Source organism: Sphingomonas sp. BLHR8 (assembly GCF_056821725.1).
Genome location: NZ_JBPDIM010000001.1, coordinates 1921926 through 2007807 on the forward strand (window position 1 = coordinate 1921926; position 85882 = coordinate 2007807).

Consider the following 85882-nt stretch of genomic DNA (forward strand, 5'->3'; position numbering starts at 1 on the left):
GAGATCGTCGTCGCGCCCCCGTCCGCCATCGCCGACCGCTGGTCGCGGCGGCTGCCCGACCCGATCACGTCGATGGCGAGCGGGTGGATGCGTGTGCGCCAGCGCGCGCGGCAGCGGATGGTCGAGCTGCCGCTAATCATCTCCGACCATGCCGACTGGGACGAGCTGACCGACACCATCTGCGAGGTCGCGCCGGCGGAGGTGTGGGTCACTCACGGCCGCGACGATGCGCTGGTGCACTGGTGCGCGATGCGCCAGATCAAGGCGCGCGCCCTCCACCTCGCCCATTACGACGACGAGGACGATTGAGGCGACGAAGCGTCGGAACCTCCCCCCGGCGCGACCGGTTGATCCACTATCCTCGCCGGCTTTCAGAAAGCGCGCGGCTCCCCCCTTCGGTCGCGCCCCGGCAGAGACGGGAGACGATCCATGGATCATCGCGACGATCGCTATCGTGGCAGCCGAGGCGGCAGCTGGGGCCGCGACGAAGGTTATGGGCGCCAGCAGCGCGGCGGCGGCTTTAACCGCGACGAAGATCGCGCTCATCGCCAATCCTGGGGCTACGGCAATTCGAACCACGACGATGACGATGACCAAGGCTATAGCGGTGACGATCGCTATCGTGGCGGTTCAAGCGGCGGCTACTACGGCGGCGGTTATGGCGAGCGCGAGCAAAGCTATGGCGGCGATCGTTCCGGGCGCGGCAGTTCCGGCGGCGGCTATGGCGGCGGCGGCTATTCGGGCGGGTACGGTCGCGAGGAACGCGGCGGATACGGCGCTGGCTACGGCAGCGGCGGCGGTTCGCGCTATGGCGGCAGGTCCGACTACGGCATGTCGGGCGGCTATTCCGGCGGACAGGGCGAGCGGTTCAGCAGCGGCGGCGGTTCGCGTGACTGGGACCAGAGCAGCGGCGGCCGTTACGGCGGGAATTATGGTGGCGGCCACTCCGGCGGCGGCCGCGGGTACGAATCGCGCGGCGGCCAGTCCTATGGCTATGGGTCGAGCGGCTACCCCGCCGATCGCAACTGGGATCGCGGCGGTTACGGCCCCGGTTACGGCGGCGGCAACGACTGGCGCGAGCGTGATCGCGGCGGTTCCGACGACGACCGCGGCTTTTTCGAGCGTGCCGCCGATCAGGTGAAGAGCTGGTTCGGCGGCGACGATCACGACGATCGCCGCGAAGTTCACCGCGGTCGTGGGCCGGAAAACTATCGCCGCTCCGATTCACGGATCGAAGAGGACGTCAACGATCGCCTCACCGACGACTGGCGGGTCGATGCGTCGAACATCCACGTCACCGTTAAGGATGGCGAGGTGACGCTCGCCGGGCAGGTTCGCGATCGCAACGCCAAGCGCTGCGCCGAGGATTGCGCCGAGCAGGTGTCGGGCGTGAAGCATGTCCAGAACAACCTGCGCGTGCAGTCGAGTTCGGGCAGCAGCTACGGTGGCAGCACCTCGTCGCAGGCGATGCAGCACGGTGGCACCGGCATGGGTGGCACGGCTGGCTCGACCTCGGGCAGCAGCACCACTGGCAGCAGCAGCGGCGCCGCCGGGAGCACCGCGACCGGAAGCACCGCGAGCAGCGGCTCGTCAACCGGCGGGTCTGCTTCGACCAGCGGCGGGGCGTCGACGACGAAGAGCTGATCTTTCAGCTCGACCTGAAAGAACGGGCGCCTTCCTCCGAGGAAGGCGCCTGTTCTCTTAGCGCCCCCTTTGGGGCGTTGCGGATGCGACGGGGAGCGTCCGGCGCGCAGTGGCGATGCGTACCGGGGCGGCCAGCATCTGCCCCTCCATCCCCGCAGGGCCGCCGCTCGCGCGCGGCCGCGCCAGCACGGCGCGGACCATGTCGAGCCCGCCGATCACGCGCCCGAAGGCGGCGAAGCCCGGGTCGGTTGCACTCGCATCGAGCCCGCGCATGTCACCCAGCGTGATGAAAAAGTCGGCGGTGGCGGTCCCCGGCGCGCCACGCGCAAGGCTGATCGTGCCTTCGCCGTGGCTGAGCCCGGTCGTGCTCGTCGGTTCGTGCGCGACCGGCGGCAGCACGCGCTTCGGGTCATTGCGCGGACCGCCCTGGATCAACCCCCGCCCCCCGCCGAGATCCATCGCGCGATAGATGGTCGTGCCGTCGAGCCGCCGCTGATCGACGTAACGCAGGAAATTGGCGACCGTCGCGGGCGCCGCCTGCCGATCGAGCGCGAGCGTGATCGGCCCCGCATCGGTGCTCAGCACGATCCCGACAATGCCCAACCGGTCGAGCGCCGCCCAGTCGATGCTCGGCGCGGCGAGCAGTGCGGCGACCTGAGCGGTGCGCGAATCCGAGGCCGGGGCGGTGGCGGCGGGGGGCGCTACCACCTGTGCCGCTACCGGCGCGGCAGCGGTCAGCGAGAGGGCGGTTGCGACGAGCAATCGGATCATGGCGCCATCCTCCATCGCCCGTGCTGTCGCGGGACTGAACATCTGTGTCGCTCTCCGGGGCGGAAGGTCAACACGCGGGGAGTCCTCGCTCGCACGCTGGACCGGAAGGGGAAGCCCGCGGACGTCGCCTGCTGCGAAGCCACCTCCCCCGCTAGTGCCGGATCATCCCCGGATGGCGCGGGCGCGGCGGCGTTGGACGCTGGAACCCAACCCCATCGCTTCGCGATATTTGGCGACGGTGCGCCGGGCGAGGTCGAAGCCTTCGCTTCGCAGCCGGGTGACGAGCTGGTCGTCGGAGAGGATCGCATCGCCCTCCCCCGCGATCAGCCGACCGATGCGGTCCTTGACCGCGCTGGCACTGGCGCCGTCGCCATCGGCCGAGCCGACCCCGCTCGAGAAGAAATATTTGAGCTCGAACACCCCGCGCGCGCAGGACAGATATTTGTTCGAGGTGACGCGGCTGACGGTCGATTCGTGCATCCCGATCGCTTCGGCTACCTTGGCCAGCGTCAGCGGTTTGAGCGCACACACCCCGCGTTCGAAAAAGCCCTGTTGCTGGCGGATGATCTCCTCCGCCACCTTGATGATCGTGCGCTGACGCTGGTCGAGCGCCTTCACCAGCCAGTTGGCGGAGGCGAGCGCGTCGCCCAGCCAGGCGCGCGGCGCACCCTTGCCCGCGCGAGTCACCAGCTCGCTATAATAGCGCCGGTTGACCAGCATCCGCGGCAGGGTCGAGCCGTTGATCTCCACCCCCCACCCGGCCCGGGTGCGCGCGACGAACAGGTCGGGCACCACCGGGGTCGCATCGCCGCGGGCAAAGCGCAGGCCCGGCTTCGGGTCATAAGCGCGCAGCTCGCGGATCATGTCGGAGAGGTCTTCCTCATCGACGCCGCAGCGTTTGCGCAAGGGGCCGAGCTGCCCCTTTGCCAGCATCGCCAGATTGTCGATCAGATGCGCCATGCACGGATCGTAGCGGTCCGCCTCTTTCGCCTGCAGCGCGAGGCATTCGGCAAGATCGCGCGCGCCGACCCCGGTCGGGTCGAATCGCTGAACCACCCCCAGCACCTCCTCGACATGGGCGCGAGTGATGCTCAACCGCTGCGCCAGCTCGTCGAGGTCGAGGTCGAGATACCCTGCGTCGTCGATGCCCTCGATCAGCGCCAGCCCGATGGCATGGTCGGGCCCTGACAGCGCCTCCCCCGCCTGGGCCGCGAGATGATCGCGCAGCGTGACGTCGGGCGCGCCGAAGCTGTCGAAATCGATGCCCTCGCCGCTGGCCCCGCCGCTGCCCGGCGCGGTGAAGAAATCGCTGCCTTCACCGACATGATGGTCGCGCCAATCGGTCGCTTCGTAGGCGGGCTCGCCGCGGTCGAGGATCGTGTCCGCGCCCGAATCGTGGTGGAAGGTGTCGGCGGAGAGGTCGACGTCGAGCGTCGCGTCGGCGCGCGCAATGCCGCCGTTCATGAGCTCGTCCGCGCCGGCGGGCCGCTCGCGAAAGCTGGTGGCGATGACCTCGCCCTCGCCGCCGTCGCGTTCGAGCAGCGGGTTCTTGGCCATCTCGTCGGCGAGCACCGCGTCGAGTTCGAGGTTGCTGAGCGTCAGGAGCTTGATCGCCTGCTGCAGCTGCGGCGTCATCACCAACGCTTGGCTCGTGCGCAGTTCGAGGCGGGGGCCGAGCGCCATCGTCGGTCAGCCGCCCCCGCTCACAGCTCGAACCCTTCGCCGAGGTAGAGCCGGCGCACGTCGGGATCGGCGACGAGGTCTTGCGGCGAGCCCGCGAACAGCACGCGCCCGTCGTAGATGATGCAGGCGCGGTCGACGATATCGAGCGTCTCGCGTACATTATGGTCGGTGATGAGGACGCCGATGTCGCGCGTTTTCAGCTCTTTCACCAGGTCGCGGATATCCGCGATCGAGATCGGGTCGATGCCCGCGAACGGTTCGTCGAGCAGCATGATGGTCGGGTTCGCCGCCAGCGCGCGGGCAATCTCGCAGCGCCGCCGCTCGCCCCCCGACAGCGCCATGGCGTTGCTTTTGCGGAGGCGGGTGAGGCCGAATTCGTCGAGCAGCTGTTCGAGGCGCTGGCTGCGCGCAGCGCGGTCGGGCTCGACCAGCTCGAGCACCGCGCCGATATTCTGCTCGACGCTCATCCCCCGAAAGATCGAGGTTTCCTGCGGCAGGTAGCCGATCCCCAGCACCGCGCGGCGGTACATGGGGAGGCGGGTGATCTCCGCCCCGTCCAGCATGATGCGACCCGAATCCGGTTTAACGAGGCCCATGACCGAATAGAAACAGGTGGTCTTGCCCGCGCCGTTGGGGCCGAGCAGTCCCACTACCTCGCCCCGCGCTACAGACAAGGACACGTCGGTCAACACCGGGCGCTTGTCGTAGCTCTTCGCGAGGCTGACGACGCTGAGGCCGCGCTCTACCTCCACCGGCGCGCTGCCGCGCGGGACCGCCCGCCGCTCCGGCCCGCTCCACGCGGGCGCGTCGTCGTAGAGCGTCGCGGCGGGCTCGGAAGGGGTCAGCGTGTCGGCCATCTCGTCCCATGTATAGGCACGATCCCCGTGTCGGGGGAACATGGTTACGCCGGAATGTGCGCTTGCTCCGATATGGAGCGGTTCCGGTTCGCCCCTTGCCTCTCTCACCTTCGGCACCCTGAACGTGTTTCAGGGTGCACATCCGACGTCGCGAGGGGATGCTGAAACAAGTTCAGCATGACGAGTGAAGCAGAGAACTCACCGCCGGTCGGGCACCGTGAAGCGCCCAGTCACGCGGCCGCCGCTCGTGGCTACGCCCGGCACCGTGGGCGCGCCCGGGGTGGCCGACGGCGGCGCATTGACGCTGGCGCGGCCGCTGCCGAGATCGATCACCAGCCGCTGCCCCTGCAAGCGGTTGGCGCCCTGGTCGAGCCGGACGTTGCCGATCATGGTGATGATCCGCCGGTCGAGATCGTAGATCGCCGCATCGCCCGACGCGCGGTCGCCGCCCTTGGTCACGGTCACGCCGCCGAGCGCGTCGATGCGGTTGACGTCGATCCCGCGCGTGTCGCTGTAAGCGAGCGTCATCCGCGCGGCGGTGAGTGTCAGTCCCGCCTGGCGCACCACCACGTTGCCGGTCACCAGCACGCGGTCGGCGCGGGTCTGCAGCTCGATCGCGTCAGCGGCGAAATCGACCGGCGCGCGGCTGTCGTGCGCAATCAGCGCCTGCGCCGCGGCGTTGTCGGTGGCGCCGCTCGCCAGCATCGCCCCGGCACAGCCGACGAAGCCCAGCCCAAAAAGCAGCACGGAGCGAAGGCGGGTCATCGTCACAATCCCTGGTTGATGCGCAGCCGCGCATTGCCGGTCAGCCGCACGACGCGCGTGTCGAGGGCGGCTTCGATGCGGTTGGCGGAGAACACGCCGACCGGCAGCGAACCCGACACGCCGCCGCTGCCGACGATGCGCCGGGCGTTAAGGTCGACGCTCACGCCGCGCGTTTCAAGGCGATAGCCGTCAGGAGCAAGCGCGCGCAGCGGGCCGTTGACCCGCACCGTTTCCGCCCCGGGGTCGAACGCGGCATCGGGCGCCGACAGCGTCGCGGGGCCATCGTCGAGCGTCATCGCCGCGGTCATGTCGGTCAGCCGCACGACCGGATCCGCCGCGCTTTTTTGTACCGCATCCGCCGCGGTCAGTGTGAAGCGCCGCCCGTCGTCATCGGTACCCGTATAGCGTGCGGCTTCGACCCGCAGCCGCTGTGGCGCGATCTCCACCCGGTTCTTGTCGAGAAGAAAACCGATTTCGCTCGACCCACGCGCGAAGGGCGCGAGCAACAGCCAGGCCATCACCGCGCCTACGCCCGCGGGAAGCAACAGTCGCATCGTCCGGACCAGCGCATCGTGCGCGCTGCCCGGCCTCGCCCAGCGGCGGCGGTCGTCGCGAAGATGGTCGGCGGCGGCGGACATAAGGTGGTCGTTGGCGCTCCCGCTTACATATGCGCGAAGATGTCGATCTCGTCCCAGCCCGCAAGGTCGAGTCGCGCGCGGGTGGGCAGAAAATCGAAACAGGCCTGCGCCAGCTGGGTGCGCCCCTCACGCGCCAGCCGCACGTCGAGCGCCTCGCGCATCTGGTGGAGGTAGCGCACATCGCTTGCGGCATAGTCGCGCTGCGCCTCGTTGATCTCGGGCGCGCCCCAGTCGCTCGACTGCTGCTGCTTGGAGATTTCCTGGCCGACCAGCTCGCGCACCAGCTCCTTGAGGCCGTGGCGGTCGGTGTAGGTGCGCACCAGCCGCGAGGCGATCTTCGTGCAATAGACCGGCGCCGCCACGACGCCGAGGTACCGCTCGATCGCGGCGAGGTCGAAGCGCGCGAAATGATAGAGCTTAAGCCGCCCACGATCCGCCAGAATCGCGCGCAGATTGGGTGCGGCATAGTCGCTGTCCGGCGCGAACCGAACGAGATGTTCGTCACCCCGCCCGTCGGCGATCTGCACCAGGCACAGCCGGTCGCGCCCCGGCTTCAGCCCCATGGTTTCGGTGTCGACCGCGACCGGCCCCGACCCCATCACACCGGCGGGCAGATCTTCTTCGTGAAAATAAACGCTCATTGCTGCGTCCCATAGGCGCGCGCGACCGGTGAAGCCATAGGCGGGCGCGCAAAGCGCCTGCAGCCGCGCAGAAAACGGCGGGTTTATCTGCGGTTCATGTTTTTTGTTCGCGTTGCCGGCAAAAGCCGCTATCGACGAAGATGGCCGGGAAAAGCGATTCCGGTCGGCGTGCGCCTCTCCGTCCGTACGGGATGCTCCGCCATGGCCATGACGGACGAGTGAAGTAACAGCAAATGAGTTTTGATCGGGAACGCCGCGGTGGTGGCGGTAAAGGTGGTCACCGGCGTGGTGGCAAGCGCGACGATTTCGGTGGCGGTGGCGGCGATTTTTACGGCGGCGGCGGTGACGGCGGCTTCGGCGGTGGCGGGTTCGCCGGCGGCGGCTACGGCGGCGGCGGCGATCGTGGCGGTGGCTACGGCGGCGGCGGCGGAGATCGCGGCGGCCCCTATGGCGGCGGCGGCGGTGGTCGTGGCGGCTACGGCGGTGGCGGCGACCGTGGCGGTGGCTACGGCGGCGGCGGTGGCGGCTACGGCGGTGGTCGCGGCGGTGGCGGTGGCGGCTACGGCGGCGGTGGTGGCGGCGGTTTCAACCGCGGCCCGCGTCCGTCGATGCCGGCGCAGGTCATCGGCGAAGGCACCGGTGCGGTCAAATTCTTCAACCGCGACAAGGGCTTCGGCTTTGTCGCGCGCGACGATGGTGGTGAGGACGTGTTCGTCCACATCAGCGCGGTCGAGCAGGCGGGCCTCGAAGGGCTGGCGTCGGGTCAGACCATCGCCTTCACGCTGGTGGATCGCAACGGCCGCATCAGCGCGACGGACATCCGCATCACCGGCGAAACGCTGCCGCTCGACGCCCCCGGCGCGGGTGCCCCTGGCGGCGGCGCCGACCGTCCGCAGCGTGCACGCCGTCAGCTGACCGGCGAACGCGCCACGGGCGAAGTGAAGTTCTTCAACGGATCGAAGGGCTTCGGCTTCATCAAGCGCGACGATGGCGGAGCGGACTGCTTCGTCCACATCAGCGCGGTCGAACGGGCGGGCATGAACGGCCTCAATGAGGGCGACCGCCTGGCGTTCGACATCGAAGTCGACGACCGCGGCAAGTATAGCGCGGTGAACCTGGGCGGCGCCTGAGGCTGCCGCGCCTTCATTGGCGTGTCGAAAGGGCGGCGGAGCTTTGAAGCTCCGCCGCCTTTTTCTTGGGCCTTCAACGGGCACGAGAGTGGAACGAAGCACCTTTGGCGTGGGATGGATCGGCCCTGCGCCATCCTTCCCTGCCTTATCCGCGGTCCGGCTTTGGCGGAGCCACCGCCCCGGGTGAAGAAGCTCAGCCCCGGATCAAATCTGGGGCGACGAAGCAAAAAACGATCAGGAGCAGCGCCGAGCCTTTGCGGAGCGACTCCCCAGCGCGACCCTCGCAAAACCCGGTCGGCAAGTTACCATCCCCCTCCCGAACGGGTGAGGAGGCGTGACGCGGGGGGCTGCGCCTAGCCGCATGTCGCCCCGGTCGTCGGGCCGTACCCTCCCCCTCACAGGATCGGGCTCTTGGCGCGCGGCTGTGGAACAGAATCGCTCGTTCCGCCACCGGGGTCCGTGGCAGTTGCCCTTCCGTAAGCGTGAGTTTCTTCCTGCGGACCGTCAGCCGCGCGGGCGGGTGGGTGCCGGGGTCGCGGTCGCGGGACGGGGTTCGACCGTGAGCGTGTAACGGCCGGCTCGCTGGTTGAGCGGGCTGACACGCAGCAAGACCGTGCCGTCACCCTGAAAATCGACGTTGAGCCGGCTGTTGAGATTGTCGCCCTCTTCACCGCCGTCATCGTTCGACGCGCTGACCGCAAAGCCGAGCGGGGTCATGGTGCCCACCTCGAGAAAGGAGTCGAACTCACTCGATTCGAGCCGCGCCTGATAGCGATCGCCGGCGCGCCCGGTGAGCGCATAAAGGCGATAGGCCCGGCCTGAATCGACCAGCGACGTATCGCTCGGATCACCCGGCAACGTCGCGTCCGAATCGGTCAGCCGCCCTTCGGCCTTGCGCCCGACGCTGATCGGCACCGGTGCCCCCGCCGCGGCCACCGCGGGGAGCCGCGTCAGCCGGAGGGTGAAGGCACCGCCGTCATTGTCCCCCACTGCGCCCGCACGCAGGATGTAGGTGCCGGCTTCGCGGATGTTGGCGGTGAGGCGGCTGTTCAGCCCATCCTCCGCTCCGCCGCCGTCATCGTTGCTGCCGAGGCTCTCCCAGGTGCAGCCCTTGTAACGACCGAGCTCGAGCGTCGGATCGAAATCATCAGCGGTTAGCGTCGCCTGGATGCGGGTGTTGGCGGGGACGGTGAACGACCAGCTGGGCCGGCGTGGGTCCGGTGCGCCACACGCATCGACGGGTGCCGTGAGACTGCCGCGCACCGTCTGGTCGAACGACAACGCCGGCGGCATTGCCGCGGTACGGTTGTCGGGACGCGCGGCATTGCTGCGGGCGCGAGGCGCATCTTCCGGGGTGTCGCGATTGCTCTGCGCCTGCGCGCCGCTCGCCAGCACGAGGCCCAGCGCCGCGCCTGCGATCCAAGTCCGATTCATCACGCCCCCCATCATGGTCGCCGCGACTGCGGCGGTGCTGCAATGCTATCATGCCGCCTGCGAAGCGGAACCCCGTTTGGGGGGGGGGGGGTCAGCTGATGAGCGCCTTTAACGCCGCCACGTGATCGGCCTCCGCCGCGGGTTTGTCGCGGCGGATGCGGGCGATGCGCGGGAAGCGCATGGCGACCCCCGATTTGTGGCGTTTCGATTCGTGGATCGAATCGAAGGCGACCTCGAACACCAAGCTCTTCTCCACCTCGCGCACCGGGCCGAAACGCGCGGTGGTGCGCTCGCGCACGAAGCGATCGAGCCACTTCAGCTCCTCGTCGGTGAAACCCGAATAGGCCTTGCCCACAGGCAGCAGTTCGCCGCCCTCCGCCGGGTCCGCGGTCCAGCAGCCGAACGTGTAGTCGCTGTAGAAGCTCGAGCGTTTCCCCGAGCCGCGCTGCGCATACATCAGCACGCAGTCGGCGGTGAGCGGGTCGCGCTTCCATTTATACCACAGCCCGACACGCCGCCCGGGGACGTAAGTGCTGTCGCGGCGCTTCAGCATCACGCCTTCGATGGCGGTGTCGCGCGCGCGGTCGCGGATGGCGGAGAGCGCGTCGAAATCGGGCGCCTCGATCAACTGGCTGAGATCGAAGCGATGCGGTGGCAGCTCGCCCATCAGCGCCTCCAACTGCTCGCGCCGGTGCGTCCACGGGAGCGCGCGCAGGTCGTCGCCACCCACGCTCAGCACATCGTAGAGCCGCACGAACGCGGGCGAATCGCGCAGCATCGCGGCGCTGACCGTTTTGCGCCCCAGCCGCTGTTGCAGCGCATTGAAGCTCGCCGCGCCGCCCTCCGCGCCGCCCTGCACCGATCCGCGCACGAGCAGCTCGCCGTCGAGCACCGCGTCGACCGGCATATCCTCCGCGACCTCCGGGAAAGCCCCGGTGATGTCGTCGCCGCCACGGCTGAACAGCCGCACCGTGTCGCCAATGCGCACGATCTGGATGCGGATGCCGTCCCACTTCCATTCGGCGGCATAGTCGGCGAGGTCGACGCGCCCATCCTCGAGCGGATGCGCCAGCATGAACGGGCGGAACACCGCGATTTCGTCGAGGTTGGGCAGTGCATCGCGCCCCTCTGCCCAAGCGAACAGCTGCTCATAGGGCGGCGACAGCGCGTGCCACACCTCCTCGATCGCATCGACGTCGCGCCCGAACGCCTGCGCCACCGCGGTGCGCGCCAGCCGGCCGGAGATGCCGATGCGAAGGCCCCCGGTGGCGAGCTTCAGCAGCGCATAGCGTGCTTCCGGGTCGAGCCGGTCGAGCATCGCCGCGAGCGCCGCGCCCCCTTCGCCACGCTTGGTGGTGGCGAGTCGCAGCACGACCTCATTGAGCGGCACGTCCGCCCCCTCCCCGGCTTGCGCGCCGGTCGGCCACAGCAGCGCGACCGTTTCTGCGGTATCGCCGACATAATCGCGGCTCATCGCGTAGAGTACGGGGTCGACCCGCTCCTCGATCAGCGCGCGGATGACCGCGGGTTTGACTGCGGGCAGGTCGATCTCCCCAGTCAGCGCGGCGAGCGCCCAGCCGCGGTCGGGATCGGGCGTGCTCTTGAGATAATCACCGATCAGCCGCAGCTTTTCATTGCGGCTGCGGGTGTAGACGATGGCGTCGATCAGGGCGGCGAAAGCGCGCATCGCGGGTTCAGCCGCCCTGCCCCGACCTCAGTGCCCCGCGACCGCGTGGCGCGATACGCCGCTCGCTTCGAGCTGCTGATCAATCGCCGCCACCAACCGGTCGAGCCCCGCCTGATCCTTCGCCTCGGCGCGGGCGACGAGCACGTCCTGCGTGTTCGAGGCGCGCAGCAGCCACCAGCCATCGTCGGTCAGCACGCGCGCGCCGTCGGTGCGGTCGACCTTCGCGCCCGACTGTGCGAGCCGGTCGAGCACTTCGTCAACCACCGCGAACTTGCGGCTTTCGTCGACCTGGAAACGCAGTTCGGGGGTGTTGACCATCGGCGCCATCGCCGATTTCATGTCGGTCACCGACCGGCCGAGCACGCTCACCGCCTCGACCAGCTTTACCGCCGCGTAGAGCGCGTCGTCGAAGCCGTAATAATGATGCGCGAAAAAGATGTGGCCGGACATTTCCCCCGCCAGCGGCGCGCCGGTTTCCTTCATCTTCGATTTGATGAGGCTGTGGCCGGTTTTCCACATCAGCGGCTTGCCACCCAATGCCTCGATGCGGTCGAACAGCGACTGCGAGGCTTTGACGTCGGCGATGATCGTCGCGCCGGGGACGTCCTGCAGCACCATTTCGGCAAAGATCTGCAGAAGCTGGTCGCCCCAGATGATGCGCCCCTGTGCATCGATCGCGCCGATGCGGTCGCCGTCGCCGTCGAAGGCGATGCCGAAATCGAGGCCGTGCTGCTCGACCAGTTCGCGTAGGTCGACGAGGTTCTTTTCCTCGGTCGGGTCGGGGTGATGATTGGGGAAGTTGCCGTCGACCTGGGTGTAGATCGCGTGATGTTCGCCCGGCAGTCGCTCGACCAGCCGGTCGACCACCGGCCCGGCGGCGCCGTTGCCCGCGTCCCAGCCGACCTTCACCGCAGCGCCGCGAAACCCCTCGAGCAGGCGGTCGACGTAGGCGTCCATCACGTCGGTTTCGCTGAATGCGCCTTCGCCCTCGACCCAGTCGCCCGCGGCGCCCATCGTGCCGATCGCCTGGATGTCGGCACCGAAGAAGGGCTTACCGAAGGCGACGAATTTGAAGCCATTATAGTCGGGCGGGTTGTGGCTGCCGGTGATCTGGATGCCGCCGTCGGCCTCCAGATGATAAGTCGCGAAGTACAGCATCGGCGTCGCCGACTGGCCGATCGACACCACGTCGACCCCGCCGGCGCGAAGCCCCGCGATCAGCGCCTGCGCAAGGCTGGGCGAGGAGAGGCGTCCGTCATAGCCGACCGCGACGCGCCCGCCGCCGCCACGCACGATATGCGTCGCGAAACCGCGACCGATGGCGGTCGCATCGGCTTCGGTCAGCGTCTTTCCGACGATCCCGCGAATGTCATATTCACGCAGCAGCGTGGCGTCGAAACGGTGCACAAAGGGTCCTTTCGTCAGGCCGCGGCGGGCTGGAGGTCGGCCGGCGCCGGAGCGCGTGCGGGCAGTGGAAGCGCAAGGCCCGACAGCATTTCACGCAGCTCCTGCCGCGCGGCGATGTGGCTGGTGCCAAGCTCGCCCAGTTGGCCGCGATCGAGCAGCGTCAGCCCGGCCGGGAACAGCTCGCGATAGACGACGCGTTCGGACAGGCCGGGGACGATGCGGAAACCCACGCGGCGCGACAGCTCGCCCATCGCATCGCCGACGCGGCGCATGTTGCGCGCTTCGAGGTGCTGGAGGCGGTTCCGGAGCACCACCCAGTCGATCGTCCCGCCGTCGATCGATGCGCGGGTCTTGCGCGCGTTCCAGATCAGCTCGGCGTAGAAGCTTGGGCGCGACACCTTGAAGGTTTCGGCATCGACTTGCCCGATCAGATCAAAATCGACGAAGCTGTCGTTCATCGGCGTCACCAGCGTGTGCGCCAGCGTCGCCATGTGCCGCGCCAGCATGTCGTCGCGGCCGGGGGTGTCGACGATCAGGAAATCGGCGTCGGTCATCAGGTCGGCGAGCATGTCGTCCATCTCCTCCACCGGCTTGCCGCCAAAGGTGGCGAAGCGCGGGGTGGGGAGGTCGATGCCACGCCGTTCGGCGGTTTTGGTGCGATTCTCGAGGTAGCGCGCAAAGGTGCGCTGGCGGTGGTCGAGGTCGAGCCCCGACACCTTCGCCCCCAGGCTCGCCAGCGCGACCGCCACATGCACCGCGCAGGTCGATTTGCCCGTGCCGCCCTTTTCATTGGCGAAAACGACGATGTGCGGGCGGGCGGGCAGGGCGGTCATGCGGTCACTCGAGTGGGCGTCGGCGTTGCGACTATGGGCTTGAGGGGCGGTAAGAAGCGGCGCATGAGCCCGCCTCAGCGTCACTGTTAGTCGGGGGTCGAAGGACGTGCAAACCATCCGTCAATTGGGCGCGTTGCGCGCTGCGATCGCGGAGCTGCGGCGCGACGGCGGAGGAATCGCGTTCGTGCCGACGATGGGGGCGCTGCACGACGGGCATATGTCACTGGTGACCGCCGCGCGGCGTCATGCCGAACATGTTGTCGTGTCGATCTTCGTCAACCCGCTGCAGTTCGGGGTGAACGAAGATCTCGACGCCTATCCCCGACAGGAGGGCGCCGACGCCGCCAAGCTGGAGGCGGCTGGCGTGGCGCTGCTATGGGCGCCCGACGCCGCTACCATGTACCCTGACGGCCATGCGACGCGCGTGTCGGTTTCCGGCTATGACGAGGTGCTATGCGGCGCGGCACGGCCCGGGCATTTTGACGGCGTCACAACGGTGGTCGCCAAGCTGTTTCACCAAGTCCAGCCTGACGTCGCATTGTTCGGCGAAAAGGACTGGCAGCAGCTGACCATCATCCGCCGCATGGCCCGCGATCTCGATTTCGCTCTGACGGTGGAAGGCGTGCCGACAGTGCGCGATCCCGTCGACGGCCTCGCGATGTCGTCGCGAAACGCGTATCTTTCGCCCGAGCAGCGCGCGGCCGCGGCCGCCATCCCCGCGCAGCTCGATGCCGCGGCGGAAGCGATCCAGGGTGGCGCAGCCCCCACGGCGGCCTGTGCGCAAGCGGCGGAGGCGCTGCTGCGGCACGGCTTCAAGTCGGTCGACTATTTCGAGCTGCGTTCGCAGGACAATCTGGCGCTCACCGGCGAGGTGGACCCGAGCGCGCGGCTGTTTGTCGCGGCGCGCATGGACGGCACTCGCCTGATCGATAATCGACCCCTGATCGGGCCCGATATCGTGCCGAAACGAATGGATATTTAGCCTTTACGTTTTGGTAACCATGCCCGGCGCAACCTCCCTTCATGGAAGGGAGTGAACGCTTCCTTCGGGGACTTAGGGGGCATCATCATGGCACTGCATCTGGCGCAGGCACAACGACTGATCGACGGGCAACGGTTCGCCGCAGCGCGCGGTGATGGCGAGGCGTGCTTCGAGCTGGGAATGGCCTTTTCGACCGGCACCGACGGTTGCGCGGTCGACCTGATCGAAGCGCACAAATGGTTCAACCTCGCCGCGCTGGCCGGGGTGCGCGAAGGGGCGCTGCTCCGCACCGAAGTCGCGCAGGACATGAGCGCGGCCGACATCGCTGCCGCGCAACGCGCCGCCCGCGACTATCTGCGCGCACCTGTACCGATGGCCTCGGCTCAGGCGGCCTGATCACTTTCGCGAAACGGGGTTTCCTCGGCATAAAGCCGCAGCATTTCCGCCTCGGCCGCGCGTTCGGCGGTGAGGAACTCCGCCACCGCATCGCGAAAGCCTGCGTGCGGAATATAGTGCGCCGACCACGTCGGTACCGCGCAGTAGCCGCGCGCGAGCTTATGCTCTCCCTGCGCCCCCGCCTCGACCCGCGAGAGGCCATGCGCCAACGCCCAGTCGATCGCCTGGTAATAGCAAAGCTCGAAATGCAGCGCGGGCACTTCAATCAGCGCGCCCCAGTAGCGGCCGTAAAGCGCGTCCTTGCCGATGAAATTGAGGGCCGCTGCGACACCTTCGCCGGACCTCCGATCGTGGGCGGTCATCAAGACGACCCGCTCCGCCATGCGCTCGCCGATCAGCTCGAAGGCGCGCCGCGTGAGATAGGGCCGGCCCCATTTGCGCGCGCCGGTGTCCTGATAGCAGGCCCACATCAGGTCCCAGTCGGCGGGGCTGATGTCGGCGCCGGTCTTGGCCGCGATGGTGACCGCACCATGCGCCGTCGCACGCTCCTTGCGGATCGCCTTGCGGCGGCGTGACGTCAGCGCGCCAAGGAAGCCGTCGAAGTCGCCGTATCCCTCGTCGCGCCAGTGAAACTGATGCCCCTGGCGGATCAGCCAGCCCGACGCCTCGAACTGCGCGCGGTCAACATCGGTGAGGAAAGTGGCGTGCGCCGAGGAGAGGCCGTTGTCGCGCACCAATTGTTCGATTCCCGTGATCAGCGCGCGGCGGCTCCCGTCGTCCTGCGCCAGCAGCCGCGGGCCCGGGACGGGGGTGAAAGGCGCGGCGATCTGGAGCTTGGGATAATAGTCTCCGCCCGCGCGCTCCCACGCGTCCGCCCAGCTATGGTCAAACACATATTCGCCCTGGCTATGCGCCTTGGCGTAAGCCGCGACCGCCCCGCGGAGCGTGCCGGCCGCATCGTGCAGCAGCAGCGGTAGAGCCTGCCAGCCGGTGCCCTTGCCGACACTGCCCGACTCTTCGAGCAGCGCGAGAAAGGCGTGGGACGCGAACGGATGACCGCCGCTGAGCGCATCCCACGCCGCCGCGTCGCAGCCATCGACGCCATCACGCAGCGTCAGGGTGAAGGAGGAGTCGGCATCGGCCATCGCTCGCGCAAGATGGGCGCGCCATGCCGCCGCCGCTAGGCGGGCAGCACGCCGCGTTCGCGCAACGCGCCCAACAGCGGCAGCAGCGGCATGCCGAGGATGGTGAAATGACTGCCGCGCACCGCATCGAACAGCTGCACCCCGCGCCCTTCGATGCGAAAGGCGCCAACGCAGCCCGCGATCGCCGGCCATTCGGCGTCGAGATAGGCGGCGATGAACGCGTCGGACAGCGACCGCACGTCGAGCTCGGCCACCTCGACATGGGCCCAAACGACGTCACCGCCGCGCGCCAGCACGACAGCGCTGGTAAGCCTCATCGTCGCGCCGGACATGATCCGCAGCTGCGCCTCCGCCTCGTCCCGCGAAGTCGGCTTGTCGAAGGCGCGTTCGGCGACGTCGCACAGGCTGTCGCTGCCGATCACCAAGGCGTCGGGATGGGCGGCGCAGACAGCCTGCGCCTTCAATGCGGCGAGTTCGCGCGCGATCTCGCTGCTCGGTGCGGCCAATCCGCGCAGCCGGCCGCGCAACGGCGCCTCGTCGACCGCCGCCGGCATGACGTCGAACACGACGTCCGCTGCATCCAGCATGACGCGGCGCGTAGTGCTGCCGCTGGCGAGGATCAGCGTCACGCGTCGCCCTCCTCGGCCGGCGCGGAGGTTGAGGGCACGTCCGCAGCCGCGCGGCGGTCGTCGTGAAGCCGGATCACCGCCGCCGCCGTCTCTTCGATCGAGCGACGCGTGACGTCGATCACCGGCCAGTCATTGTCGGCAAACATGCGCCGCGCAAAGGCAAGCTCGTCGCGGATGCGCTGGTCGTCGACATAGGGGTCGGCGCGATCAATCCCGCCCACCCCCATCGTCGCCAGCCGGTTGCGACGCACCGCGGCGAGCCGCTCTCCGGCGACGGTGAGGCCCACCACCATCGGCGCATTGAGCGCAAACAGCTGCGGCGGGGGCGGACTTTCGGGCACGATCGGCACGTTGGCGACGCGATAGCCGCGGTTGGCGAGATAGATCGACGTCGGCGTCTTGGAGGAGCGCGACACGCCGGCGAGCACGATGTCCGCCCCCTCCCACCCGTCGGGCTGCATGCCGTCGTCATGCGCCATGGTGAAGTGAATCGCCTCGACCCGGTCGTAGTAGGCCGCATCGAGCATGTGCTGGCGGCCAGGGCGCCCCTTGGGCTGCTGGCCGAGCATGCTCGCCAGCGCATCGTTGACCGCATCGAGCGCCGCCACATGCGGCAGCCCGAGCCGCTGGCAACGCGCTTCGAGCTCGGCGCGAAGCTCGCGATTGACGAGGGTGAAGAGGACCAGGCCCGGGTGTTGCGCCACTTCGGCGAGGATGCGCTCGAGATGCGCGTGACTGCGTACCATCGGCCAGAAGTGCCGCGTGACCGCGACGTCATCGAACTGCGCCACCGCCGCCTTGGCGATCATCTCCAGCGTTTCGCCGGTAGAGTCGGAGAGGAGGTGGAGGTGAAGCCGCATCGTTCACGCTGTGGCGCGGGGGGCGGCGGTTGTCCAACCGCGTTGCACATGACGCTCGTCATGCTGAACTCGCTTCAGCATCCCGCAGCGCTCCAAGTATGGACCCTGAAACAAGTTCAGGGTGACGACGAGGCGGACTCGGGAAGCACGCTTTTCAGGACGTCGGCACGAGGCCAACCCGAAAACCTGTGCACACACTGTGGAGAAGTCTTGGGAGCATTGCCGGCATGAAAGCATCACCGTCGCCGCATCACGCTTATCCACAGCCCCGCCCACAGCCGCGAATTTCATCCACAGCTTGTGGAAAACAGGGAGCAATCGCGCGACTCGTCCGCTAGGGGAGGGCGACGGCGAGGGTGGGTTGTGGATCGTTCGGGCGAAAGCGATTATCCCCGCTCTCCCGCCCATCAACATCAGCATCAATCAAGAATAGAGAGTCTTTTTATGGGTCTCCCCGGTATCAGCGGTGCGCTCGAGCAAGCGGTCAGCGCGGCGGTCACGAGCGGTGCGCTGGGGGTGATCCCGACCGTCGAGCCCGACCCTTCGCGTGACGGCGCGTTCATGGCGGTGATGCGCGGCGAGCGGCGCGATCCCCCGCCGCTGTGGATGATGCGCCAGGCGGGGCGCTACCTTCCCGAATATCGCGCGCTCCGGGCGGACAAGGGTGGTTTTCTCGACCTCTGCTACGATCCCGAAAGCGCGGCGGAGGTGACGCTGCAGCCGCTGCGCCGGTTCGACATGGACGCCGCGATCCTCTTTTCTGACATCCTCGTCGTGCCGCATGCGTTGGGGATGGAGTTGTGGTTCGAGACGGGGGAGGGGCCGCGGCTCGCCCCGCCGCTCGCCGGGGCCGACCTTGCCGAGCTCACCCCGCAGCCGCAGCGGCTCGATCCCGTCTATGAGACGGTGCGGCGGGTGCGCGCCGAACTCCACCCTGACCGCGCGCTGATCGGGTTTGCGGGGAGCCCGTGGACGGTCGCGACGTACATGGTTGCCGGGCGCGGGACAAAGGACCAGAGCCCGGCACGGCGCCTCGCCTACATCGACCAGGTGCGCTTCGGCGCGATCATCAACGCCATCGTCGTGCAGACGATCGACTATCTGATCGGGCAGGTGCGCGCGGGCGCCAATGTGCTGCAGATATTCGACAGCTGGGCCGGAAGCCTCGCCCCCGATGAATTCGACCGTTGGGTCATCGCGCCCAATGCGGCGATCGTGGCGGGGGTTCGCGCGGCGTGTCCCGACACCCCGATCATCGGCTTCCCCAAGGGCGCCGCGGAGAAGCTGCCGCGCTACGTCGCCGGGGTAAAGCCCGACGCGGTTGGCATCGACGAGACGATGGACCCCGAATTCGCGCATGCCGCGCTCCCGCCCGGTCTTCCGGTGCAGGGCAATCTCGATCCGCTGCGGCTGGTGGCGGGCGGTCCGGCGCTGGTCGAGCGCGTCCACGTCATCCGCCGCGCCTTCGCGGGCCGGCCGCATATCTTCAACCTCGGCCACGGCATCGTCCCCGACACGCCCATCCCGCACGTCGAGACGATGGTCGCTGCGGTGCGCTCGCCGCTGTCATGACCGAGCTGTTCGCGCCCTGGTATGCGGCGCTCAAGGCGGCGCACATCATTTTCGTCGTGTTCTGGATGGCGGGGTTGTTCGCGCTGCCGCGCTTCCTCGTCTATCATCAGGAGGAGCTGGCCGACCCCGTTCAGGCCGCGCGCTGGATCGAGCGCGAGGGCAAGCTGCGCAAGATCATCCTGACGCCATCGTCGGTGCTGGTGTGGCTGCTGGGGATCGCGGTCGCCTTCGCGATCGACGCGTGGTCACAGCCGTGGCTGCACGCCAAGCTGATGCTGGTCGCGGTGCTGACCGTCTATCACCACGTCATGGTCCGCTACGCCAAGGCGCTGGCGCAGGGCGAGGCGCGCTGGTCGGGCAAGAAGCTGCGCTTCGTCAACGAAGTCCCCGGCCTGACGCTGATCGCGATCGTTATCCTGGTGGTGGCCAAGCCCTGGGGTTGAGCAATCCTCCCCCTGCCGGGGACGATTGGCGTCCATTGACGCTTCGCGCTCGCTCGCCTAACCCTTGCGGCACGACGACCGGAATGGCTGCGCCGACGCGCGCACATGACGCCCGATCCGCTTTCTCCAAGCCCGATGATCGCCGGCCGCTCGCCCTAGCCAACACCCGATGCGGGACACGACATGCATTTGAAAGAACTGAAGACCAAGGCTCCGGCGGAGCTGGTCGAAATGGCCGAAGGCCTCGGCGTCGAAGGCGCCTCTACGCTGCGCAAGCAGGACCTGATGTTCTCGATCCTCAAGGCGATGGCCGAGGATGGCGAGGAAATCACCGGTTCGGGCACGATCGAAGTGCTGCCGGACGGGTTCGGCTTCCTGCGCAGCGCCGAGGCCAATTACCTCGCCGGCCCTGACGACATCTACATCTCGCCCAATCAGGTGCGGAAGAACGGCCTGCGGACCGGCGATACGGTCGAAGGCGAGATCCGTGCCCCCAAGGATGGCGAACGCTATTTCGCGCTGACGAAGCTCATCAGCGTCAATTTCGATGCGCCGGAAGCGGTGCGCCACCGCGTCAATTTCGACAACCTCACCCCGCTTTATCCTGAGGAGCGGCTGCGGCTCGAGATCGAAGATCCGACCATCAAGGACAAGACCGGGCGCATCCTCGACGTGGTCGCCCCGCTCGGCAAGGGCCAGCGCTGCCTGATCGTCGCGCCGCCGCGGGTCGGCAAGACGATCATGATGCAGAACATCGCCAAGGCGATCAGCGCCAACCACCCCGAGGTGTATCTGATCGTGCTGCTGATCGACGAGCGGCCCGAGGAAGTCACCGACATGCAGCGCACGGTTAACGGCGAGGTGGTCAGCTCGACCTTCGACGAGCCCGCAACCCGGCACGTGCAAGTCGCTGAAATGGTGATCGAAAAGGCTAAGCGCCTGGTCGAGCACAAGAAGGACGTTGTGATCCTGCTCGACAACATCACCCGGTTGGGACGCGCCTACAACACCGTGGTTCCCTCGTCGGGCAAGGTGCTGACCGGCGGTGTCGACGCCAACGCGCTGCAGCGTCCGAAGCGTTTTTTTGGTGCCGCGCGCAACATCGAGGAGGGCGGCAGCCTCACCATCATCTCGACTTCGCTGATCGACACCGGCTCCAAGATGGACGAGGTCATCTTCGAAGAGTTCAAGGGCACCGGTAACGCCGAAATCGTGCTCGATCGCAAGGTTGCGGACAAGCGCGTCTTCCCGGCGATCGACATCGGCAAGTCGGGCACGCGCAAGGAAGAACTGCTGGTCGAAAAGACCAAGCTATCGAAGATGTGGGTGCTGCGCCGCATTCTGATGCAAATGGGCACGGTCGATGCGATGGAATTCCTGCTCGACAAGCTCAAGGGCTCCAAGTCGAACGACGAATTCTTCGAAAGCATGAACCAGTAAGGACTCCGCGATGTTGATCGAATTGTTGAGCGTCGCTGCGGATGCGGCTCCCGCCGGTTTCGGCGGACCTGCCGGGATCTGGGACGCCATCGTCAAGGACTTCTCGAATATCACCGAGCCGGCGGCGTTTACCGCTTTCCTGTCGGTGCTGGCGATCGACCTGGTGCTGGCGGGCGACAATGCCATCGTCGTTGGCGCGCTCGCCGCGGGCCTCCCGCCCGACCAGCGCAAAAAGGTCATCCTGATTGGCGTCGCCGCGGCGCTGGTGCTCCGCATCCTGTTCGCGCTGATTGTTACCCAGTTGCTCCAGATCGTCGGCCTGATCTTCGTCGGCGGTCTGTTGCTGCTGTGGGTGGCGTGGAAAATGTGGCGCGAGCTGCGTCATGACGCGGGCGAAAGCCCCGGCTCTCCCGAGATCGCCGGCGACGAGGACAGTGGCCTCAAATCGGCCAAGACCTTTGCCGGTGCCGCTTGGGCGGTGGCGATCGCCGACGTCAGCATGAGCCTCGACAACGTACTCGCAGTTGCCGGCGCCGCGCGCGATCATCCGGGCATCCTCATCGTCGGGCTGATCTTCGCCGTCGCGCTGATGGGCATCGCCGCCAACGTCATCGCGCAGTATATCGAGCGTTATCGTTGGATCGCCTACGCCGGGTTGGCGGTGATCCTGTGGGTCGCGGTCAAGATGATCTACGATGGCTGGATTGACCCGGCGGTCGGGCTAGGTCGACTGTTCGCGTGAGATTTGAAAGGGCGGGGTACCAACCCCGCCCTTTTTACGTCAGCCGAGATGTTCCGCGAAAAATGCGCGCGTACGTTCGTCGGCCAGCCGCGCGCCCTCTTCGTTTCGACGCGTGCCGCTAGCGGCGGCAAAGCCATGGTCGAGCCCCGGGTAGTCGTACACCGTGACCTTGGGATGGGGATCCAGCCCTTCGTGCATCTTCGCTTGCGCCTCCGGGCCGACGAAATGGTCGGCGGTGGGAACATGAAGCAGCACCGGGTGGGCGATGGCGTGCGCTTCGCCGAGCAGCCCGTCGATCCCGACCCCATAATAGCCGACGGTTGCATCGACGTCGGTGCGGGTCGCGCACATGAAGGCGAGCCGCCCGCCCAGACAGTAACCGACGCAGCCGACCTTGCCCGAACCACCCAGTTCGGCGCGCGCCCAGCGGATGGCGGCCTCGAGATCGACGATGCCCTGCTGCTGGTCGAACTCGCCCATCAACGCCAGCGCCTGCTGAAACTGCTCGGGCACGTCGGGGTCGAGGTTTGTCGCGTCATTGATGCGGAAGAACAGGTCGGGCGCGACCGCGAGATAGCCGTCGCGCGCAAGATCGTCGGCCTTGCTGCGGATGCCGGCGTTCACGCCGAAAATCTCCTGAATGACCACCACGGCCGCGCGCGGGGTCCCTTCGGGGCGGGCGACATAGGCGGGCATGGTTCGTCCGTCGGCGGTGTCGATCATGGTCACGGCAGATTCCTTCGGCTTGGCGACTGCGCAGGGGCAGGGCATAGTCGCAGCCTAGCAGCGCCGGCGCGGCGCTCAACGTCACAAGAGGGAGCGCAGCTGCGATGAAGGTCAACATCACCGTCGAATGCACGCCGGAAGAAGCGCGCGGCTTTCTCGGCCTGCCCGACGTCAGCCGCGTGCAGGAAGTCTATGTCGACAAGGTCAGCAAGATGGTCGGCGACAGCGTCGGAACCGACGCAGTGTCCGATCTGGTCAAAAGCTGGTCAAACCTGGGCGGGAGCGGGCTCAACATCGCGTCGCAGTTGCTGGGACCGATCGCTGCAGGACTGGCGCAGGCGGACGCGCGGCGCGAGCGGCGGCAGAACCAGGAAAGCGATTCCTCCGAAGGCCGCTGATCGCAGCGCATGACGACGATCTTCGCGCTGTCGAGCGGGGCGCCCCCAGCTGCGATCGCCGTCGTGCGGATAAGCGGTCCCGACACCGCCGCCGCAATCACCCGGCTGACGCAGCGCACACTCCCGGCGCCGCGGCGTGCTGTGGTGCGGAAGCTGCTCGATGAATCGGGGAGTATTCTCGACCAGGCACTCCTGCTTTGGTTTCCGGCGCCCGGAAGCGCGACGGGGGAGGATCTTGCGGAGTTGCACTTGCACGGCGGCCGCGCGGTCGTCGCCGCGGTGCTGGATGTGTTAGGGCGGCTGGACGGGCTGACCCCCGCTGCCGCCGGCGAATTCACGCGCCGCGCACTTTTGAACGGGCGCATCGATCTCACCGAGGCGGAGGGTTTGGCGGAACTCCTCCGCGCCGAGAGCGAATGGCAGCGTCGACAGGCGTCGGCGATGGCGGGGGGTGCAACGTCGCGAAGGCTGCACGATTGGCGGCAGCAATTGCTGAAGCTGGCGGCAAAGGTCGAGGCCGAAATCGACTTCGCTGACGAAGATGACGTGGCCGCAAATCCAGACCGTCTTCGCGAAGTTGTTGCGTCGACGGCAAGGTTGCGTGGTGAGATCCGCGATTGGGCCGAGCTGCCGTCCATCTCGCGCTGGCGCGACGGGGTGAGCGTGGTGATCGCTGGACCGCCCAATGCCGGCAAGTCGACCTTACTCAACGCGCTGGCGGACCGCGAGGCGGCGATCGTCTCCGCCGAGCCCGGCACGACCCGGGACGTTGTCGAAGTGCCGATTGTCCTCGGCGGAGCGACGCTGACTCTGACCGACACCGCGGGCCTTCGCGAGGGCGATCATGTCGGGGCAATCGAGGAGGAGGGCATAAAACGAGCGGAAGCACGGATAGACAGCGCCGACATCGTGCTCTGGCTGGGTGATCCTAGAATGGCGCCGGCTCGAGACAATGTCATTAGGGTCGCGGCGCAGATCGACCGGAGCTCGCCCCCTGCGCTATCGGATGTTGCGGTGTCCGCGCGGACGGGGGAGGGGATGGGCGCGCTGATCGACATGATTTCCGCACGCGGTCAGGCGTTTGCGCCGGGCAATACTGTGCTTCCCACCGACCGACAAAAACGTTTGGCGGGAAGCTTGGCTGACGTGCTCCCAGCGAACGAACTCGATCCGCTGTTACTCGCCGAGGAGCTGCGGAGCGCACTGGAACTGCTGTCGCAGCTGGACGGACGTTCCTCGAGCGAAGCGGTGCTTGACGAGCTCTTTACAGGCTTTTGCATCGGAAAGTGACGTTTCACGTGGAACATTTCCGTGTGTCGACGCGAAACCGTCATTCTGATAATGCTGACCGATGCATTTCGATGTGCTCATTATCGGCGGTGGACACGCTGGGGCAGAGGCGGCCTGCGCGGCAGCCCGGATTGGGCGCGGGCAAATCACGGTCGGAATGATCACCTTCGACCGCGCGGGTATCGGCGTCATGTCCTGCAACCCGTCGATTGGTGGAGTAGGAAAAGGTCATCTCGTCCGCGAGATTGACGCATGTGACGGGGTTATGGGACGCGCCGCGGACGCCGCAGCGATCCACCACCGGATGCTCAACGCCAGCAAGGGTCGCGCCGTTCAGGGGCCCCGCATCCAGGCAGACCGCGCGCTTTACCGCGCTGCCGTTCAGGCCGAGTTCGTCACCCACGGCATTGACGTGATCGAGGGCGAAGCAGTTGCGCTCGACCTCGACGGCGACACTATGCGCGGCGCCATCCTCGCGAGTGGCGAGCGCGTCGCGGGGACGTCGGTTGTGCTCACGACCGGCACCTTCCTTTGGGGCCGTATGTTTCGGGGCCTCGAAAGGAGCGATGGAGGCCGAGTCAACGAACGTTCGGCGACCAGACTTGGCTCGCAATTGCGCGATCTCGGCATGGTGTTCGGCCGGCTCAAGACCGGAACCCCGCCCCGACTCGACGGGCGAACGATCGACTGGGGGGCGCTGACCCCGCAGCCGAGCGACGACGGCGGGTGGACGATGTCGCTCGACACGCGGTCACGGCGCAACGCACAGGTCGCCTGCGCGATCACGCGCACGACCGAACGGACCCACGACATCATCCGTCAGGGCTTGCAGCACTCGCCTCTCATGAGCGGCGACATCGAAGGCCTCGGGCCGCGCTACTGTCCTTCGATAGAGGACAAGGTGACTCGGTTCGGAGATCGCGACGGGCACCAGATTTTCCTGGAGCCCGAGGGTCTGGATGACTTCACAGTCTACCCCAACGGGATTTCGACGTCGCTCGCGACCGAGACTCAAGCAAGCATCGTTGCCAGCATCCCAGGCCTTGAGGGGGCCAACATCCTCGAGCCGGGTTATGCCGTCGAATACGACATCGTCGACCCGCGTGCGCTCGACCACCGGCTCGCGTTGCGGGACGTGCCGGGGCTGTTCCTGGCGGGTCAGATCAACGGGACGACCGGGTACGAGGAGGCGGCTGCTCAAGGACTGATTGCAGGTGCCAATGCGGCGCTGACGTGCCTTGATCGCGAACCGTTCGTGCTCGATCGCTGGACCGCCTACACGGGGGTGATGATCGACGACCTCGTCCTGCAGGGGGTGAACGAACCCTATCGCATGCTGACCTCGCGAGCGGAGCACCGGCTCCGACTCCGTGCCGACAACGCGGAAAATCGGTTGGCGGAACAGACTGTTAGCGCCGGGCTGCTGCGGTCGGAGCGGTACGAGACGATGCGCAAACGGCAGGAGGCCCGCGGTGCTGCGACTGATCTTCTAGCTTCACCTCTCACGCCAGCTCGACTCGCGGAGATCGGCATCCCACCACCAGCCGACGGGGTCGCACGGCCGTTCGGCACGTGGGCGCTGACCGATGATCGCTTCGCGGCTTATTCCGAGCAGGCCCGCGCCGAGCATGGTCTGGCGGAGGAAATCTGGAACGAAGCATTGGAGGATCATCGCTACGCCCCTTATGTCGCCCGCCAGGCGGCGGAGCGGCGGTCGCTCGCGGCGAATGATGCTATTGCGGTTCCGCACGACACGGATTTTGCCTCAATCCCCGGTCTGTCCAATGAAATGGTCGAGCGACTGACCCGAGCTCGCCCGGAGACATTGGCGGCGGCCGGGCGGATCGCCGGGATCACGCCTGCGGCGCTCACCGCCCTCCTCATGCACATCCGACGCCGCGCGGCGTGATGGACGAGGAAAAGGCACGCGCAGCAGCGCGAAATTTCGCCTCCAGCGCGACGGACGCGGATCGGCTGGAACAATATGTTACCTTGCTTCTGGAAGAGAACAGCCGGCAGAACCTGATTTCCGCTGCGAGCGTCGACACCGTCTGGAACCGCCACATCCTCGACTCGGCGCAGCTTCTCCGCTTCGTCGATCACGCAGGGCCGTTGACGTGGTTGGATATCGGCACCGGTCCAGGCCTCCCAGGAATGGTCGTCGCCGCACTTAGGCCCAGCTGGACGATGTTGCTCGTCGAGCCTCGCAAGCAGAGGTGCGACTTTTTACGGCGCTGCGTGGAGTCGCTCCATCTCGAGAACGTCCAGATCATCCAGCAAAGGATAGAGCGGGTGTCCGTGGGGCCTGTTGACGTTGTCTCCGCACGCGCACTTTCGAACATCGAGGCAATCGTCGCCCACGCCGCACCATTTGCCACCGCGGACACATATTGGCTGCTGCATCGCGGGAAGAGCGTGGCTAGAGAGTTGCAGGAACTGCCGCGACAACTGGCCGCTATGTTCCACGTGGAACAAAGTCTGACCTCTGAGGAGTCGAAAGTGTTGATCGGTCGAGGTCGCCCTTCGCAGCGGACGCATCGGCGATGATCCGTATCGCCGTCGCGAACCAAAAGGGCGGGGTGGGGAAGACGACCACGGCGATCAACCTCGCAACCGCGTTGGCCGCGAGCGGCTGGCGCGTGCTGATCATCGACCTCGATCCGCAAGGGAATGCGTCGACGGGATTGGGGGTTGCGGCGGTCGACCGGGTGCGAACCAGCTACGATGTCCTGACCGACGCCGACGGCATCAGTGAATCGGTGGTGTCGACACGCGTGCCACGGCTCGAGCTGTTGCCGGCGACCCAGGATCTGTCGGGTGCCGAGATTGAGCTGGTCGCGCTCGACGATCGGACGCATCGCCTCGCCAAGGCTTTGGATCGCGTGCCGAACGGACGATGGGACATCGTTCTGATCGACTGCCCGCCCAGTCTCGGCCTCCTCACGCTGAATGCGATGGTGGCGGTCGACGCGTTGCTCGTACCGCTTCAATGCGAATTTTTCGCGCTGGAGGGGCTGTCGCAGTTGCTCCAGACCGTTGAGCGCATCCGCGGGCGTTTCAACCCTACGCTGTCGATCCTCGGCGTGGTCCTGACGATGTACGATCGCCGTAACCGGCTGACGGATCAGGTCTCCGACGATGTAAGGGAGTGTCTCGGCTCTGTCGTGTTCGACAGCGTCATTCCCCGAAATGTGCGGCTTTCGGAGGCGCCGAGCCATGGCATGCCCGCACTGATCTACGATCATCGCTGCTCCGGGTCGGTGGCCTATATTGCGCTCGCGCGTGAGGTCATCGCGCGGCTGCCGCGGCTGGAAGCGGCAGCATGAGCGAGGGATCTGCCAAGGGCGGAGCGCCGACATCGCCGCGGCCACGCACGGGAGGGCTCGGCCGCGGGCTTTCGGCTTTGCTCGGCGACCTTAGTGTCGAGGCGCCTGTGCGGCCGGGCGGAAACACGACGCATCCGCGCGATGGGCTCGCGATGATCGCGATCGACCGTATCGAGCCCCATCCGGATCAACCGCGTCGCACGTTCGACGAAGCGGCCCTGGGCGAGCTTGCCGATTCGATTGCCGCGCGCGGGGTCGTTCAGCCAATTCTCGTTCGCCCGTTACCCGACGGGCGGTATCAGCTCGTCGCAGGGGAGCGGCGTTGGCGCGCGTCACAACGTGCAGGCCTCCACCAGCTGCCGGCGATCGTCCGCGAACTCGACGACACCGATACGTTCGCCATCGCGCTGATCGAGAACATTCAGCGGCAGGACCTGAACGCGATCGAGGAAGCGGAGGCCTATGATCGGTTGCGCGGGCGCTTGGGTCACAGTCAGGACAGCATCGCCCGGATGACGGGGAAGTCCCGCAGCCATATCGCCAATCTCCTGCGACTTCTCGAGCTCCCGGACGCGGTGCGCCTGATGGTGGCAAATGGCGACCTTGGCATGGGACACGCGCGAGCGCTCATCGGCCTCGACGACGCAGAAGACATCGCACTGGCGGTGGTTCGAAAGGGTCTGTCCGCGCGCAAAGTGGAGGCGCTTGCCCGGGCGAGCCGTCAGCGTCGTCGCGGACCGACGCCATCGGCATCGTCCCGTTCTGGCACCGGCGAGCCGCAAAAGGATGCGGACATTGCTGCCCTGCAAGACCATCTCCACGAACTGCTCGGTATCGCTGTGCGAATAGATCACCGCAGCGACGGTGGCGGCAGTCTGACGCTGGATTATGCCTCGCTCGATCAACTCGACTTGCTCTGTCAGAGACTGAGCGGCGAACAAATCTGAGACATTTGAAACGTTGGACCGGTTACCGCCGCGTTTACCACGTCGACCAATCGGAACGGAACCGGTTGCCACCTAACCCCCCGGTGGCGGCAGACCGCCGGAACGAATCACGGGGACCAACACATGCACAAGATGGTTACGCGCGCCGCGGGCGCCGCTCTTTTCGCTGCCGCGACGCTGACGTCGGGTACCGCCTTTGCTGCGACCGGCACCGGCCAGGCCCGCGCGAATATCGTCAGCCCGATCACTGTTGCCGAATCGAGCGTGCTGGATTTCGGCACGATCATCACGACGGGCGGCGCGACCAACGGCACCGTGCTGATTTCGACGAACGGCACGCGGACCTGCGGCGTCGTCACCTGCACCGGCGGTACGCCCGCTGCCGGCGCGTTCAATGTGACGGGCTCGGTCGGGTCGACGGTCAGCGTGTCGCTGCCGGCAACGGTCACGCTGCGTAACGCGAACAGCGTGGCGATGACCGCGACGCTGTCGTCGAGCCTCGCGAGCGCGAACAATCGCCTGTCGTTGACCAACGGCACGGGCACCTTCAGCGTCGGGGCCGAGCTAACCGTCGCGGGGAGCCAGCAGGACGGCGCCTACACGGGCACGTACACGGTCACCGTCGACTACGTCTGACGCGCCTCCCGCGTACAACCGGACCGCGCTCCCTCGTCGAGAGGGGGCGCGGTTTGTTGTTTCATGGACTGGTTAGCTCGATGATAACCATCCACCGGTAACGTCCCTCGCCAGGACAGGGCGGCGCGCCTTAGCGCATCGACCACCCGCCCCGTCCGGGAGTGGACCAGACAATGTCTAGCTGGAAAGTGCAGGCCCGCCGGGCGACATTCGTCGCGGCGGGCATGGCGGTGGCGTCGATCGGCACCGCATCCCTCGCGTCGGGCGACCTGTTGGTGGCGCCGACCCGGGTCGTGCTGGAAGGGCAGCGCTCGGCGGAAGTCGTGCTGAGCAACATCGGCCGCGAAGCGGCAACGTATCGCGTGTCGGTGGAGCTTCGCCGGATGCGCGCCGATGGCAGCCTCCAGGAGGTTGACCCGGCCCAAGCGAACGCGGTCGAGCGGGCCATGCTCCACATGGCCGTGGTGAGTCCGCGGCGAGTGCGGCTCGAACCCGATCAACCGCAAACCGTGCGAATTGGCATCCGGCCGCCGGCTGCGGGCGTGACGCCCGGCGAATATCGCGCGCACATCCTGTTTCGAGCGATTCCCGACGAAGGTGGGGCGCAGCCGTCCGCGGCGGCGTCCCCGCCGACGGCGGAGCCCACATCGCGCGGCGTATCGATTTCCCTGCGGCCGATTTACGGTATCACGATCCCGCTGATCTATCGTAGCGGCGCGCTCGATGCACAGGCGAGCGTCAGCAACCCGCGGCTCGAGCGCAATGGCGATCAGCCGTTGCTGCGGTTCGACCTCGGTCGCAGCGGCACGCGATCGCTGTACGGGAATGTCGTCGTGACGCGGCCCGGCTCGTCGCAACCGCTCCTCACCGTGCGTGGCATCTCCATCTACACCGATCTCGAGGCGCGTTCGGTTGCGATCCCGATTACCGGCGAGCAGGAAGCATCGCTGAAGGGGCCTGCGGTCGTGCGATATGTGGCGGATGCCGACGCCGGCGCCATGACTCTGGCGGAGGCGACGACAACGCTGCGCTGATCCCCCCGGACCTTCCGGCCCCCCTGACATCGATGCACCGGTGGCTGTCTCGGCTGCTGTGGTGGCTTGCGCTCCTGTGCGCCGGCCTGTCGACGCACGCGTCCGCGTCCCCCGCTGACTGGGCGCCGTCCGAGGACGAGCAGTTCCTGCTCCAGCTAACCACACGCCATCATAGCGTGGGTGAAGGCATTCGGGCCTATGTTGGCACAGGCGGGCAGGCCTGCGTTGTGTTGCAGGACGTGACGCTTGCGCTCGATTTGCCGCTGCGGGTCGACGCCCAGTTGCGCCGCGCAACCGGGTGGGCGTTCGATGAGCGGCGCCGCATCGTCATCGACCGCGAGGCGGGGGAGGCCATCATCGGCAGCGAACGGACGGCGGTCGGTCCGGGCGAGGTGCTCGACCTTGCGGAGGGTTGGTGCGTTGCCCCCGCGACGCTCGGTCGCTGGCTCGGGGTGGGCTTCGAGCTGGATCAGGGGCAGGCGGTGTTGCGGCTCGTGTCGCCACGCCCCTTGCCGTTCGAGGAGGCGCTCGAACGCCGCGCACGGGCAGGTCGGGCGCGCGATCCTGCGATCGGCGCAGCCCGCTACGCCGCGCTCCCGCGCATCAGCGCCAGTTACGAGGGGTTCAGGGCGCCGGCAATCGACGTCAACGCGATCGTCGGCTTCGCACGGTCTGCACCCGGCGGGGACAGCAGCGAGCGCGTGCTCGCGAGTTACGAGCTCTATGCGAGCGGCGAAGTCGCAGGCGCGTCGGTCGATGCCCGACTGGCCTCGGATCGTAGCGGAGCCCCGCAATCGCTGCGAGTGCGCGCTTATCGTTATGATCCCGAAGGTCGGCTGCTGGGACCGCTCAAGGCGACTTATGCCGCCGCCGGCGATGTGGTCGGCTATGCAACGCCGATCGTCGGGAGCGTGGGGAGCGGGCGGGGGGCGGTAGTCACCAACCGCCCGACGGCGATGCCCGACAGTTTCGACCGCACCCGGTTCGATGGCGATCTGCCGAGCGGCTGGGACGTCGAACTTTATCGCAATGGCCAGCTTATCGCGGCACAGACGGTGGGTCCCGACGGACGTTATCGCTTTGAGGACGTACGGTTGCTGTTTGGCGTCAACCGCTTCGAGATTATCGGGTACGGCCCACAAGGGCAGCAACGCCGCCGGGTCGAGACGTTCAACATCGGCGCGGGGGCGGTGTTGCCGGGGCGGCTGCACTATTGGATGACAGCGTTCGACGCGGGTCGCGATCTCATCCTGTGGGGTCGGCGGAGCCACGATCCGACCGGACTGCGAGGCAACGGCTGGCGGTTCGGGGCCGGGGCGGAATATGGCCTCGATCGGCGCACCTCGCTCGGCGCTTGGGCGACGAGCTTCGTGGCCGGCGACCAACGCGTCTGGAATGTCGAAGCGTCCCTACGCCGGTCGGTCGGCGGCAGTCTGGTCGAAGCTTCCGCCGCGGCACAAAAGGAAGGCATGGCGCTGCGAGGCGCGTGGGCCGGGCCGATTGGTCGCTCAGGCGCCTTTTCGCTGCAGACGCTGCATAGTATGGGCGAATTCCGGATCGACCCGCTGATCGATGACGGAATTCGCTTCGAGCATCGCGCCAATATCGACCTTTCCCCGCGTATCGGCAGCCTGACGCTTCCGCTGAGCGTGGAGGGACGGTGGGAACGCAGCCGCGCTGGCATCGATCGGCGACACGCGTCGGTCAATGTCTCGGGCGTTTGGGGGCGGCTGGCGTTCACGACAGGGGTGCGCTGGAGCAGCCAGCGAACCATGGGCGCATCTGCCAGGTCACCGGCGGTGGGGGCGGGTGTCTCCCAAGAGGTGGCGGAACTTGTCGCGCTCGCGAACTGGCGCGCAGGCGGCTGGCGTATCCGCGGTGAGGGCAGCGCCACCATCGCGCGCCGTGGCGACGCATTCGGTCCGCCTGCCCGGGGCGCGATCGTCGCCGAGCGCGCGCTGTCCGAGCGGGGCGACGTGCGAGGCGAGCTCGCATTCGATGGCCGATGGCGAATCGCCGCGGGCTATCAGCATCGCTTCGACCGATTTGCCCTGAGTGGACAGGTCGAGGCAGCGGCGGACGGCGCGGTGGCTGCTTCGCTCGCGCTGTCCTTTTCGGTCGGCCCCGACCCGATCGCCGGCGGGTATCGCATGGCGCGTGAGCGGCTGGCGAGCAGCGGGCAGGTCGTGGCCGAGCTCTTTATCGACGACAATGGAAACGGACGGCGTGATCTCGGGGAGGAGGCGGCTCCGGGCGTGGAGGTGGGGGGAAGCGCACAGGCTGCGGTCGCAAGCGATGCGAAGGGGATGGTGCTGCTCGACGGCATCGCCCCCTACGCACCGACCCCGGTTGTGATCGACGAAACCACGCTACCGTCGCCGCTCGTTCGACCAGCGGTCCACGCGCAGGTGGTGGTGGCCCGCCCTGGCGTCGCGACGCGGATCCGTGTGCCGCTTGTTCCGACCGGTGAGGTCGAAGCCTGGCTCCGCGATCCGGGCGGCGGGAGCGTCGCCCACGCGCAGGTCGCTCTGGTCGATCGGGCGGGACAGATTCGCGCTGAAACGCGATCGGATTTCGACGGTCTGCTCCTGTTCGAACGCGTGCCTTACGGTCGTTACCAGCTGCGCGTCGTCGATTCGGACTGGGCGTTGGCTAGCGAGGTGGAGGTCGAGCTTAACGCGGCACACCCCTCGGAACAGCTCGGCACGGTGGTGCTTGAGCGACGCTCATCCTCCCAAGCGCTGGCTGCTGCGGGGGTGCTTCGCAATGGCAGTGGCGGCCACTAGCGCCACGGTGCCGATCAATCCTGGTGCGGTCGAGAAGACTCGAACTTCCACGGGCTTTCGCCCACAACGACCTCAACGTTGCGCGTCTACCAATTCCGCCACGACCGCGAGACCAGGATGTGTCGCGCTGGCCCGGACGGGCGGCGACAGGGGCGAGCGCTTAGCAAAGGGTTCGGCGCACCGCAAGCGACGGTGGCTAGGGGGGCGCCGAGCCGATAGAGGCTCCGCGGTGACCTCCGACATCGCCCCCGAATCAGTCCGTCGAGAAGTTCGGCGGACGCTGGCGCTGGCGTGGCCGGTGATGCTCGCGAGCCTCAACTGGACGCTGCTGCACATCATCGACGTGGCCGTGGTGGGCGGGGTCAGCACGTTTGAAGCGGCGGCATTCGGCGCCAGCCGGTCGCTGACCTACGTCGTGATCATGGTCCTCATCGGCATGATGACCGGGGTGCTGGTGTTCACCGCGCAGGCGGATGGCGCCGGAGACCGCGCGGCGACGGGGCGGGCGCTGCACGACGGCCTGCTGCTGGCCGGCGTACTCGCGGCCATCGGCGCCGTGCCATACTTCCTGTTTGCCGAGCCGCTGCTAGCATGGATGGGCATCGCGCCATCGCTGGTGCCGACATCCGCAGCGGTGATCCGGCTGATGGCGCTGGCGATGCCGTTTCAGCTGGTGCTGATCGTTGGCGCGAATTTCCTCGAGGGGATCAGTCGCCCGCGGCGCGTGGCATTCGTCAATGTCGGCATATCCCTTCCGCTCAATGCGGTGCTCGCGTGGGCGTGGGCGACCGGGGCGCTGGGCTTTCCGCGCTGGGGGGCGGTCGGCGCGGCGGCGGCGACCCTCGTCAGCCTGGTCGTGGCGAGCGCCGTCATGCTGATCGTGATCTTGGTCATGCGCGACGCGCGCGAACGGGGGGTCCGGCCGCTGTTCCGGCGGCGGTGGAGCGATCGCGTCCGCGGCGCGGTCGCGCTTGCGCGCTTCGGCGCGATGCCCTCGTTTGCTTCGGGGCTAGAACTTGCCGGTTTTTCGCTGCTGATTGTGCTGTCGACGCAGCTCGGCAACGCCGTCGCGCACGCATTCCAGATGGTCTTCACCCTCCATAATCTGAGCTTTGCGGTGGCACTCGGCTTTGCTTCGGCAGCGGGGGTGCGGGTGGGCAATGCCGTCGGCGAAGGGGCACCCCACCTCGCCCGACAACGGGTCCGGGTCGCGCTCGCGCTCGCCGCGCTGGGTCTCGGCCTGATCGCGCTCATTTATGTCGCGGGGGCGCGGTGGATTGTCGACCTTTACCCAGCCAGTGACGACGTCCACCGGATCGCCATCGCGATGCTGACGCTGTGGGCGCCGTTTCTGGTGTTCGACGGGATGCAGGTGGTCCTGCAGTTCGCGCTGCGGTCGCTGGGCGATCAGGTCGCGGCGGGCCTCATCAGCATCGTCGCCTTCTTCGGCGTATCGGGCTTCGGCGGATGGTGGCTGGTTCGCGCAGGCTGGGGTGCGGATGCGCTCGTGATCGGATCGGTCGCCGGAATGGTGATGGCCGCCCTGCTGTTTGCGATGCGCTTCGCATGGATCCAGCGCCGCGCGGCGCAAGTCAGCGCGGCGACGCCCAGCTGGTCGTGAGCATGGTCGCGCGGCGCGGAATGTCCGTGCGCGCTTCCGAGAAGGGCACGCGCTCCCCCGGACCGATCTGCCGTTTGGGTGGACGGATCGTCCAGCGGTCGACCACCGCCCCGGCATCGTCGCGCAATTCGGCCTCGATCGGCGGAATGGTCTGAACCCGGTCGGTCGGATTGACCACCGTCCCCCGCACCGCAAAATAGATGGTGCCGTTGGGCAGCGTGCGATGATCCTGCTCGCCCACCGGCAGCTCGATGGCGAGGTCGGGCTCGTCGTCGGCGGCGAAATCGAATGCGTCGCGCAGCGCGGGGGGAAGTCCCTCGTTGGCGATGTAGACCGCACCCGCGCCCATCAGCGTCGCAAAGCCCACCGCCGCGAGCGTCCAGAGCCGCGCCGGATTGCGCCGCGGTTTGGCGCCAATCGGCGGAGGCGGCAGGCTGTCGTAATCGATCGTCGGCGCGGGCGGTTCACTCGCCACATCCTGCGGCCGGGTGTCGGGCAACGGCGGCTCAGGGTACGCGGACTGGGCGGGCGGCGCCTGGTTGGCCGAGGCAGCGACCGAGGGCAGCTCCGGCGTACGCTCGGCGAGGGCCGGGGACTCGGTCGCGACACCCGGCTGAAACCATTTGTGCCCGCAGGCGGCGCAGCGCACGGAGCGCCCTGCCGCGCCGATGGCGCTATCGGGCACGGCATATCGCGTGGCGCAGGCGGGGCAGCTGAGGATCATCGCCACCCTCTACACAACATAGGCGAATCGAGCGCAAGGTGGCAGCGGCGTCCTTGCCCGTGATTGCGGGAGCGGGCATGATCGCCTCAACGGCGGCAGGGGCGCCGGATGCAGCAAGGGGGGGAAAGCGGGAGCACCGCGCGGCCATGACCGAACCGCTGGTCCGCTTCGACGCGGTGTCCCACGAATATGTCCCCGGTGAAGCGGTGCTCGACGCGCTGAGCTTCTCCCTGGTACCGGGCGGCTTTTATTTCGTCGCCGGCCCGTCGGGCGCGGGCAAGACAACGTTGCTGCGGTTGCTGTACCTCGCGCTGCGTCCCACGGCTGGCGCGATGCACATGTTCGGCGCGGACATGACCACGCTCGAGCGTGATCGGCTACCGGGTTTTCGGCGGCGGATCGGGGTCGTGTTCCAGGACTTTCGGCTTGTCCCCCACCTTTCGGCGTTCGACAATGTCGCACTGCCGCTGCGCATCGCCGGGATCGGCGAGCCCGACGTTGCGCCCCCGGTGCACGAAATGCTGGACTGGGTCGGCCTCGCCCATCGCAAGGATGCGACCCCGGCGACCCTCTCGGGTGGGGAGGCGCAGCGGGTGGCCATCGCGCGCGCCGTGATCGCCCGGCCGGAGCTGCTGATCGCGGACGAGCCGACCGGCAACGTCGATCCGGACATGGCCGTGCGGCTGCTGCAACTGTTCGAGGGGCTCAATCGCCTCGGCACGACCGTAGTCGTTGCAACGCACGACCTCCATCTGATGAATCGCGTCGGCGGCGCGCAGATGATGCGGCTTCACCAAGGGCGGCTGGCGGATCCGACCGGCATGCTGCGCTATCCGCCGCGGGCCGACCGGCCGTGACGTCGCCCCCTCCGCTGGTTCCGGAGGTGCCAAAGGTCGGCGCGCTGTCGGCGCTGGTGGCCTTGGTAACCTTGCTCTCGCTCATCGCTGCGGGCGTTGCGCTGTGGCTGACCCCTGCGGCCTTCGCGCTCGGAACAGGGGTCGAGCGGCGGGTGAGCGTTCAGCTGCTGGGCGAGCATGGAGATCGCGCGATCGAGCGCAGGCGCGTCACCGCGCGCCTGAGCGAACTGCCGAGCGTCGCCGCGATTCGCGTCGTTCCGGACGCGGAAGGGCGCGCGCTCGTTTCGCGCTGGCTCGGCAGCGGCCGTAATGGCGAAGCAATCGCCGGTGTGGCGCTGCCGACGTTGATCGACGTCACGTTGCATCCGGGCGAGTCCGTCGCCCCGTTGCAAGGCGCCGTGCGCGCGATCGCGCCCGACGCGCGGATCGTGCCGGTGGCGCGTTGGCTGGGACCGGTTGCCGGTCTGATGCGCAGCGTCGGGCTCGGCGCGGCCCTGGCGGCCCTGGCACTTGCGGCGGCGGCGGCGGCCGCGAGCGTCATGGGCGTTCGCGCAGTGCTGGCGCGGGAGCGCGAAACGATCGCGACGCTTCACTTGGTCGGCGCTACCGACGTGCAGATCGCGCGGCTGTTCACTCGCGCGGTGATGGGCGCGATCGGCGCGGGCGTCGTCGCCGGCACTGCGGCGGCGTCCCTGCTGCTCGTCGCCGGCGCGCCGGGTCTGGCGGCGAGCGCGGCGGGCCTTGGGCTCGACATGGGTGGCGCTGCCATGACGCGCTGGTTTGCGCTCGTGCCGTTGCCGATGCTGATCGCGTCGGCTGGAGCGCTCGCGGCGCGCTTTGCCGTGCTGCGCGAATTGCGGGCGATGCCGTGATCCGTCGGCTTGCTCTGTTCCTCACGCTGGTCTGGCTGCTCGGATTCGTGCATTTCGCGCTGTGGCTGCCCCAGCCGCTCGGCGCCTATCGCACCGATGCCATCGTCGCTTTCACCGGTGGGCCGGGCCGCATTTCGCGCGCGCTCGATCTGCTCGCGGAAGGTCAGGCAAAGCGGCTGTTGATCTCCGGCGTCGATCCGCAGGTGCGGCGCAGCGAACTGGCCGTCACCTACCACCGGCCGCAATCGCTGTTCGACTGCTGCGTCGCGCTCGGACGGGAGGCGGTCGACACGCGATCGAACGGCGTCGAGATCGCGCGCTGGGTACAGCAAAACCGCTACCGGTCCGTTCGACTGGTGACCACCGACTGGCACATGGCGCGGGCGCGGTGGGAGGTTGAACGACTGCTGCCCGACGACGTCATTCTGTTGATCGATGCTGTCCCATCGCGTCCCTCGCTCCGGACGTTATGGGTCGAATATCATAAATATTTGCTGCGTCGCGCGGGTGTGCTGGTGGGTTTATGAACGATATTATCGCCGCGATCCGGACGGTCGTCTGGACGCCGATATTCTATGTCGGGACGGTCTTGATCGTGCTCGCAACGGGTCTCGCATCGCTGGTCGGACGTGGCCCCATGATCGCCTGCATCCGTTTCTGGGGGAGGTTCCACCGATGGTGTGCCCGCTGGTTGCTGGGGCAGCGGGTGGTGCTCGAAGGGTCTCTGGCCAAGACGGGTTTCTACATCCTCAAGCATGAAGCGATGTTCGAGACGATCGAAATCCCGTGGATGTTCAATGGCGCCGCGGTGTTCACCAAGGCGGAGCTGTTCCGATTGCCTTTATGGGGCCCGCTCGCCCGAACCTACGGCCTGATCCCGGTCGAACGCGACGCCGGAGCATCGGCGCTGCGTGAGATGCGCAAAGCGGCGCGCGCTGCGCTCGATTCAAGGCGCTCGCTGGTGCTGCTGCCCGAAGGAACGCGCGTGCCGCATGGCGAAAGGCCGCCGCTCAAAAGCGGGTTTGCCGGCCTCTACCGGATGATCGGAGCGCCGGTAATTCCGGTGGCCGTCGACAGCGGGCGCTTGCGCAAGGGCTGGCTGCGCCTGCCCGGGACGATCACTTATCGCGTAGGCGCCGCGATCCCGCCGGGCCTCTCCCGCGAGGAGGTCGAGGCGCGCGCTCACGCCGCGATCAACGCGCTCAACCCGTAAGGTTCAGACCGCTCGGATCAGTGACCCGCGACAATCTCGCGCAGCGCGGCGGCGATGCCCCGCGTTTCCTCTTCGCTGCCGATGGTCACCCGTAACGCATGGCCGAGCCCCATGCCCGGCAACCATCGCACGATATAGCCGTGCTCCATCAGCGCCTTGTACGCATGCTCCGCGGTCACGGGGCCGGCAAAGGTCAGCAGCACGAAATTCGCAGCAGAGGGAACCACGCCAACGCCGTGGTTGCTAAGCGCCGACATCTCCTGCGCGAACCAGTGGCGCCATTTGGCATTGTGGGTGCGGCTCGCAGCGACGAAGCCACGGTCCTTCACCGCTTCGATGGCAGCCATCTGGCCGGCGTGGGTGACGTTGAACGGCGCGCGGATGCGGTGCATCGCCTCGATCACCGCGGCCGGACCATAGGTCCAGCCGATGCGCTCGGCAGCGAGCCCGAAGATCTTAGAAAAGGTGCGGGTGATCAGCACGTTGGGCTCGGTCCGGGCGAGGTCGAACATGCCGTCGTCCTCCTCAGGGCTGAGATATTCGGCGTAGGCCTGGTCGACGACGAGCAAGCAGTCCTTGGGCAGCGCGGCGTGGAGGCGCATCATCTCCGCGCGAGTGGCGAGCGTGCCGGTCGGGTTATTGGGGTTGGCGACATAAATCATGCGCGTGGCGGGAGTCAGCGCGGCGATGATCGCATCGACGTCGGTGCCGTAACCCTTGTCCGGCACGACCACCGGCGTCGCGCCGACGCGGCGGGTGGCGATGTCGTACACCGCAAAGCCGAAGCGGACGTGGATCACCTCGTCACCAGGCCCGGCAAAGGCACCCGCAGCGAGGTGGAGCACATCGTCCGAACCGGTGCCGCAGATGATGCGGTCCGCCTCGATCCCGTTCGCTTCCGCCAGCGCGTCGCGCAGCGCGTGCGCGGCGGGGTCGGGGTAACGCCGCATGTCCGCTGCTGCGACCAGCGCCTCGCGGGCCGCCGGGCTTTGCCCGAGCGGATTTTCGTTGGCCGACAGCTTGATCAGCGGCCGCCCGTCGTCCGCGGCTGCACGCCCGGCAACATAGGGCGCGATGCCCATGACCCAGGGCTTCGGCTGGGGCGCTCGTGCGGGCGATGCGTGCTGGCTGTCGGTCATGGTCGGCGCGTCTATCGCGTCCGCCGCAGGTTTCAAGTTGCAGCGGAAACTATCGAAGCGCCAACCGCTCGCGGTTCACGCCACCGTCAACGCCAGCGCGCCGTCGCCTTCGCGCACCCGCACTGTCGACCCGTCAGGCACCTCGCCCTTGAGGATGAGGTCGGCGAGCGGATCCTGAAGGTGGCGCTGCACCGCGCGCTTGAGCGGTCGAGCGCCATAGACCGGGTCGTAGCCGACGCGGCCCAGCCACGCCCTCGCCCCCTCGTCGAGGTCGAGCTTGATCTTGCGGTCCGCCAGCAGATTTTCCACCCGCGCCACCTGAATGTCGACGATCCCCGCCATCTGGCTCTGCGCCAGACGGTGGAACAGGATGATCTCGTCCAAACGATTGAGGAACTCAGGCCGGAAATGCCCACGCACGATCTCCATCACCTGCGGTTCGACCGAGGCGACGTCCTGATCATCCTCGAGATTGGCGAGGAACTGACTACCGAGGTTGGAGGTGAGCACGATCAGCGTGTTGGCAAAGCTCACCACGCGGCCCTGCCCGTCGGTCAGCCGCCCGTCATCCAACACCTGCAGCAGGATGTTGAACACGTCCGCGTGCGCTTTTTCGACCTCATCGAACAGGATCACCTGATAGGGGCGCCGCCGCACCGCTTCGGTGAGCACACCGCCCTCTTCGTACCCGACATAGCCCGGCGGCGCGCCGATCAGCCGCGCGACACTGTGCTTCTCCATGAACTCGCTCATGTCGATGCGCACCATCGCGGCGTCGTCGTCGAAGAGGAAGCCGGCAAGCGCCTTGGTCAGCTCGGTCTTGCCGACCCCGGTGGGGCCGAGGAATAGAAACGAGCCGAGCGGGCGGTTGGGGTCCTGCAACCCCGCACGCGCGCGCCGGACCGCGCGGGCGACGGCCTGCACCGCCTGCTCCTGCCCGATGACGCGCTTGCCGATCGCGGCTTCCATGTTGAGGAGCTTGTCGCGCTCGCCCTCCATCATGCGGTCGACGGGAATGCCGGTCCAGCGCGAGACCACCCCCGCAATGTCGTCGGCGGTGACCTCCTCGCGCAGCATGGCGCCCGCGCTCGCACCTTGCGCTTCGGAAAGGCGCGCCTCGAGCTGCGGGATAGTGCCGTACTGGAGCTCGCCCGCGCGGGCGAGGTCGCCGGTGCGCTGCGCCTGCTCGAGCGCGATGCGCGCCGCGTCGAGCTCGGCCTTCACCGCCGCCTCGCCCGCAATCTTGTCCTTCTCCGCCTGCCAGCGCGCGGTCAGCGCACCCGACTGCTCCTCCAGCTGCGCGAGATCTTCCTCCAGCTTCGCAAGGCGGTCGCGCGAGGCATTGTCGCTTTCCTTGGACAGCGCCTCGCGTTCGATCTTCATCTGGATGATGCGCCGGTCGAGCGCCTCGATCTCCTCGGGCTTGGACTCGACCTCCATGCGGATGCGGCTGGCCGCCTCGTCCATCAGGTCGATCGCCTTGTCGGGCAGGAAGCGGTCGGAAATGTAGCGGTTGGAGAGGGTAGCAGCCGCCACCAGCGCCGCATCGGTGATGCGCACGCCATGGTGCAGCTCGTACTTCTCCTTGAGCCCGCGCAGGATCGAGACGGTGTCCTCGACGGTCGGTTCGCCGACGAACACCGGCTGGAAACGCCGCTGGAGCGCCGCGTCCTTTTCGACATGCTTCTGATATTCGTCGAGCGTCGTCGCGCCAATGCAATGGAGCTCGCCACGGGCCAGCGCGGGTTTGAGGAGGTTGCCCGCGTCCATCGCGCCTTCGGCCTTCCCCGCGCCGATCAGCGTGTGCATCTCGTCGATGAACAGGATGATGTGCCCGTTGCCCGCGCGTACTTCGTCGAGCACGCCCTTCAGCCGCTCCTCGAACTCGCCGCGATATTTGGCGCCGGCGATCAGCGCGCCCATGTCGAGCGCCATCAGCCGCCGGTCCTTGAGCGTGTCGGGGACGTCGCCATTGGCGATCCTGAGCGCGAGGCCTTCGGCGATGGCGGTCTTGCCGACGCCCGGCTCGCCGATCAGCACGGGATTGTTCTTGGTGCGGCGGGCGAGGATCTGAATGGTGCGGCGGATCTCCTCGTCGCGGCCGATGACCGGATCGAGCTTCCCTTCCTCCGCCGCTTCGGTGAGGTCGCGGGCGAATTTCTTGAGCGCGTCGTAGCGGTCCTCCGCTCCCGACGTGTCCGCGGTGCGCCCCTGCCGCAGTTGGTTGATCGCGGTGTTGAGGCCTTCGGGGCTGACCCCCGCGTCCTTGAGCGCGCGCCCCGCGGCGGTGGTGGAGGCGAGCGCCAGCGCGAGCAGCAGCCGCTCGACGGTGACATAGCTGTCGCCCGCCTTGCTCGCGATCTGCTCGGCGCTGTCGAGCGTGCGGACGAGGTCGTTGTCCATCCCCGGCGAGGCCTGCGCGCCCGACCCCGACACCGCCGGAATCTTCGCGAGCGCCGCATCGATCCCCGCCTCCGCACGCGCCGGGTCGCCCCCGGCGGCGCGGATGAGGTTGGCGGCCATCCCCTGCTCATCCTCGATCAGCGCCTTCGCCAGATGCTCGGGCGCGATCCGCTGATGGCTCATGCGAATGGCAACGGTCTGCGCCGCCTGCAAAAAGCCCTTCGCTCGATCGGTCAGTTTCTCGAGATTCATGCACACACCTCCGCCGCCCAAGCTAGTGCGAAGCGAAGCGAAGGGAAGGGGGGGGCTTCCCCAGCCACCGTCACGCCGGGCTCGAACCGGGGTCCTGCTCAACCTATCAACGCGAGTATGGAGCGGGACCCCGGATCAAGTCCGGGGTGATTCGTAATTTCGAAGGGCTTGGGAGCGGTTGGCCCGAGCCGCTTTGCGGATTGCAGCAGGCACGCGCACAATCGCGAACAAGACATTCATGCCGTAGAGCCAGCCGATCGCTACCATCCCTAATTGCAGGCCGAACGCGACGCCGTTTCCGGCAAGGCCGAAAAAGAAAGCTATGGACCCACCACACAAGCAAAGAACGAATGCGTGAAAGCTACGAAGGTCATACCGTAAACTTCTTTCGTCGATGCTCTCGCTAATCCAGAATCGACCACGGTCATATATCGCCATAGCCCGCAGGTTCGAAAAGATGGAACTATCCCAAAACGGAGTGTCGAAATTTAAGTAATCCGCGCCACGACCTTTTCTGCCCTTCTGCTGCTTTTTCAGAAGTCGTTCCAATCGGTCCAACACAGCGCCATTGGATTCGATGCGATCCAACGCGACCGATCCACGGAGGTGCCTTATGACTTTCAACATGGAAGGGGGGTATTAGCTTGCGACACTGTCCGCAATGGAGTCGCGAGCCGACGTCCTCGTCGCGCTTGTAGCGATATTCGGCGAGCGTTACGCCGTTCGAATGAGTGAAGGAAAGTTGGTCGCGGCTGGCCGCGCAAAGAGCAGCGGACGACGCCCGCGGTTAAGGCGCGTAGGGCTGGCGATCCTCGCCCTCCTCGCCACCGCCGCGCTGGCCCTCACCCTGTGGGAGCCGCTCACCGCCACGCGCTACGCTGCGGTCCCCTACACCCCCACCGACGTGCGCATTGCGCGCGATGCGTGGGGGGTGCCGCATGTGTTCGGGGCGACCGACGCCGATGTGGCCTACGGAGTCGGCTATGCGCATGCGGAGGATGATTTTGCGACGCTGGAAGAGGTGCTCGCGATGACGCGCGGGCGTCTGGCGGCGATCACTGGGGAGGAGGGCGCCAAGGCCGACGTCGCGGGTTATCTGATCGACGGACGCGGGGCGACCCTGCGGCATTATGATGCGCTGCCGGCGGACGTGAAGGCGATCTTCACCGCCTATGCCGCGGGCCTCAACCGTTATGCCGAGCGGCACCCGCAGGAGCAGCGGTTGCGGGGCCTGTTCCCGGTGACGCCGCAGGATGTGGTGGCGGGATTCGCCATCCGCTCGCCGTTCTTCTTCGGGCTCGACAGCGTGCTCGGCGCGCTGGTTGAGGGCAAGCCGCTGCCGCGCGAGGGCGGGCCGCCGATCCCCGGCCTCACCCCGGTGCGCGCGCCCACCCGCACCACCCCGCCGCCGACTGGCGCGCCCGCCGCGCCGATCGACGCAAGCGCGCCGCGTAGCACCACCGCCGCGTTCGGTCCGCTGTTCGGTTCGGGCGAGGGGATGAACGGCTCCAACGCCTGGGCGATCGCGCCATCGCGCACCAGTGACGGGTCGACGTGGCTGGTCAGCAACGCGCACCAGCCTTGGACCGGCGGGGTCGCCTGGTACGAGCTGGTGGTGCATTCGCGGCAGGGTTGGGATTTCGCCGGAGCGACCTTCCCGGGTTCGCCCTACCCCTTTCTCGGCCACAACCGCGATCTTGGCTGGACCAACACCGTCAACCGCCCGGACCTGATCGACGTCTATCGCCTGACGCTGGACGAGAGCGGCGACAAATATCGCTTCGATGGCGTGTGGCGGCCGATCGAGCAGCGCCGCGTCTGGCTGCGGGTGAAGTTCGGCCCGTTCACGCTCCCCATCCCCCGCACCATCGAGCGCAGCGTCCACGGCCCCATCATCCGCAACGCCAGCGGCGCTTATGCGGTGCGCTACGCCGGGATCGGGCGGATCGACATGGTCACCCAATATTACCGCATCCAGAAGGCGCGCAATTTCGACGAGTGGCGCGCGGCGATGGGGGCCCAAGGGGTGCCGGGCACCAACTTCATCTACGCCGACCGCACCGGCCGCGTGGGGATGTTCTACAACGCGATGTTTCCCGACCGCCCCGCCGGCTATGACTGGCGCGGCATCCTCCCCGGCGACACCAGCCGCACGCTGTGGACGCGCGCGCTGCCGTTCGACCGAGTGCCCGCGCTGGTGAGCCCGCGCTCGGGCGCTGTCTTCAACGCCAACAACACGCCCTTCAATGCGGCGGGCACGGGGAGCGACATGAACCCCGCGAGCGTCGACCCGCGACTAGGGGTGGAGCTCGACGAGACCAACCGCTCGCTCCGCGCCCGTGCGCTGCTCGACGTGACGCCGCGCATCGACTGGCCGCAGCTGCGCGCGATGAAATATGATACCGCCTATGCGCGCGAAGGCTATGCCCTGGCGTTCATGAACGAGATCGCCGCGCTCGACCTGTCACGCGAAGCTGAACTGGCGGCGGCGCAGCGGCTGCTCGCGGGATGGGACTGGAACCTCGACGGGCGCGGGCCTGCCGATGCGCTCGCGCTGATGGTGCTGCGGCCCTCTAACCGCGCGCATTACCAGCGCACTGGTGAGCGGGTCGATGCGCGTGCTGTGCTGGCAGAGACCGTCGCCCACCTCAAAACGCACTTTGGCCGCATCGACCCTCCGTTGGGGGAGGTGCTGCGGCTGCGGCATGGGGAGGGGCCGAGCTATGTCGACCTGCCGCTCGACGGCGGTAATGACACGCTGCGCGCCTCGACGCTGTGGGATGCCGACCCCGACGGGCGGCTGCGCGTGCGGCACGGCGACAGTTTCCTGATGTTCGTGCGCTGGGACCGCGCCGGGCGCGTGGCCTCGCGCTCGATCCAGCCGTTCGGCGCGGCGACGCGGCGTCCGGATTCGCCGCACCACAGCGATCAGGCGCGCGCCTTCGTGCGGCATGAAACCAAGCGCGTGCTGTTCGAGCCCGCCGACCTGTTTGCGACCAACCCGAGAATTTATCGCCCTTGATCTAAGTGGCTTGTCGTCGCGCGTGCAACCGCTAAGCCATTCACCGAAATTCCCCTCGAGAGGATTTGAGAGAGCTATGCTTCGTCGACTGATTCTGCCGACGCTGGCGGCCGCTGTGGCGCTCAGCCCGGCGACGTTGAACGCCCAGCTTTATGGGTCGCGCGCACCGGCCGCCCAGCGCGCCGCCGCTCCGGCAGCCGACCCCGCCATCCGCGCGTTGGTGGACCGCATCGCAATCCCCTACGAACGCTTCACGCTGCCGAACGGGCTGACGGTCATCACGCACACCGACCGCAAGGCGCCGGTGGTGGCCGTGTCGACGTGGTATAATGTCGGCTCGCGGCTCGAACCGGCGGGCTCGACCGGCTTTGCGCACCTGTTCGAACATATCATGTTCAACGGGTCGGAGAATAACCCGGGCGATTTCTTCACCGGACTTCAGCAGATCGGCGCGACGGATACCAACGGCACGACCAATGCGGATCGTACCAACTATTTCCAGACGGTTCCGACCGGCGCGCTCGAACGCGCGCTGTTCATGGAAGCTGACCGCATGGGCAACCTCCTCCCCGCGGTGACTCAGGCGACTCTCGATAACCAGCGCGGCGTGGTGCAGAACGAAAAGCGCCAGGGCGACAACAACCCATTCGGGCTGCTGCGCTACTATATCTTCGAGAATCTGTTCCCGCAGGGGCACCCCTATTATCATTCGACCATCGGTTCGATGGACGACCTCAACAGCGCGAGCCTCGATCGGGTGCGTAGCTGGTTCCGCGACAATTACGGCCCGAACAACGCGGTGTTGGTGCTCGCGGGCGACATTGATGCCGCGACGGCGCGGCCGATGGTGGAGCGGTGGTTCGGCGGCTTCCCGCGGGGCAACACCCCGATGCAGCCGCGCATCGAGATCCCGACGCTCCCCGCGCCGCTCGCCAAGGAGGTGACCGACCAGATCGCCAATCCGCGCATCTTCCGCATGTGGACGGTGCCGGGTTCGACCAGCGCCGAAGCGCCTAACCTCCAGCTCGCCGCGAGCGTGCTGGGCGGGCTCGGTTCCTCGCGCCTCGACAGTGCGCTAGTCCGCGGGCAGCAACTCGCGACCAGCGTCAGCGCGGGGTATCAGGGGTTCCGCGACGTTGGCCTGTTCATCGTGTCGGCCGATCTCAAGCCCGGTGCCGATCTTGCCGCGCTGAACCGCGAACTCGACAAGATCGTGGCGGACTTCCGCCGCGCGGGCCCGACCGCAGACGAACTGCAGCGCGCGCGCATGTCGGCGTTGTCGGGGCAGCTGTCGGGGCTCGAATCCGTCGGTGGTTTCGGCGGCAAGGCGACCGCGCTCGCCGAGGGCCAGCTCTATTCGGGTGACCCGAGCTTCTTTCGCACGCAGCTCAACCGTTTCGTGAGCGCAACCCCGGCGCAGGTGCAGGCGGCGATGAACCAGTGGACCTCGCGTCCGGTGTTCAGCCTCACCTACAAGCCGGGCCCGCGCACGGACAGCGGTGAAGGCCGCGGCGGAGCAACCCCGTCGCGGGTGCCGAGCCCGGAGGCGGCGCTCGAAGCGGCGTTTGCGCCCTCCTATCGCGTGACCCCGACGAGCGCGCAGCAGCGCGCCATGGGGCAGGGGCTAAGCGGGGTGATGACCGGCGCGTTTGCAACGACTCGCGATCCGCGCGTCGCATTGCAGACCGCTCCGACGCCGGTGGGTCAGCCCGCGGCAACGCCAGCCGGTCCGGCGCCAGCGCCGCGTCCTGCAACGCCGGCCGCGCCCGTGACCACCGCGCCCGCAGCTCAGGCGGCGGCAGCGACGACTCCGGCCCGGCCCGCGACCCGGCTCCAGCCACCCGCGCTGCAGCCGCTGCGCGAGCTCGACTTCCCGCGGATCGAGCGCGCGACGCTCGCCAACGGCATCAAGGTCTATTTCGCGCGCCGCTCGACGGTGCCGACGGTCCAGCTGCAGGTCAGCTTCGACGCCGGCGCCGCGGCCGATCCGAAAGAGCGGCAGGGTCTCCAGGCACTGACCATGGCAGTGATGGAGGAAGGAACCACCAGCCTCGACGCCGAGGAGCTGGCGATGGCGCAGGAGCGGTTGGGGGCGGGGATTTCGACGTCCATCACCGCCGACAACAGCGCGTTCGGCCTGTATGCACTGGCGCCCAACCTCCGACCGAGCCTGGCGCTGCTGGCGGACGTGATCCGCAACCCGGCGTTCGCGCCTGCGGAAATCGAACGACTGCGCACGCGCCAGCTCGCCGGAATCGCCGCGTCGCTCAACAGTCCGGCCGGGCTGGCGCAGCGGGCCTTGTTCCCGACGCTCTACGGTCCGATGCACCCTTACGGGTCGGTGTCGGCGCAGGGGTCGGTGGGTTCGGTGCGCGCGCTCACCCGCGATGACATGATCGCGTTCCAGCAGCGCTGGCTGCGTCCCGACAATGCCACCATCTACGCGGTGGGCGATGTGGCGCTGGCGGACCTGGTGCGCGATCTCAACGCGACGCTCGGCAATTGGCAGGCGCCTGCGGTGGCCAAGGGGGTCAAGGATTTCTCGACCGCCGTGCCCGCGCCGCGCCAGCGCATCCTGCTGATCGACCGACCGAACTCGCCGCAGTCGGTGATCACCGCAGCGCAGGTGCTCGATGCGCGCGGGCGCGACGACCTCGTGCCGCTGCAGACCGCCAACGACGTGCTCGGCGGCAACTTCCTCTCGCGCATCAACATGAACCTGCGCGAATCGAAGGGCTGGTCTTATGGCTCGCGCTCGTCCGTCGGCGGACAGGAGGAGCGCGTGCTGTTCACCGTCTCCGCTCCGGTCCAAGCCGACAAGACCGGCGATGCCATCCGCGAAATCCAGTCGGAAGTATCGCGCTTCGTCGGCACCGGCGGCATCACCGCGGACGAGCTCGACCGCACGATCAACGGCCAGGTGCGCGAGCTGCCCGGTAGTTTCGAGACCAGCAGTGATGTGCTGGGCGGGATCATCAGCATCGTCGAACGCGGGCGGCCGGACGATTATTATCAGCGCCTGCCCGCCCGCTACCGCTCGCTGACTGCGGGCCAGCTCGACACGTCGCTGCGCGGCCAGGTCGATCCGGCGAAGTTCGTGTACATCGTCGTCGGCAATGCCGCGACGGTGCGCCCGCAGCTTGAAGGGCTGGGCATGCCGATCGAGGTCGTGGACCCCGCGACGCTCGGTGGGCGTTGAGCCGCTGAATGGACCCGGTGCGGGGGTCGGGCTTTGCCGCCCCCCGCGTCTTTGACTGAGGAAGGACGAGAGAAATGTCGATCGACGGCAGCTATGATTGCGTGACCAAATCGCCGATGGGCGACCAGAAGTCGGTGTTTACCGTGAAATCGGACGGCTCGACGTTCACCGGCGAAAATGCCGGCCAGATGGGCAGCCTCGAGGTCGAAGACGGCAAGGTCGACGGCAACACGCTCACCTGGAAGATGCAGATGAAGGTGCCGATGCCGATGACGCTCGACTGCACGGCGACGATCGACGGCGACACGCTGACCGGCACGGTCAATGCGGGTGCGTTCGGCTCGATGCCGATGACCGGCACGCGCAAGGCCTGACGCCTTCGCCGCAAAGGCCTTACAGGGGCGTCCGGAGCGATCCGGGCGCCCCTTTCGCGTTTGGGACGCGCGACGCAACGCTTGCTCCCGCGCCAAGACGCCGTCACCATCCTGTAAAAGTCGGGGAGGGAATAATATGACAGGCTTGGCGCGCACCACTTCGCTGGCTCTCCTGCTGGGGGCGGCGACGCCGGCCATTGCCCAACCGGCGCCGACCACTTCACCCGCAGCGGCCAGCCTTCGCGCCGACATCGCGCGGGATATGCCGTCGCTGCTCGACATCTACCGCCAGCTCCACGCCAACCCCGAACTTGCCGGGAACGAGGTGCAGTCCGCCGCCCGCATGGCCCGCGAAGCGCGCGCGGCGGGCTTCACCGTGACCGAAGGCGTCGGCGGGCACGGCGTCGTCGCGGTGCTGCGCAACGGTCTCGGCCCTACGGTGCTGCTGCGCGCCGACATGGACGCTCTGCCAGTCACCGAAGCCACCGGCTTGCCCTTTGCGAGCCGCGTCACTGCGACCGCTGCGGGGGGCACCCAGACCGGAGTCATGCACGCCTGCGGGCATGACACGCACATGACCGCGTGGATATCCACCGCTCGGCGGATGGCGGCCAACCGGGCGAGCTGGTCGGGCACGCTGGTGATGATCGGCCAGCCGGCGGAGGAGACCGTCGCCGGCGCCCGGGCGATGATCGCCGACGGGCTGTTCACCCGCTGGCCGAAGCCGGACTATGCCATCGCCTTCCACGACGCCGCCAACCTTCCCGCTGGACAGATCGGCTACACGCCCGGTTTCGCGCTCGCCAACGTCGATAGCGTCGACATTCTCGTGAAGGGCATCGGCGGGCACGGGTCGATGCCGCAGACCACCCGCGACCCGATCGTGCTGGCGAGCCGCATCGTCGGTTCGCTGCAGACTCTGGTCAGCCGCGAGGTCGATCCGCAAGACGCGGCGGTGGTCACCGTCGGCAGCTTCCACGGCGGGACCAAGCACAACATCATCGGCGAAGAGGCGCGGCTGCAGATCACCGTGCGCAGCTATTCCGACGCGACGCGGCAGCTGTTGCTCGACGGAATCCGCCGCATCGCACGCGGGGAAGCGATCGCCGCCGGGATGCCCGACGACCGTATGCCGGAGGTAACCGTCAGCAACGAGAGCGCGAACGCGACCTACAATTTGCCCGAGTTCACCGAGCAGATGGCGGCGCTCGCCAGCCGGCACTTCGGCGCAGACCGTGTGACCCGCGTGCCCGCTTCGATGGGTGCGGAGGATTTCAGCGAAATCTACCGCGCCGACAACAATATCAAAACGCTGATCTTCTGGGTCGGCGGGGTGCCGCAGGCGCAGTGGGCGGCGGCGCAGGCCGGACGCGCGCGCCTCCCCTCGATCCACTCCCCCAACTGGGCGCCCGAGGCTGAGACCGTCATCGCCACCGCTTCGGAAGCGATGAGCCTGATGGCCATGTCGCTGATGCCGCGTGAGGCGGGGCGCGCGGCGGGGCAGCCTTGAGCGCCACCGCGCGTTTATTAGCTGCGCCGTCGACTGCCGCGGCGAACCACCGTCAGGGTTTGATCATGCGCTTTTCGACCGTCGTCCTCTCTGCCCCGTTCGCCCTGGTGCTTGCCGCGTGCGAGCGCGCGCCGGTCGCCGACACCGCCGGCACGCCGGGGGGGGGGCGAAATGTTCCGAGCGCTGCCGGCGCGCCGACCGGGGCGGTCGCCAATCAGGTTCCGGCCAACGCGCCCTGGCTCGGCACCTATGCGGGAACGGTGCCCTGCGCCTCCTGCCCCGGAATCGATACGCAACTGACGCTCGCGGGGGATGGGAGCTACGTGTTGAAGGAGACATATCGCGAATCCGGCGAGGCGCCGAGCGAGGAGCGCGGACGATACGCTCACGATGCGCAGCGTGCCGAAATCGCGCTCGACAGCGCCGGCGACGCGCGGCGTTACCGCATCGAGGCCGGCGCTCTGCGGCAATTGCAGCTCGATGGCGAGCCGGTCAGCGGCACCATGGCGGAGCTTTACGTCTTGCGCCGCGCGCGTTGAAGACGGCGGCGCTGCACGGCCCCCACCTTGCGCCCATCCCCAAGTCTCGGTAACGCGCGCCTTCGCCGCGGCGCGGGACGCGCAGGGGTATAGCTCAGTTGGTAGAGCATCGGTCTCCAAAACCGAGGGTCGTGGGTTCGAGTCCCTCTGCCCCTGCCAGTCCCGGCCCGGCGGCTGCCTCGCTTGCGCGCGTCGCCGCGCTCGCTTAAAGGGCGGCGCTTCGCGACAGTCGCGCTCTTGTCATGCGTCCATCGGGTCGCCGGCCGTCATCCTCGAGGAGAACCGGCCGCCCCGGCGAGGCGTGCGGCAGCTTGGGCGCGACGCGCGGACCGATGAGGATGGAATAGCATGGCCAAGACCAGTCCCGGCGAATTCGTTCGCCAGGTGCGCACGGAAATGGACAAGATCGTCTGGCCGACATCGCGCGAGACGATGGCGACGACGATCATGGTGCTGATCTTCACCGTCATCCTGTCGATCTTCTTCCTCGGCGTCGATGCCGTGTTCGCCGGCCTCGTGCGCTGGCTGCTGTCGCTCGCCGCCTGAGCCAAATTTCGGGAAACGATTTTCGATGAATCCGCGCTGGTACATCATCCACGCCTACTCCGGCTCCGAGAACAAGGTGCGCGAGGCGATCCATGTGGAGGCCGAGCGCATGGGTCTCGCCGAGCTGATCGAGCGGATCGAGGTGCCGACCGAGACGGTGACCGAGGTGAAACGCGGCAAGCGCGTCCAGTCGGAGCGCACGTCGATGGCGGGCTATGTCCTCGCCAAGCTGGTGATGACCGACGATGTCTATCACCTCATCCGCAACACGCCCAAGGTGACGGGTTTCCTCGGTGTGGCGGGCAAGCCGCAGGCGGTGCGCGAGAGCGAGGCGATGCGGATGCTGAACATCCGCGACGAGGCCGCCGCGCGCCCGAAGCAGGAAATCAAGGTCGATTACGAGATCGGCGACCAGGTGAAGCTGCTCGAAGGTCCGTTCGCGAGCTTCAACGGCATCGTCGAAGGGCTCGATTTCGACAAGGGCCGGGTCAAGGTCGGCGTGTCGATCTTTGGCCGCGCCACCCCGGTCGAACTCGAATTCGATCAGGTCGAACGCATCAAGTAATCGCCAACCCATGCCAAGGCGCCCGCTTGTGCGGCGTGAGTGCCATGTTAGGAAGGGTCGCCCGACTGGATCGGGTGCAGCGGATTGATCGACATTGTCAGCGTTTCCCTGGGGTGACCTAGCCATCCTGTTGGCGCTGATCGCGATCAACGGCGTTCTTTCGATGTCGGAACTGGCGATCGTATCGGCGCGCAAGCCGCGCCTCGATGCGATGGCGCGCAAGGGCCGGGGCGGGGCGCAGACCGCGATCGACCTTGCCGCCGACCCGGGGCGCTTCCTCTCCACGGTTCAGATCGGCATCACGCTCGTCGGCATCGTTGCGGGTGCCTATTCCGGCGCGAGCTTTCGCGAGCCGGTGGGCGCGATGCTCGAAAGCGGGCTGGGGCTCGAGCCCGCCACCGCGCGCACTGCCGCGCTGATCGCGGTGATCGGCACGACGACCTACCTCAGCCTGGTCATCGGCGAGCTCGTCCCGAAACAGTTTGCGCTGCGCTCGCCCGAGGCGATCGCGGCGGTCGTCGCGCTTCCGATGCGCTGGCTCGCGCGGCTTACGGCGCCGCTGGTGTGGCTGCTCGACGGCTCGAGCGCGCTCATTTTTCGCCTGCTGCGCATGCAGCGCGAAAGCGACTCCCGGGTGACCGCCGAAGAGCTGCACATGGTCGTTGCCGAAGCGTCTAAATCGGGCGTGATCGAGGAAAGCGAGCGCGCGATCATCTCGGGCGTGGTGCGGCTCGCCGACCGCCCGGTGCGCGAGGTGATGACTCCGCGCAAGGAGGTGGAATGGATCGACATCAACGCCGACCGGCAGGAACTGACCCGCCGTCTGGCCGACGTTCCGCACAGCCGGCTGCCGGTGGGTGAAGGCGCGGTCGATCGTCTCGTCGGCGTGGTGCAGGCGCGCGATGTCGCCGTCGCGCTTCTCAACGGCGAAAACGGCGACGTCGCCCAGCTGGTGCGCAAGGTGACGGTTGTACCCGAACAGCTCGACGCCATGGACGCCCTCGCGCGGCTCCACGCCAGCGAAGTGCCGATGCTGTTCGTTCACGACGAATATGGCCATTTCGAAGGCCTCGTGACGCCGAGCGATCTGATCGCCGCGATCAGCGGCGTGCAGGGGGTCAGCTCCGACGACAGCACCGAACCCGACTTTGTCGTGCGCGAGGATGGTTCGCTGATCGTGTCAGGCTCGGCGAGCGCGGACGCGCTGGCGGACCGGATTGGCATCGACCTTCCCGAAGACCGCGATTATGCGACCGCTGCCGGCCTCGCCCTGGCGGTGTTGCGCCACCTTCCCGCGGTGGGGGAGACGTTCGACTATGAAGGCTGGCGGTTCGAGATCGTCGACCTCGACGGACGCAAGATCGACAAGTTGATCGTCACCCCGCTTTAGGCGAGGCGTCAGTCGCCGCCGCCGCCATCTCCGCCGCCACCGCCGCCGCCGCTTTCGCCACCGTCCCCTGCCTCGCCGGCATGTTCGGCGCGCGAGTCATCGTGGGCGTCGGGAAAAGCTTCTCCGCCGCCACCGGTGCGGTGAACTCCACGGTCGGCCCTCTGCGCCGCTCGCCACCAAATCGGCGCGAAGAAGCCGATGGCGATGACGATCGGAACCGCCAACAGGAGTAGCGGCAGCGGGCCCACTTCGCCTCCGCTACTGGCTGCCCGGTGTCACCGCGCCGAAACGGGTCGCGTAACCGGCCTCGTCCCCTGCGCTCAGCAGGCGGGCCTGTTCGACCCAGTTGTCGCGCGCGATGCGGCCCTGAAAGCTGCCAAGGAAGCGGTCGACTTCGGCCACGTCGGCGTCGCTCCACGCCGCGATCTGGTCGAAACGGGTGATGCCGAGTTCGGCGAGTCGCGCCGACAGTTTCGGCCCCACCCCCTTCATGCGGGTCAGCGGGTCGGGGTCGCCCACCGCCGCCGCCACCGCAGGCCGTTCGTGAGCGAGTTCGGGATCGCTCGCCACCGGCACCGCGACCGGCGGCGGGGGAGGTTCGAACTCGACCCGCTGCGCCGCCTCGATCTCCGGCCGGCGCGGTTCGAGCCGGCCTTCGGGGCGGGGCGCCGGGGGCGCTTCCGGGCGCCGATTGGTGCTGCTCCGCCGTAGAAACAGGCGTGCAAAGATCGCCGTCAGCAGCAGAGCCGCGGCGATAATGATGCCCCACAGCAGCGCGGGGTCGATGGCGGAAAGGTCGATCATGGAGCCCCTTTACCCCAGCCGGGCGAGCTCGCGCCAGCCGATGTCGCGGCGGCAGAAGCCGTCGGCGAAGTCGATTACGTCGACCCCGGCATAGGCGACGTCGAGCGCCGCGCGCAGCGTCGGTGCCTTGCCGCAGACGTTCAGCACCCGTCCCCCGCTCGCCACGAGTGCGCCCTTTGCATCGAGCGCGGTGCCCGCGTGGAAGACCGTCGCGCCGGCCGCCGCCGCCGCGTCGAGCCCGCGGATGGCGCCGCCCTTCGCGGGCGTCCCCGGATAACCCTCCGCCGCCACCACTACAGTCGCCGCGACGTCGTCGTTGAAGCGCGGCGCGCCAAACTCCGCCAGTGTCCCGCGCGCGACCGCCAACGCCAGCGCAGCGAAATCGCCGGCGAACCGCAGCATCAGCACCTGACATTCGGGATCGCCGAAGCGGCAATTATATTCGATCAGCTTTGGTCCGTCGGCGGTGAGCATCAACCCTGCGTAGAGCACGCCGACATAAGGGTGCCCCGCCGCCGCCAGCGTTGCTACCGTCGGCGCCACGATCTCCGCCATCGCGCGGGCTTCGAGCTCGGGCGTCAGGACGGGCGCAGGGCTGTAGGCGCCCATGCCGCCGGTGTTGGGGCCGGTGTCGCCTTCGCCGACGCGCTTGTGGTCCTGCGCGCTGCCGAAGGGGACGACGGTTCGCCCGTCGCTGAGCGCGAACAGGCTCGCTTCCTCGCCTTCGAGGAACTCCTCGATGACCACCGGGCCGTCCACCAGCGCCTCGCGCGCGGCCTGTCGGGCCATCTCCGCGTCGGTGGCGACCACCACCCCCTTGCCCGCGGCGAGCCCGTCGGCCTTGACCACCACCGGCGCGCCGAAACGTGCGATGGCGTCATCCGCGGCCGCCACTTCGGTCACCCGCACCCATGCCGCGGTCGGAATGTTGGCGCGCTGGCAGATGCTCTTGGTGAAGGCCTTGCTCGCTTCGAGCCGCGCTGCGGCGGCATCGGGGCCGAACACCGCGATGCCGCTCGCCCGCAGCGCATCGCCAAGGCCAGCGCACAGCGGCGCCTCCGGCCCGACGACGACCAGGTCGATGGTGTGACTCGCGCACCAGGCCACCACGCCAGCGTGATCCCCGACATCCAGCTCGACCAGTTCCGCCACCTCGGCGATCCCCGGATTGCCCGGGGCGGCGTAGAGCTTTGAGAGGCTCGGCGATTGCGCCAGCTTCCACGCGAGGGCATGTTCGCGCCCACCCCCACCGATCAGAAGGATGCGCATTTCGTGTCAGGCTCCCCTTATGCCGGCGCCGGTCTGCCGTTCGGCGACGCGCCGGACGACCGCGCGGCGCTGGTAGCCCGCAGCGGCAGGGGAGACAATGCGGCGCCCCTGTCGGTCTCGGCGCTGTCTGCGGCGCTGAAACAGGCGGTCGAAAGCGGCTTTTCGCACGTACGAGTGCGGGGTGAAATCTCCGGCTTCAAGCGCGCCGCGTCGGGCCACGTTTACATGTGCCTCAAGGATGCGGACGCGACGCTCGACGCGGTGATGTGGCGCACCGCTGCCGCGCGCATCGCCTTTCGCGCCGAGGACGGCCTCGACGTTATCGCCACCGGGCGGCTCACGACCTACCCCGGTCGCTCCAAATATCAGCTGGCGGTGGAAAGTCTCGAGCTCGCCGGCGAAGGCGCGCTGCTGGCATTGCTCGAGAAGAACCGCCAGCGTTTCGCGGCGGAGGGCCTGTTCGCGAACGCCCGTCCGCTGCCAACCATGCCGCGAGTGATCGGCGTCGTCACCTCCCCCACCGGCGCGGTGATCCGCGACATCATCCATCGCATCGAGGACCGCTTTCCGACGCGCGTCCTCGTCTGGCCGGTGCGCGTGCAAGGGCAGGGCGCGGCGGAGGAGGTGGCGGCGGCGATCCGCGGCTTCGGCGCGATTCCGGCTGGCGGCGCGGTGCCGCGCCCCGACCTCATCATCGTCGCGCGCGGCGGCGGCTCGATCGAGGATCTGTGGGCGTTCAACGAGGAGGTGGTGGTGCGCGCCGCCGCCGCCTCCCCCATCCCGCTGATCAGCGCCGTGGGGCACGAAACCGACACCACGCTGATCGATCACGCCGCCGACCGCCGCGCGCCGACCCCGACCGCCGCGGCGGAGATGGCGGTGCCGGTGCGCGCCGAGCTCGCCGCCGGGGTCGCCGACGTCGCCGCCCGGCTGCTGCGCGGCTGGGCACGCCTTGCCGGTGAGCGGCGCCAGCGGCTCAGCGACTGCGCGCACCGCATCCCGTCACGCGACCGGCTGGTGGCGCCGCAGCGCCAGCGGCTTGACGAGGCGGGCGAGCGATTCGGCGCGGCACTGGTGCGCCTGTCGGGCGATGCGCGCGCGCAGCTCGATCGCATCGCCTGCACGCTGCGGGTCGACCTTCTCGCCCGCCGCGCCGGGGAGGCGCGCACGCGCCGCGACGAAGCGTGGGACCGTCTGCCGAGCGCCGACCGTTTGCTCGCCCCGCGCCGCGCGGCACTTGCAGCGCAAAGCGCGCGGCTGCCGGGTGCACTGGACCTCGCCCATGCCCGCGCCGCCCATGCGCTGGAGGGGGCCGGTGGTGCGCTCAAGCTTGGCCTGCTCGAGGCCCCGCTCGCCCGCGCCCGCGCCGAAGCGGACGGACTCTGGCGCGTCGCCAGGAGCCTCGATCCGCGCGCGCTTCTGGCGAAGGGTTACGCGATCGTGCTCGACCCGCAACGCCACGTCGTCGCAAGTGCCGCGGTAGCGAAAAAGCTGCCTCATCTGGCGCTGCAATTCGCCGATGGGGAGGTCGCGGTGCGGACCGATGCCGTTTCGCCTCCCACCCGCCCGCGAGGGACGGGGCCGACGCCACCGCCGCGTGCGGGTCAGGGCAGCCTGTTCGATTGATCCGCGCCGCCTTGCTCTCTCCTCGCGGCGTCGGCACAATCGCGTCATGTTGAAGGCCATTCGATCGAGCGAGGCGCAGCTGCGCTACATGCCCAACGGATTTCGCGTGATGGTGCCCGGCGACCATGTGCGCTGCGCCGTGTCCGGGGAGGCGATCCCGCTCGACGAGCTGCGTTACTGGTCGGTCGAGTTGCAGCAGGCCTACGCGAGTTGCGCGCTGGCGGTGCAGGCGATCACCGGACGGCGTGCCGAGACCGGGGTCCCGGCCTGATGCGTGCACGCTGGCGGATGGTCGCGCTCGCCGGGACGCTCCCGCTGCTTGCGACGTGCGTGACGACGCCGCGCTCGAACTCTTCCGCCGATGCCCTTCCGCCACCGGTCGCGGGTCAATCGCCGATTCCCCGGCCGCCGATCGTGCCCGAGCCGGCACTCACCCTGACGCTCGATTCGACGGAGGCGCGGCAGGGCAGCCTTCTGTATGGCCGTACCAACGCGCGCCGCTTGACGCTGAACGGCGAAGAGGTGCGGGTCGCCGACGACGGGCGCTTCATCGTCGCGCTCGATCGGGACGCGGCGGCGTCGGCGCAGCTCGTCGCCGAGCGAGGGCAGGACGTGCAACTCCTCACGCTCAACGTCGCGCCGGGCGGTTGGCGGATCGAGAATGTCGACGCACCCTTTCGCGGTAGCGCGGGCAGCGACGCGGAGTTCGAACGCCGCCGCCCCGCCGAGCTGGCACAGATCAACGCGGCTCGCGCGCGCACCGACATCGTCTCGGACGGATGGCGGCAGAATTTCATCTGGCCGGCGAGGGGCCGGATATCCGGGCTGTTCGGTTCGCAGCGTGTCTATCGCGGGCAGCCGGGCAGCTACCACAGCGGGGTCGACGTCGCCTCGGGTGCGGGGTCGGTGTTCGTGGCCCCGGCCGACGGGGTGGTGACGCTCGCGGCGACCAGCCCCTTCACGCTGGAGGGTAATCTCCTCATCGTCGACCATGGTTTCGGGCTGTCGAGCGCCTTTCTCCACGCGCAATCGCTCGATGTGCGCACCGGGGAGCGCGTCACGCAGGGCCAGCGGCTCGGTCGTGTCGGCGCCACCGGGCGGGTGTCGGGGCCGCACCTCCACTGGGCGATGCGCTGGCGTGGCGCGCGCATCGATCCGCAGCGGCTAGTCGGAGAGATGTCGTCGGCGGCAGGTCGCCAGAACCGCTGATCGTTACGCTCCTGTGACACTGGTGCCACAACTTTAGTAAAAAGGACTTCGGTCGCCGTTTGAGGGCTTTACCTCGGCCCGTGGTCGCGTCAGTCACATGCCATCCTCGTCCCAGTGCGGGCGCGTTCGGCGTGCGCGGTGACCAGGGGGCAGTTTTCGGGGACGTGGCACGGGAGGCCGCGTTCAGGGGAAAGGGTTTAGCAGTGAACACCAACCGCATCGCAAAGTTTAAGGCCGGGTCCGCCCCGCTGGTGCTGGGCCTCGCCATGATCGCGAGCCCCGCCTACGCGCAGGTGACGTCGGCTGAGGCCGCCAATGTTCAGGAAGGTCCGGCGCAGGACGAAGCGGGCGACATCATCGTCACCGGCTCGCTGATTCGGAACCCGAACGTCAACTCGTCGAGCCAGGTGCAGGTCATCAGCGAGAACGAGCTGACGCTGCGTGCGCCGGTCACCGCTGAAGAGGCCGTGCGCCAGATTCCGGGCGTGGTTCCGGGTATCGGCACGCAGGTCAACAACGGGTCGAACGGCACCAACTCGATCGACCTTCGCGGTCTCGGCCTGCAGCGCAACCTCGTGCTGCTCGATGGCAACCGCATCGTGCCCGCGCTTTCCAACGGCGCGGTCGACCTCAATAACATCCCTGTCGCGCTCCTGTCGCGCGTGGACGTGCTGACCGGTGGCGCCTCGACCACCTATGGTGCGGACGCGGTGTCGGGCGTGGTGAACTTCATCACCCGCAGCGATTTCTCGGGCATCGACGCGCGTGCGGGCTATCGCATCACCGAACGTGGTGACGGCGGCACCTTCCGCGCCGACCTCACCATCGGCGGCAACTTTGCCGACGACCGCGGCAACGCGGTGCTCAGCATGGGCTACACCGAAGCGGACCCGATCTACCAGGGCGCCCGCGACATTTCGCTGTTCGGCATCTCGTCCGCCAGCGGCCGTGCGTCAGGCGCGTCATTCACCTCGGTCCCGACGACCTTCTCGTTCGCGGATGCCGATCTGCAGCTCGATCCTACGGCGACGAGCCTCGTGCCGCAGTACCAGGGGTTCAACTTCAACCCCTACAACATCTTCCAGACGCCGCTTGAGCGTAAGAGCCTCTATGGTGCGGCGCGCTTCGACGTGACCGACGGCATCCAGGTCTACGCCCGCGCCATGTTCGCGCAGACGCAGATCCAGTCGATCATCGCGCCGTCGGGCATCTTCGGTGAAACGCTGAACATCCCGGCGAACAACCCGTACCTGACGCCCGCGCTTCGCACCCAGCTGTGCGCTGCGGCGGGGATCGCGGCCGCGACTTGCACCGGCGCAACGCCGATTCCCGTGGCGGTCTACCGCCGCCTGGTCGAACTCGGGCCGCGCATCGGCAATTATGAAAACAACGTCTGGGATGCCCGGGGCGGCGTTCGGTTCAATGTGACCGACAATCTCGACTTCGACTTTTCGGCGAGTTCGGGTCGCAGTGAGCAGACGCAGACCAACTCGGGATACGTGCTGCGCTCGCGCGTCCAGCAGGCCCTGAATGCTTCGACGACAACTGGGTGCACCGTCACCACCGGTGGCTGCGTCCCGCTTAACCTGTTCGGCCCGGCGGGCAGCATCACCCCGGCGCAGGTCGCCTTCCTCCAGGGTCAGAGCACGGTGCGCATCAACACCACGCTCGATCAGGTCCGAGGAATCCTCTCGGGCGACTTTGGTCTCAACTTCGTCGTTGATCAGCCAGTCAGCTTCGCGCTCGGCGCCGAATATCGCGACTATGGCTATCAGCGCGTGCCGGACGCCTTCGCGGCGAGCCCGGGCGAGCTGGGCGGCTCAGGTGGCGCGGTCACCGCATTTTCTGGCGGCTACAAGGTCAAGGAACTGTTTGGCGAAGTCATCGCTCCGCTGCTCGCCGACCGTCCGTTCTTCAACACGCTGACATTGGAAGCCGGTGTCCGCTACTCGTCCTATGACGTCGAGGCGCCGGGCAACCCGTCGTTCGAAACCTGGACGTACAAGGGCGGTGCTACTTGGGAGCCGTTCGACGGCTTCCGTGTGCGCGGTATCTATCAGCGTGCGGTTCGCGCGCCGAACATCGGTGAACTGTTCGCGCCGGTTTCGACGGGCCTGACCAATCTGGCCGTTGATCCGTGTGCCGGCGCGGCGCCCGCGACCAACCCCAATCTGGCGGCGATCTGTATCGCTCAGGGCGCCCCGGCTTCGGCGATCGGTACGATCCAGAACCCGTCTTCCGGGCAGTCGAACGGCACGGGTGGTGGTAACCCGAACATCCAGCCGGAGAAGGCGGATACGTTCACCGCTGGTGTGGTGTTCAGCCCGCGGGCGTTCATTAGCGGGCTGACCTTCTCGGTCGACTACTACAACATCGTTGTGAACGATGCGATCACCGCGCAGACGCCGGGCGACGCCATCGATGCTTGCTTTGCTTCGATCACCTCGGCCTCGGCTTCGTCGCCGGCCTGCCTTGCCATTCGTCGGAACCCGGCGAACGGTCGTCTGAGCGGTTCGGCTTCGAACACGCCTGGCTTGGCTCTGCCACTGACGAACAACGGTCGCCTGTCGACCGCCGGTATCGACTTCACGGCGGATTACCGTCGCGACTTCGGCGTGTTCGATTTGAACCTGAACTTCGTCGGGAACTGGACGCATCATCTTCGCTTCCAGTCGTCGCCGAGCGCCCCTACCCGCGAGTGCGTCGGATTCTACTCGGCGAACTGCGGTCCGACGCTGGGTCAGATCCAGCCGGAGTTCTCGTTCCAGCAGCGCACCACGCTCGGGTTTGATGGCGTGTCGCTGTCATTGCTGTGGCGGCACATCGATCCGGTCCGCTACGAGCCGGGCCTGAGGCCGCTGTTCAGCGGGACGGTGACCAATGCCCCCGGCGCGTCGTCGCCGCTCACGGGTGGGACGTACGACTTTAACCGGATCAAGGCGTACGACTATTTTGATCTGTCGGCTCAGTTCGAAATCAACGAGAATTTCCAGCTGACCATCGGTGCGTTCAACCTGTTTGATCGCGCTCCGCCGCTGGTCGGTTCGGAGGCCGGTTCGACCAGTGCGAACAGCGGGAACACGTTCCCGTCGACGTACGACACGCTGGGTCGCAGCTACAGCGCGCAGGTTCGCGTTCGCTTCTAACGCGATCGCCAACCCGCAGACGGAAAGGGCGGCCAAATGGCCGCCCTTTTTCGTTCTAGCATTGATCCTCCGCGGCTCTCGCCACGCACCCAGGCCGGCGGCTTTTACGTCAGAGCGGCGACGGTGGCGTCATCGCGATCGCGTTTGCTTCCGCGACCGCCAGCGCCCAGCCGTGCACCTTTTCCACCTCGTCCTGATGCGCCCGCACTGCGGCCTCGCGCGCGCGAATGCGCTCCTCTGGCGAGAAGGCCGTGCCGAATTTGGCATGTGTTCCGAACACGCGCGTGATCATCGCGGCGCGGCTGCCCTCGTCGGTGGCGATCCCGAAGTGACGGTCGAGTGCCGCGACATAATCGAGCGGCCGCGCAGTCAACGCCTCGCTATCCAGCGTACGTATGCGCTGCGGGGCGGCGCCCGCGATCCGCCCGAACAGCCGATGTTGGGCCAGCCACCCCGCTGCTGCGACCTGCAGGTCGGTCAGCATAAACATCTCATCGGCGTCGATACCGAGGTCGGTCAGGCCGTCGCGGTGCAATTTGAGATAGAGGTCCCGCACCCAACGACGGCCCCACAGCCCCTTGTTCGCGATCGACGCCAGATACACCTCGAGCGGCGCGTAGAGTAGCAAAGCCTTGGGTTGCGGTGCCACCCTAAGGAGCCCCTCGATCAGCCCTGACACAACGTTGGATGGTTTGATCACCGCCACTTCGCCCGGCACAAACGGTCGCGCGAGCAATGTCACGCTGTCGCACATACGAGCCGCGAGTTGATCCGCGTCGGCCCCGCGGTGCCGCCAGCCGACGAGGTCGTTGAGGATGGCCGGTTCCTTGAGGCTGAAGCTCGTGCCCGGCCGATCATAGGCGTTGGCGAGCAACGTCGAGCAGCAATAGGCCGAGTGAAAAATGAAATGAACCGGCGCGGGCGTGCCACATTGCGCGAGGACCTCCGCACGACGCGCCACCACTGGACTGCCGGCAGACGCGAGGTGCGCGTCGATCAGGAACGGCACCTCCGCCCTCACCGCCCGCGGCACATCGATCAGATGGACGGAGTCATGTGCCGGATCGTAGCGGTGGGCGAGCCACTGAGGCAGGAGGCGGGACTCGGTCGATTGTGACATGCGCGCGGGGTGCCAAGGCTCAGCATGCGACGCAAGCCGGCGCTTGATTCACCCGACGCGACGCGACACGACTGGTCTCATGAACGCAGTCACATCGTCCTCGCTCGCGCAGCACCTGCATCAGGCCAAAGCTGCTGAGGATGCGGGTGATCTGGCGCGCGCGCACTCGCTACTGACAGCCGCAGCGGCGGACCATCCGGACAGCCCGCACGTTCATAACAGCTTTGGCATGCTGGCCTTGCGTCAGGGTGACGGTGCAGAAGCGGCGAGATGGTTTGTGCGCGCTGTAGAGCTTGCACCCCATGAAGCCGCGCTGCGGGTCAATCTCGCCACGGCTCACCGTACCGCCGGCGACGCAGCCGCAGAGCAGCAGGCGCTCGAATCGGTCCTGCGGATCGACCAGCGCCATTTCGTCGCGCGACTGCGGCTTGCCGAGCTGTTCGAGCGCTCGGGCCGCGGCGCGCTGGCGGTTCAGCACTGGAGCGCGGTGGTCCAGCTCGCCCAGGGCATAGACCGCCCCCCGCCGGTGGTGGCCGACGCCCTTGCGCGAGGTCTTCGCTATCTCGAGGAACATAACCTCGCGTTCGCCGAAACGCTGACGAAACGCTTCGGCGGCGCCCTCCCCGACGGAGCGCCGCATCGACGTGTGCGCGCGGCCATCGATCACGCGCTCGGGCGGCGCAAGGTTTATCGGAGCGAGTGCGCGGGCCTTTACGTCCCCTTTCTCCCTGCCGATGAGTTCTTCGACCGCGCGATGCTGCCCTGGCTCGACGAGGTCGAGCAGCACACCGCGGCCATCCGCGCGGAGGCGCTGCGACTCGTCGCGGATGGCGATCCGTCGATCCGTCCTTACGTCGAGCAGGACGAGGGAACGCCCGAAAACAAGTGGAGTGCGCTTGATCGCTCGCACGACTGGAGCGCCTGTTTCCTGTGGGACCAGGGGGTACGGAACGACGCCGTTGCGGATCGCTGCCCCGCGACGATGCAGGCGCTGGCTTGTGCTCCTCCGCACATCGTGCCCGGCAAGGCGCCGACCGCTTTTTTCTCGATCCTGAAACCGGGCGCGCACATTCCGCCCCACACCGGCGTCACCAATGCGCGGGCCATCATTCACCTGCCGCTCGTGGTACCCGAGGGGTGCAGCTTCCGGGTCGGTGGAGAAACGCGCTTCTGGCGCGAGGGTGAGGCGTTCGCATTTGACGATACGATCGAGCATGAGGCGATCAACCCGACCGACAAGGAGCGCATCGTCCTTATATTCGACGTCTGGAACCCGCACCTTTCGGAGGACGAAGCGGAAGGGCTGGCGACCTTCTTTGACGTCGCGCACCTGAATATGGTGAGTGCCGAACGCTAGAACGCGATGCCAGCCTGTTCGAAGACGCGCACGGCGGGTTTCAAAAAGCTATCATAGTGATGCCAGCGCCCCACCGACTGCGTATGCAGGGGACGACGCACTTGCCAGCTCGCCGCGGTGCGGATCGATGACGGCATATCGGCCGCGTGTTCGCTTGGCTGCAGTCCGGCAGCCCGGTGAACGCGCTCGGAAGCTTTCGTCGGGTCCTGCACCAACTCCTCATAATCGACGGTGGCAATTGGTGACGGGACCCTCTGCTCCCACGCCTCAATCAGGCGGGCGTATTGCACGTAGGCGTGCGCCGCCGCGCTGATATCGTGCGTGTAGAGCATCCCGTCATGGAAGCGCAGGAACCACGTGGAGGTGATGATGTCGAGCGGATGGCGCCGGGTGTGGATCAGCGGCGCGTTCGAAAACATGGCTGCGATCAAAGGAAGATACCGATAATTGTCGCAGCGTTTGTCGGTGAACTTCCCGAGGACCGCGGGCGCGGCGTTGAAATAGGCCGTGCGCAGTGCGCCGATGCCTGACGCCGTCAGTGCCTCGCGCGACGGCAGGCCCTGGGGGAAGCGTCGCATCAGCGCGGGGATCGTCTCAAGCTCCCCACCTCCGGTTACCTCCGGATGTTTGGCGCAAAGAGTTTCGACGAGTGTGGACCCGGAGCGAAACATGCCGAAGATGAAGATCGGCCCTGCGCCCCCGGCGTCGGGCAACTCGACGGAGGGCAATGGCGCACGAAATGTTCGGACGAGCGCCTCGCTCAGCGCTTCCTCGCGCGCCGGGTCGTAGCGCTGTGGAATGAGCGAGGCTGCGATGAGGTTGGCGGCTTCAGCCGCCTGCCCGGCTCGATGATAATCACCGACCGCATCGAACAGGTTGCCGGCAGCGAAGAGCAAGTCCGCGCGCGCGTCCAGATCGGCGGCGAACGAGATCGCACGTTCGATCTCGTCCACCATTGCCGCGGCCTGCCCGCGATGAACGGCGATCGCCGCGAGTCGGCTCCAGGCGCGCGCATTGCGGGGCTCGACAGCGATGACATTGCGATAGCGTGCAGTCGCTGCATCCGCGTCGCCCAGATCTTCATGAATTTGCCCGGCAGCGAGCTGAACGGGGACGGGCGCCTCGCCGGATTTGTCGCGTCGCTCCAATGCCGCCAGAGCAGCTGCGGTGTCACCGAGGTCTTCGGAGAGCACCACCGCCTCGTTGATAGCGCACGCGTCGCCGAGTGCAGGCGAATGGCTTGCCGCCTGGCGATAGCAATCGACCGCAAGAGCAAATTGCCGACGGCGGCGCGCGACCCATCCGCGGTCGAACCACCCATCGGCATGCGAAGGATATCGCGCGACCAACGCCGCCAGCAGCGTCTCGGCTTGCGCCCAGTCTGCGGCAGCCATGGCCCGCGCGATGGCCTGTTCGCTGATGGCGACGTCGGGTGAGCGGTCCTGCACAACTCGCCCTAATCTCGGGCGCGCCCGGTCGGCAATGCCTTGGCGATTGGGCAGAGAGTTACGCGCCGACGATCGTCTTCACCTCCATGAAGTCGGCGAGGCCCCATTTGCCATATTCGCGGCCGTTGCCCGATTTCTTGTAGCCACCGAACGGCGCATTGTTGTTGGGGCCCCAGCTGTTCACGGTGACCAGCCCTGCACGCAGCTTTCCGACGACGTCGCGCGCCTTGTCGGCAGGGCCGGACACGGTGGCGGAGAGGCCGTATTCGGTGTCATTGGCCATCGTCACCGCCTCGTCCGCGTCCTTGTAGGTGGTGATGGTCGCGACCGGGCCGAAGGTCTCCTCGCGATAGATCCGCATATCGGGCGTCACGTCACCCAGCGCGGTCGGGCGGATGTAGTAGCCACGATTGACCGTCTCGGGGAGGCCGGGGCCCCCGTGAAGCAGCGTCGCGCCCTCGTCGATGGCCGACTGGATGAGGTCCTGGATCTTGTCGTACTGCGCCTTGTTGACCACCGGGCCGATGTGCATCCCTTCTTTGGTCGGGCTATCGACTGCGACCTGCGCCATAATCACCGACACGGTCTGATGCGCTGCGTCCTTCTGGCTTTCGTGAACGAGGATGCGGGTCGGCGCGATGCAGCTCTGTCCGGTGTTGGCGATGACGCCCTGCACCGTCGGCGGTAGCACTTCGCCGAGGTCGGCGCCCTCGAGCACCAGATTCGGCGCCTTGCCGCCGAGTTCCTGGTGCACCTTTTTCACCGTCGGTGCCGCGGCCTGCGCCACCGCGATGCCCGCGCGGGTGGAGCCGGTGAAGCTCACCATGTCGATGTCGGGGTGGGCGGAGATCGCTGCGCCGACGCCGGGGCCGTCGCCCTGCACGAGATTGAAGACTCCCGCCGGCACCCCTGCCTCCTCCATGATCTCGGCCAGGATCACGGCGTTGGTCGGGCATTCCTCCGACGGCTTCAGGACCATCGTGTTGCCCGCCGCGAGGCAGGGCGCGACCTTGGCGGTGATCTGGTTGATCGGCCAGTTCCAGGGGGTGATGAGGCCGACCACGCCGATCGGTTCGTGCACCACCCGCGCACCGCCGACATCCTCCTCGAACGCGAACGTCTCGAGCGCCTTGCGCACCGCGATGAAGTGGCCGAGCCCGGCAGGCGCCTGCGCCATGGTGGCGAAGCTGATCGGTGCGCCCATCTCTTCGCTGATCGACTGGGCGATGTCGCCCATGCGCCGTTTGTAGGCGTCGATCACGCGGTCGATCAGCGCGAGGCGTTCGTCGACGCTGGTCTGTGAGAAGGTCGCGAAGGCACGCCGCGCCGCGGCAACCGCCTTGTCTACGTCGGCCGCGGTGCCGAGCGTGATGACCGTGCACGGCTCTTCGGTCGCGGGGTTGATCACCTCACGCCGCGTACCGCCGTCGCTGTCCACCCAGGCGCCGTCGATATAGTGCTGAAGATGTTCGCGCATGAAATGCAGCCTTTCGAGCAGAGGGGAGTTGCCGCCAGAGTGCGCGTTTGAGTTGCGCCGCGCAACCTTTGCGCTAGCCTCTCTGGCATGCGCACGCTGCTCGTCACCGCTCTCGCCACACTGGGCCTTGTGGCCTGCACCCCGTCCCCTGCGCCGAGCGCGGCGAGCGATCGCGGGCAAGGCACGGCCGAGCTGCACGAACGGCTGCTGACGCTCGACAGTCATCTCGACACGCCAGTGCACTTCGACCGGCCCGGCTATGATTTCGGGCGCGCGCAGACCTTCACCGACGATCTGACGCATGTCGACCTTGCGCGGATGAGCGCCGGCAACCTCGATGGCGGTTTCTTCGTCATCTACACGCCGCAGTCGGCCGATCAGGCCGGCATGACGCGCGCGGCGGAGGCCCGGCTTGCGTCCACCTTGCGCACCATCGCGGCGCAAAGCGAGCGCATCACGCTTGCCAAGACCAGTGACGAGATCGCCGCCATTGCGCGCAGCGGGCGACATTTCGCGCTGCTGTCGGTCGAAAACAGCGGCCCGCTGGGCGCGGATGCGGCAGCCTGGCGGCGCTGGTATGACGCGGGCGTGCGCATGGCCGGGCCGGTGCACAGCCGCACCAACCAGCTCGCCGATTCGACCACCGGAGAGCGCCGCTGGGGCGGCCTGTCACCGGAGGGGCGGCGTTGGGTCACGCTGATGAACGAGCTCGGCATCGTCGTGGATGCGAGCCATGCTTCCGATGAAGCGACGCGGCAGATGATGGCCCTCTCGACCACGCCGGTCATCCTCTCCCATTCAGGCTTCCGCGCGATCTATGACCATCCGCGCAACGTCCCCGACGATATCGCGCGGGAGGTAGCGGCAAAGGGCGGGGTGATCGCGATCAACAGCGTGTTCCTGTCGCGGTTCAACAACAGCGACGCGCGCAAGCCGCTCTACGAGGAGTTCGACCGGCTGCCGACGATGACCGCCGCTGCGCAGCGCGACCTGGCGCGACGCTGGGCGGCACTCGACCAGCGCGAGCGCATCAACGAAGGCGATATCGACCTCTACGTCCGCGCGGTCGATTACTGCCTGCGGCTCGTCGGAGCGGCGCATTGCGGGATCGGGGCCGACTGGGACGGCGGCGGCGGGGTGCGCGGCATGGAGGATATCCGTGCCCTGCCCGACGTCACTGCGCGGTTGCAGCGGCTCGGGTGGAGCGAGAGCGATCTGCGTCAGCTTTGGGCCGGCAACACCCTGCGCGTGCTGCGCATCGCGGAACAGCGCCGGGCGCGGTGATGCAGCGGGTCCGCATCCTCGCCATCGGCTTGCTGGCGTGGATGAGCGGCGCCGCCCACGCGGCTCAGCCGGGGGCGGCACAGCCAATGCCCCCGCCCGTCGACACGGCATCGCCGATGAACGGCACCGAAGCGCCCGTCATCGCGGACATCCTCGGTCGCGATCCATCGCAGCGGCTGACCCTCGATGTACGGTTCGGCGATGACGGACCGCACGGTTTCGTGGTCGATACCGGCGCCGAACGCAGCGTTGTCGCACGCGAAATTGCGGAGCGTCTGCAACTTCGGCCTGCGGGGCGCGCGCGCATCGTCGGCATCGCGGAGGTGATCGAGACGGATCTCGTGCGCGCCGAGGCCATGAGCGTCGGGCCGGTGCGCCTGCCCTCGCAGCGGATACCGGTGTTCGCCGGCGCCCAGATCGGTGGACCGGGGTTGATTGGTCTCGATGCGCTCGAGGGTCATCGGCTGCTGATCGACTTCCGCGCTCACCGCATGGAGCTGCGCCCGACCAGCCGCCGCCGCGATCGAGAGATCAGCGATGGCGACGCCATTGTCGTCACCGCGCGCCGCAACGCCGGGCGGCTGATCATCTCCGACGCGCGGCTGGGCGGGCGGCGGATCGACCTGGTGCTCGATACGGGCTCGCAGACCAGCATCGGCAACCGCGCGATGCAAAGGTTCGTCGCCAGCAACCGCAGCCACGGCGCGCCGCTCACCCCCGGACTGATCCTCGGTGTCACCGGCGCCCGGTTACCGGTGGAGCGCGGGGTGGTGACGAGCATCGATCTCGCCGGCTTCACCATCACCGACCTGCCCATCGCCTACGGCGACAGCCCGGCCTTTGCGGCCCTTGGGCTCGAGCGCCGACCGGCGATGCTGCTGGGCATGGACGCGCTGACATTGTTCGACCGCGTGGCGATCGACTTCGGTTCGCGCCGGGTGTGGTTCGACCTCCCCACGCGCACGCGCGCAAACCGCTCGATCCGTTAACGCAGGCGGCCGAGCGCCTCCTGGATGCGGGCGCAGGCGGTGCGCAGGGTTTCGCTGTCGGTGGCGTAGCTGATGCGGAATGCGGGTGACAGGCCGAACGCCTGCCCCGGCACCGCCGCGACGCGGGCCGCATCGATCAGATAGTCGGTTAGGTCGCTGTCGCTGTCGATGCGACGACCGTCGGGCGCCGACCGCCCGATCGTCTCACGCGCGTCGGGAAAGACGTAGAAGGCGCCGTCGGGCGTCGGGCAGTTGAGCCCCGGCGCGTCGTTGAGCATCGCCACCACCATGTCGCGGCGCTCGCGGAACTGGGCGTTACGCTCCTCAAGGAAGTCCTGATCGCCGGTGAGTGCTCCCCGCGCGGCGGCCTGCGCGATCGAGCAGGGGTTGCTGGTCGACTGCGACTGGAGCTTGGCCATCGCCTTGATGAGCCAGCCCGGCCCCCCGGCGTAACCAATCCGCCAGCCCGTCATCGCATAGGCCTTAGAGCAGCCGTTAACCGTCAGCGTGCGGTCGAACAGCTGCGGGTTCGCCTCGGCGAAGCTGGTGAAGGGCTCGTCCGCATACCAGACATGCTCGTACATATCGTCGGTGAGGATCATCACCTGGGGATGGCGATCGAGCACCGCCCCCAGCGCCGACAGCGTCGCGCGGTCGTAGGCGGCGCCGGTCGGGTTGGAGGGCGAATTGAGGATCAGCCAGCGCGTGCTGGGCGTGATCGCGGCTTCAAGCTGTTCGGGCGTGATGCGATAGCCCTGTTCGGCGCCTGCGCTCACGGTTATCGGAGTGGCACCGGTGTAGGCGACAATGTCGGGGTAGCTCACCCAATAGGGGGCGGGGATGATCACCTCGTCGCCCGGCCCGACCGTCGCGGCGAGCGCGTTGAAGATGACATGCTTGCCCCCGACCGACACGATGATGTCCGCGGGATCGTAGCTCAGCTGATTGTCGCGACGGAATTTGTGCGCGATGGCTTCGCGCAGGGCGGAGGTGCCGGCGACGTCGGTATATTTGGTTTCGCCGCGGCGGATGGCCGCGATCGCCGCCTCCTTGACGAAATCGGGGGTGTCGAAATCCGGCTCACCTGCGGACAAGCCGATGATGTCGATCCCGTCACGCTTCAACTGTGCCACGCGCGCGGTCATCGCGAGCGTGGCGGAGGGCTGGATACGCGTGATGGCGGACGACAGGCGCGGCTGCATGATGTTCCCTCGGCAGATGCGGCAGCGTTAAAGCGCGTGCCGAAGCAGGGCAACCGTCGCCGCGCGATCGGGTTAGCCCAAGCCCTGCGCCTTTTCCGCCGCGCTCAGGGTGAAAATCTCGCAGCCCGTCTCGGTGATGCCGATGCTGTGTTCGAACTGCGCGGTGAGGCTGCGGTCGCGGGTGACGGCGGTCCAGCCGTCGGCAAGCACCTTTACCCCCGGCTTGCCGAGGTTGATCATCGGTTCGATGGTAAAGAACATGCCGGGCCGCAGCTCTGGCCCCGATCCGGGCGGGCCGACGTGGACCACCTCTGGTGCATCGTGGAACAGGCGCCCGAGACCATGGCCGCAGAACTCGCGCACCACGCCGTAGCGATGGCGTTCGGCGTGGCTCTGGATCGCCCAGCCGATGTCGCCGATGGTGTTGCCCGGCCGTGCCGCTTCGATCCCGAGCATCAGGCATTCGTAGGTCACTTCGACCAGCCGTCGCCCCTTCAGCGCGACGTCGCCGACGAGGAAGGTGCGGCTGGTGTCGCCGTGCCAGCCATCGACGATCGCGGTGATGTCGATATTGACGATGTCCCCGTCCTTGAGCGCGCGCTCGCCCGGGATGCCATGACAGACGACCTGATTGATCGAGATGCAGCTCGCGTGCGCATAGCCGCGATACCCGACCGTCGCCGGCACCGCGCCCGCAGCGACGATATAGTCGAGGATCGCCGCGTCGATGTCCGCGGTGATCGCGCCCGGCACGACCTGCGGCGCGATCATGTCGAGCGCGGCCGCGGCGAGCGCTCCTGCCTTGCGCATCCCGGCAAAGCCCTCCGGTCCGTGCAGCTTGATGACGCCATCGCGGGGCGTGCCGACCTGATCGTCGGCGAGAGTGACGTAACGCGTATCCATCGACCGGCACTTAGGCGCGGCGGACCGAAAATCCTAGGTCGGCGACGCTTGCCCGCAGAAGGCGCGGCTCTAAGATCGCAGCCATGAGCGATCGTATCTGGACCGCCGGGCTGGTCATCATCGGCGATGAAATCTTGTCGGGCCGGACGCAGGACCGCAACGTCGCGCAGGTCGCCTCCTGGCTGAATGTGCAGGGCATTCGCCTCGCACAAGTGCGTATCGTCCCGGACGTCGAGGCGGAGATCGTGGCAGCGGTCAACGCGCTCCGCGTGCGCTACGATTATCTGTTCACCACCGGCGGGATCGGGCCGACTCATGACGACATCACCGTCGACGCGATCGCCGCCGCGCTGGGAGTCGGGGTGGTGCATCATCCCCAGGCGGTCGACGTGCTGACGCGCTACTATGCGGATAAGGGGGGCGTCACCGACGCGCGCCTGCGCATGGCGCGGGTGCCGGAGGGCGCCGACCTCATCCCCAATCGCATGTCGGGCGCGCCGGGCATGACGATAGGCAACATCTTCATCATGGCCGGCGTGCCGCACATCACCGCGGGGATGCTCGACGCGCTGACCGGCACGCTGGAGGGCGGCGCGCCATTGGTGTCGGCGACGATCGGCGGCTGGGTCGCCGAAAGCGAAGTCGCGGACGTCCTGCGTCAGGTGGAGCGCGCTCACGCCGGTGTATCGATCGGCAGCTACCCCTTTTTTCGTGAAGGGCGGGTGGGTGCCAACTTCGTCGCCCGCGCGACCGAGGAATCCACGGTTCAGCAAGCCATTGCCGCGATCCGCACGGGGCTCGCCGCGGCAGGTTACGACCTCGTCGACGGCGGAATCTGAGACGACCGTCTCGAATGCGACCCCCTTGCACAGCTTGCGCCGGCTGCTAGAGGGCGGGCGAAGTTCGGAATTCCGAATTGGCAGAATTCGGAATGGACCGCGAAAATCGGCGTAAGCGCTTGATTTGCGGGTGTAGCTCAATGGTAGAGCAGAAGCTTCCCAAGCTTACGACGAGGGTTCGATTCCCTTCACCCGCTCCACTTTTGGCCTAACGTGTTGGAATAGTTAGAATCCATCTCCGTAGAGTGGATTCGTGTGACACAAGACTGTGACACAAAGCTGTGTCACGCCAGGCTGCTCACACCCGTCAGTTCGCTGCCGTCCATTGATCGGAGATGGCGGTATGAAATTCGGCAGCCTCGTCGTTCGTCACCGCATATTTTACTTCCGCCGTCGGCTCGGTGGGCAGTTCGGCGGCGGCGAAGCTATAACCATTTCCCTGAGGACATCGGACCGGCGAACCGCTCAGTTTCGAGCGGCCCGTCTGAACGCGCGATGGGAAACGATGATGTGGTCGGAACGCCAGCGGGGACTTTCCCCGGACATCGCTAGAGAATTTTTCCGGCGGGGCATGAACGACGAAATCCGCACGCTCGTCGCGGAGATGACCGACCCGCTGCCGCCGACCCCGGAGCGGTTCGACCGCAGTTGTCGTCTGCACGAGGCGGCGTTCTTAATGTGTGCAGGTCACCCATCCAACACGAGCGTATTTCCCGACGCCGCCTGGGCGCGGCTTCCCCTGGTCGATGCCGCCGACCGGGAGGTGGTGACCCGCCTCGTCAAGTACCGTGTGGACGATCCGACCTTAACAGATGAGGCGATGCAGCGGCTAGGTGCCGAGCCGATGAAGCTCGACCAGAAGTGGACCTACGTCACCGAGCGCGATGCAAGAGCGCAACTGTTGCGCGGCAAGGCGGCCGCGTTCTCTCGAATGCGTCAGCTATACGAACGAGACATCCCGCCGTGGGTGGACGTGCTCGAAATCGCGCTCGACGAAGAGCGCTTTAACGCGGCCTCGCGCGACTTTCCCTTGCGCGAGCCGCGCTCACCTCAGCCCAATACGCCCTCGTCCGAGCCAAGCCCCACAGCGTGGGTATCTGCCCCTGAGAAGACGCCTACGCCGAATGACGGTCCCGAACCTTCGTCTTCCGCGCGAACTTCGCCGCGGACCATCAACAAGGAAATTACGGTGATGGCTGCCGTGGCGGGAGAGCTGCAGAACCGCGTGGAAGACCGCCTTCAGGGTTCCGTTCATCAATTTCAAAGAGCATCGGCACAGCGTACGCGGGCTGAACGATGAGATAGCCCGCCTGCCTTGGCAGAAGAAGCACTTCGACGCGCTGTTTTCGTGCCTATCTATACGGGTAACCAAGGGTCTCGCAGACGGCCTTTACCTATCTTGCCGAATGGGAAGTTAGCCGACCTTCATGCTATCCGGTTGGCTCCTATCTCGAGAGCGACAAGGTTCGGCAAAGCACGGCGAACCGGATTCTGGGTCACTCGCGGAGGACGGTGCAAGAACGCTCGTACAATGCGCGGCCGGAAACGGTCGGCCGAGACCAATATCTCGGTGAGATGCTCGAGGTGCTGACCCGAGAAATCCCCAATTTGACGTCACATCTTCAACCGGCATCCGTGCGGTTGCTCGCGCTAAACTGCCGGCGGTCCGTGGGGTCGGCACCTGGACGAGCTTCGTCACGAAAGCACGGCGAACGCATGTCGCGCCGCACGTAGGCGTTCAAGTTCCCCGAGCTTTGTCGCAGGGACGACCTGTTATATCAGTCGTGGAGCGACCCGTGTTGGAAATTCAGGCCCGCGTACGGTCATGCGCGCGGCGTCGTAGGGTCGCTGGAGGGCGATGACGTCGTCTAGGCCACCGGTCAGCCAGCGCTCGTGGTCCTCACGCTCGAGCACCGTGATCATCGCCTTGGGGTGGATTGGCGCGACGAGCTCGTTGGGGTCGCAGGTGACCATGGCAAAGCCGCGTTTGTCGTCGGCGAGCGGCTGCCACAGGCCGGCGACCGCGAACAGCGGCTGGTCGGTGATCTGAAACCACATCTCGCCCTTGATCGGCTTGCCGCCGCCGACGTCGTGGGTGTCGGGGGTCCATTCGCAGAACTCGCTGAGCGGGATGAGGCAGCGGTTGCGGGGGTGTTCGGCGAGGCGGCGCCACTGCGGCAGCGCAAGGTTGCGGACGTTGGTCATCGGCCACTTGGCCTGCCCGCCCAGCACGTCCCACGCCATGATGTCGATGCCTAGCCCGCGGTCATCGCGCCGCACGACATAGGCGCGCCCCCGCGGCACCAGCTCCTGCGGGTTGAAGCGATTGTCCATCGGCCGCTCAGCCAGCCAGTCGGCGCCGAAGTGGGTGCGCAACGTCTCGGGCTCGTAGGACAGGCGAGCACGATTACACACAACGGTCCTCCGGACGTCAGGGTCGATCGCGCGAGCCTACGCCACCGCGATTTTGCATCAAGGCGGATGGTGCCCCGACCGTGTGCTCAGCCGCGCAACCACGGCCACGGACCGGTAATGGCGACGGTTTTCGTCGGGCTGTAGATGTTGACAAACAACGTGCGCGCGTCGGGGCTGAAGCAGGCGCCGGCGAGTTCGGTCGGCAGGCGCAGCCGTGCGAAGTCGCTGACCTCTCCGCTCGGGGTGACGAGCTTCAGGCGATTGTCAACGCTGTCGCCCGGCTGGTCCTCGCACACCACGAGGTGGCCGCTCGGCGCCACGGTCAGATTGTCGGCATAGTGCAGCATGTCGGTGCCGCTCGATTCGACGAACAGTTCGAGGGTCGGCGGCGATGCGCGTTCGTCGTGCCCTTCGACGCGCGATGGGATGTAGCGGAAGATCTGGCCGACCCGCGCTGCCCCGCCGCTCGTGCAGGCGATATAGATCTCGCCGCCGGGGCCCATGTGAATGCCCTCGCCCCGCGCGAACGGCACCGCTCCTGCCGCCGCGCCGCGCTGGCGCAGGTCGTCGGCGGGGCTGTCGGTTCCGTCGAGGTCGATCCACCGCACCGGCAACGCCGCACGCTGAGGCACATCGCTGCCCGTCCAGTTGCGCGTATCCCGCCGCGCGGGATCGACGAAGGCCAGCGCCTGCAGTCGTCCGCCTGCGACCAGCCTCCCCCGCGCATTTGGGAGGAGGCGGTAGAGGAGGCCTTCCGGGCGATCCTCGGTCAGGTAGACGATCCCCGTGCGCGGGTCGACGACCGCCGCTTCGTGGTTGAAGCGGCCGAGTGCGGTGAGCGCGACCGGCTCCACCACGCCGCGGCCCGCCGCGGGCACTTCGAACACCCAGCCGTGGTCGGCGCCGACGCTGCTGCCGGCACGCGTCATGTCTTCTTCACAGGTGAGCCAGCTGCCCCACGGCGTTACCCCACCGGCGCAGTTGCGGATGGTGCCGACGAGGCTGAGATACTGTTCCTGCACGACGCCGCGGCGATAGTCATAGACGATCGTGGTCGTACCGCCGGGGAGCGGTGCGGCGTCGCTGCGCCGCCGGTCGTAGGTTGGGATGGCGCCAGAGGGCTTGCGCGCGAAGGGGCCGGTGTCGCTATGCCCGGGACCAAGCTCGTGATTGCGGACCAGTGCCACGCGCCCGCCGCCAAGGTCGAACGCGCCCATCCCGTCGCCACGATCGGGAACCATCCAGCCGTCGGCCATCGTCTCGCCGAAGCTCGAAATGACGCGGTAGTTAAAGCCGTCCGGCAGATCGAGCACCCCCGCCGGATCGGACTCGAGCGCCCGCCGCGGTGCGCGCCGCGAGATGGCCGCCCCCGATGACGTGCCGCATCCGCCGAGCGCGAGGCTGGCAAAGGCGGCCGAGAGGCTAAGCGATGCGGCACGGCGAGTGATCACGGCAGGATTTCCCCTTGTCTGAAATTCCGGCCTGGCGTCGAAAAACGACAGCGGTGTTACGCGCTGACCGCCCGATCACGCCGCGCGTCACAGAAATGTCACGAGTTTGCCACCGAATCGTCGCGCTCCGGTCATAACGCGCCGCTCGTCGACCCGCCGCCCGATCGCGGCGTCGAAGGGGGTTATCAAATGCTGTCGTCCTTCCGCGCCACCCGCATCGTTGCGGGCGCCTCGCTGCTTACGCTCGCCGCTGCCATTAGCACGCCCGCGCTCGCCGCAGACCCGGTCGCGTCTCCCGCCGACGCCGAGATCGCCTCAGCGCCTGCGGAGGAGGGCCAGTCGGGCGACATCGTCGTCACCGGCTCGCGCCCGATCGCGGAATCGGAGGCTGCCGCGCTGCGGGCGCAGCGCGCATCGGATTCGCTGGTCAGCATCGCCGCTAGCGACAGCGTCGGCCGCCTGCCCGACCAGAATATCGCGCAGGCCGCGGGTCGCCTGCCGGGCGTCGCGGTGCAGCGCGATCAGGGCCAGGCGCGCTATATTTCGCTGCGCGGGGCGCCGATCAACTGGACCACACTGTCGATCGACGGGCTCAACATCGTCAGCCCCGAAGGCCGCGACACGCGGTACGACAGCATCCCCTCGGCGATCGCCTCGCAGATCGTGGTGCGCAAGGCGGTGACCCCGGACATGACCGGAGAGACGGTCGCCGGCAACGTCGACATCATCACCCGTTCGGCGTTCGATTACCCCGGCTTGCGCGTCGCCGGAAAGCTTGGCGCGGGTCATGTCGAGCTTGGCGGGCGCACCGAATATGAAGGCTCGCTGGTGGTCTCCGACCGTTGGCGGCTGGGCGCGGGCGAGCTCGGGGTGGTGTTGTCGGGCAGCTATTATCAGCGCGACATGCTGACCGACAATTTCGAGATCGACTGGGAGCCGGTGTCGCAGGATCTCCAGCCGGGCGGCGCCGACCGCATCTGGGCGCGCGAGACCGAAAACAAGCTCTACCGCCTAACCCGCCGCAACTGGTCGGCGAGTGGCCGGCTGGAATGGCGCCCCGACGCCGGCGGCCGCCTGTTCGCGCAGTCGATCTACACCATCTTCGCCGACGACGAAGGGCGCGACAACTTCATCTTCGACCTCGACGATCGCCAGTCGGACAACAAGCGCGGGGCGACCCCCTGCGGCGCGACCAACCCGGTGACCAACAGCGGCTATGCCGACGTGTGCATCGGCAACACCCCCTTCACCGGCACCGTCTATGGCATCGACATCAACCAGCGCGCGACGCTGCGCGCGTTCCGCCAGTCGATCTGGAGCAACACCGCGGGCGCCGACGTTCCGCTGTCGGATGCGACCGACCTTGCAGTGCGGCTCAACTTCACGCGGGCGGAGGATGATCGCAGCGTCGTCGGCGAAGCGCGCTTCGACAGCCCGTCGACCCGCACCCAGCGGCCCACGGTCGAGTATGATTTCCGCGACCCGGAGCTGGCGCGCCTGCGCCTATTCTCGACGCTCAACCCGTCGGGCACCTTCGCCCGCGGTGCCGAGAACCACAATATCGACGCCTATCCGCGTCCGCTCTCCTCGCTGCGCTCGCTTGACGCGGTCGACGTGACCGACGCCTTCACCGCGCGGGTCGATCTGCGCCACCGCACGGGCTTGTTCGGCAGCGATGCCGAGCTCCGTTTCGGCACGCAATTCGACCTGCGGCGCAAGGAATCGAACGAACGCGAGCTGCTCGCGAACACTGCGGCGCAGTTCGCGGCGGCGGGCCTCCCCACCACTTACCTCGGCAACTGGACGACCGACGCGCCGTTCCGCGGCCGTATCCCGCTGTCGTACGACTTCAGGCACTTCGACACCGACACCATGCGCCGCTTCGTCGCGCAGCTCGACGCGGTGCAGGATTTCGTACCGATCCCCGCCAACTTCTACGATGTCGAGGAGCAGGTTTACGCCGCTTACGTCATGGCGACGCTGCGCCCGTCGTGGGGCAGCATCGTCGGCGGCGCGCGCATCGAGCATGTCCGGAACAGCGGTGAGGCGATTGTCGCGCTGAACGGGGTCAACACGCCGATCCGCACAGCAAGTGACTCGACGCTCGTCTTCCCAAGCCTCCACTTCAACATCGACATCGCCGACGACAAGAAGCTGCGGATTTCGTTCAACAGCGGCGCCGCGCGGCCCGACTATGATCAGCTGCGCCCCAACTTCACCTTCAGCGACACCAACCAGAGCATCTCCGGCGGCAACCCGGAAGCGAAGCCGGAGCGCGCCTACGGCGTCGACGTCTATCTTGAACAATATATCGTGCCGCAGGGGTTCGTGTCGCTCGGCGGCTTCTATAAGCGGGTCGAGGACGTGCTCTTCGACGACAGCCGCACCTTCAACTCAGACGTGCTCAACAGCGGCGGGATCGATCGCTCGGGCTACATCCTGTCAACCATTACCAACGGCGGCAGCGGCTGGATCGCGGGGCTGGAGGCGGCGCTCCAGGTCCAGCTTGAGCCGTGGACGGGCTCGCTTGGCCTCCCCGACTGGATGGGCGGCTTCGGCCTCAATGCTAACGCGACGCTCAACTGGTCGGAGGCGACCGCCCCCGACGGGTCGAAGCTGACGCTGCCGGGCACCAGCGACGTCGTTTACAACATCGGCGCCTACTACGAGAAATACGGGCTGTCGCTGCGGCTCAACTATCAGAAGCGCACCGACTGGCTCGATGCCTATGGCCCGGCTTCGGACGGCGGCAATTTCTACTGGGCAGCAGACGACGAGCTCGATTTCTCGGCGCGCTTCGCGGTAAACCGTAATTTCGAGGTGTATTTCGACGCGTCGAACCTGCTCGATCAGCCGGGTCGGCGCTACGTCCGTTCGAGCCCGTACACGATCGAGTGGGAACGCTTTGGTCGGCGCTTCACCGGCGGCGTGCGGTTCACCTTCTGATGCGCGGGATTGCACTGAGGGCGCTGCTGCTGGCGAGCGCCGCTGCCGGACTATGGGGGTGCGTGACGCTCCCCCACAGCATCTCGCTCCCCGCGGTCGATGTGGCGGCGAGCGGGGAGACCGAACCGGTCGGCACTGCCAACACCGACGCCGCCGACGATCCCGCCATCTGGCGCAACCCCGCCGATCCATCAGCGAGCCTGATCGTCGGCACCGACAAGCGCGCGGGGATTCACGTTTATCGCCTGGACGGGCGCGCGGTGGGCTTCGCGTCCGCCGGGGAGATCAACAATGTCGACCTGCGCGATGAGGTGGCATGGCAAGCCCGCCGCATCGTTCTGGTCGGCGCGTCGAACCGCAACAGCCTGACCCAGCCACGGCTGTCGCTCTTTGCGCTCGATACGCGAAGCGGCGCGCTTGAGCCGCTGGCCGAGCTGCCCGTGCCGGGCGCCGACGGCGAAGCCTATGGCTTCTGCCTCGGCCGCATCGGAAACGACCCCATGCCGCGCGCCTACCTCGTTACCAAGGCGGGGCGGATCGACGAGGTGCGGATCCATGCCGATACCGGCGCGCCTGTCCGCCTCGAACGCACCCGCAGCTTCACGCTTCGCACCCAATCCGAAGGCTGCGTCGTCGATGACCGCACCGGCCTGCTCTACGTCGGCGAAGAGGACGTCGGCGTGTGGCGCATCGACCTCAACCAGCCAGCGCCGGCCCCGGTGGTCTTCGCCAGCGTCGGCGCGTCGCAAGGTTTGGTCGCCGATGTCGAAGGGCTGGCGCTAGCCCCCGAGGGCGAGCGGGGCGGCCTGCTGGTCGTATCAAGCCAGGGCGACAATGCCTATGCCCTGCTCGACCTCGACACGGCTGAACTGCGCGGCCGTTTCCGTATCAACGGTGGTCCGATCGGCGGCACCAGCGAAACCGACGGCATCGAATTGATGCTCGGCGACTTCGGCCCGCGCTATCGCGAAGGGCTGTTCGTCGCCCAGGACGGCGACAACACCCCCCGCCCGCAGAACTTCAAACTGGTGAGCTGGGCCGAAGTGCGCACCGCACTCGCCGCCCCACCCTCCGCTGCCGCCCGTTAATCCTGGCGCGCCCGTCCTAGCATAGACGAGCACTTCAGGAGTCCTGCTTTCAAAGTGCCAGCGAGCGCCCGCAGGTGCGTGATGACCGCACGTGCTGAGCGCGTGCGGTGGAGCAGCGTGGCCGGATCGGTGCGAAGGCGCCGCCAGGTCGCGGGCTGTTGCTGAGCAAACAGCGCCGACGGCGGTCCCAGTGTGGTTTGGATCAGCGCCGCGAGGTGCTGTCCACGAGGTCCCTCGGCCTCGACCACCCGCAACCGTGATCGAAGGGCGGCGGGGATGCCGTCGATCGAGTTGGCGGTGCAAATCCAGTTGACGTGGCTTGAGTCGACTTTCCGGCGCGAATGGAAGTGGCTCGGGAACAGGCGTTTGTCCGCCTTGGAGAAAGCGACCGGCGCCCCGCGTTATCGGGCCGGGTGACGAGCACGATGGCGCTCGCCGGCTTGATGGTGGTCGGGGCCGCGATGGCGTTTTGAGCCGCGCGCGTTCGGTCGCTCGCGGGGCGATCGTCACGAAACCGTCGCAGCACCGTCAATTATCTGTCGTCAACCGACCCTAGCTGCCGCCCCGACAACAATGCTCGGGGACTCTCCACATGATTTACCGTTGCACGTCGCGCCAGCTTTTGCTGGGTGCCGCCTCTCTCGCGCTGAGTGCGCCCGCCTTCGCGCAACCGGTCGCTGATAACGCTCCAGAGCAAGAGCTTCAGGACGGTGACATCATCGTCACCGCGCAAAAGATCGAGCAGCGTTCGGTCGACGTCCCGATCACGATCAGCGCTTTGTCCGGCGCGCGGATTCGCGACCTCGCGGTCAGCGATCTCGACGAACTGTCGGCCTATGTCCCCGGGCTCAACATTCAGGAGCAAAGCGCCAACAACCCGGGCGTCGTCATCCGCGGTATCACATCCGATTCAGGTTCGGCGCAGCAAGGTCCGCGCGTCACGCTTTACTACAACGGGGTCGACATCTCGCGTTCGCGCGGGTCCTACCAGGCGATTTACGATCTCGAGCGCGTCGAGGTGATCAAGGGGCCGCAGGCGACGCTGTTCGGGACAGCGTCGGCCGTCGGCGCGATCAGCCTAACCTCGGCGCGTCCGCGATCCGGCTTCGCGGCGGAGGTCACCGCCGGCTACGGCAATTACAATCACACTTTGCTTGGCGGCTTCGTCAACGCCGGCAACGACGCGCTGGCCGGCCGGCTCGCGTTCGAGTGGCGGACGCGCGATGGCTACGTCGAGAATCTCAACCCCGCGCAGCCGCAGGAGCTTTACGCACAGGACCAGCTCGGTTTGCGCGGTTCGCTGCGCTGGCGCCCGAGCGATGCCGTGACGGTCGACCTGATCGGCACCTACGATCGCCAGCGCAACGGCGGCACCCCCTTCGTCTCGCGCACCTATGGCACCGCCGATGGCCCCGCCAACCCGTTCGGGCGCGCAAATCTGTCCGGCTCGCCGCTGTCGCAGTCGGTGCTGGGCAAGGCCGACCTTGGCCTCGACCGCGACGTGTACGATCTCAACCTCACGGTTCGCGCCGATTTGGGTGGCGGCGTCACCTTCACGACGGTCAACGGGTATCGCGAGTTCGACAGCCTCGAAGTCTTCGACGCGGACGGATCGGCGGCCTGGTATCTCGAGTTCGCCGAACTCGCGCGCGGCTGGCAGGCGAGCCACGAGGGCCGCTTCAGCTATGCCGACCCCCGCTGGCGCGCGACCTTTGGCTGGAATTTCTTTCGTGAAAGCGGGGTCCAGAACGTGCCCTTTTCGGGCGAGGAAGGCACCTTCATCCAGTGCCTCAGCAACGCGCTTCGGATCGGCTGCGTGAACGCGGCGGGCGCCGTTCCCGCGTCGCAGGCGACCTCGCTGCTAACCGGCGGCGCGCTGACCCAGCTTCCCTATTCTTCGCAGTATGAAAACCAAGGGCGAAACAATAGCTATTCCGTGTTCGCGGACGTCACCTGGATACCGACAGACCGTCTCGAGCTGACCGCGGGCGCCCGCGTTCTGATCGAGGATCGCCGCTCGGGCTACCGCTCCACCGTTCCCGCGCCCCGTTTGCCTGCCCTGTTGCCCGCACCACTTCGCGCGCAACTGCTCGGTGCGCTGCCGAGCCTCGCCTTCTCGCTCGTCCCGGGCCAGGTCGACACCGGCGGTCGCACCTTTACCGCCGAGGCGGACTTCGCCGCAGTGCTGCCGAGGTTCAACATTCTGTACCGGCTCACCGACCGCACCAATCTCTTTGCCACCGTCTCAAAGGGGCGGCGTTCGCCGGTGGTCCAGCTCGGTGCGGCGCGGGTCGCCGGCATCGTCGGGCCCAATGTTCAGCTCGTGCCCGAGGAGAATGTCTGGAACTACGAAGTCGGGCTGAAGGGCGCGGTAGGCGCCGTCTCCGGCGCGCTCGGTGTCTATTATCAGCGCTACGATGGTTTCCAAGTTAGCGTCGTTCAGCCCGATGGCCGCAGCGTCACGCAAAGCGCGGGCACGGCGAGCAACCTCGGCGTCGAGGCGGAGTTGGCCGTCCGAGTGTCCGACATGCTGCAGCTGTTCGGCAACGTTGGTTATATCGACGGCGGTATCGACGAGAACAACAGCTTCGCCCCGCAATTCTCGGGTGCGCGCTTTCGCCTTCAACCCGAATGGCAGGCCGCCGCGGGGTTCACCCTGAACGCGCCGATCGGGAACGGCGCCCGGTTCTTCCTGACGCCCAGCGTCACCCACCGCAGCCGCATCTTCTTTGAAGTGCCGAACAACCCGCTGCTCTCGCAGGGACCGGTCACGCTGGTCAATGCGCGCGGCGGCGTGGCCTTCGCAGGCGACCGGTTCGAGGTCGCGGCGTTTGTCCGCAACGCCTTTGACGAGGACTATCTGCTCGACGCCGGCAACACTGGCGGCGCGTTTGGCATTCCGACCTTTATCCCGGGCGAGCCACGGTTCTTTGGCATCCAGCTTACCGCGCGCTACTGATCGGCTGCGGGCAGGGGAAAGCGTATCATGGACGTAGTTCGTCGCGAAGCTTTGGCGCTACTGGGTGCGGGTGTCGCGGGGACGCTAGGCGCCCCGGTTATCGCCGCCACCGGCCGGCGGGAGGCCGGTGACGCCCGCTTCCTCCACGGCATAGCCAGCGGCGACCCGGACGCGAACGGCGCCCTCCTATGGACCCGGGTCAGCGTCCCCGATGGTGCCGGAGACGTGCCGCTCCGCTGGTTCGTTGCGCGGGAACCCGGCGGACGAGCGGTGCAAACGGGCCGCGCCGTTGCACGAGCGGCGGCGGACCATACGGTGAAGGCCGAAGTCGGCGGCCTGCGCCCCGGCGTCGACCACTGGTTTTGGTTCGAAACCCGCGCGGGCACGCGCTCCCCGGTCGGGCGGTTTCGTACCTTGCCCGTGGGAGCGACGGCGGAGGTCGTGCTCGCCCTTGCATCGTGCCAGCTTTACCCGGGCGGCTACTTCACCGCCTGGGCGGACCTCGCGCGGCGGCAGCGCGTGGACGCAGTCCTCCATCTCGGCGATTACATCTACGAATATGGCCTCGACGGGTATGGCGCGGAGATCGGTCGACGCATCGGCCGCCTCCCAGATCCACCGCACGAAACTGTGTCGCTCGCCGACTACCGACGTCGCCACGCGCAGGTGAAGGCAGACCCCGCGATGCAGGCCGCTCACGCGCGCGCGGCGTTCATCTGCGTCTGGGACGACCACGAAGTCACCAACGATGCGTGGCTTGGCGGGGCGGAAAACCATCAACCTGCGACCGAAGGCGACTGGCGGGTCCGCAAGGCAGCTGCGCTCCAGGCCTATTTCGAATGGATGCCCATCCGCGACCCGCGCCGTCGCGCCGACCCGGCGGCCATCTATCGCAGCTTCGAATTCGGTGACCTCGCGACGCTCGCCATGCTGGAAACGCGGCTCTTCGCACGGTCCGAACAGGTGGCGTTCAAAGGCGAAGTACCTTCGCTCGACGACGTGCCGCGCATGCTGGCAGAACGCATGCGCCCCGATCGCGAGCTGCTTGGTCCAGCGCAGATGGCGTGGCTCGAAGCGGTGCTGCGGGGGTCGGTGCGGGCCGGAAAGCCATGGCAGTTGCTCGGCAACCAGGTGGTGATGGCGCCCGTCGCCGGCCCCGATCTCGTTCGCGGCTACGGTGCCGAGCGGTGGCGGGCGATCCAGTCGGCGATGCCGACCAGCCTGCGCGCGCGATTGGAAACGGCACGGCTGGGGTTTGCCGCCGGGCTGCCCTTCAATCTCGACGCGTGGGACGGCTACCCACCTGCGCGGGAGCGGCTCTACGCAATGCTGCGCCGTGTCGGCGCGCGACCGATCGCCTTCGCCGGCGACAGTCACGCTTCCTGGGTCAACGAACTGGTCGCGCAGGACGGCACCCGCATCGGCAGCGAGTTCGGAACGACCGCGATCACGAGCCCCTCCTACGGGTCGGTGCTGCCGGGCGTCGGACGCATCATCGCCGATCAGAACCCCGCAGTCCGCTGGTGCGATCAGGACAGCAAGGGCTACACGCTCGTCACCTTGACCCGCGAAGCTGTCACCGCGGAATTCGTCGCGATGTCGACGGTGACCGAACCCACCGCCACCCCCCGCACCGCCGCCCGCTGGCGCGCTACTCCAGGCGAATTGCGGGCGGTGTAGTCAGAGGCGTCGAACACAGCGCGTCACGTCGCTCGGGCGATCGGGCGGAAGACGGCGACGTGAGCGCGCCCGTCGAGAATGTCGACACCGTCGATCAGCTGTGGGCGTGGTCGCGAATTCATCACGCCGCCTCCCGCCGCATGTTCGCTGTCGACCGGTAGCCACGGGCGACTGTTGCGAGCCAAGCGTTGTCTGTGAGTGCGGCGGCCATCGCCTCGGCGACCTCCCGTTCGCTGGCGAAGCGATCGCATTCGGCAAGTCCCATGGCGATGATGTGACGCACCGCCAGAAGCGAGGTCGTCAGCACATCGGCTGCGACCTGCTCCTCGATGATCCTGGTGTCGCCGGCCTCGACGGCCTTCCCGATCGCCTTGCTGGCGGTCGGCTTGCACGGCACGCCCACCGCCGCACAAAATTCGGGCAGGTGCACGAACTTTGAGCGGCCTGATGTGGCTTCGCCAAGGTCGATGCGCGTCGGAGCCCAAGGGCGTAGGTCGCGCAGTTGCGTGGGCATGCGCAGACCCGCCGTTGCCGCCGTCCGCCGCAAAACGAGCAGATCCTTCGCTTCACCGCCCCAAGTCACCAGCTTTGTGGCCGGGTCCGCATTGAGGGTGGCAAAAAGCGCTTCGACGATGCGTTGCTCGCCCGCCGGGTCCGCCATGAGCGTGACGTCGCTGACCACAGGCGTCGGGGTCTGCTCGAGGAACGAGAGCCTGGTCCAGCAACCGGCAACGATGTGGTGAAACGGCCAGCGCACCTTGCGCATCGCGCCTTCGCCGTCGCGGGCGAGGTAGCCGGCGTGCCCGGCGCGATCATAGCTGTACTCGAAGTCGACGACGATAAGCGAAATCGGTCCGCGTCCGCGGTTGGCTGCCCACCGGTTGGCCTCGCGCTGCATTGAGACGGCGTGCGGGTCGAGGGGGTCGTTGTCGTTGTGCACCTTCATTGCTCCCGGAATGAAACGAAGCAGCCCGCCGGTGAGGGCGGGCCGCTTCGAGGTTGGTTGTGTCGCTGTGGGGGTTCGGTCAGTCGAACCGCGGGCCAGGCACGCGCAGGCTGTCGAGCTCGTCCGCGCGCAGCTCGCGGTAGCGATGGCAGGCGGTGAGCTCGAATACCGCCGGGTCGCGCGAGCCGGCGTTGATCGCGCGGGCCACGAAGGGTTCGAGCCCGTGTTCCTCGCACAGCGCGAACCACACGCGGCGATGGGCGTCCCAGCGGAAGCCCCCGAGGCGCAGCGCGTCCTTCTTCGCGTAGGGCGCCCCGGTTGCCTCAACCCGGTAGCTCGGCTTCTCGGCTCGGGCGAGCAGCTCGGGCCAGGCCTGGGCGTCCCAAATCAGATGCATCAGCGCCCAGACGTCGTCACCGGCGCGGTGGGTGGTGGTGAAGTAGCCGACCTGGGCGAGGAGGCCGCCGAGGCGTCGACCCTCTAGCCCTCGCCGCGACCAGTCGATCGAGGTCATCGAGCAGGCCCACGCCCGTCCGGCAAAGGCCGGAAAGCGCCGCTCGAAGATCGGGCGATCGTAGGCGGCATGGTGCGCCACGATCAGATCGACCTCGCCCAGCGCGGCGGCAACCTCATCATCGTCGATCTTTTGTCCCGCG

At 67.5% G+C, this 85882-nt stretch carries 73 protein-coding genes, 3 tRNA genes and 1 pseudogene (1 of these 77 running past the window's edge); 46 read left to right on the plus strand and 31 right to left on the minus strand.

All coding sequences use genetic code 11. The annotated features are described in order from the left end of the window. Together ACRYJK_RS09610 and ACRYJK_RS09615 are read left to right on the plus strand one after the other, a co-directional pair. Positions 1 to 309, plus strand: the 3' portion of a protein-coding gene (locus ACRYJK_RS09610) for a ligase-associated DNA damage response exonuclease (protein ID WP_482667283.1). It extends 735 nt beyond the left edge of the window; only the last 309 of its 1044 coding nucleotides appear in the window; its start codon lies off the left edge, out of view; it ends in the stop codon at positions 307 to 309. A 120-nt stretch (positions 310 to 429) separates the two neighbouring features. Further along, entirely contained in the window at positions 430 to 1644 is a 1215-nt protein-coding gene (locus ACRYJK_RS09615; protein ID WP_482667284.1) for a BON domain-containing protein, read from the plus strand. 57 nt (positions 1645 to 1701) lie between these two features. Here ACRYJK_RS09615 and ACRYJK_RS09620 read toward each other — a convergent pair whose 3' ends face one another. From ACRYJK_RS09620 to ACRYJK_RS09645, 6 genes are all read right to left on the minus strand, one after another. Beyond that, positions 1702 to 2415, minus strand: coding sequence for a peptidylprolyl isomerase (locus tag ACRYJK_RS09620; RefSeq protein ID WP_482667285.1), 714 nt, complete (start codon positions 2413 to 2415; stop codon positions 1702 to 1704). 162 nt (positions 2416 to 2577) lie between these two features. Beyond that, positions 2578 to 4098, minus strand: a complete 1521-nt coding sequence (rpoN, locus tag ACRYJK_RS09625; protein ID WP_482667286.1) for an RNA polymerase factor sigma-54 — start codon at positions 4096 to 4098, stop codon at positions 2578 to 2580. Between the two features lie 20 nt (positions 4099 to 4118). Then, a complete protein-coding gene (lptB, locus tag ACRYJK_RS09630) occupies positions 4119 to 4997 on the minus strand; it encodes an LPS export ABC transporter ATP-binding protein (RefSeq protein ID WP_482667287.1) in 879 nt (292 codons plus the stop codon). 156 nt (positions 4998 to 5153) lie between these two features. Further along, on the minus strand, positions 5154 to 5720 hold the full coding sequence (locus tag ACRYJK_RS09635) for an LptA/OstA family protein (RefSeq protein ID WP_482667288.1): 567 nt from the start codon (positions 5718 to 5720) through the stop codon (positions 5154 to 5156). A 2-nt stretch (positions 5721 to 5722) separates the two neighbouring features. Then, positions 5723 to 6358, minus strand: a complete 636-nt coding sequence (locus ACRYJK_RS09640) for an LPS export ABC transporter periplasmic protein LptC (protein ID WP_482667289.1) — start codon at positions 6356 to 6358, stop codon at positions 5723 to 5725. Positions 6359 to 6381: 23 nt separating this feature from the next. Next, complete coding sequence (locus ACRYJK_RS09645; protein ID WP_482667290.1) at positions 6382 to 6999, minus strand: ribonuclease D; 618 nt, start codon at positions 6997 to 6999, stop codon at positions 6382 to 6384. A gap of 233 nt (positions 7000 to 7232) precedes the next feature. Here ACRYJK_RS09645 and ACRYJK_RS09650 point away from each other — a divergent pair, with 233 nt between their 5' ends. Beyond that, on the plus strand, positions 7233 to 8129 hold the full coding sequence (locus ACRYJK_RS09650) for a cold-shock protein (RefSeq protein ID WP_482667291.1): 897 nt from the start codon (positions 7233 to 7235) through the stop codon (positions 8127 to 8129). A gap of 504 nt (positions 8130 to 8633) precedes the next feature. Here ACRYJK_RS09650 and ACRYJK_RS09655 read toward each other — a convergent pair. From ACRYJK_RS09655 to ACRYJK_RS09670, 4 genes are all read right to left on the minus strand, one after another. Then, positions 8634 to 9563: a PPC domain-containing protein gene (locus ACRYJK_RS09655; RefSeq protein ID WP_482667292.1), complete on the minus strand. Its 930-nt coding sequence runs from the start codon at positions 9561 to 9563 to the stop codon at positions 8634 to 8636. A gap of 91 nt (positions 9564 to 9654) precedes the next feature. Then, complete coding sequence (locus tag ACRYJK_RS09660) at positions 9655 to 11250, minus strand: cisplatin damage response ATP-dependent DNA ligase (protein WP_482667293.1); 1596 nt, start codon at positions 11248 to 11250, stop codon at positions 9655 to 9657. A 27-nt stretch (positions 11251 to 11277) separates the two neighbouring features. After that, a complete protein-coding gene (pgmG, locus tag ACRYJK_RS09665) occupies positions 11278 to 12657 on the minus strand; it encodes a phosphoglucomutase/phosphomannomutase PgmG (protein ID WP_482667294.1) in 1380 nt (459 codons plus the stop codon). A 14-nt stretch (positions 12658 to 12671) separates the two neighbouring features. After that, positions 12672 to 13490, minus strand: coding sequence for a division plane positioning ATPase MipZ (locus ACRYJK_RS09670; protein WP_482667295.1), 819 nt, complete (start codon positions 13488 to 13490; stop codon positions 12672 to 12674). 106 nt (positions 13491 to 13596) lie between these two features. Between ACRYJK_RS09670 and panC the strand changes: the two genes are divergently transcribed. Together panC and ACRYJK_RS09680 are read left to right on the plus strand one after the other, a co-directional pair. After that, positions 13597 to 14472: a pantoate--beta-alanine ligase gene (panC, locus tag ACRYJK_RS09675; protein WP_482667296.1), complete on the plus strand. Its 876-nt coding sequence runs from the start codon at positions 13597 to 13599 to the stop codon at positions 14470 to 14472. Positions 14473 to 14559: 87 nt separating this feature from the next. Next, the gene (locus ACRYJK_RS09680) at positions 14560 to 14868 is read left to right on the plus strand and encodes an SEL1-like repeat protein (protein ID WP_482667297.1); all 309 of its coding nucleotides are present in this window, start codon (positions 14560 to 14562) and stop codon (positions 14866 to 14868) included. Here the strand turns inward: ACRYJK_RS09680 and ACRYJK_RS09685 are convergent. The 3 genes from ACRYJK_RS09685 to ACRYJK_RS09695 are packed head-to-tail and all read right to left on the minus strand — an operon-like array spanning position 14856 to position 17502. Next, positions 14856 to 16013, minus strand: a complete 1158-nt coding sequence (locus ACRYJK_RS09685) for a GNAT family N-acetyltransferase (protein ID WP_482667298.1) — start codon at positions 16011 to 16013, stop codon at positions 14856 to 14858. The genes ACRYJK_RS09680 and ACRYJK_RS09685 overlap by 13 nt on opposite strands. A gap of 35 nt (positions 16014 to 16048) precedes the next feature. Beyond that, the gene (locus tag ACRYJK_RS09690) at positions 16049 to 16642 is read right to left on the minus strand and encodes a Maf family protein (protein ID WP_482667299.1); all 594 of its coding nucleotides are present in this window, start codon (positions 16640 to 16642) and stop codon (positions 16049 to 16051) included. Next, positions 16639 to 17502 (minus strand): pyruvate, water dikinase regulatory protein, encoded by an 864-nt coding sequence (locus ACRYJK_RS09695; RefSeq protein ID WP_482667300.1) that lies wholly within the window; start codon positions 17500 to 17502, stop codon positions 16639 to 16641. The genes ACRYJK_RS09690 and ACRYJK_RS09695 overlap by 4 nt, the downstream gene beginning before the upstream one ends. 561 nt (positions 17503 to 18063) lie before the next feature. Between ACRYJK_RS09695 and hemE the strand changes: the two genes are divergently transcribed. The 4 genes from hemE (at position 18064) to ACRYJK_RS09715 (ending at position 21699) form a co-directional block, all read left to right on the plus strand. After that, positions 18064 to 19074, plus strand: a complete 1011-nt coding sequence (gene hemE / locus ACRYJK_RS09700) for a uroporphyrinogen decarboxylase (protein ID WP_482667443.1) — start codon at positions 18064 to 18066, stop codon at positions 19072 to 19074. Further along, positions 19071 to 19517, plus strand: a complete 447-nt coding sequence (locus ACRYJK_RS09705) for a CopD family protein (protein WP_482667301.1) — start codon at positions 19071 to 19073, stop codon at positions 19515 to 19517. The genes hemE and ACRYJK_RS09705 overlap by 4 nt, the downstream gene beginning before the upstream one ends. 183 nt (positions 19518 to 19700) lie before the next feature. Then, complete coding sequence (gene rho, locus ACRYJK_RS09710) at positions 19701 to 20957, plus strand: transcription termination factor Rho (protein WP_482667302.1); 1257 nt, start codon at positions 19701 to 19703, stop codon at positions 20955 to 20957. Positions 20958 to 20967: 10 nt separating this feature from the next. After that, positions 20968 to 21699 carry a TerC family protein gene (locus tag ACRYJK_RS09715; protein ID WP_482667303.1) on the plus strand — a complete coding sequence of 244 codons (732 nt, stop codon included), beginning with the start codon at positions 20968 to 20970 and terminating at the stop codon, positions 21697 to 21699. 39 nt (positions 21700 to 21738) lie between these two features. On the opposite strand, the gene ACRYJK_RS09720 is transcribed toward ACRYJK_RS09715, so the two are convergent. Further along, positions 21739 to 22422 carry a dienelactone hydrolase family protein gene (locus ACRYJK_RS09720; RefSeq protein WP_482667444.1) on the minus strand — a complete coding sequence of 228 codons (684 nt, stop codon included), beginning with the start codon at positions 22420 to 22422 and terminating at the stop codon, positions 21739 to 21741. 107 nt (positions 22423 to 22529) lie between these two features. Here ACRYJK_RS09720 and ACRYJK_RS09725 point away from each other — a divergent pair, with 107 nt between their 5' ends. The 9 genes from ACRYJK_RS09725 to ACRYJK_RS09765 all read left to right on the plus strand — a co-directional run bounded on the left by ACRYJK_RS09725 (position 22530) and on the right by ACRYJK_RS09765 (position 32842). Next, positions 22530 to 22823 carry a DUF6489 family protein gene (locus ACRYJK_RS09725; RefSeq protein ID WP_482667304.1) on the plus strand — a complete coding sequence of 98 codons (294 nt, stop codon included), beginning with the start codon at positions 22530 to 22532 and terminating at the stop codon, positions 22821 to 22823. Between the two features lie 9 nt (positions 22824 to 22832). Then, positions 22833 to 24113 carry a tRNA uridine-5-carboxymethylaminomethyl(34) synthesis GTPase MnmE gene (gene mnmE / locus ACRYJK_RS09730; protein ID WP_482667305.1) on the plus strand — a complete coding sequence of 427 codons (1281 nt, stop codon included), beginning with the start codon at positions 22833 to 22835 and terminating at the stop codon, positions 24111 to 24113. A 61-nt stretch (positions 24114 to 24174) separates the two neighbouring features. Beyond that, positions 24175 to 26022, plus strand: coding sequence for a tRNA uridine-5-carboxymethylaminomethyl(34) synthesis enzyme MnmG (mnmG, locus tag ACRYJK_RS09735; RefSeq protein WP_482667306.1), 1848 nt, complete (start codon positions 24175 to 24177; stop codon positions 26020 to 26022). Continuing rightward, a complete protein-coding gene (gene rsmG, locus ACRYJK_RS09740; protein ID WP_482667307.1) occupies positions 26022 to 26660 on the plus strand; it encodes a 16S rRNA (guanine(527)-N(7))-methyltransferase RsmG in 639 nt (212 codons plus the stop codon). Before mnmG ends, rsmG begins: the two co-directional genes overlap by 1 nt. Beyond that, positions 26657 to 27439, plus strand: a complete 783-nt coding sequence (locus tag ACRYJK_RS09745) for a ParA family protein (RefSeq protein ID WP_482667308.1) — start codon at positions 26657 to 26659, stop codon at positions 27437 to 27439. Before rsmG ends, ACRYJK_RS09745 begins: the two co-directional genes overlap by 4 nt. Next, positions 27436 to 28386, plus strand: coding sequence for a ParB/RepB/Spo0J family partition protein (locus tag ACRYJK_RS09750; protein WP_482667309.1), 951 nt, complete (start codon positions 27436 to 27438; stop codon positions 28384 to 28386). The genes ACRYJK_RS09745 and ACRYJK_RS09750 overlap by 4 nt, the downstream gene beginning before the upstream one ends. Before the next feature lie 123 nt (positions 28387 to 28509). Next, positions 28510 to 29022, plus strand: coding sequence for a DUF4402 domain-containing protein (locus tag ACRYJK_RS09755; RefSeq protein WP_482667310.1), 513 nt, complete (start codon positions 28510 to 28512; stop codon positions 29020 to 29022). Positions 29023 to 29195: 173 nt separating this feature from the next. Next, a complete protein-coding gene (locus tag ACRYJK_RS09760) occupies positions 29196 to 30056 on the plus strand; it encodes a fimbrial biogenesis chaperone (protein WP_482667311.1) in 861 nt (286 codons plus the stop codon). A 176-nt stretch (positions 30057 to 30232) separates the two neighbouring features. Continuing rightward, positions 30233 to 32842: an MSCRAMM family protein gene (locus ACRYJK_RS09765; RefSeq protein WP_482667312.1), complete on the plus strand. Its 2610-nt coding sequence runs from the start codon at positions 30233 to 30235 to the stop codon at positions 32840 to 32842. Positions 32843 to 32863: 21 nt separating this feature from the next. On the opposite strand, the gene ACRYJK_RS09770 is transcribed toward ACRYJK_RS09765, so the two are convergent. Further along, positions 32864 to 32950, minus strand: a tRNA-Leu gene (locus ACRYJK_RS09770). Positions 32951 to 33071: 121 nt separating this feature from the next. Between ACRYJK_RS09770 and ACRYJK_RS09775 the strand changes: the two genes are divergently transcribed. After that, on the plus strand, positions 33072 to 34463 hold the full coding sequence (locus ACRYJK_RS09775) for an MATE family efflux transporter (protein WP_482667313.1): 1392 nt from the start codon (positions 33072 to 33074) through the stop codon (positions 34461 to 34463). Here ACRYJK_RS09775 and ACRYJK_RS09780 read toward each other — a convergent pair. Then, the gene (locus tag ACRYJK_RS09780; RefSeq protein WP_482667314.1) at positions 34435 to 35187 is read right to left on the minus strand and encodes a zinc-ribbon domain-containing protein; all 753 of its coding nucleotides are present in this window, start codon (positions 35185 to 35187) and stop codon (positions 34435 to 34437) included. The genes ACRYJK_RS09775 and ACRYJK_RS09780 overlap by 29 nt on opposite strands. 146 nt (positions 35188 to 35333) lie before the next feature. Here ACRYJK_RS09780 and ftsE point away from each other — a divergent pair, with 146 nt between their 5' ends. From ftsE to ACRYJK_RS09800, 4 genes are read left to right on the plus strand one after another with little or no spacing between them, the layout of a single operon-like run. Further along, positions 35334 to 36044, plus strand: a complete 711-nt coding sequence (gene ftsE, locus ACRYJK_RS09785) for a cell division ATP-binding protein FtsE (protein WP_482667315.1) — start codon at positions 35334 to 35336, stop codon at positions 36042 to 36044. Beyond that, complete coding sequence (locus ACRYJK_RS09790; protein WP_482667316.1) at positions 36041 to 36916, plus strand: cell division protein FtsX; 876 nt, start codon at positions 36041 to 36043, stop codon at positions 36914 to 36916. The genes ftsE and ACRYJK_RS09790 overlap by 4 nt, the downstream gene beginning before the upstream one ends. Next, positions 36913 to 37443, plus strand: coding sequence for a YdcF family protein (locus ACRYJK_RS09795; protein ID WP_482667317.1), 531 nt, complete (start codon positions 36913 to 36915; stop codon positions 37441 to 37443). Before ACRYJK_RS09790 ends, ACRYJK_RS09795 begins: the two co-directional genes overlap by 4 nt. After that, complete coding sequence (locus ACRYJK_RS09800) at positions 37440 to 38129, plus strand: lysophospholipid acyltransferase family protein (RefSeq protein ID WP_482667318.1); 690 nt, start codon at positions 37440 to 37442, stop codon at positions 38127 to 38129. Before ACRYJK_RS09795 ends, ACRYJK_RS09800 begins: the two co-directional genes overlap by 4 nt. Before the next feature lie 17 nt (positions 38130 to 38146). Here ACRYJK_RS09800 and hisC read toward each other — a convergent pair whose 3' ends face one another. From hisC to ACRYJK_RS09815, 3 genes are all read right to left on the minus strand, one after another. After that, complete coding sequence (gene hisC, locus ACRYJK_RS09805) at positions 38147 to 39268, minus strand: histidinol-phosphate transaminase (RefSeq protein ID WP_482667319.1); 1122 nt, start codon at positions 39266 to 39268, stop codon at positions 38147 to 38149. 75 nt (positions 39269 to 39343) lie between these two features. Beyond that, positions 39344 to 41923: an ATP-dependent chaperone ClpB gene (clpB, locus tag ACRYJK_RS09810; RefSeq protein ID WP_482667320.1), complete on the minus strand. Its 2580-nt coding sequence runs from the start codon at positions 41921 to 41923 to the stop codon at positions 39344 to 39346. Between the two features lie 135 nt (positions 41924 to 42058). Next, positions 42059 to 42511 (minus strand): hypothetical protein, encoded by a 453-nt coding sequence (locus ACRYJK_RS09815; RefSeq protein ID WP_482667321.1) that lies wholly within the window; start codon positions 42509 to 42511, stop codon positions 42059 to 42061. A gap of 139 nt (positions 42512 to 42650) precedes the next feature. On the opposite strand from ACRYJK_RS09815, the gene ACRYJK_RS09820 reads away from it, so the two are divergent. The 9 genes from ACRYJK_RS09820 to ACRYJK_RS09860 all read left to right on the plus strand — a co-directional run bounded on the left by ACRYJK_RS09820 (position 42651) and on the right by ACRYJK_RS09860 (position 53068). After that, positions 42651 to 44945, plus strand: a complete 2295-nt coding sequence (locus tag ACRYJK_RS09820; protein ID WP_482667322.1) for a penicillin acylase family protein — start codon at positions 42651 to 42653, stop codon at positions 44943 to 44945. Between the two features lie 76 nt (positions 44946 to 45021). After that, positions 45022 to 48144 (plus strand): M16 family metallopeptidase, encoded by a 3123-nt coding sequence (locus tag ACRYJK_RS09825; protein WP_482667323.1) that lies wholly within the window; start codon positions 45022 to 45024, stop codon positions 48142 to 48144. Between the two features lie 74 nt (positions 48145 to 48218). Next, the gene (locus ACRYJK_RS09830) at positions 48219 to 48518 is read left to right on the plus strand and encodes a hypothetical protein (RefSeq protein ID WP_482667324.1); all 300 of its coding nucleotides are present in this window, start codon (positions 48219 to 48221) and stop codon (positions 48516 to 48518) included. Positions 48519 to 48654: 136 nt separating this feature from the next. After that, positions 48655 to 50028 carry an amidohydrolase gene (locus ACRYJK_RS09835; RefSeq protein ID WP_482667325.1) on the plus strand — a complete coding sequence of 458 codons (1374 nt, stop codon included), beginning with the start codon at positions 48655 to 48657 and terminating at the stop codon, positions 50026 to 50028. 65 nt (positions 50029 to 50093) lie between these two features. After that, the gene (locus tag ACRYJK_RS09840) at positions 50094 to 50567 is read left to right on the plus strand and encodes a copper resistance protein NlpE (protein WP_482667326.1); all 474 of its coding nucleotides are present in this window, start codon (positions 50094 to 50096) and stop codon (positions 50565 to 50567) included. A gap of 83 nt (positions 50568 to 50650) precedes the next feature. Next, positions 50651 to 50726: transfer RNA gene (locus ACRYJK_RS09845), tRNA-Trp, on the plus strand. 189 nt (positions 50727 to 50915) lie between these two features. Continuing rightward, positions 50916 to 51113, plus strand: a complete 198-nt coding sequence (gene secE / locus ACRYJK_RS09850) for a preprotein translocase subunit SecE (protein WP_482667327.1) — start codon at positions 50916 to 50918, stop codon at positions 51111 to 51113. 25 nt (positions 51114 to 51138) lie between these two features. Beyond that, positions 51139 to 51678, plus strand: coding sequence for a transcription termination/antitermination protein NusG (nusG, locus tag ACRYJK_RS09855; protein ID WP_482667328.1), 540 nt, complete (start codon positions 51139 to 51141; stop codon positions 51676 to 51678). Positions 51679 to 51772: 94 nt separating this feature from the next. Beyond that, positions 51773 to 53068: a hemolysin family protein gene (locus tag ACRYJK_RS09860; protein WP_482667329.1), complete on the plus strand. Its 1296-nt coding sequence runs from the start codon at positions 51773 to 51775 to the stop codon at positions 53066 to 53068. Positions 53069 to 53076: 8 nt separating this feature from the next. Here the strand turns inward: ACRYJK_RS09860 and ACRYJK_RS09865 are convergent, their stop codons facing one another. Genes ACRYJK_RS09865 through purD form a run of 3 tightly spaced genes read right to left on the minus strand, consistent with a single transcriptional unit; the run spans position 53077 to position 55141 of the window. Beyond that, positions 53077 to 53316, minus strand: a complete 240-nt coding sequence (locus tag ACRYJK_RS09865) for a hypothetical protein (protein WP_482667330.1) — start codon at positions 53314 to 53316, stop codon at positions 53077 to 53079. A gap of 10 nt (positions 53317 to 53326) precedes the next feature. Next, positions 53327 to 53872: a hypothetical protein gene (locus ACRYJK_RS09870; RefSeq protein ID WP_482667331.1), complete on the minus strand. Its 546-nt coding sequence runs from the start codon at positions 53870 to 53872 to the stop codon at positions 53327 to 53329. Between the two features lie 9 nt (positions 53873 to 53881). Next, positions 53882 to 55141, minus strand: coding sequence for a phosphoribosylamine--glycine ligase (gene purD / locus ACRYJK_RS09875; RefSeq protein WP_482667332.1), 1260 nt, complete (start codon positions 55139 to 55141; stop codon positions 53882 to 53884). On the opposite strand from purD, the gene xseA reads away from it, so the two are divergent. From xseA to ACRYJK_RS09895, 4 genes are all read left to right on the plus strand, one after another. Further along, complete coding sequence (gene xseA / locus ACRYJK_RS09880) at positions 55103 to 56767, plus strand: exodeoxyribonuclease VII large subunit (RefSeq protein WP_482667333.1); 1665 nt, start codon at positions 55103 to 55105, stop codon at positions 56765 to 56767. The genes purD and xseA overlap by 39 nt on opposite strands. 46 nt (positions 56768 to 56813) lie before the next feature. After that, entirely contained in the window at positions 56814 to 57038 is a 225-nt protein-coding gene (locus ACRYJK_RS09885; protein WP_482667334.1) for a DUF2093 domain-containing protein, read from the plus strand. Next, complete coding sequence (locus tag ACRYJK_RS09890; RefSeq protein WP_482667335.1) at positions 57038 to 57976, plus strand: M23 family metallopeptidase; 939 nt, start codon at positions 57038 to 57040, stop codon at positions 57974 to 57976. Before ACRYJK_RS09885 ends, ACRYJK_RS09890 begins: the two co-directional genes overlap by 1 nt. Positions 57977 to 58179: 203 nt before the next feature. Further along, positions 58180 to 61122 (plus strand): TonB-dependent receptor domain-containing protein, encoded by a 2943-nt coding sequence (locus ACRYJK_RS09895; RefSeq protein ID WP_482667336.1) that lies wholly within the window; start codon positions 58180 to 58182, stop codon positions 61120 to 61122. Between the two features lie 109 nt (positions 61123 to 61231). Here ACRYJK_RS09895 and ACRYJK_RS09900 read toward each other — a convergent pair whose 3' ends face one another. Beyond that, complete coding sequence (locus ACRYJK_RS09900; protein WP_482667337.1) at positions 61232 to 62242, minus strand: hypothetical protein; 1011 nt, start codon at positions 62240 to 62242, stop codon at positions 61232 to 61234. Between ACRYJK_RS09900 and ACRYJK_RS09905 the strand changes: the two genes are divergently transcribed. Continuing rightward, positions 62241 to 63599, plus strand: coding sequence for an aspartyl/asparaginyl beta-hydroxylase domain-containing protein (locus tag ACRYJK_RS09905; RefSeq protein ID WP_482667338.1), 1359 nt, complete (start codon positions 62241 to 62243; stop codon positions 63597 to 63599). The two genes, ACRYJK_RS09900 and ACRYJK_RS09905, sit on opposite strands and share 2 nt — an antisense overlap. Here ACRYJK_RS09905 and ACRYJK_RS09910 read toward each other — a convergent pair. Next, entirely contained in the window at positions 63596 to 64792 is a 1197-nt protein-coding gene (locus ACRYJK_RS09910) for a tetratricopeptide repeat-containing sulfotransferase family protein (RefSeq protein WP_482667339.1), read from the minus strand. The genes ACRYJK_RS09905 and ACRYJK_RS09910 overlap by 4 nt on opposite strands. Before the next feature lie 313 nt (positions 64793 to 65105). Beyond that, positions 65106 to 66524, minus strand: coding sequence for an aldehyde dehydrogenase family protein (locus ACRYJK_RS09915; RefSeq protein WP_482667340.1), 1419 nt, complete (start codon positions 66522 to 66524; stop codon positions 65106 to 65108). A gap of 87 nt (positions 66525 to 66611) precedes the next feature. Between ACRYJK_RS09915 and ACRYJK_RS09920 the strand changes: the two genes are divergently transcribed. Beyond that, a complete protein-coding gene (locus ACRYJK_RS09920; protein ID WP_482667341.1) occupies positions 66612 to 67808 on the plus strand; it encodes a dipeptidase in 1197 nt (398 codons plus the stop codon). Beyond that, complete coding sequence (locus tag ACRYJK_RS09925) at positions 67808 to 68797, plus strand: retroviral-like aspartic protease family protein (protein ID WP_482667445.1); 990 nt, start codon at positions 67808 to 67810, stop codon at positions 68795 to 68797. The genes ACRYJK_RS09920 and ACRYJK_RS09925 overlap by 1 nt, the downstream gene beginning before the upstream one ends. Here the strand turns inward: ACRYJK_RS09925 and ACRYJK_RS09930 are convergent. Together ACRYJK_RS09930 and map are read right to left on the minus strand one after the other, a co-directional pair. Beyond that, positions 68794 to 69999 carry a pyridoxal phosphate-dependent aminotransferase gene (locus ACRYJK_RS09930; RefSeq protein ID WP_482667342.1) on the minus strand — a complete coding sequence of 402 codons (1206 nt, stop codon included), beginning with the start codon at positions 69997 to 69999 and terminating at the stop codon, positions 68794 to 68796. The genes ACRYJK_RS09925 and ACRYJK_RS09930 overlap by 4 nt on opposite strands. A gap of 72 nt (positions 70000 to 70071) precedes the next feature. Continuing rightward, entirely contained in the window at positions 70072 to 70902 is an 831-nt protein-coding gene (gene map, locus ACRYJK_RS09935; protein WP_482667343.1) for a type I methionyl aminopeptidase, read from the minus strand. Between the two features lie 83 nt (positions 70903 to 70985). Between map and ACRYJK_RS09940 the strand changes: the two genes are divergently transcribed. The 3 genes from ACRYJK_RS09940 (at position 70986) to ACRYJK_RS09950 (ending at position 73041) form a co-directional block, all read left to right on the plus strand. Then, on the plus strand, positions 70986 to 71741 hold the full coding sequence (locus ACRYJK_RS09940) for a competence/damage-inducible protein A (protein ID WP_482667344.1): 756 nt from the start codon (positions 70986 to 70988) through the stop codon (positions 71739 to 71741). Positions 71742 to 71867: 126 nt separating this feature from the next. Next, positions 71868 to 71941: transfer RNA gene (locus ACRYJK_RS09945), tRNA-Gly, on the plus strand. Between the two features lie 143 nt (positions 71942 to 72084). Then, positions 72085 to 73041, plus strand: a complete 957-nt coding sequence (locus ACRYJK_RS09950; RefSeq protein WP_482667345.1) for a hypothetical protein — start codon at positions 72085 to 72087, stop codon at positions 73039 to 73041. 473 nt (positions 73042 to 73514) lie between these two features. Here the strand turns inward: ACRYJK_RS09950 and ACRYJK_RS09955 are convergent, their stop codons facing one another. Both ACRYJK_RS09955 and ACRYJK_RS09960 read right to left on the minus strand, forming a co-directional pair. Next, positions 73515 to 74156 carry an SOS response-associated peptidase family protein gene (locus ACRYJK_RS09955; RefSeq protein ID WP_482667346.1) on the minus strand — a complete coding sequence of 214 codons (642 nt, stop codon included), beginning with the start codon at positions 74154 to 74156 and terminating at the stop codon, positions 73515 to 73517. Between the two features lie 86 nt (positions 74157 to 74242). Then, the gene (locus ACRYJK_RS09960; protein ID WP_482667347.1) at positions 74243 to 75607 is read right to left on the minus strand and encodes an alkaline phosphatase PhoX; all 1365 of its coding nucleotides are present in this window, start codon (positions 75605 to 75607) and stop codon (positions 74243 to 74245) included. A 189-nt stretch (positions 75608 to 75796) separates the two neighbouring features. Here ACRYJK_RS09960 and ACRYJK_RS09965 point away from each other — a divergent pair, with 189 nt between their 5' ends. The 4 genes from ACRYJK_RS09965 (at position 75797) to ACRYJK_RS09980 (ending at position 84280) form a co-directional block, all read left to right on the plus strand. Continuing rightward, positions 75797 to 78553, plus strand: coding sequence for a TonB-dependent receptor (locus tag ACRYJK_RS09965; RefSeq protein WP_482667348.1), 2757 nt, complete (start codon positions 75797 to 75799; stop codon positions 78551 to 78553). Next, positions 78553 to 79641, plus strand: coding sequence for a phytase (locus tag ACRYJK_RS09970; protein WP_482667349.1), 1089 nt, complete (start codon positions 78553 to 78555; stop codon positions 79639 to 79641). Before ACRYJK_RS09965 ends, ACRYJK_RS09970 begins: the two co-directional genes overlap by 1 nt. A gap of 592 nt (positions 79642 to 80233) precedes the next feature. Further along, the gene (locus ACRYJK_RS09975; RefSeq protein ID WP_482667350.1) at positions 80234 to 82600 is read left to right on the plus strand and encodes a TonB-dependent receptor; all 2367 of its coding nucleotides are present in this window, start codon (positions 80234 to 80236) and stop codon (positions 82598 to 82600) included. Between the two features lie 27 nt (positions 82601 to 82627). Continuing rightward, the gene (locus ACRYJK_RS09980; protein ID WP_482667351.1) at positions 82628 to 84280 is read left to right on the plus strand and encodes an alkaline phosphatase D family protein; all 1653 of its coding nucleotides are present in this window, start codon (positions 82628 to 82630) and stop codon (positions 84278 to 84280) included. 121 nt (positions 84281 to 84401) lie between these two features. Here the strand turns inward: ACRYJK_RS09980 and ACRYJK_RS09985 are convergent, their stop codons facing one another. Continuing rightward, a complete protein-coding gene (locus ACRYJK_RS09985; RefSeq protein ID WP_482667352.1) occupies positions 84402 to 85046 on the minus strand; it encodes a hypothetical protein in 645 nt (214 codons plus the stop codon). Positions 85047 to 85305: 259 nt separating this feature from the next. Next, positions 85306 to 85882, minus strand: a pseudogene (locus tag ACRYJK_RS09990) (3'-5' exonuclease); the annotation flags it as partial.

Excerpts from the sequence above, each read along its gene's own strand:
- ACRYJK_RS09835 (WP_482667325.1), top strand. The coding sequence starts at position 48,655 with ATGACAGGCTTGGCGCGCACCACTTCGCTGGCTCTCCTGCTGGGGGCG.
- ACRYJK_RS09755 (WP_482667310.1), top strand. The coding sequence starts at position 28,510 with ATGCACAAGATGGTTACGCGCGCCGCGGGCGCCGCTCTTTTCGCTGCC.
- nusG (WP_482667328.1), top strand. The coding sequence starts at position 51,139 with ATGAATCCGCGCTGGTACATCATCCACGCCTACTCCGGCTCCGAGAAC.
- mnmG (WP_482667306.1), top strand. The coding sequence starts at position 24,175 with ATGCATTTCGATGTGCTCATTATCGGCGGTGGACACGCTGGGGCAGAG.
- xseA (WP_482667333.1), top strand. The coding sequence starts at position 55,103 with ATGTTCGCGCCCACCCCCACCGATCAGAAGGATGCGCATTTCGTGTCA.
- ACRYJK_RS09920 (WP_482667341.1), top strand. The coding sequence starts at position 66,612 with ATGCGCACGCTGCTCGTCACCGCTCTCGCCACACTGGGCCTTGTGGCC.
- ACRYJK_RS09930 (WP_482667342.1), bottom strand. The coding sequence starts at position 69,999 with ATGCAGCCGCGCCTGTCGTCCGCCATCACGCGTATCCAGCCCTCCGCC.
- ACRYJK_RS09670 (WP_482667295.1), bottom strand. The coding sequence starts at position 13,490 with ATGACCGCCCTGCCCGCCCGCCCGCACATCGTCGTTTTCGCCAATGAA.
- ACRYJK_RS09655 (WP_482667292.1), bottom strand. The coding sequence starts at position 9,563 with ATGAATCGGACTTGGATCGCAGGCGCGGCGCTGGGCCTCGTGCTGGCG.
- ACRYJK_RS09870 (WP_482667331.1), bottom strand. The coding sequence starts at position 53,872 with ATGATCGACCTTTCCGCCATCGACCCCGCGCTGCTGTGGGGCATCATT.
- ACRYJK_RS09620 (WP_482667285.1), bottom strand. The coding sequence starts at position 2,415 with ATGATCCGATTGCTCGTCGCAACCGCCCTCTCGCTGACCGCTGCCGCG.
- ftsE (WP_482667315.1), top strand. The coding sequence starts at position 35,334 with ATGACCGAACCGCTGGTCCGCTTCGACGCGGTGTCCCACGAATATGTC.
- mnmE (WP_482667305.1), top strand. The coding sequence starts at position 22,833 with ATGACGACGATCTTCGCGCTGTCGAGCGGGGCGCCCCCAGCTGCGATC.
- ACRYJK_RS09890 (WP_482667335.1), top strand. The coding sequence starts at position 57,038 with ATGCGTGCACGCTGGCGGATGGTCGCGCTCGCCGGGACGCTCCCGCTG.
- rpoN (WP_482667286.1), bottom strand. The coding sequence starts at position 4,098 with ATGGCGCTCGGCCCCCGCCTCGAACTGCGCACGAGCCAAGCGTTGGTG.
- ACRYJK_RS09635 (WP_482667288.1), bottom strand. The coding sequence starts at position 5,720 with ATGACCCGCCTTCGCTCCGTGCTGCTTTTTGGGCTGGGCTTCGTCGGC.
- ACRYJK_RS09680 (WP_482667297.1), top strand. The coding sequence starts at position 14,560 with ATGGCACTGCATCTGGCGCAGGCACAACGACTGATCGACGGGCAACGG.
- ACRYJK_RS09840 (WP_482667326.1), top strand. The coding sequence starts at position 50,094 with ATGCGCTTTTCGACCGTCGTCCTCTCTGCCCCGTTCGCCCTGGTGCTT.
- ACRYJK_RS09830 (WP_482667324.1), top strand. The coding sequence starts at position 48,219 with ATGTCGATCGACGGCAGCTATGATTGCGTGACCAAATCGCCGATGGGC.
- ACRYJK_RS09760 (WP_482667311.1), top strand. The coding sequence starts at position 29,196 with ATGTCTAGCTGGAAAGTGCAGGCCCGCCGGGCGACATTCGTCGCGGCG.
- ACRYJK_RS09715 (WP_482667303.1), top strand. The coding sequence starts at position 20,968 with ATGTTGATCGAATTGTTGAGCGTCGCTGCGGATGCGGCTCCCGCCGGT.
- ACRYJK_RS09965 (WP_482667348.1), top strand. The coding sequence starts at position 75,797 with ATGCTGTCGTCCTTCCGCGCCACCCGCATCGTTGCGGGCGCCTCGCTG.
- ACRYJK_RS09915 (WP_482667340.1), bottom strand. The coding sequence starts at position 66,524 with ATGCGCGAACATCTTCAGCACTATATCGACGGCGCCTGGGTGGACAGC.
- ACRYJK_RS09745 (WP_482667308.1), top strand. The coding sequence starts at position 26,657 with ATGATCCGTATCGCCGTCGCGAACCAAAAGGGCGGGGTGGGGAAGACG.
- ACRYJK_RS09940 (WP_482667344.1), top strand. The coding sequence starts at position 70,986 with ATGAGCGATCGTATCTGGACCGCCGGGCTGGTCATCATCGGCGATGAA.
- ACRYJK_RS09660 (WP_482667293.1), bottom strand. The coding sequence starts at position 11,250 with ATGCGCGCTTTCGCCGCCCTGATCGACGCCATCGTCTACACCCGCAGC.
- ACRYJK_RS09820 (WP_482667322.1), top strand. The coding sequence starts at position 42,651 with ATGAGTGAAGGAAAGTTGGTCGCGGCTGGCCGCGCAAAGAGCAGCGGA.
- ACRYJK_RS09905 (WP_482667338.1), top strand. The coding sequence starts at position 62,241 with ATGCGCGCGGGGTGCCAAGGCTCAGCATGCGACGCAAGCCGGCGCTTG.
- ACRYJK_RS09800 (WP_482667318.1), top strand. The coding sequence starts at position 37,440 with ATGAACGATATTATCGCCGCGATCCGGACGGTCGTCTGGACGCCGATA.
- ACRYJK_RS09720 (WP_482667444.1), bottom strand. The coding sequence starts at position 22,422 with ATGATCGACACCGCCGACGGACGAACCATGCCCGCCTATGTCGCCCGC.
- ACRYJK_RS09825 (WP_482667323.1), top strand. The coding sequence starts at position 45,022 with ATGCTTCGTCGACTGATTCTGCCGACGCTGGCGGCCGCTGTGGCGCTC.
- ACRYJK_RS09885 (WP_482667334.1), top strand. The coding sequence starts at position 56,814 with ATGTTGAAGGCCATTCGATCGAGCGAGGCGCAGCTGCGCTACATGCCC.
- ACRYJK_RS09705 (WP_482667301.1), top strand. The coding sequence starts at position 19,071 with ATGACCGAGCTGTTCGCGCCCTGGTATGCGGCGCTCAAGGCGGCGCAC.
- ACRYJK_RS09970 (WP_482667349.1), top strand. The coding sequence starts at position 78,553 with ATGCGCGGGATTGCACTGAGGGCGCTGCTGCTGGCGAGCGCCGCTGCC.
- hisC (WP_482667319.1), bottom strand. The coding sequence starts at position 39,268 with ATGACCGACAGCCAGCACGCATCGCCCGCACGAGCGCCCCAGCCGAAG.
- ACRYJK_RS09685 (WP_482667298.1), bottom strand. The coding sequence starts at position 16,013 with ATGGCCGATGCCGACTCCTCCTTCACCCTGACGCTGCGTGATGGCGTC.
- purD (WP_482667332.1), bottom strand. The coding sequence starts at position 55,141 with ATGCGCATCCTTCTGATCGGTGGGGGTGGGCGCGAACATGCCCTCGCG.
- secE (WP_482667327.1), top strand. The coding sequence starts at position 50,916 with ATGGCCAAGACCAGTCCCGGCGAATTCGTTCGCCAGGTGCGCACGGAA.
- rsmG (WP_482667307.1), top strand. The coding sequence starts at position 26,022 with ATGGACGAGGAAAAGGCACGCGCAGCAGCGCGAAATTTCGCCTCCAGC.
- hemE (WP_482667443.1), top strand. The coding sequence starts at position 18,064 with ATGGCGGTGATGCGCGGCGAGCGGCGCGATCCCCCGCCGCTGTGGATG.
- clpB (WP_482667320.1), bottom strand. The coding sequence starts at position 41,923 with ATGAATCTCGAGAAACTGACCGATCGAGCGAAGGGCTTTTTGCAGGCG.
- ACRYJK_RS09615 (WP_482667284.1), top strand. The coding sequence starts at position 430 with ATGGATCATCGCGACGATCGCTATCGTGGCAGCCGAGGCGGCAGCTGG.
- ACRYJK_RS09925 (WP_482667445.1), top strand. The coding sequence starts at position 67,808 with ATGCAGCGGGTCCGCATCCTCGCCATCGGCTTGCTGGCGTGGATGAGC.
- ACRYJK_RS09725 (WP_482667304.1), top strand. The coding sequence starts at position 22,530 with ATGAAGGTCAACATCACCGTCGAATGCACGCCGGAAGAAGCGCGCGGC.
- ACRYJK_RS09780 (WP_482667314.1), bottom strand. The coding sequence starts at position 35,187 with ATGATCCTCAGCTGCCCCGCCTGCGCCACGCGATATGCCGTGCCCGAT.
- ACRYJK_RS09900 (WP_482667337.1), bottom strand. The coding sequence starts at position 62,242 with ATGTCACAATCGACCGAGTCCCGCCTCCTGCCTCAGTGGCTCGCCCAC.
- ACRYJK_RS09985 (WP_482667352.1), bottom strand. The coding sequence starts at position 85,046 with ATGCGCAAGGTGCGCTGGCCGTTTCACCACATCGTTGCCGGTTGCTGG.
- map (WP_482667343.1), bottom strand. The coding sequence starts at position 70,902 with ATGGATACGCGTTACGTCACTCTCGCCGACGATCAGGTCGGCACGCCC.
- ACRYJK_RS09750 (WP_482667309.1), top strand. The coding sequence starts at position 27,436 with ATGAGCGAGGGATCTGCCAAGGGCGGAGCGCCGACATCGCCGCGGCCA.
- ACRYJK_RS09640 (WP_482667289.1), bottom strand. The coding sequence starts at position 6,358 with ATGTCCGCCGCCGCCGACCATCTTCGCGACGACCGCCGCCGCTGGGCG.
- rho (WP_482667302.1), top strand. The coding sequence starts at position 19,701 with ATGCATTTGAAAGAACTGAAGACCAAGGCTCCGGCGGAGCTGGTCGAA.
- ACRYJK_RS09645 (WP_482667290.1), bottom strand. The coding sequence starts at position 6,999 with ATGAGCGTTTATTTTCACGAAGAAGATCTGCCCGCCGGTGTGATGGGG.
- ACRYJK_RS09980 (WP_482667351.1), top strand. The coding sequence starts at position 82,628 with ATGGACGTAGTTCGTCGCGAAGCTTTGGCGCTACTGGGTGCGGGTGTC.
- ACRYJK_RS09950 (WP_482667345.1), top strand. The coding sequence starts at position 72,085 with ATGAAATTCGGCAGCCTCGTCGTTCGTCACCGCATATTTTACTTCCGC.
- ACRYJK_RS09650 (WP_482667291.1), top strand. The coding sequence starts at position 7,233 with ATGAGTTTTGATCGGGAACGCCGCGGTGGTGGCGGTAAAGGTGGTCAC.
- ACRYJK_RS09975 (WP_482667350.1), top strand. The coding sequence starts at position 80,234 with ATGATTTACCGTTGCACGTCGCGCCAGCTTTTGCTGGGTGCCGCCTCT.
- lptB (WP_482667287.1), bottom strand. The coding sequence starts at position 4,997 with ATGTTCCCCCGACACGGGGATCGTGCCTATACATGGGACGAGATGGCC.
- ACRYJK_RS09695 (WP_482667300.1), bottom strand. The coding sequence starts at position 17,502 with ATGCGGCTTCACCTCCACCTCCTCTCCGACTCTACCGGCGAAACGCTG.